At 66.9% G+C, this 114640-nt stretch carries 100 protein-coding genes, 1 tRNA gene and 1 riboswitch (2 of these 102 only partly in view); of the genes, 57 read left to right on the forward strand and 44 right to left on the reverse strand.

The features are described 5' to 3' along the window. The 12 genes from B5F70_RS02430 to B5F70_RS02480 all read left to right on the forward strand — a co-directional run. Positions 1-119 carry the end of a glycosyltransferase gene (locus B5F70_RS02430; protein ID WP_087203973.1) on the forward strand. 1018 nt of this gene lie to the left of the window's left edge, so the window shows 119 of its 1137 coding nt (coding positions 1019-1137); its start codon lies off the left edge, out of view; the stop codon is at positions 117-119. Between the two features lie 24 nt (positions 120-143). After that, the gene (locus B5F70_RS02435) at positions 144-1397 is read left to right on the forward strand and encodes an O-antigen ligase family protein (protein WP_087203974.1); all 1254 of its coding nucleotides are present in this window, start codon (positions 144-146) and stop codon (positions 1395-1397) included. Continuing rightward, complete coding sequence (locus tag B5F70_RS02440; protein ID WP_087203975.1) at positions 1394-2653, forward strand: glycosyltransferase family 4 protein; 1260 nt, start codon at positions 1394-1396, stop codon at positions 2651-2653. Before B5F70_RS02435 ends, B5F70_RS02440 begins: the two co-directional genes overlap by 4 nt. Before the next feature lie 32 nt (positions 2654-2685). After that, positions 2686-4170: an oligosaccharide flippase family protein gene (locus B5F70_RS02445; RefSeq protein WP_158094908.1), complete on the forward strand. Its 1485-nt coding sequence runs from the start codon at positions 2686-2688 to the stop codon at positions 4168-4170. A gap of 308 nt (positions 4171-4478) precedes the next feature. Then, positions 4479-4970 (forward strand): SGNH/GDSL hydrolase family protein, encoded by a 492-nt coding sequence (locus B5F70_RS10465; protein WP_143753906.1) that lies wholly within the window; start codon positions 4479-4481, stop codon positions 4968-4970. 458 nt (positions 4971-5428) lie between these two features. Further along, positions 5429-6598, forward strand: a complete 1170-nt coding sequence (locus B5F70_RS02450; protein WP_087203977.1) for a UDP-N-acetyl glucosamine 2-epimerase — start codon at positions 5429-5431, stop codon at positions 6596-6598. A gap of 255 nt (positions 6599-6853) precedes the next feature. Then, complete coding sequence (locus B5F70_RS02455; protein ID WP_087203978.1) at positions 6854-7153, forward strand: type II toxin-antitoxin system RelB/DinJ family antitoxin; 300 nt, start codon at positions 6854-6856, stop codon at positions 7151-7153. Between the two features lie 8 nt (positions 7154-7161). After that, entirely contained in the window at positions 7162-7533 is a 372-nt protein-coding gene (locus tag B5F70_RS02460; protein WP_087203979.1) for a type II toxin-antitoxin system YafQ family toxin, read from the forward strand. Between the two features lie 8 nt (positions 7534-7541). Beyond that, positions 7542-7934, forward strand: coding sequence for an RloB domain-containing protein (locus tag B5F70_RS02465; RefSeq protein ID WP_158094909.1), 393 nt, complete (start codon positions 7542-7544; stop codon positions 7932-7934). A 113-nt stretch (positions 7935-8047) separates the two neighbouring features. Then, positions 8048-9595 carry a C69 family dipeptidase gene (locus tag B5F70_RS02470; RefSeq protein WP_087203981.1) on the forward strand — a complete coding sequence of 516 codons (1548 nt, stop codon included), beginning with the start codon at positions 8048-8050 and terminating at the stop codon, positions 9593-9595. Between the two features lie 141 nt (positions 9596-9736). After that, positions 9737-10204: a hypothetical protein gene (locus B5F70_RS02475; RefSeq protein WP_087203982.1), complete on the forward strand. Its 468-nt coding sequence runs from the start codon at positions 9737-9739 to the stop codon at positions 10202-10204. A 7-nt stretch (positions 10205-10211) separates the two neighbouring features. Continuing rightward, positions 10212-12002 (forward strand): AarF/UbiB family protein, encoded by a 1791-nt coding sequence (locus tag B5F70_RS02480; protein ID WP_087203983.1) that lies wholly within the window; start codon positions 10212-10214, stop codon positions 12000-12002. A 9-nt stretch (positions 12003-12011) separates the two neighbouring features. Here B5F70_RS02480 and B5F70_RS02485 read toward each other — a convergent pair whose 3' ends face one another. From B5F70_RS02485 to B5F70_RS02495, 3 genes are all read right to left on the reverse strand, one after another. Continuing rightward, positions 12012-12647 (reverse strand): histidine phosphatase family protein, encoded by a 636-nt coding sequence (locus B5F70_RS02485; RefSeq protein ID WP_087203984.1) that lies wholly within the window; start codon positions 12645-12647, stop codon positions 12012-12014. Between the two features lie 2 nt (positions 12648-12649). Then, complete coding sequence (locus B5F70_RS02490) at positions 12650-13189, reverse strand: GNAT family N-acetyltransferase (RefSeq protein ID WP_087203985.1); 540 nt, start codon at positions 13187-13189, stop codon at positions 12650-12652. A 497-nt stretch (positions 13190-13686) separates the two neighbouring features. Continuing rightward, positions 13687-15750, reverse strand: a complete 2064-nt coding sequence (locus B5F70_RS02495; RefSeq protein WP_087203986.1) for a class I tRNA ligase family protein — start codon at positions 15748-15750, stop codon at positions 13687-13689. A gap of 145 nt (positions 15751-15895) precedes the next feature. On the opposite strand from B5F70_RS02495, the gene B5F70_RS02500 reads away from it, so the two are divergent. The 3 genes from B5F70_RS02500 (at position 15896) to queA (ending at position 18500) form a co-directional block, all read left to right on the forward strand. After that, the gene (locus B5F70_RS02500) at positions 15896-16540 is read left to right on the forward strand and encodes a DUF3267 domain-containing protein (RefSeq protein WP_143753907.1); all 645 of its coding nucleotides are present in this window, start codon (positions 15896-15898) and stop codon (positions 16538-16540) included. After that, positions 16537-17127, forward strand: coding sequence for an epoxyqueuosine reductase QueH (locus tag B5F70_RS02505; protein WP_087203988.1), 591 nt, complete (start codon positions 16537-16539; stop codon positions 17125-17127). The genes B5F70_RS02500 and B5F70_RS02505 overlap by 4 nt, the downstream gene beginning before the upstream one ends. A gap of 152 nt (positions 17128-17279) precedes the next feature. Beyond that, positions 17280-18500 (forward strand): tRNA preQ1(34) S-adenosylmethionine ribosyltransferase-isomerase QueA, encoded by a 1221-nt coding sequence (gene queA, locus B5F70_RS02510; protein ID WP_087203989.1) that lies wholly within the window; start codon positions 17280-17282, stop codon positions 18498-18500. Positions 18501-19022: 522 nt separating this feature from the next. Here the strand turns inward: queA and B5F70_RS02515 are convergent. Further along, positions 19023-20510, reverse strand: coding sequence for a hypothetical protein (locus B5F70_RS02515; protein ID WP_087203990.1), 1488 nt, complete (start codon positions 20508-20510; stop codon positions 19023-19025). Between the two features lie 232 nt (positions 20511-20742). Between B5F70_RS02515 and B5F70_RS02520 the strand changes: the two genes are divergently transcribed. Beyond that, entirely contained in the window at positions 20743-21879 is a 1137-nt protein-coding gene (locus tag B5F70_RS02520; RefSeq protein WP_087203991.1) for an aldo/keto reductase, read from the forward strand. Between the two features lie 141 nt (positions 21880-22020). Here the strand turns inward: B5F70_RS02520 and B5F70_RS02525 are convergent, their stop codons facing one another. Continuing rightward, the gene (locus tag B5F70_RS02525) at positions 22021-22698 is read right to left on the reverse strand and encodes a helix-turn-helix transcriptional regulator (protein ID WP_158094911.1); all 678 of its coding nucleotides are present in this window, start codon (positions 22696-22698) and stop codon (positions 22021-22023) included. A 168-nt stretch (positions 22699-22866) separates the two neighbouring features. On the opposite strand from B5F70_RS02525, the gene B5F70_RS02530 reads away from it, so the two are divergent. Further along, the gene (locus tag B5F70_RS02530) at positions 22867-23154 is read left to right on the forward strand and encodes a type II toxin-antitoxin system RelB/DinJ family antitoxin (RefSeq protein WP_087203993.1); all 288 of its coding nucleotides are present in this window, start codon (positions 22867-22869) and stop codon (positions 23152-23154) included. Continuing rightward, the gene (locus B5F70_RS02535; RefSeq protein WP_087203994.1) at positions 23147-23644 is read left to right on the forward strand and encodes a PIN domain-containing protein; all 498 of its coding nucleotides are present in this window, start codon (positions 23147-23149) and stop codon (positions 23642-23644) included. Before B5F70_RS02530 ends, B5F70_RS02535 begins: the two co-directional genes overlap by 8 nt. Here B5F70_RS02535 and B5F70_RS02540 read toward each other — a convergent pair. After that, entirely contained in the window at positions 23638-24288 is a 651-nt protein-coding gene (locus B5F70_RS02540) for a lactate utilization protein (RefSeq protein WP_087203995.1), read from the reverse strand. The two genes, B5F70_RS02535 and B5F70_RS02540, sit on opposite strands and share 7 nt — an antisense overlap. Positions 24289-24465: 177 nt before the next feature. Here B5F70_RS02540 and tgt point away from each other — a divergent pair, with 177 nt between their 5' ends. Both tgt and B5F70_RS02550 read left to right on the forward strand, forming a co-directional pair. Further along, the gene (tgt, locus tag B5F70_RS02545) at positions 24466-25605 is read left to right on the forward strand and encodes a tRNA guanosine(34) transglycosylase Tgt (protein WP_087203996.1); all 1140 of its coding nucleotides are present in this window, start codon (positions 24466-24468) and stop codon (positions 25603-25605) included. 52 nt (positions 25606-25657) lie between these two features. Further along, positions 25658-27133 carry a DUF2252 domain-containing protein gene (locus tag B5F70_RS02550; protein ID WP_087203997.1) on the forward strand — a complete coding sequence of 492 codons (1476 nt, stop codon included), beginning with the start codon at positions 25658-25660 and terminating at the stop codon, positions 27131-27133. A gap of 127 nt (positions 27134-27260) precedes the next feature. On the opposite strand, the gene B5F70_RS02555 is transcribed toward B5F70_RS02550, so the two are convergent. The 5 genes from B5F70_RS02555 to B5F70_RS02575 all read right to left on the reverse strand — a co-directional run bounded on the left by B5F70_RS02555 (position 27261) and on the right by B5F70_RS02575 (position 31908). Beyond that, positions 27261-28028, reverse strand: a complete 768-nt coding sequence (locus tag B5F70_RS02555; protein WP_087203998.1) for a helix-turn-helix transcriptional regulator — start codon at positions 28026-28028, stop codon at positions 27261-27263. 133 nt (positions 28029-28161) lie between these two features. After that, positions 28162-29613 carry a CotH kinase family protein gene (locus tag B5F70_RS02560; protein ID WP_158094912.1) on the reverse strand — a complete coding sequence of 484 codons (1452 nt, stop codon included), beginning with the start codon at positions 29611-29613 and terminating at the stop codon, positions 28162-28164. 2 nt (positions 29614-29615) lie between these two features. After that, positions 29616-30290 carry a DUF4956 domain-containing protein gene (locus B5F70_RS02565; RefSeq protein ID WP_087204000.1) on the reverse strand — a complete coding sequence of 225 codons (675 nt, stop codon included), beginning with the start codon at positions 30288-30290 and terminating at the stop codon, positions 29616-29618. 40 nt (positions 30291-30330) lie between these two features. After that, entirely contained in the window at positions 30331-31041 is a 711-nt protein-coding gene (locus B5F70_RS02570; protein WP_087204001.1) for a polyphosphate polymerase domain-containing protein, read from the reverse strand. A gap of 18 nt (positions 31042-31059) precedes the next feature. Next, a complete protein-coding gene (locus B5F70_RS02575) occupies positions 31060-31908 on the reverse strand; it encodes a hypothetical protein (protein ID WP_087204002.1) in 849 nt (282 codons plus the stop codon). Between the two features lie 379 nt (positions 31909-32287). On the opposite strand from B5F70_RS02575, the gene B5F70_RS02580 reads away from it, so the two are divergent. Together B5F70_RS02580 and B5F70_RS02585 are read left to right on the forward strand one after the other, a co-directional pair. Beyond that, the gene (locus B5F70_RS02580) at positions 32288-33040 is read left to right on the forward strand and encodes a TIGR00730 family Rossman fold protein (protein WP_143753908.1); all 753 of its coding nucleotides are present in this window, start codon (positions 32288-32290) and stop codon (positions 33038-33040) included. 186 nt (positions 33041-33226) lie between these two features. Continuing rightward, the gene (locus B5F70_RS02585; RefSeq protein ID WP_087204004.1) at positions 33227-34216 is read left to right on the forward strand and encodes a TIGR02452 family protein; all 990 of its coding nucleotides are present in this window, start codon (positions 33227-33229) and stop codon (positions 34214-34216) included. Positions 34217-34348: 132 nt separating this feature from the next. Here the strand turns inward: B5F70_RS02585 and B5F70_RS02590 are convergent, their stop codons facing one another. From B5F70_RS02590 to B5F70_RS02605, 4 genes are all read right to left on the reverse strand, one after another. Then, positions 34349-34939 (reverse strand): DUF308 domain-containing protein, encoded by a 591-nt coding sequence (locus B5F70_RS02590; protein WP_087204005.1) that lies wholly within the window; start codon positions 34937-34939, stop codon positions 34349-34351. A 230-nt stretch (positions 34940-35169) separates the two neighbouring features. Next, positions 35170-35991, reverse strand: coding sequence for a bifunctional hydroxymethylpyrimidine kinase/phosphomethylpyrimidine kinase (gene thiD / locus B5F70_RS02595; protein WP_087204006.1), 822 nt, complete (start codon positions 35989-35991; stop codon positions 35170-35172). Positions 35992-36129: 138 nt separating this feature from the next. Continuing rightward, positions 36130-37485, reverse strand: coding sequence for a phosphomethylpyrimidine synthase ThiC (gene thiC, locus B5F70_RS02600; RefSeq protein WP_087204007.1), 1356 nt, complete (start codon positions 37483-37485; stop codon positions 36130-36132). Next, a riboswitch (TPP riboswitch) is annotated at positions 37475-37591 on the reverse strand. Its footprint overlaps the gene before it by 11 nt. Before the next feature lie 205 nt (positions 37592-37796). Next, positions 37797-38585 carry an HAD family hydrolase gene (locus B5F70_RS02605; RefSeq protein ID WP_087204008.1) on the reverse strand — a complete coding sequence of 263 codons (789 nt, stop codon included), beginning with the start codon at positions 38583-38585 and terminating at the stop codon, positions 37797-37799. A 466-nt stretch (positions 38586-39051) separates the two neighbouring features. Here B5F70_RS02605 and rpsA point away from each other — a divergent pair, with 466 nt between their 5' ends. The 7 genes from rpsA to pstB all read left to right on the forward strand — a co-directional run bounded on the left by rpsA (position 39052) and on the right by pstB (position 46459). Next, entirely contained in the window at positions 39052-40215 is a 1164-nt protein-coding gene (rpsA, locus tag B5F70_RS02610; protein WP_087204009.1) for a 30S ribosomal protein S1, read from the forward strand. 80 nt (positions 40216-40295) lie between these two features. After that, positions 40296-40979, forward strand: coding sequence for an HAD hydrolase-like protein (locus tag B5F70_RS02615; RefSeq protein WP_087204010.1), 684 nt, complete (start codon positions 40296-40298; stop codon positions 40977-40979). 46 nt (positions 40980-41025) lie between these two features. Further along, positions 41026-42444, forward strand: a complete 1419-nt coding sequence (locus tag B5F70_RS02620; RefSeq protein ID WP_087204011.1) for a Sapep family Mn(2+)-dependent dipeptidase — start codon at positions 41026-41028, stop codon at positions 42442-42444. Positions 42445-42779: 335 nt separating this feature from the next. Next, positions 42780-43712: a phosphate ABC transporter substrate-binding protein gene (locus B5F70_RS02625; RefSeq protein ID WP_087204012.1), complete on the forward strand. Its 933-nt coding sequence runs from the start codon at positions 42780-42782 to the stop codon at positions 43710-43712. 53 nt (positions 43713-43765) lie between these two features. Then, positions 43766-44677 (forward strand): phosphate ABC transporter permease subunit PstC, encoded by a 912-nt coding sequence (gene pstC / locus B5F70_RS02630; protein ID WP_087204013.1) that lies wholly within the window; start codon positions 43766-43768, stop codon positions 44675-44677. Then, positions 44670-45626: a phosphate ABC transporter permease PstA gene (gene pstA, locus B5F70_RS02635; protein WP_241145879.1), complete on the forward strand. Its 957-nt coding sequence runs from the start codon at positions 44670-44672 to the stop codon at positions 45624-45626. The genes pstC and pstA overlap by 8 nt, the downstream gene beginning before the upstream one ends. Continuing rightward, a complete protein-coding gene (pstB, locus tag B5F70_RS02640) occupies positions 45623-46459 on the forward strand; it encodes a phosphate ABC transporter ATP-binding protein PstB (RefSeq protein WP_087204014.1) in 837 nt (278 codons plus the stop codon). The genes pstA and pstB overlap by 4 nt, the downstream gene beginning before the upstream one ends. 161 nt (positions 46460-46620) lie before the next feature. Here pstB and B5F70_RS02645 read toward each other — a convergent pair whose 3' ends face one another. Then, entirely contained in the window at positions 46621-48444 is a 1824-nt protein-coding gene (locus B5F70_RS02645) for an ABC-F family ATP-binding cassette domain-containing protein (RefSeq protein ID WP_087204015.1), read from the reverse strand. A gap of 173 nt (positions 48445-48617) precedes the next feature. Between B5F70_RS02645 and B5F70_RS02650 the strand changes: the two genes are divergently transcribed. Together B5F70_RS02650 and B5F70_RS02655 are read left to right on the forward strand one after the other, a co-directional pair. After that, positions 48618-49385: a Cof-type HAD-IIB family hydrolase gene (locus B5F70_RS02650; protein ID WP_087204016.1), complete on the forward strand. Its 768-nt coding sequence runs from the start codon at positions 48618-48620 to the stop codon at positions 49383-49385. Between the two features lie 577 nt (positions 49386-49962). Further along, positions 49963-50358, forward strand: coding sequence for a metal-dependent transcriptional regulator (locus B5F70_RS02655; RefSeq protein ID WP_087204017.1), 396 nt, complete (start codon positions 49963-49965; stop codon positions 50356-50358). Here the strand turns inward: B5F70_RS02655 and B5F70_RS02660 are convergent. Beyond that, positions 50342-50971 (reverse strand): DedA family protein, encoded by a 630-nt coding sequence (locus B5F70_RS02660; protein ID WP_087204018.1) that lies wholly within the window; start codon positions 50969-50971, stop codon positions 50342-50344. The two genes, B5F70_RS02655 and B5F70_RS02660, sit on opposite strands and share 17 nt — an antisense overlap. Positions 50972-51134: 163 nt before the next feature. Next, positions 51135-52193 carry an acyltransferase family protein gene (locus B5F70_RS02665; RefSeq protein WP_087204019.1) on the reverse strand — a complete coding sequence of 353 codons (1059 nt, stop codon included), beginning with the start codon at positions 52191-52193 and terminating at the stop codon, positions 51135-51137. A gap of 139 nt (positions 52194-52332) precedes the next feature. On the opposite strand from B5F70_RS02665, the gene B5F70_RS02670 reads away from it, so the two are divergent. Beyond that, positions 52333-52815: an S-ribosylhomocysteine lyase gene (locus tag B5F70_RS02670; protein ID WP_087204020.1), complete on the forward strand. Its 483-nt coding sequence runs from the start codon at positions 52333-52335 to the stop codon at positions 52813-52815. Between the two features lie 260 nt (positions 52816-53075). Here the strand turns inward: B5F70_RS02670 and B5F70_RS02675 are convergent, their stop codons facing one another. Both B5F70_RS02675 and upp read right to left on the reverse strand, forming a co-directional pair. Further along, positions 53076-53603 (reverse strand): hypothetical protein, encoded by a 528-nt coding sequence (locus B5F70_RS02675; RefSeq protein ID WP_087204021.1) that lies wholly within the window; start codon positions 53601-53603, stop codon positions 53076-53078. A 22-nt stretch (positions 53604-53625) separates the two neighbouring features. Next, positions 53626-54273 carry a uracil phosphoribosyltransferase gene (gene upp / locus B5F70_RS02680; RefSeq protein WP_087204022.1) on the reverse strand — a complete coding sequence of 216 codons (648 nt, stop codon included), beginning with the start codon at positions 54271-54273 and terminating at the stop codon, positions 53626-53628. Positions 54274-54432: 159 nt separating this feature from the next. On the opposite strand from upp, the gene B5F70_RS02685 reads away from it, so the two are divergent. After that, positions 54433-54903 carry a YbaK/EbsC family protein gene (locus B5F70_RS02685; RefSeq protein WP_087204023.1) on the forward strand — a complete coding sequence of 157 codons (471 nt, stop codon included), beginning with the start codon at positions 54433-54435 and terminating at the stop codon, positions 54901-54903. A gap of 5 nt (positions 54904-54908) precedes the next feature. Here B5F70_RS02685 and B5F70_RS02690 read toward each other — a convergent pair whose 3' ends face one another. From B5F70_RS02690 to B5F70_RS02700, 3 genes are all read right to left on the reverse strand, one after another. Further along, a complete protein-coding gene (locus B5F70_RS02690; RefSeq protein WP_087204024.1) occupies positions 54909-56816 on the reverse strand; it encodes a heavy metal translocating P-type ATPase in 1908 nt (635 codons plus the stop codon). A gap of 143 nt (positions 56817-56959) precedes the next feature. Beyond that, complete coding sequence (locus tag B5F70_RS02695; protein ID WP_087204025.1) at positions 56960-57178, reverse strand: cation transporter; 219 nt, start codon at positions 57176-57178, stop codon at positions 56960-56962. A gap of 101 nt (positions 57179-57279) precedes the next feature. After that, on the reverse strand, positions 57280-57609 hold the full coding sequence (locus B5F70_RS02700; RefSeq protein WP_087204026.1) for a metalloregulator ArsR/SmtB family transcription factor: 330 nt from the start codon (positions 57607-57609) through the stop codon (positions 57280-57282). A 277-nt stretch (positions 57610-57886) separates the two neighbouring features. Here B5F70_RS02700 and B5F70_RS02705 point away from each other — a divergent pair, with 277 nt between their 5' ends. The 3 genes from B5F70_RS02705 to B5F70_RS02720 all read left to right on the forward strand — a co-directional run bounded on the left by B5F70_RS02705 (position 57887) and on the right by B5F70_RS02720 (position 61738). Next, the gene (locus B5F70_RS02705; protein WP_087204027.1) at positions 57887-58789 is read left to right on the forward strand and encodes an alpha/beta hydrolase; all 903 of its coding nucleotides are present in this window, start codon (positions 57887-57889) and stop codon (positions 58787-58789) included. 422 nt (positions 58790-59211) lie between these two features. After that, the gene (locus B5F70_RS02715; RefSeq protein WP_087204029.1) at positions 59212-60267 is read left to right on the forward strand and encodes a CorA family divalent cation transporter; all 1056 of its coding nucleotides are present in this window, start codon (positions 59212-59214) and stop codon (positions 60265-60267) included. A gap of 79 nt (positions 60268-60346) precedes the next feature. After that, the gene (locus tag B5F70_RS02720; protein WP_087204030.1) at positions 60347-61738 is read left to right on the forward strand and encodes an alpha-amylase family glycosyl hydrolase; all 1392 of its coding nucleotides are present in this window, start codon (positions 60347-60349) and stop codon (positions 61736-61738) included. Between the two features lie 41 nt (positions 61739-61779). On the opposite strand, the gene B5F70_RS02725 is transcribed toward B5F70_RS02720, so the two are convergent. Continuing rightward, on the reverse strand, positions 61780-64014 hold the full coding sequence (locus tag B5F70_RS02725) for a YhgE/Pip domain-containing protein (RefSeq protein WP_241145880.1): 2235 nt from the start codon (positions 64012-64014) through the stop codon (positions 61780-61782). Then, on the reverse strand, positions 64011-66584 hold the full coding sequence (locus B5F70_RS02730; protein WP_158094914.1) for a YhgE/Pip domain-containing protein: 2574 nt from the start codon (positions 66582-66584) through the stop codon (positions 64011-64013). Before B5F70_RS02730 ends, B5F70_RS02725 begins: the two co-directional genes overlap by 4 nt. Before the next feature lie 145 nt (positions 66585-66729). Between B5F70_RS02730 and B5F70_RS02735 the strand changes: the two genes are divergently transcribed. Both B5F70_RS02735 and B5F70_RS02740 read left to right on the forward strand, forming a co-directional pair. Then, positions 66730-67563 (forward strand): TetR/AcrR family transcriptional regulator, encoded by an 834-nt coding sequence (locus B5F70_RS02735; protein WP_087204032.1) that lies wholly within the window; start codon positions 66730-66732, stop codon positions 67561-67563. A 243-nt stretch (positions 67564-67806) separates the two neighbouring features. Next, complete coding sequence (locus B5F70_RS02740) at positions 67807-68277, forward strand: class I SAM-dependent methyltransferase (RefSeq protein WP_087204033.1); 471 nt, start codon at positions 67807-67809, stop codon at positions 68275-68277. A gap of 187 nt (positions 68278-68464) precedes the next feature. Here the strand turns inward: B5F70_RS02740 and B5F70_RS02745 are convergent, their stop codons facing one another. The 5 genes from B5F70_RS02745 to B5F70_RS02765 all read right to left on the reverse strand — a co-directional run bounded on the left by B5F70_RS02745 (position 68465) and on the right by B5F70_RS02765 (position 73786). Beyond that, complete coding sequence (locus B5F70_RS02745) at positions 68465-69793, reverse strand: glycoside hydrolase family 32 protein (protein WP_206383479.1); 1329 nt, start codon at positions 69791-69793, stop codon at positions 68465-68467. Between the two features lie 144 nt (positions 69794-69937). Then, complete coding sequence (locus tag B5F70_RS02750; protein ID WP_087204034.1) at positions 69938-70255, reverse strand: hypothetical protein; 318 nt, start codon at positions 70253-70255, stop codon at positions 69938-69940. A gap of 78 nt (positions 70256-70333) precedes the next feature. Next, positions 70334-71362: a 3-deoxy-7-phosphoheptulonate synthase gene (locus B5F70_RS02755; RefSeq protein ID WP_087204035.1), complete on the reverse strand. Its 1029-nt coding sequence runs from the start codon at positions 71360-71362 to the stop codon at positions 70334-70336. Positions 71363-71494: 132 nt separating this feature from the next. Next, the gene (locus B5F70_RS02760) at positions 71495-72580 is read right to left on the reverse strand and encodes an immunoglobulin-like domain-containing protein (RefSeq protein WP_241145881.1); all 1086 of its coding nucleotides are present in this window, start codon (positions 72578-72580) and stop codon (positions 71495-71497) included. Between the two features lie 234 nt (positions 72581-72814). Next, positions 72815-73786 carry a DNA polymerase III subunit epsilon gene (locus tag B5F70_RS02765; RefSeq protein WP_087204037.1) on the reverse strand — a complete coding sequence of 324 codons (972 nt, stop codon included), beginning with the start codon at positions 73784-73786 and terminating at the stop codon, positions 72815-72817. Between the two features lie 173 nt (positions 73787-73959). Here B5F70_RS02765 and B5F70_RS02770 point away from each other — a divergent pair, with 173 nt between their 5' ends. The 6 genes from B5F70_RS02770 to B5F70_RS02795 all read left to right on the forward strand — a co-directional run bounded on the left by B5F70_RS02770 (position 73960) and on the right by B5F70_RS02795 (position 80654). Beyond that, positions 73960-75045 (forward strand): putative manganese transporter, encoded by a 1086-nt coding sequence (locus B5F70_RS02770; RefSeq protein ID WP_087204038.1) that lies wholly within the window; start codon positions 73960-73962, stop codon positions 75043-75045. Positions 75046-75283: 238 nt separating this feature from the next. Next, positions 75284-76087, forward strand: coding sequence for a hypothetical protein (locus B5F70_RS02775; RefSeq protein ID WP_087204039.1), 804 nt, complete (start codon positions 75284-75286; stop codon positions 76085-76087). A 28-nt stretch (positions 76088-76115) separates the two neighbouring features. Then, the gene (gene ugpC / locus B5F70_RS02780) at positions 76116-77291 is read left to right on the forward strand and encodes a sn-glycerol-3-phosphate ABC transporter ATP-binding protein UgpC (RefSeq protein WP_087204040.1); all 1176 of its coding nucleotides are present in this window, start codon (positions 76116-76118) and stop codon (positions 77289-77291) included. A 13-nt stretch (positions 77292-77304) separates the two neighbouring features. Next, entirely contained in the window at positions 77305-78258 is a 954-nt protein-coding gene (locus tag B5F70_RS02785; RefSeq protein WP_087204041.1) for a sugar ABC transporter permease, read from the forward strand. Next, on the forward strand, positions 78255-79121 hold the full coding sequence (locus tag B5F70_RS02790) for a carbohydrate ABC transporter permease (protein ID WP_204573902.1): 867 nt from the start codon (positions 78255-78257) through the stop codon (positions 79119-79121). The genes B5F70_RS02785 and B5F70_RS02790 overlap by 4 nt, the downstream gene beginning before the upstream one ends. 198 nt (positions 79122-79319) lie before the next feature. Continuing rightward, complete coding sequence (locus tag B5F70_RS02795) at positions 79320-80654, forward strand: ABC transporter substrate-binding protein (RefSeq protein WP_087204042.1); 1335 nt, start codon at positions 79320-79322, stop codon at positions 80652-80654. Between the two features lie 630 nt (positions 80655-81284). On the opposite strand, the gene B5F70_RS02800 is transcribed toward B5F70_RS02795, so the two are convergent. From B5F70_RS02800 to serC, 3 genes are all read right to left on the reverse strand, one after another. Continuing rightward, a complete protein-coding gene (locus tag B5F70_RS02800) occupies positions 81285-82541 on the reverse strand; it encodes a DUF1015 domain-containing protein (protein WP_087204043.1) in 1257 nt (418 codons plus the stop codon). A gap of 189 nt (positions 82542-82730) precedes the next feature. Beyond that, positions 82731-83894 carry a phosphoglycerate dehydrogenase gene (locus tag B5F70_RS02805; protein ID WP_087204044.1) on the reverse strand — a complete coding sequence of 388 codons (1164 nt, stop codon included), beginning with the start codon at positions 83892-83894 and terminating at the stop codon, positions 82731-82733. 9 nt (positions 83895-83903) lie between these two features. Further along, entirely contained in the window at positions 83904-84998 is a 1095-nt protein-coding gene (gene serC / locus B5F70_RS02810; protein WP_087204045.1) for a 3-phosphoserine/phosphohydroxythreonine transaminase, read from the reverse strand. A 230-nt stretch (positions 84999-85228) separates the two neighbouring features. On the opposite strand from serC, the gene B5F70_RS02815 reads away from it, so the two are divergent. After that, complete coding sequence (locus B5F70_RS02815) at positions 85229-86068, forward strand: metallophosphoesterase family protein (RefSeq protein ID WP_087204046.1); 840 nt, start codon at positions 85229-85231, stop codon at positions 86066-86068. 71 nt (positions 86069-86139) lie between these two features. Here the strand turns inward: B5F70_RS02815 and B5F70_RS02820 are convergent, their stop codons facing one another. Beyond that, a complete protein-coding gene (locus B5F70_RS02820) occupies positions 86140-87612 on the reverse strand; it encodes a lipopolysaccharide biosynthesis protein (RefSeq protein WP_241145882.1) in 1473 nt (490 codons plus the stop codon). A gap of 349 nt (positions 87613-87961) precedes the next feature. Next, positions 87962-88282: an MGMT family protein gene (locus tag B5F70_RS02825; protein ID WP_087204047.1), complete on the reverse strand. Its 321-nt coding sequence runs from the start codon at positions 88280-88282 to the stop codon at positions 87962-87964. A gap of 196 nt (positions 88283-88478) precedes the next feature. On the opposite strand from B5F70_RS02825, the gene B5F70_RS02830 reads away from it, so the two are divergent. After that, positions 88479-90122: an L-lactate permease gene (locus tag B5F70_RS02830; RefSeq protein ID WP_087204048.1), complete on the forward strand. Its 1644-nt coding sequence runs from the start codon at positions 88479-88481 to the stop codon at positions 90120-90122. 305 nt (positions 90123-90427) lie between these two features. On the opposite strand, the gene B5F70_RS02835 is transcribed toward B5F70_RS02830, so the two are convergent. The 4 genes from B5F70_RS02835 to treR form a co-directional block, all read right to left on the reverse strand. Then, positions 90428-91270, reverse strand: a complete 843-nt coding sequence (locus B5F70_RS02835) for an HAD-IIB family hydrolase (protein ID WP_087204049.1) — start codon at positions 91268-91270, stop codon at positions 90428-90430. A 33-nt stretch (positions 91271-91303) separates the two neighbouring features. Then, a complete protein-coding gene (trpS, locus tag B5F70_RS02840; protein WP_087204050.1) occupies positions 91304-92353 on the reverse strand; it encodes a tryptophan--tRNA ligase in 1050 nt (349 codons plus the stop codon). A gap of 97 nt (positions 92354-92450) precedes the next feature. Beyond that, the gene (locus B5F70_RS02845) at positions 92451-93695 is read right to left on the reverse strand and encodes an MraY family glycosyltransferase (protein ID WP_087204051.1); all 1245 of its coding nucleotides are present in this window, start codon (positions 93693-93695) and stop codon (positions 92451-92453) included. 499 nt (positions 93696-94194) lie between these two features. Continuing rightward, positions 94195-94917, reverse strand: a complete 723-nt coding sequence (gene treR, locus B5F70_RS02850) for a trehalose operon repressor (RefSeq protein ID WP_087204052.1) — start codon at positions 94915-94917, stop codon at positions 94195-94197. 228 nt (positions 94918-95145) lie between these two features. Between treR and treP the strand changes: the two genes are divergently transcribed. The 8 genes from treP (at position 95146) to proB (ending at position 103674) form a co-directional block, all read left to right on the forward strand. After that, on the forward strand, positions 95146-96609 hold the full coding sequence (gene treP / locus B5F70_RS02855; protein WP_087204053.1) for a PTS system trehalose-specific EIIBC component: 1464 nt from the start codon (positions 95146-95148) through the stop codon (positions 96607-96609). Between the two features lie 152 nt (positions 96610-96761). Further along, on the forward strand, positions 96762-98498 hold the full coding sequence (locus B5F70_RS02860) for an alpha,alpha-phosphotrehalase (RefSeq protein WP_087204054.1): 1737 nt from the start codon (positions 96762-96764) through the stop codon (positions 98496-98498). Between the two features lie 49 nt (positions 98499-98547). Beyond that, positions 98548-98623, forward strand: a tRNA-Ala gene (locus B5F70_RS02865). A gap of 125 nt (positions 98624-98748) precedes the next feature. Further along, entirely contained in the window at positions 98749-99351 is a 603-nt protein-coding gene (locus tag B5F70_RS02870) for a GNAT family N-acetyltransferase (RefSeq protein ID WP_158094915.1), read from the forward strand. Continuing rightward, positions 99348-100289: a radical SAM protein gene (locus B5F70_RS02875; RefSeq protein ID WP_087204056.1), complete on the forward strand. Its 942-nt coding sequence runs from the start codon at positions 99348-99350 to the stop codon at positions 100287-100289. Before B5F70_RS02870 ends, B5F70_RS02875 begins: the two co-directional genes overlap by 4 nt. A 225-nt stretch (positions 100290-100514) precedes the next feature. Continuing rightward, complete coding sequence (locus tag B5F70_RS02880; protein ID WP_087204057.1) at positions 100515-100925, forward strand: hypothetical protein; 411 nt, start codon at positions 100515-100517, stop codon at positions 100923-100925. A gap of 36 nt (positions 100926-100961) precedes the next feature. Beyond that, positions 100962-102476 (forward strand): nicotinate phosphoribosyltransferase, encoded by a 1515-nt coding sequence (locus B5F70_RS02885; protein ID WP_087204058.1) that lies wholly within the window; start codon positions 100962-100964, stop codon positions 102474-102476. Between the two features lie 52 nt (positions 102477-102528). Then, positions 102529-103674, forward strand: a complete 1146-nt coding sequence (gene proB / locus B5F70_RS02890; RefSeq protein ID WP_087204059.1) for a glutamate 5-kinase — start codon at positions 102529-102531, stop codon at positions 103672-103674. A gap of 42 nt (positions 103675-103716) precedes the next feature. Here the strand turns inward: proB and B5F70_RS02895 are convergent, their stop codons facing one another. Then, the gene (locus B5F70_RS02895; protein ID WP_087204060.1) at positions 103717-105150 is read right to left on the reverse strand and encodes an alpha/beta fold hydrolase; all 1434 of its coding nucleotides are present in this window, start codon (positions 105148-105150) and stop codon (positions 103717-103719) included. Positions 105151-105278: 128 nt separating this feature from the next. Between B5F70_RS02895 and B5F70_RS02900 the strand changes: the two genes are divergently transcribed. Further along, on the forward strand, positions 105279-106568 hold the full coding sequence (locus B5F70_RS02900) for a glutamate-5-semialdehyde dehydrogenase (RefSeq protein ID WP_206383481.1): 1290 nt from the start codon (positions 105279-105281) through the stop codon (positions 106566-106568). A gap of 206 nt (positions 106569-106774) precedes the next feature. Here B5F70_RS02900 and B5F70_RS02905 read toward each other — a convergent pair whose 3' ends face one another. The 3 genes from B5F70_RS02905 to B5F70_RS02915 all read right to left on the reverse strand — a co-directional run bounded on the left by B5F70_RS02905 (position 106775) and on the right by B5F70_RS02915 (position 110806). Further along, positions 106775-107959 carry a hypothetical protein gene (locus B5F70_RS02905; protein ID WP_087204061.1) on the reverse strand — a complete coding sequence of 395 codons (1185 nt, stop codon included), beginning with the start codon at positions 107957-107959 and terminating at the stop codon, positions 106775-106777. Between the two features lie 272 nt (positions 107960-108231). Then, positions 108232-108837: an HD family phosphohydrolase gene (locus tag B5F70_RS02910; RefSeq protein ID WP_087204062.1), complete on the reverse strand. Its 606-nt coding sequence runs from the start codon at positions 108835-108837 to the stop codon at positions 108232-108234. Between the two features lie 127 nt (positions 108838-108964). Further along, positions 108965-110806, reverse strand: coding sequence for an arginine--tRNA ligase (locus tag B5F70_RS02915; RefSeq protein ID WP_087204063.1), 1842 nt, complete (start codon positions 110804-110806; stop codon positions 108965-108967). A 255-nt stretch (positions 110807-111061) separates the two neighbouring features. Here B5F70_RS02915 and B5F70_RS02920 point away from each other — a divergent pair, with 255 nt between their 5' ends. Further along, positions 111062-111562: a CarD family transcriptional regulator gene (locus tag B5F70_RS02920; protein WP_087204064.1), complete on the forward strand. Its 501-nt coding sequence runs from the start codon at positions 111062-111064 to the stop codon at positions 111560-111562. Positions 111563-111831: 269 nt separating this feature from the next. Then, positions 111832-114192: a transcription termination factor Rho gene (rho, locus tag B5F70_RS02925; protein ID WP_087204065.1), complete on the forward strand. Its 2361-nt coding sequence runs from the start codon at positions 111832-111834 to the stop codon at positions 114190-114192. Positions 114193-114267: 75 nt separating this feature from the next. Here the strand turns inward: rho and B5F70_RS02930 are convergent, their stop codons facing one another. Further along, positions 114268-114640, reverse strand: partial view of an SDR family NAD(P)-dependent oxidoreductase gene (locus tag B5F70_RS02930; RefSeq protein WP_087204066.1) — the 3' portion only. It continues 410 nt past the right edge of the window; the window shows 373 of its 783 coding nt (coding positions 411-783); the start codon falls outside the window, past its right edge — the gene reads right to left on this strand; the stop codon is at positions 114268-114270.

Raw genomic sequence — 114640 nt, forward strand, 5'->3', positions numbered from 1 at the left:
AAACAGTTAGCACGGATTGGAGTGCGGCATCTGCGGCGGTAAATCTTGTGCGCGTAGCCAAGGCGCAGATGGATCGCAGGAGTTTCTTGCCGGAAAAAGGCCCATTGAGCCGGGCCTAAAGTTGTCCGTGGAAAGATGCGAATATGAATAGTGAGCATTCGAATCGTGATGGGCAAGCAGCAAGTTTTTACTCGCGCATTGGTGGTCTTCTGGCTGCTGCTGCAATTGTGGTTACGGTAGCGTCACAGTTTGCTGGTCGAGATTTACTCGTGATTTATGGCCCGCTTTGGATTTCTATTGCCGCGTTAAACTTCCACAGTCGAGGCTCGTGTACCGTTTTGAGCCCTTTTTCTTTGTTTTTTCTTCTGTCTTATGCCTCATTAGCTTCTGTTTGCTCTGTCATGTTTTTCGTGACAGGAGAAGCTGGCTACATCACTAATCTCTTTATATGTATTACTAAAGTCTTTCTGATGTATCTTGTTGGCATGGCGCTCTCGTCATCTATGGTGAACGAAAAGCATCTTTGTCACCTTGCGTATATTTACATAGCTGCTAGTGTTGCGTATGCACTTTGGGTTCATTTGAACTATATACCGGGCTTGAGCTCTTGGTTATCTAATGAGGTTTATCTATTTGGACAGAAGAACAGCTTTGGTCAAATAATATCTGTTGCGATAATCTTGTGCGCTGTAATTCCGAAGGCGACGGCTAAAGGACGTTTTCTGGCAGCTTCATCAGCTATCTACATGTTTGCTATACTTGTCGCCGCTCAGTGCAGAAGCTCAATGATTGCTTGTGCTATTGCACTTATTGCTTGGCTCCTAATTGATAGGAAATACAAGCTGCTTTTCGCAGCGTTATCTCTTTGCGTTGCTGGATTAGTTTTTAGCCCGCGAATCCAGTCGGTTGTGGCTCATGCATTTCTTTTGGATAAATATGCTGGCGCGGGATTGAGCGCTATTTCCAGCGGAAGAACAGGTTACTGGGCTGACGCTTTGAAATCTATTTCCATGCATCCTTTTTTTGGGGTGGGGGACTACTATGTCGATAACTTTTATTTAAATACCTTCGCGAATCTTGGCGTAATGGTGGGCGGTCTCGTCGTCATGCTGATATTAGTCCGATTTCTAATCAACTTCTCATCTTTGGTAAAAAAACGACATGGCCAACGTGGCGCTACGACCCATGCGGCGAACGCAGAATATATTGAATGCATTTTAGGATGTGTGCTTTCAGTATTCTATCTTGTTGTGTCCTTGTTTGAGGCGCTTCCTCCCATTGGTCCAGGTGTTTGTAGCTTTGTGTTCTGGATTGCATGTGGCTATTTAGATGAAAAAACCGCCGCGCCTCTTGGTTCAACTCATCATTCTAAAACGGGGGAGATCTTCAGTCGATGAAAGTCTTGGTCGCTCATTCGGGATGGCAGCATTCTGCCCATCTTGCTAGTGCCTTAGAAAAGGCTGGGATGCTGGACTCATACATCACGACAGTGTACGATACTCCCAAGTCTGCCTTAGTGAATTATCTTAAAAAGGTGCCATCCTCTTCATTTAGGCAAGGCATAGCAACAAGACACTTAGATGATCTTGATCAGAATAAGATTACCTGTTTATGCACATTGTCTGGTCTTCTTAGCATCGTGTTGAGTAGACTGGGCTGGCGCCGCCTTTACGAACTTAACGAATTGCAACTAAATTACCGCTTTGGGAAAAAGGTCGCGAAGCTTGCTGCTCGAAAGCATGCCGATGCCATAATAATGTATGAAGGCAAGGCAGCGGGAGCTTTCAAATGGCTGAAAGGCCATGTCCCCGGCACATTACGTATCATTGATTCTGCTTCCGCTTGCTCTATCTTTGTTGGAAGGAAAATGGCGGACGAGTATAAGTCCGTTAATTCTGAAGAGCCGTTTTTTGCCCCATTACTTCTTGAGGGCAGGGATGCAGATTATGTAACCAAAGAAATTGATCTTGCCGATAGATATCTGGTGGCGTCTAGCTATGTCAAGCGTAGCTTCGTGGAAAGCGGTCTTGCTCCGGAAAAGGTGATGGTTTGCGCTAATGGTGGCAATTTCCCCATTAAAGGCGAACCAAAATCTAAGCCAGAGGCTAGACCTCTTCGTTTTGTCTACTGTGGCAGGTGTACACCACAAAAAGGCGTGCACCATCTTCTGGAAGCGTTCAAAGGGCGCCAAGAATCTCTGAGACTTGTTGGAGTTTACGACCGTTGCGATTCATACTTAGAGCGCTGGGCTAAGGAGCCCAACATCGAGTTTACGGGCAAGATTACCCATCATCAGGTGATCAATCAGCTTGACTGGGCTGATGTGTTTATTTTCCCCTCATTATCCGATGGCTTTTCGTTTGCCTGTGCGGAAGCCCTTTGCAGAGGGCTTCCTCTTGTTTGCACGGATTGCACGGGGATCAGTGATTTCATCAGCGAGGGGGTCAACGGTTTCGTTATTCCGGCAGGCAGATCTTCTGCGCTGGCAGATGCTGTCAATTGGTTTTCCGAAAATCCTGAGCGTATTCCAGTCATGAGCGCCGCTGCGCTCGAAACAGCCGGGAAGCTTACGTGGGAGCGCTATGACAAAGAAATTAGCGATTTATTCTACGGCATTCTTGTCACAAAAGAGAAGGGGGGTGCGTTGACATAGACGCATCTAGCCAGCGTAAGCTGGGAGTGGTTTTGGGGTATGTTAACACAGTCGTGCAAACGCTTGTGTCATTCATATACACCCCGTTGTTATTGTCTGGAATCGGGCAGTCTCAATATGGTCTTTATCAAATAATCGGCTCGCTTACCGCCTACATCAATATCCTTGAGTCGATGCTTACAACATCAGTTTTGCGGTTTTACTGTCAAGCCAAGGCTGATCATAACGAAGAGAAAATGGAGAATGTTCTGGCGATAGCGCGATTCGTATACCGCGTCGCCTCTGGCTTAGTCGCCGTTCTTTCCGTTGTGTTTGCCTTCTTTTTCACGGGCGCTTACTCTAAGAGCATGTCCACGGATGAACTTCGTGAGGGCATTGTGATGCTTTTTGTGGTCTGTACGAACATAGTCCTGAACATGTCTTTCTTTACGTACTCTACCGTAGTCCTTGCACATGAGAGATTTGTATTCATCAAGGTGCTTGAGTTAGTTGGCCTTGTGCTGCAGCCGCTTGTCGTCCTTGCTCTCATTCGAGTCTTTCCGCAAGCGCTGGTCATAAGCCTTGTGCAGCTTGCTGTGTCTTTTATTAGCTGTGTTCTTAAGCGTTTTTATGCGGTTCGTGAGCTTGGCTGCAAAATTGTTGCTCACGATATCAGCTTGAAGACGGTTATGCCAATCGTTGGTTTTTCTGGCATCATGCTCGTCTCAATGGTGGCAGACATTGTTTTTGCGAAAACGGGTCAGATGATTGTCGGCTACGTTATTGGCACTGCTGCTGTTGCCGTTTACTCTGTTGGATATCAAGTTTACCAGGCTTATGGCGTTCTTGGCAGGATGGTCTCAAGCGTTTTCGTTCCGCGTGTGACGGAGATTACTAAAAACCCCAATTCTTCGAGAGAGTTGTCGATTCTCTGGAACAAAACTGGCAGGCTATCAATGTTAATCATTGCCGGGATACTTGCGGGTTTTGCTCTATACGGTCAAGAATTTATCAGTATATGGGTGGGGGATGGCTACGACCAGGCCTTTATAGTGGCTCTACTGATGATGATTGCGTTTGTTCCCGATATCGTTCAGGCTCTTGGGCTTACTATTCTTCAGGTCATCAATCGCTATAACTTCCGCGCCTCAGTTTATGTGGTATGCGCCTTAGCGAATGTTACACTCTCCTTCCCACTTGTTTCTAAACTTGGCGTGCCGGGTGGTGCGCTCGCCGGCCTTATTGTTTTGCTTGCCGGGAGCGGTCTCGTGATGAACGTGTATTACGGTCGCGTAATTGGTCTTGATGTATTCGGATTTTGGCGCGCTGTTCTTGGCTCGCTAAGGGGGGTGCCCATAGCAGTGTTGGTTGGCATGGCGATCGCTCGCGTACAGCTACCGTCTGCTGCGTTGTCGCTTGTGATTCATTGTTTTGTTTTTGCGGTCGCATACGTATTGGTAACCTACTTCGTCTCAATGAACTCATACGAAAAAGAGCTTGTCGGAGGGCTGCTCTCGAGGCATGGGAGGATGCGTTAATTGGCAGCGGACTCGATAGGTGTATTTGCTTGGCGACTCTATCACCCAAGGACTGGGGAGCAAGAAAGTTAGCTTTGTTGATGAGCTTGCTCGCTTATTGGGGGATGGCTTTGAAGTAATTAATCTTGCATACACCGGTACGACAATAGCTTATGGCATGAAGCTGCTAAATGAAGGGAAAATAGCTGCGGAGGATGGGCGGTCGGTGTGCGTTATCCTTTACGGAAACGTTGACGCGCAGATACGGCCAAGCCGTTCTGGAATGGTGTTTCCGCGCATTCCGAAGCATTATCAGGGGGGGTATGTTGATGCCGAGACCTTTCTACTCCCTCTCTTTGGGTAGGCACATAATCCAGCTTGTCGACAATGCGGCAAGGCATTTCTTTTCTTCATTGATTCGAGCAATAGATGGTACTGAACAGTGGGTTTCTCCCGAGGCTTTCGACAGATGCTACGCAGATCTTTTGGATAAACTGGTCATGCAGGATATGGCAATCGTTTGTTGCTCATGCGTTTATATTGACGAACGGCTGTTTCCTGGAACGCCCGAACAGTACAAATTATTTAGCAGGCTTATTCGAACGAATACGCAGCGTCGCAACGTCTGCTATCTAGATTTGTATGCGCTTCTAAAGAGATCGGTAAGCCAAGAAGGTTGGGACAAGGTCTACAACAAGGATCATTTCCATCCGAATGGTGGAGGCTACAAATTAATTGCCAAGGAAATAGCAAATGCAATAATGAATGAATCGCCGAAAAGCTGCATGCCGACCAAGAAGTTGCATCAATCTAGGGGATAAACGATTTGATCTGAATGCATAATTGCGCTTTGATGATTGCATGGCTTTGATTATTTGTCTTTAACGGAAGGAATACACCTTGAGAAGCGCCTCCACCATATTCGTTATCGCAATAGAACGGCGAGGTGATTCTGTTCTCATTCGTTGTCGCAAGCCGGTCGGAGGCTTCGTTTTACTTCGGCGCTTAGGGATGAAGAGGGTACGGTCTTTAACAGGTGCATTGCGTTTGGACCCACTATCGCACGATGATGTGTACGTGCGTCACTTCCTGCGGATCGCGGCATCATCTTAAATTGATGGGGCGATTTAAATAACGGATTACCTCATCATCATATTCGAAGAAAAGGCATGACACGGAGACCCCTTCTCGCTGGAGCTGTGCTTGCGCAGAACTGTGCTAATGACGTGCCGTGTCGTTCTGGCCTGCGAACCTGATACGAGAAAGGCTGGTTAAATAAATGAAGGAAATCGAATTCAAGAACGACGGGCGCCTGAAGCTCCTGATAATCGTGGGCACGCGCCCCGAGGTCATCCGCCTGTCCGAGGTCATCAAGAAGTGCCGCCGGCACTTCGACTGCCTGCTCGCGCACACGGGGCAGAACTACGACTACACCCTGAACGGCATCTTCTTCCGGGACCTCGAGCTCGACGACCCGGACGTCTACCTCGACTGCGCCGGCGCCGACCTCGGCGAGAGCGTCGGCAACATCATCGACCGCAGCTACAAGCTGATGGTCGCGACGAGGCCCGACGCCCTGCTCGTCCTCGGCGACACCAACTCCTGCCTCTCGGCAATCCCCGCCAAGAGGCTCCACATCCCGATCTTCCACATGGAGGCGGGCAACCGCTGCAGGGACGAGCGCCTGCCCGAGGAGACCAACCGCCGCATCGTCGACGTGATCTCCGACGTGAACCTCGCCTACTCCGAGCACGCGCGCCGCTGGCTCAAGGACACCGGCTGCGCGCCCGAACGCACCTTCGTCACGGGCAGCCCCATGGCCGAGGTCCTCTCCGCGAACCTCGCCGCCATCGACGCCTCGGACGTGCTGGAGAGGGAGGGCCTTGGGGAGCGCGGCTACTTCCTGCTCTCCGCCCACCGCGAGGAGAACATCGACGACGAGGCGAGCTTCCGGAGCCTGTTCTCCGCGGTGAACGCGCTCGCGGAGGAGTACGGGAAGCCGGTCCTCTACAGCTGCCACCCCCGCTCCCGCAAGCGCCTGGAGGAGACCGGCTTCGCGCTGCACCCCTTGGTGCGCACCCACGAGCCCATGGGCTTCCACGACTACAACAGGCTCCAGTCCGGCGCCTACTGCGTGGTCTCGGACTCCGGCACCCTCCCCGAGGAGAGCTCCTACTTCGCCTCGATCGGCCGCCCGTTCCCGGCGGTGTGCATCCGCACCTCGACCGAGCGCCCCGAGGCGATGGAGCGCGGCTGCTTCGTGCTCGCCGGCATCGACGGGAGGGGGCTCCTCAACGCGGTGCGCACCGCGGTCGCCCTCGACGCGGAGGGCAGCCTCCCCGAGGCCCCGGTGCCCGACTACGCCACGGAGTCCGTGTCCACCAAGGTCGTGAAGATCGTCCAGTCCTACACGGGCATCGTCGACCGCATGGTATGGAGGAAGTACTAGCGTCGCTCCTGCGAACATGTTAATCGGTCTTGCGAGCCGCCTCTTGGGGCGGCTCGTTTGGTATAACCACGCCGTAATCTGGCGAGCAAATACAGATAATCACGGGTGCCTGAGACGGTCAAGGACCCCTCTATGAGCCGCTCCAATCATGAATTATGATGCTGGATGCAGTTGGATAACACCAGTTAGATGTTATATGACGTCTAACTGGTGTTATAGGGTGGGATATCCCTGTAGTCGGACAAAGGAGGAACCATGGCAACCGCAACGATGAAACCGGCGACCGTTCGCTTCGACGAAGGGCTCAAGTCCCAAGCGGTCGCCATCCTCGACTCGATCGGACTCAACCTCAACACGTATCTAACCCTCTCGCTGCGTCAACTCGTCAACCAGCGCAGGGTTCCCTTCGAGCTCGCTCCCGCGCCCGAGGTGCCGAATGAGGAGACGCGCCGGGCGATGCTGCTCGCGGAGGCGAAGGAGATGGGCCTCGTCGAGGATGACGCGATCAGGTTCGATAACGCGGACGACGCAATCGCGTATCTCGAGGCGCTGTAAGGTATGCCATCAAATATGACGCGTCGTTCACGGCGGATTATCGCCGCGTTACGCGTCGGTATCCTTGTATCAAACGTGAACTCGGTGACGCGATCCGCGAGTTGTCTGAACATGGCGAGTTGCCCGATTCGTATGGGGCGCACCTGCTCGGCAATCCCGGTGGCAACTACAACGGCCATATAGATTTCCATCTCTCGGACGGCAAGGTGGACGTGGTGGTGCTCTATCTGCCACATAAGACGAATCCGGAGATTCGGTTCGTCCGGATGGGAACGCATGAGGAGCTGTTTCAGGGGAACGTACGGCAGCCTCGTTCGGGCGCCTGTTTGCTTGCAGCCTTTGGAAAGGGCTGTGCCATTGTTTTGCCGTGGTCGCCGTAAGACACGTGGTGTTTGACGCGGAGCCCCGCGAGGACGAGGGCCCTCGCGGATATTCAGAGGCGATTGCCTTGGCCGAGAAGGCGGGGATTGCCGTCGCCAACTCAAGTCCCTCATTTGAGTACTGGATTCTGCTGCACTACGCCACCGGGGTTCTGGTTGATAGTCCGAGTGACGCCGAGCGCGAGCTGGGCAGGGACGGCAGGATTCTCGGATACGAGAAGCCCTGCTTACCTTATGAGGATCTCTGGACAAGGTACCTGAAGGGGACCCCATCGGATGCGGCGAGAGCCCGGAGGGCGTCGCTCGCCGACGATGGCCTCAATGAGAGGTTGGGTAGGCCGGTGACGTATGTGGACGGGCTGGTCGATCGGTTGGCCGAGATTGCCGGCAAGATACGGTAGGGAGTCGCTCCGGACGGGCGCTTGCAGGTATCGAGGCGCTGCGGGCCACATCTACCTATGCACTGCGCTACCATAGCCGTGGCAGAAAACGACCTACAGCGGAAGGACGGCCCATGGCCTGCACCACCATTTTGATCGGCAAGGCGGCGAGCTTTGACGGCTCGACCATCATCGCGCGCAACGAGGATTCGCCCGGCGGGCAGTTCGAGCCCAAGAAGATGCACGTCGTCATGCCCGACGAGCAGCCGCGCACCTACACCGCCACGGCGTCGCACGTGGTGATCGAGCTCCCCGAGGAGCCGATGCGCTACATGTCCGTGCCCGATGCCCTGTCCGGCCACGGCATCTGGGCCGCCGCCGGCATCAATGCCGCCAACGTCGCCATGACCGCGACCGAGACCATCACCTCAAACGAGCGCGTGCTCGGCGCCGACCCGCTCGTCGAGTACCGCCCCGCCCGCGGCATCGAGGGCGAGGAGGGCTACGAGCCCGAGCAGGTGGGCGGCATCGGCGAGGAGGATATGGTCACCCTCGTTTTGCCCTATATCAGAAGTGCTCGCGAGGGCGTCGAGCGCCTGGGCGCGCTCCTCGAGCGCTTTGGCACCTACGAGATGAACGGCATCGCCTTCTCGGACGCAGACGAGATCTGGTGGCTCGAGACCGTGGGCGGCCACCATTGGATCGCCAAGCGCGTGCCGGACGACGCCTACGTGACCATGCCCAACCAGCTGGGCATCGATTCTTTTGACTTGGCGGATGCCGAGGGCCCGCGCCGCGAGCACATGGCGAGCGCCGATTTGCGCGCGTGGATGGCCACGCACCACCTCGACCTCACGCTCCGCCCCGGCAACGTGGGCTTTGCCGCCGGCGCCGAGGCGCCCTTCGGCGTGGCGGACACCTTCAACCCGCGCGACGCCTTTGGCTCGCACTCCGACAGCGACCACGTCTACAACACCCCGCGGGCCTGGTACATGCAGCGCTGCCTGAACCCGCACGACCGTTGGGACGGCCCGGGCGCCGCGCACACGCCGGAGTCCGACACCATCCCCTGGTGCCGCGTGCCGGAGCGCAAGCTCACCATCGAGGACGTCAAGTACGTGCTCTCGGCCCACTACCAGGGCACCCCGTACGACCCGTACGGCAAGCTCGGCACCGAGGCCACGCGCGGTCTCTACCGGCCCATCGGCATCAACCGCAACGGCCAGCTCGCCGTGCTGCAGATCAGGCCGGACCGCCCCGAGAGCTGCCGCGGCGTGCAGTGGATGGCCTTCGGCTCCAACGTCTTCAACGCGCTCGTGCCCTTCTACACCAACGTGGACGAGGCGCCGGCGTATCTGGAGAACACCACCGAGCGCGTGACGAGCGAGAGCTTCTACTGGGCGAACCGCCTGATCGCCGCGCTTGCCGACGCGCGCTTCCGCGAGAACTCCGCGCACATCGAGCGGTATCAGGAGAAGGTGGGCGCCCTCGGGCACCGCATGCTCAACGAGACGGACGCGGCGGTGGCCGAGCTCGAGGCCGAGGCGGCGCCCTACCTGCTGAAGGATGCCAACGAGCGCATGGCGGCCACGCTCAAGACCGAGACGGAGAAGCTCCTCGGCAGCGTGCTCTACACCACGAGTCTCGCTATGAAGAACGCCTTCGCCATGTCCGACAACTAGCGCGCCAAGGCGGTGTCCCGGGTGCGGGGCGCCGCCTTGGGGCATCTGTGGCCGCCCGGTACCAAAGACGCACCGGGTAACTAAGATGCGCCCGAGCGGGTAGAAGAGGGGCAACGATTCGTCAGCGGGAAAGGTGGACCCATGGCCCAGTCATTTGAGGATATCGTCAACAACATGGTGAACATCGGCCTCGGCGTGGCCGCCACGGCGGCCGAGAAGGGCAAGGAAGTCCTGGACGACTTTGCCGCCAAGGGCTCCGAGGTGCGCGGCGAGGCCCGGCAGAGCGACTTCGCCCGCTCGATGGCCGACGTCTTTGAACAGGCGGGCGGCGCCTTTACCGACGCGACCGCGCGCTTCAGCTCCACGGGCGCCAGCGTGGCCGAGCGCATCCTGGACGAGCTCATCCTCGCCCGCGTGCGCCCCATGACCAAGACCGAGCGCATCGACTACCTCGCCCACGTGCGCGACCTCGTCGACTCCGTGGACGAGCGCACCGTGACCGTCGAGGTTGAGGTGGACGAGCCCGCCGGCGCGGACGCCCCGGCAGACGAGGTCGCCGCCGAGCCCGCGGACGCCCCCGCCGCCGACGCGTCGGATGCGAAGGCATAGCGCCCCCATGCCGAAGGACAGCGCAGGGCAGGACCACGCAGCGGCCTTTGAGCCGCTCGTGCCCGAGGATACGGTGTATACCGAGGGTGCGCCCGCGGAGGAGGACCCGGTGCCGAGCCGCACCGCCCGCCGCCGCGAGCGCGCCGTCGACACGGTGCCCGCCGAGCCGGAGGTCATGGCCGATACGGAGAAGTACCAGCTGACCCCCATTGGCCGCCGCCGGCGCATCGCGACCATCTTCCACATCGCGCGCAAGTACGAGGTGTGGAACAACATCACGCCTGTGCGCCTGCGCTGCATGCTGGAGGAGCTCGGCCCCATGTTCGTCAAGATGGGGCAGATCCTCGCCAACCGCTCCGAGATCCTCCCGCAGCGCTTCTGCGACGAGCTCCGGCGTCTCCGCACCGAGGTCGACCCCGTGCCCTACCGCGTGGTGCTCGAGTGCCTCGAGGCGGAGTACGGCCACAAGCTCGGCGAGATCTTTGACGCCGTCGACCCCAACCCGCTCGGCAGCGCCTCGCTCGCCCAGGTGCACCGCGCCCGCCTCGTGACGGGGGAGGACGTCGCCATCAAGGTGCAGCGCCCCGGTGCCCAGCAGGTCATGGCGCAGGACATCGACATCATGCGGTCGCTGGTGCGCCACATCTCGCGCTTTGTGAAGACCGACCAGTTCATCGATCTGCACGACGTGGTGGAGGAGCTCTGGCAGTCTTTCCGCGAGGAGACGAACTTCCTTATGGAGGCGCGGAACCTCGACGAGTTCTACGCCTACCACGCGAGCACGCCCGGCGTGTCGTGTCCGCGCTCCTACCTCGCCCTCTGCACCGAGCACGTCGTGGTGATGGACTATATCGAGGGCATCTCCATCGCCGAGCCCGACGAGCTCGTGGCGGCGGGCTACGAGCTTCGCGACGTGGGCGAGCGCATCGTCGACGACTATGCGACGCAGGTGCTCGACCATGGCTTCTTCCATGCGGACCCGCATGCGGGCAACATCATCCTGCGCGACGGCGTCATCTACTTCATCGACCTCGGCATGGTGGGACGCATGTCCAGCCACGACCGGCGTCTCGTGAAGGACATCGTCTTCGCCGTGGCGGAAAACGACGTGCCCAAGCTCAAGGACTCGCTCATGCGGTTCGCCGTGACGCGCGGCAACAACTCCGAGATCGACCACACGTCGTTTCTCTCGGACCTCGACTTCATCGTGGAGGACTTCGGCAGCCTCGACCTGCGCGACCTCGATATCGGTAAGTTTCTCACGGCGCTCATCAACCTGGCGCGCAAAAACGACGTCGAGCTGCCGAGCGTGGTCACGATGTTCGCACGCGGCATGGTGACGCTCGAGGGCCTGCTCACCGAGTATCTGCCCGACGTCAACATGATCGAGATCATCACCGCACATATCAAGCGCGAGAAGAGCAGCTACGCCCGCGCCCGCGAGCTGGCGGGCGATCTGGCGCGCAGCTCCGTGCGGGCGACCAAGGGCACGCTGGAGGCCGCCGAGCACCTCGGGCTCGCGTCGCGCATGCTCACGCGCGGTCAGCTCAAGCTCAACACCGAGGTCATCGGCTCGGAGGAGGTTCTGCGGCGCGTGGGCGCCATCGTGGACCGCCTGTCGATGTCGATGGTCATCGCCGGCCTCTTCATCGGGTCGTCCGTGGTGTACTACGCGCGCATCGAACCGGTCATCTTCGGTATCCCCGTCATCGGCTTTCTAGGCTACCTTGCGGCGCTGGTGCTCGCGCTCATGCTCGGGCGCGAGATCTGGCGGAACAGCCACGGCAAGCACCGGTAGACGCGGGAACTACGCCCGGGGTTGCGCCGCGCCCTCGAGCGCGCCCGGCTCCGCCACGTTGACGATCTGGGTGTTGGCGAAGGTCCCGGTCGCCGGGTCGTAGGCAAACGTGAGGATGCAGCAGTTGGCGAGCTTCACGTCCTGCTCGCAGCGGGCGTACGCGGCCATCGTCGTCTTGAACAGCGTGATGATAGAACCGTGCGCCACCGCGAGCACGTCGCCGCCGTCGGCCTCCGCCATGAGGCGGCGCAGCGCTCCCACCATGCGGGCGCGGGCGCTCTCCTCCGAGTCGCCGCCCTCCGCCACGAGCGCGTCGCCCGGCTCCCACGGGTTCACGGGGAACTCGCTCATGGGACGCCCCTCGTAGATTCCGTAGCAGCGCTCCATGAGGCCGTCCTCGTCGGTGCGGGGGAGCGCGGCGAAGCCCGGGTTCTCCTCGATGACGATATCGAGCGTGCGGTGCGCGCGGCCGAGGGGCGACGAGGCCAGGCGCGCGGGCCGTACATCGTGCTCGCGGTACCAGGCGGCCGCCCGGCGCGCCTGCTCGACGCCGAGCTCCGTGAGCGGGGCGTCGCAGCGGCCCTGTACGAGCTTGCGCACGTTGAACTCCGTCTGTCCGTGGCGCATCAGGTAGAGCATTGCCATAGCTAGAGCACCTTCTCGTAAGCGACGCGGATGGGGTCGGGGTCATCGCGGGTGAGCAGGATGGTGCCGCACGCCGTGAAGCCCTTGCGCTCGAGCAGCCCGCGCATGGGGGTGTTGCCGGGATGGGTGTCCGCGCGCATGCTCTCGCAGCCCGCAGCGCGCGAGAGGCGCTCCGCCTCGGCAAAGAGGGCGCTCATAACGCCGCGGCGTGCGGCGGCACGGTTGACTGCCGTGCGGTGGATGGTGGCATAGCGGGCGTTAGCGCTCGTCGTCTGCGTGAACCAGGCGCCGTCGATGGCGTCGTATGTGGGGTCGCCGTCAAACGAGAGGGCGATGGTGCCGAGCGCGGCGCCGGTCTCGTCCTCCGCAAGGTAGCAGTGCCCCTGCGCGACGTCGCGCGCCACATCCTCATGGTTGGGGTAGGTGCCGTGCTGCCACTGCGAGATGCCCAGCTCGGCGATAGCGGCCTTGCCCTCGCGGAGCACGTGCTCGACGGACGGGATGTCCCCCTCGTGCGCCCGGCGGATAGCGATATCTGCCATAAAACCCCCTCATGGTTGCCTATCAACAGAAACGCCCCCGTAACGCGATGTCCACCGCGCGTCAGGGGCGAGCTGAAACACTATACCCCAAGTGGGGCCCCGCTCATTCAGCGTATCGTAAGGGTTTTATGGGCCTTCGGTGGGGGTTTCGGCGGGCCGCGCGGCAAAACCCCGGGCGATAGTAGGGCATGGCGCCCGTCGGGGGCGATTCACGCGCCCGAAATCAGGGGGTTATTAATTCTAGTGCCTGGTTTAAGGTGTATCTTGAATGTAGCCGCAAAACCGGCCGGCGCTCTGACCTGCCCTTTTGCAAACAGGAAGCGCCCCCTCTACTTCAGAAGAGGGGGCGCAACTAGGCACTAGAATGAATAACCCCCTGGCATGCCCATGGGCTGGGGGAGGAGCCTGGCACCGCGAAAGAAGGAGCCGGGCTCCCAAGCGGCAGACAATCAGCAGGTCAAGGCCCCGCAGGGCCGCTGCGGCGCCCACTCGGTCCGTTAGAACGCAAAGAAGTCGAAGCGCGGCGGAAGCTCCTTCACGCCATGGGTGCCCGGCTCCTCGCCGAGCGCGCGCACCAGCTCGTCGGTCGTATCGAAGATGTGCTCCCAGCTGAAGAACACGTCCGGATCCATGGCGAAGTGCTCGCAGATGAGCTCGCAGCCGCGCGGCACCACGGGGTGCATGAGCACGGTTGCGACGCGGAGCTCGGCGAACGCGTCCACGAGCGCCTGGTGCATGAGGGCGTCTCCGCCGGCCTGGTCCTCTTTCTGCGCCGCCTTGGCGGCCTTGCTCGCATCGCTCCAGCGCTTGTTGGCGGCGCGCAGGTACGCGTCGCACACGCCGAGGGCATGGTGAAACGCGAAGCGGTGGACGTCCTCCTCAAAGGAGCGGATGGCCTCCTCGGCGGCTGCGCGCACCTCGGGCGTCGCCTCGCCGGCGGGGATGCAGCCCGTGCGCACGCTGCTGGGGTCGCCCTCTTTGATCGCCACGCCGTAGAAGCAGGAGCGCGCGAGGCGGTTGAACACGCCCGTGAGCAGGGCGCCCTCTTTGAGGACGGGGTCGATGACGCGCTTGTCGTCGCGCGCGAGGAGCGGCGTGCCGTCCGGGTTCTTGCCGGTCTCGCGCAGGTCGTAGGCCTTCGGCGAGAAACTCACCGGCTTCTCGCCCAGGCCGAGCGAGAGGAAGTGCGCGCGCAGCTGCTCGGCATCGTAGTGCTCGAGCAGCTCAGAAGCGGGCGGCGGCGGCGTCTTGGAGCTCGAGCTCGCCTTCTTGCCCATGTAGAGCACGTGATAGTTGGCCACGAGCGTCGATTGCTGCATGTTGCAGCCGAGCGCCTCCCAGAGCGCCGTCTGCGCGATGCCGTAGAAGTAGATGTTGTCCTGCCCGATGAACTGGTAGGCGTGCGCGTCCGGCGTGCACCACCAGTCGTGCCAGTCGAGGGACGAGTAGCGCGCGTCGTCGCCGGCGCGCTCGGCCTCTGCGAGCGCGGTGCGGGTGAAGCTGATGGGCGCCCAGAGGCTCTCCGGCCACACCCAGCAGGTGAGCCCGCTGCAGCCGCAGGAATCGTCCACCGGCACGCCCCAGCTGATGTTGCCCGTGATGCGGAAGGGCACGAGCGCCTTGCCCGAGCGGAAGCGCACCCCGCCGCGCGCGAGCACGGCATGGGCCTCGTCGCGCTCGCGCCACGAGGGGAATACCACGGTAAACGAGCTCTTGTTGCCCTCGGGCTCCACCACGGTGTGGGCGGGGAGCTCGCCCTCGACGGCGTCGAACGCCTCGCGGAACTTGTTCTGGATGTAGAGGACGGGGTCGCCCAGCCACTCCTCCATCGTCTTCACCACCACGGGGCGGACGGTGTCGTCGTCCTCGAGCCCGTCGGTGTAGCGCGTGAGGTAGTCGCGGTAGGCGGGAAGGTCGAAGTAGAGGTTCTCGACGGGGCGGAGCTCGGGGGTCTCGCCCGTGAGCGCCGAGACGGGGGCGATGAGCTCCTCGGGCTCGAACTGGTGCCCGAGGTCGCACTCGTCGGCATAGGCCTTCTCGGACTTGCAACCCTGGATGGGGCAGCGGCCGACCACCTGGCGGCCGTTCAGGAACTGGCCGGCGCGCGGGTCGTAGAACTGCAGCGTCGAGCGGCGGGTGAGCACGCCCGCGTCCTTCAGGCGGTGGAGGATCTCGTCGGTCACCTGCTCGTGGACCTTGGCGGCGGGGGCGAGGGCGCTGCCGCCAAAGAAGTCGCATGCCACGTCGTAGCCGGCAAGGGTCGCCGCCTGACGGTCGTGGTTCTCCTCCACGTACTCCTCGATGGACTTGGCGTACCCCTCGTCGCAGAGCTTGCGGTAGCTCTCCATGATGGGCGAGCCGTAGCAATCCGTGCCGGAGACGAAGAGGACGTTCTTGGCGCCGATGCGGTCGCGCAGGAAGCGCGCGAAGAAATCGGCGGGAACAAAGACGCCGCCGACGTGCCCGAAGTGCAGGTTCTTGTTGCCGTAGGGCATGCCCGCCGTTACGATGGCGCGGCGTGGCCACGTGGGGCGCGTTTGAGGGGTGGAGGTCTTGGCCATGTGCGAGAAGCTCCTTGGATGCGGAGGGTGGTGATTGCCGAGGGCGGTGCGCGCGTGCGCGCCGTGCGCGACGCTTACGGACGCGGAGGTACCGCCGCCCCACATTATCGCACAGGTGCCCGTGCGTGCGGGTACACTGGTCGACATGAGAAGAATCGGTGACATACACACGTTTGAGGACCGCGCCCTGCAGCGGTGGATGACGCGCGCGTCGTTTGCGGTGCTCGGCGCGACTGCGGCTCTTTCGGTCGGCCTCATGGTCGCCCTCGGCGCCTGCGCGCCCGAGGCGCTCGACCGGCCGCTCGCCGGCGTGCTCGGCATCCGCCCTATGGACTGGTTTGGCATGTGCGGTTGGTTCGCGGCGTTTGCCGCGGTCACGTTTGCGCTGCTTGCGGTGCACGAGCTCGTGCACGCCGCGCTCTTTAAACTCTTCGCGCCGCGCGGGGTGCACATCACGTTTGGCGCCAACTGGAAGGCGGGCATGCTCTACGCGTGCGCCGAGGGCGTCGTCTACACCCGCCGCCAGTACCTCGTGATCGCGCTCGGACCGAGCGTGGCGGTGACGGCTGCGGTGCTTATCGGCGCGATTGCGGCGGGCTGTCCTGTGCTTGCGGTCGGGCTCGCCGGCGTGCACCTGTGCGGGTGTACGGGCGACTGGTATTATGTGCGGACCATCCTCAGCGACCCGGCCATCACGCACTGCGAGGACACCACGTGGGGCATGCGTCTCTTTGGGGCGGGGGAGGATCCGGGCGCCGACGACGTTGACGATAGGGAGGCCGCTGCGTGACGCGTCTTCTGCTGCATGCCTGCTGCGCGCCGTGCTCGCTCGAGCCGGTGCGCCTGCTTACCGATGAGGGCTTCGAGCCCACCATCTGCTGGACCAATCCCAACATCCAGCCCGCAGACGAGCACGACCGGCGCCTCGCCGAGCTCAGGCGCTGGTGCGCGGCTGAGGGCATCCCGCTCATCGAGGCCGCCGAGGACACCGCCCGCTGGGAGGCGACCGTGGCGCCCATCGGGGCGCTCCGGCGCGAGATGCGCTGCAGGGCCTGCTACGCGCTGCGCCTTGCCGAGGCGTGCCGGGTGGCCGTGGACGAGGGCTTCACCCATATCGCCACCACGCTCGCCGTATCGCCCTACCAGCTCTTCGATACCTGTAACGATGTGCTCGAGCGCCTGGCGCGCGCCCACGGGCTCATCCCCGTCGTCCGCGATTTTCGCCCGTGGTACCCCGAGGCCACACGCCGCTCGCGCGAGCTCGGCATGTACCGTCAGAACTACTGCGGATGCCGCTTCTCGGCAGCCGAGGCCGCGCTCGACCGCGCCCGCCTGCGCGACGAGCGCCGCGCCCAGCATCAGCGCGGCGACACCTAGGCCGGCTCCCCGCTCCCGGCTCTCGGCTCGCGCCGCTCGCCCTGCGCGGCGGGGCCGCCACCTTGCGCGACGGGGCCGCCGGGCGCGCGCTGCGGCGGCTGGCGGGGCGTGGTAAGCTGTCATGCGGAAAAACCGCGAGAAAGGCCCCATCCATGCGCACCGATGATTTTGATTACGAGCTTCCCGACGAGCTCATCGCCCAGGCTCCGGCCGAGCCGCGCGATTCGTGCCGGCTGCTGGTCCTCCACCGCGGCGAGCCCGTCCAGACGACGGGAGAGACCGTGCCGCTCGCACACGGCGGCAGCGTCGAGCACCGGCACTTCTACGACGTGATCGACTACATCGAGCCGGGCGACCTGCTCGTCATCAACCAGACGCGCGTCATGCCGGCGCGCCTCATCGGGCGCAAGCCCACGGGCGGCATGGCCGAGACGCTGCTGCTCCGTCGCCGCGAGGACGTCGATCCTTTGGGCCACGTGTGGGAGTGCCTCGTCAATCCCGGCAAGCGCCTGAAGCCGGGCGCCGTCATCGAGTACCGCGCGGGCGGGCCGCATGCGCCCGCGGACGCGCCCGTCGTGCTGACGGGCGAGGTGCTCGACTTCGTGCCCGAGAGCCGCGGCGGCCGTCTCGTGCGCTTTGCGCCGGAGGGCGCCGACGCGTCGGGCGAGCCGCGCACGCTCGACGCCGCCATCCACGCCGCGGGGCATGTGCCGCTGCCGCCCTACATCACCCAGTACGAGGGCGACCCCGAGAAGTACCAGACCGTGTACGCCATGAAGGAGGAGCACTCCGCGGCGGCGCCGACGGCAGGCCTGCACTTCACCCCCGAGCTCATGCGCCGCATCGAGGAGAAGGGCGCGCGCTTTGCCGCGGTCGAGCTCGAGGTGGGCATCGATACGTTTCGCCTGGTGGAGGAGGACGACCCCACGCAGCACGTCATGCACACCGAGCGCTACCACGTGCCGGCCGAGGTGATCGACGCCGTGCATGAGACGAAGCGCGCGGGCAAGCGCGTCATCGCGGTGGGTACGACGGCGGTGCGCTCGCTCGAGAGCGCCTTCGACCCCGAGGCGCCCGCGGCCGACCCCGCCTTGGTGGCACGCCGCTTTGAGGGGCGCGCGGACGGCGCCGACACGCGCGGGCGCGGCGACGTGGTGGTGCGCGCCGACGCCACGACGAACCTCTACCTCATGCCTGGGTCGACGTATCACGTGGTCGACGCGCTCATCACCAACTTCCATGTGCCGCGCTCCACGCTCATGATGCTCGTCTCCGCCTTCGCCACACGCGACCAGATCATGGATGCCTACGCCGAGGCCGTGCGCGAGCGCTACCGCTTCTTCTCGTTTGGCGACGCGATGCTGATCGAGTAGGCTGCCTGCGGGCTGTATGCGCGCGTCCCGCGGCATCCGTTCGACGGGGTGCGCGCCGTAACCGTTCGCGGGCCGGTATCGACCGTTCGCGGACCGGCGGCATTTGTCGGTCCGTTGTGGTATAGGACGTGTGAGCTGCGGGAACAACAGCAGTGAAAAGAAAGTTCGTCGCTTCGAGTACAAGCGGCCGACCGAGGAGGTGGTTCCGATGGGCACAGAAGAGATAGCGAAGGCCGGCGGGACCAGCGCCTGCGAGACCGAGGTCGCGTAGTTTCGAGGGTTTCCTGGTTGGTGGTCCGACGTTCGCCCCGCGTGAGATTGGGTTTCGACCGTTGACGTGGTCGCAGGGGTCACCCGCCGGTATGCATACGGTTCCGTTCCTTCGGGAGTGGTTTGGAGGAGAGTCCACCGTAATAGATAGTTGCCGGGGAGGCACCGCAAACGAGGCGGTGCCTCCCTTGGGTTGTATGCGACCCGCTGCCCCGGGCGAAAGGGCGGCGGGTCGCATGCTCGTGTGAGGCGCTACAGGGCGAAGATGAGCACGAGGGCCACGATCACCACGACGATGATGCCGGCGACCGCGGCGCCAAAGCGCAGGCGCGAGGCGCGGGTGCGCTCGCGCACGTCGCTCTCCGCTGCGGCGAGGGCGTCCACCTCCTGCTGCTGCTCGGCACGCTCGGCGCGGTCCGCCTCGAGCCGGGCGGCGATGGTCTCGGTAACCTCGGGGTGCGCGTGGATGTCCTCCGCCTCGTCGATAGTCTGCTGCGCGGCGGTAATTTCGTCGCCCGCATCCTGCTCGGCCTGCTCTTGGGCGCGCTTGGCGTTTTCCTCGGCGGAAATCTTCGCCTTGAGGTCGCGCTGGCGCCCCTGGGCCTCGTCGCGCGCGGTCTGATAGGCCTCGCGCGCCGCATCCGCCGCCTGCGAAATCTCGGCAAACGATGCCTTCGCCGTCTCGATGGGCTTCTCGTTCTCGGTCACGGCGCGCTCGGCGCGCTCCAGGGCGTCGGCGAGCTCGGCTGTCACGCGGGGCAGGTCCTCTTGGGCTCGGCGCAGGGCGTCGGCGGCGTCGGCGATGTCGAGCTCGAGCTCTTGGGCGCGCACGCTGTAGTTGGCGGAGTTAGCGGAGGGGTTGCGCTGGACCTCGGCGAATTCCGCCTTGAGGGTGTCGAGCCGCTCCTGGGCGCTCTTGACGGCCTCCTTGGCTGCGGCGGCTCCGGTCTCGTGCTCCGCCTTGGTGCGCTCGAGGTTGCGCTTGGCGTCATCGAGGCGGCGCTGCAGGCGCTGACCCTGCTCGCGGGCGCTCGTCTCGGATGCCTCCGCCGCGTCGACGGCGGCCTTCAGGCGCTTCTCGGTCTGCGCGTCGGCATCCTTCATGCGCTGCAGCTCTTCTTTGAGCGAGTCGATGGTGCGCTGGATCTCCTGCTGCTTGGCCTGGGCGGCGGTGCGGGCCTCCTCTGCGGCGGCGATGCGGTCGCGTCCCTCGGCGAGGATGTCCTCGTAGCGAGCGGCGATGTCGCGACGGTGGGCGAGCTCGGCCTCTGCGCCGGCGATGGTGCGCTCGAGGCCCTCCAGGTGCTCGCGCGCCTCGGCATGGGCGCGACGGGCGGCGCTCATCTCGCGTACGGCGCCGACGCCCTCGGAGAAGAAGGCGCCCACGGCGCTCGCGGCTCCGGCCGCCGCCTCGGCGACGCTGTGCTCCGGGTCGTGCGAAGCCTCCTGCCCGCTCGGGGCAGGCTCGGCCTGCCCGCCTGAGGTGGGCGCGGACTCCTCGGCGCGCGCCTGCGCCGCGACGAGAAACGATGGGATGGTGCCCGTATCGGTCGCGGGGGCGCCTTCGGCACCCGTCGCTTCCGCTGCGGCGGCCGCCTCGGGCGCGTCTCCCTCATCGGGTGCGCCGGCGGTTGCGCTATCCGGCACGTCGGCGTGGGGACGGTCTGCCTCGGCAGGGGCGGGGGCTGCGGCCTCGTTCTGATCTGTTTCTCTATCGAGCATGCTCTCGTTCTCGTCCATCGTATCCTCCCAAAGCGCCGATGCAGCGCCTCCTGCGATTTCGTATGTCCCCATGATACTTGCTCGCGCGGACAAAGGTTAGGTGGAATTGTGTTCCGCCCCGCCATGTCCGCGGCCCGCCCTTGCCTTGGAGCGCGCTCAAACTATTACACTCGTGCGCACGTTACGATCTTGTATGGCACTGCGTTCGGTTTCGCCGCCGAGCGGGTGCCCGACAGCAGGGGAGGCACCTTTGATCTACCGCGACTTTCAGGATCTCAAGCTCTCGGCCCTCGGCTTTGGTGCCATGCGCCTGCCCGTGGTCGACGGCGACGACAGCGCCATCGACGAGCCCCGGGCGCTCGCGATGGTCGATTACGCCATGGAGCATGGCATCAATTACTACGACACCGCGTGGGGCTACCACAACGGCAACTCCGAGCTCGTGATGGGCCGCGCGCTTGCCCGTCACCCGCGCGAGAGCTTCTACGTGGCAACCAAGTTCCCGGGCTACGACCTTGCCAACATGGACAAGGTGGCCGGGATCTTCGAGCGCCAGCTCGAGAAGACGGGGCTGGACTACTTCGATTTCTATCTGTTCCACAACGTGTGCGAGATGAACATCGACGCCTACCTCGATCCCAAGTTTGGCATCCACGACTACCTCATGAAGCAGAAGGAGGCAGGGCGCATCCGGCATCTGGGCTTCTCTGCCCACGGCTCGATCCCGGTGATGGAGCGCTTCCTCGAGGCGTATGGCAAGGACATGGAGTTCTGCCAGATCCAGCTGAACTACCTCGATTGGGAGTTCCAGGACGCGCGCGGCAAGGTGGAGCTTCTGAAGAAGTGGAACATCCCCGTGTGGGTCATGGAGCCCGTGCGCGGAGGCAAGCTTGCCAACCTCTCTGAGGCAAACGCGGCAAAGCTTACCGCGGCGCGTCCGGACGAGGAGCCGGTGGCTTGGGCGTTCCGTTTCCTGCAGGGCATCCCCGAGGTTGTGGTGACGCTTTCCGGTATGTCCAATATGGAGCAGCTGAAGGCAAACATCGCCACCTTTGAGGAGGAGCGTCCGCTGAGCGATGCCGACCGTGCGGTGCTCGCCGAGGTGGTTACCGATATGCTCGGGCAGGGGACGGTACCGTGCACGGCGTGCCACTATTGCACAAGCCATTGTCCTCAGGGTCTCGACATCCCCACGCTACTGTCCATGTACAACCAGATGAAGCTCACGGGCAAGGGCGACTTTATCTCGAGCATGCTTGTGGGGGCGCTCCCGGACGACAAGAAGCCGAGCGCCTGCATCGGTTGCGGTGCGTGCGCCGCGGTCTGCCCACAGCAGATCGACATCCCCGGCACGCTTGCCGAGTTTGCCGAGGCACTCGGGCTTTAGGTGCTAGCGGCGTTCATATTCTGGAGTCGATTAGCGTGCGGCCTTTTCGGCAGATAGCGTGTTTAGGTGCCCGTACCGCCTCTTCTTAAGCGGTGCGGGCACCGTTGCTATGAACGCATGATTGCTTTTATAACCGTGCGATTATGGCTGCTGCTTCTTTTTTTGCCGCTTTCTCAGGAACCAACCTCCGACCATGAAAACGATGGCAAAGGCCGTCAGCACCATAATCTCGTTTCGGTATGCTTCATTCAACGCGATGCCCAAAGAGCATACGAGCAAAACTCCCGCAGTGTAAGAGATGTAATCATGCTCAATAAGGAAGCGCATGGCGCGCGTGCGCCACGTATCCTCCGACAACGCGTGATCGATAAGATAGCGGTTGATCTCGGCTGTGGTTTGGAGATTATGGCGCCGTCTTATGCGCGTGTCGAGTGCTGACGCAAGCACCGTAACACCGCAGATAAACCAATAGAGCCACCAAAGGAGGTCGGATGCAAGCGGGCCAAGTTCATCGCTCCTGATGAGTATTATGCCTGCCTCGATGAAGCTGCCGCACGTATACAAGCTGTTCACAAGCAGAAAGTCACGCGCCTCATCGTCCACGCGCTGAGCGATTTCGGGGGCATCGTCGCCTATGAGGGCATCTACCGTGGTGCCAAAGGTGCCCGCGATGCGTTTTAGGCTCTCGATATCGGGAAGCGTGCGGTTGCGCTCCCAGTTCGAGATGGTTTGCCGGCTGACGTAGCAGGATTTTGCCAGGTCGTCCTGTAGAAGTCCTGCCGCTTCGCGGTGCTCGCGTATGCGTTGTCCAACGTTCATGCGCGCCTCCTCGCAATTGAGGTTCCGCATTGCCTGACCTCAGCATACCCCCCCCAGGCCGCACGGCAGCTTGCGGCGTCGCGTCAAAAGGCTTTGACATTGTCAAAATGGGGGACATAGCTCCCATTCACCTTCTGTATACTTGTATACAGAAGGGAAGTGGTCGGTATGGCGACATCGGTTGTGTCCGGAAGGGTGGACGATACGGTGCGGGCGCGGGCGGACGCGGTTATTCGCGCGGCGGGTTTTTCTGTGGCGGATGTAATCCGAGTCGTATGGGAGAACATTGCGCGCACGGGCGTTGTTCCCGCCGCGGAAGATGTCGCGCAAGATTCTCCGGCCACTGATCCATGGGACGCGTTCATGGCGTTCCGCTCGGCGCTTCCCGAGTCCCCGTGGCTAGTGACGCTCTCTGACCAAGAGATGAAAGACGTGATTGCGAGCAGGTATGAGTAGGCGGGATGGGTTTCGCATCCTGCTTGATACGAACATCATTTTGGATGCGGTGTGTCCCGCCCGCCCTCAGTCAAAGGAGGCTTGCCTCGTTCTCAGACGATGCAGTAGCGAGGGTGACATGGGGTTTGTGACCTCGGGCTCGCTCAAAGATGCCTACTATGTCCTGTCCAAGCAATATGGGGAGCCTGCTGCGCGTGCAGCGGTGCACCACCTAATGGGCCTTCTGATAGTTGCTCCCACGAGTACAGAAGACTGCCTCATGTCGCTTGAGTCCAATGAACCGGACTTTGAGGACGGGCTCATTCGTGCTTGTGCGGAACTGAACGACATGGATTTCATCATCACGCGGGATGAAGCGGCCTTTCGCAAGTCAAAGGTCCGCGCCGTAGACTGCGCGGAGTTCCTTTCTATCTGCGACGAGGCTGATGCCGATTTGCTCGCGAGGCTTGGATTCAGCCCTAACGCCCTTGTGCAGAACGACGCTCAGTAGCCGAGTTCCTCGCCAATAAGGACGACCTTGATACGGCCGGGGTGGCGCGAATGGCGCGTGACCACGACGTTGCAGCACATGCACTTGCGTGCGTGGCAGTCGATGCAGGCGCCCGTGAGCTCACAGGGCGTGCTCGTGTGAAGCCGCTCGGCGTTGAGCGGGCAGACGGTGGTGTGGATGCGTTTGATGCCGGCGTCCACGTCTGCCACGATCTTGTTCATTCCTACCAGCACCACCACGTGCTCGGGCCCGTGCAGAAGAAGCGAGCAGCGGTCGGAGTTGCCGTCGATATTCACGAGCTCGCCGTTTAAGGTGAGGGCGTTGGCGCTCATGAAGAACCAGTCCGCCGTGGTGCGCGCCTGCCACATGGCGCGCTTCTCGTCAGCGGTGGTCGCGCGCGTGCGGTCGAGCATGCGGTAGGTGCTCGCACGGACAAGTGCGGCCTTCATGCCCGATTCGGTAAAGGTCTCGCTGCCACCCCAGGTGATCGAATCGCCATCGTGCAGCCACGGGCGGACGATGTCGATGGCGTCTGCGCGCGATGCGGCCCAATAGCCCTCCATGTTGTTGCGCTCAAGTTTCTTAATGACGACCTTCGCCGTCTTTTTCCACGATGCAAGGGTCGTGCTGGTGCGCTCTGCCATACCTGCTCCCTCCGGGGTCGCGCAACGCCCGGAGGGTGGGCGGCCCGTAGTTGCGATAGGTGCATATAGGCATATCCTACCCAGCTCGCTATACTGGAATGCCAATCAAACCGGTAAACGGGCCAGCGGCAGGATGCAAGCCGGCACGCGGCAACCCTGCCATCTTGAGAGGAACCCATGGACCAGTTGCTTTTCCGCTACGACGTTATCGCCGAGGACCCCGAGACCCACGCGCGCGCGGGTGTGCTTCACACGCCGCACGGCGATATCGAGACCCCCATCTTCATGCCTGTGGGAACCAAGGCCACGGTCAAGGGCATCCCGTGGGAGACGGTGCACGACCTCGGTGCGCAGATCGTGCTCTCCAACACCTACCATCTCGCCATGCGCCCTGGGGCTGACCTCATCGCCGAGATGGGCGGCCTGCACGCGTTCATGAACTGGCACCACCCGATCCTCACCGATTCGGGCGGGTTCCAGGTATTCAGCCACGGAGACGCGGTCAAGCTTTCCAACGAGGGCGTACGCTTCATTGCTACCGACTACGACGGCAGCCATGTCTTCTGGACGCCTGAGGACAACATGGCCATCGCCCAGAAGCTGGGAAGCGACATCTGCATGCAGCTCGACCAGTGCATCGGCTATCCTGCCGAGCGCCGCGACGTGGAGCGCGCCATGGATTTGTCGAGCCGCTGGGCGGAGCGCTGCTATAAGGCGCATACCCGCCCCGACCAGGCGCTCTTTGGCATCGTGCAGGGCGGCATGCATCTTGATTTGCGCGTACGCTCGCTCGAGCGTCTGGAGGAGATGGGCGACTTCCCGGGCTACGGCATCGGCGGCTATTCGGTGGGCGAGGACCACGAGACCATGTTCGAGTCGCTCGAGCCGCTCGCTGCCGAGTACATGCCGCGCACCAAGCCGCGCTACCTCATGGGGGTGGGCAACCCCACCACGCTCGTGCGCGGCGTGGCCTGCGGCATCGACATGTTCGACTGCGTGCTGCCCACGCGCACGGGCCGCATGGGGTCGGCCTTCAGCCACGAGGGGCGCCTGAACTTCCGCAACGCGCGCTTCGCCAAGGATCCGGGCCCCATCGATCCTGCGTGCACCTGCCCCGTCTGCACGGGCGGTTACAGTCGGGCGCATATCCGCCACATGGTGACGCAGCACGAGATGCTCGGCGGCATCTTGCTTTCGATGCACAACATCTACTTCCTGCTGAACCTTATGCGCGAGGCGCGTGCCGCCATCATCGAGGGCCGCTACGGCGCCTTTGTGCGCGCGTGGATGGATTCTCCCGCGGCCAACGACTACTGATCGACGCGGCGGGAGCCGGCGGCTCCCGCCGCCCCGAGCGGGGAGGAACACGATGGAGCTTACGGGCGCGCAGCAAAAACCTCGGGTCTCGCCGGACCGGCGCGAGCGCGGGACGCGCGAGGAGCGCATGGCGCGCGGTCGGGAGGCTGCCGGCGCGTGCCCGGTCGCGGGGCTTGCGGCCTGGAGGCCCGAGGCGGCCCGCGCGGGCGCCGTGGCGCTTCTCGAGGAGCAGTCGGCGACGCGGGTGGCCGAGCTCATCCCCATCCGGTACGCGCGCATGAGTGCCTCTGCCTTCGCCTTCTTTCGCGGGTCTGCCATCATACAGGCGGCGGACCTCGCCTGCCGTCCGGTGTCGGGCATCGAGGTGCAGGCGGTGGGCGACGCGCACATCGCCAACTTCGGCATGTTTTTGAGCCCCACCCGGCACCTCGTCTTCGATATCAACGATTTTGACGAGACGGCCCCCGGACCCTGGGAATGGGATATCTGCCGGCTCGTCTCCAGCGTGGAGATCTGCGGGCGCGAGCGCGGCTTCTCGCGGCACGACCGGCGCGCCGCGGTGCGCGCGTGCGCGAAGGCCTACGCGCGTGCGATGATGGAGTTTGCCGAGATGGGCGAGCTCGACGTGTGGTATGCGCACCTCGATCTCGATCAGGTGGTCGCGCGCTTTGAGGACGAGATGAGCGGCAGGCAGAGCCGCACGCTCCGCCGCGCCATGAGCAAGGCGCGCGCCAAGACGAGCGCCCGCGCCGTCGAGAAGCTCGCGCGCCTCGAGGGCGGGCGCCTGCGCTTCGAGATGCGCCCGCCCGAGCTCGTGCCGCTCTCGGAGCACCACGGCTACCGCGACACGGTGGAGCTCTCCCGCGCGCTCGTGGAGCTCATGGGCCGGTACTTCGACAGCCTCCCGTACGATCGGCGCTTCCTTTTGAACCGCTACCGCTATCAGGACGCCGCGCAGAAGGTGGTGGGCGTGGGGAGCGTCGGCACGCGCGCGTGGGCGGTGCTGCTTGCGGGCAAGGATGCCGACGACCCGCTGGTCATGCAGGTAAAAGAGGCCCAGCAATCCGTGGTCGAGCGCTTCTGGCGGCCCAGCGGCTTCGCGCACGCGGGGGAGCGCGTGGTGCAGGGGCAGCGGCTCATCCAATCGACGAGCGATATCCTGCTGGGCTGGACGAGCGTCGAGAACCCCCTCGGCGAGCGGCGCGACTACTACGTGCGGCAGCTGTGGAACGGCAAGGGCTCGATCGACCTCGAGGACATTGGCGAGGAGGGGCTGCGCTCGACGGCGCGCCTTTGCGCTTGGGCGCTCGCGCACGCGCATGCGCGCACGGGCGACAGCGTGGCCATCGCGGCGTATCTGGGGCTCGGTCTTCCCAAGAAGGACGCGCACGAAGCCGAGGGCGCCTTTGCCGACGCGCTCGCGGACTTTGCGGACGCCTACGCCGATCAGAACGAGGAGGATTACCGCCTCTTCTGCGAGAAGATAGCCGCCGGCGAGCTCCCGTGCGCCGCCGTGCCGGGCGCGTAGGCCGGGTTTGGAAATCTAGTGCCTAGTTGCGGCGGCATCTCGCAGGTAGGCGTCTTTTGTGGCAAGCGCCCTACCTGCATGTTTGATGGGACGACGCCATCGGTCTACTCGCCGGGGGCGCTCTCAACTATTCCCTAGATTGTCCCGTCCGCGCATTTCGCGCGTTTGAGCGCTCCCATGTGTAGGGAATCGTCCCGATGAGGAGCATGAACGCGGGCGCGATGAGGCTCGACGCGTCCGTCTGGCCGCGTGCGATGCCGATGCCGCTGCCGAGGGCGTACATGAGCGCGGAGAGCGCGAACCAGAGCGTCCAGAACCAGCGTGACGTGAAGCGCAGGGCCCGATCCCCCCAGCTGCCGGGGTGCGTCGAGGCGAGGCTCGCGAAGTCGATCATCTGCCGCACGGTCGCGAGTCCCTCGCGGCGGGCGATGCACCAGAGCCAGATCCCGCCGACGACGCATATCCCGAGACGGAAGGCGGCGAAGCCCGTGCTCGAGGCGGGCGCGGGGCCACCGATGGCGGCGCCGTCGATCGCCATGGCGATGAACTGCAGGGCGAGCACGATGCCGGCGACCGTGCAGAGCTCGCGCCGCGCGGCGAGGGCGCGGTCGCGCGCGGCGGGGCCCGGGGAGGTCAGGAGCGCGTCGGCGGTGGTGTTGAGCGCCCGTGCGATGTCGCGCAGGGAGAGCGCATCGGGGATGGTGCGCGCGCACTCCCAGTTGGATACGGTCTGACGCGTCACGCCGAGCGCGCGGGCGAGGGCGTCCTGGCTGAGTCCGCACGTCTGGCGCCGCGCCTTGATGCGCGCGGCGATGTCTTGGGACAGGGGCGCGATGCGCGGCGCCGTGCGCCGGGCATCGCCGGGGACGGGGCTGGTGCGGTGCGGTGCGTCCATGGTTCGCTCGCAATCGTCGGGTGCGTTTCCCCCATCGTACCCGTTTGTTTGGCCCCGACCGTGCAAAACATGTTTGACACGGTCGCTACGCAGGGGAAACGATGGTTGCCGGAGGAGCGCCGGGCGCGAGCGGCTAGCGGTCGAGGTCGGCGAGCTCGCCCAAGTCGGCGAGGTCGAGGCCGCCCGCGTCTACGAGCGTGCCCGGCGCGGCGGCCTGACCCGCCTGCGTGGTGGGGATCGCCCCCGAGAGCTGTCCCGCGATGCTCTCGGCCCTGAGGGAGCAAAACGTCTCGAGCGCGTCGACGCCTGCAAGCCATTCGTCATAGGTCACATAGGCGGTCGGGTCGGGCGCCACGTAGGGCGCGATGAGCTCGCGGGCGCGCCCGACGGTCCTCGCGAGCCTGCCCGCCCCCACAAAGCCATCGACGAGTTCCTGCAGGTAGGCATGGTACCGGGCACGGTAGCCGTCACGCTCCATGAGGCGGCTGAAGAGCGGGCGCCTGGCAAGGATGTCTGCCGCCGCCGGTTCGTCGATGGGGAGGTTGACGTAGGTGCCCGCGTCGTCCGCGAGCTCCGGGCGGCCGAGGGCATAGGTTCCAAAGGCGAGGTTGTAATCCCAAGGGAGCATCTGGATGCGCCCCTCGTCCTCATACAGTAGGTAATTGTGACCCGTGTGGCCGAGGTAGCTGTCGAGGTTCGCCACGAATACCTGCGCTGCGAAGTAGCGAAGCGTAGCGTCCACATCGACGGCGGCCTCGACCTCGCCCGCGTCGAGCAGCCTGAGCGCGCGGATGAGCCGCGCCTCGGCCCCGGCGTCGACGGGGGTGAGGGCCTCGTCGAAGATGCCAGGGTAGCGCGCAGGGTCATCACCCAGGTAGCAGAGCGCGACGTCGGCGTTCTCAGCTTCAAGCGAGCGGTAGTCCGGCTTGTAGAGCACGCCGTGGGACGGTCCCCATATGCGCCGCGCAAAGGCGTCCTCGGGTTCCTCAATGGCGAGGTAGAGGCCGATGCGCGTGCCGTTTGCGCGCACCTCGGTAAAGCTCGTCGCCGGTGCGGGCACGCCGAGGTGGCGCATGAGGGCGAACGCGAGAGGGGTCTTGAGGTAGCTGTTGTCCTGAAACGAGGCGTCGAGCGAGAGCTTGTCGAGCCCGTGGTACGTGAGGCCTGCGCGGTAGTGGTCGAATTCGATCTTCATGCTGAAACGCGTGAGACCCCGGCGGGTCACGTGGGAAAGGGAGTTGTTGCCCTTGGCGCGCAGCCCCACGCCCTCGAGGCGCTCGCCGTCGATGACCGCATCGACCTCGACGTATTCCTCCGCGCTGGCGTTTGCCAGAAAGGCGTCCCAGTCGGCGACGGCAAGGTCGATGGTGTGGACGCGCTCGGCGGTAAAGAGCCGCTCGAGATAGCCCGTGTTGCGCGCGGGTCGGACGATGCCGGCTGCCCCGGCGGCGGCGAGCGCCGCGGTGAGGCCGAGGCCCGCGGCGAGGGCGAGAAACGCCGCGCGATCGAGCGCGCGCTCGCGGGGCCGGGCGGCGCCTCCCGGGCGGGGGCGGGCGCTTTGGGCGCCGGGGCTGTCGCGGTCCACCGTCAACCCTGGTAGTCGCCGTTGTAGGACACAAGCAGCGCCTCGGTCACCGCGGGCAGCGCGTCGAGCGCGGCCACGATGTCGGTCTTGCCGTCTGCGAGGCGCACCTCGTACGTGAGGTCGAGCGCGCCCGCTGCGACCTGCTTAGCCTTGAGGCTCTGGGCGCGCGTGCCCGCCTGGATGAGCGCGGTTACCTCCGCCTCGTCCGCATCGGCACCGCAGCGCACGACGAGAAGGTAGGGTCGGTCGTTGGCGGCGCGCCCCGTGAGCAGGAGCAGCGCGAGTCCGATGAAGATGCAGCCAAAGATCGCGAGGAACAGAAGCCCTGCGGCGAGCACGATGCCCGTGGCGATGCACCAGAACAGAAAGACGATGTCGAGCGGCTCTTTGACCGGCGTGCGGAAGCGCACGATGGAGAGCGCACCCACCATGCCGAGCGAGAGCAGCACGTTGCTCGAGACCGCGAGGATGACGAGCGTCGTCACGAGCGTGATCACCACGAGGCAGACCCCAAAGGTCGAGGAGTAGAGGATGCCGGTGGTGGTCCTGCGGTAGATGAGGAAGATGAAGAGGCCGAGCGCGCCGGCGAGCACCATCGCCACGATCATGTCGATGAGGGGGACGGCGGTCATGCGGTCGAGAAAGGCGGAGGTGAAGATGTCGTTGAAGGTGGTCATGGATAATCCTCAGGGTCGGGGGCGCTGGCAGGGCGGGCGTCTACTCGAGGCGGCGGGCGAGGGCGTACTTGGACCATGCCGTGCGGGCTGTGCCCGGCCGGACGGCGTCGGCGACCCACGCGGGCAGGAAGGCGTCGTACTTCACCTCGACGACGGCCTCGCCGGGTGCGACGGGTACGAGTAGGTGCGCCGGGTCGAACAGGGCATCCGGGTGCGGGTGGGCGCGCACGTCTGTGTCGAGCGTGATGCGGGCGTTGCCCGCGCGGTGGAGATAGGCCTCACGCTCGTAGACGACGACGGTGCGCGCGACGAGGGGCTCGGCTGCCGTGAGGGCGCAGAACTCGGCGAGCACGGGGTCGAGCGGGCTGTCGGGAGGGTTGAGCGCCGCCATGAGGGAGGCCTCGGTGGGGCCCGGTGCGGCGAGCACGTAGGCCTGCTCGGGCGTGAGCGCCGCCTTCGCCTTGGTTCCCAGGCCCGCGCGCTTCATCTTCTTCTCGAGCACGAAGGCGCGGGGTGCGTCGTCGGCGCCATCCGTGTACGTTCGCAGCCGCCATTTGGCGCGCCGGGAATAGCCCTCGTGGCCGGCGCGGAGCGCGCCGTCTGCCGGCGTGTCGAAATAGAGGCTCCTCACGGTGTAGCGGCCGTCCGCTCCGGCGTGCGGGTCGCGGGGGAGCAGCGCGCCGAGGCGCCGTGAGAGCACGAGCGCCTCGGTGGCGGGAACCGCGAACTTGAGCTCATGGCGCGGGGTCATCGGCGTGCGGGTTCCGCGCTAGTCATCGTAGCCGGAGTAGCCCGAGGCGCTGTCGTATCCGGAGTTGCTGTCGTAGCCGGAGTAGCCCGAGTTGCCGCCGGATGGGGCAGGGGCAGGCGTGGGCGCCGGGGTGTGCGTGGCGCCGCCGGACGTGGTGCCCGTCGTCGCGGGTGCCGAGCTCGCGGGCGCCGATGCGGCGGGCGCCGAGGTAGCAGGTGCGCTCGCGGCGGGCTCGACGTAGTCGGTCACGCCGTCGTTCAGCGCGCCGTAGTCGGAGTCGTAGTAGTCGGTCACGCCGTCGTTGTCGGGGCCGTAGTCGGTGTCACCGTAATCGGTCCAGCCGTAGTTGCTCGCCCCGGTGACCGTCATGGGCGCCGTGAGGTTCTGGCTCACCACGTAGGACTGCGAATCATGCACGATGTTGCGCAAGAAGTCGCTTGAGGGCAGGCTCGAGCCCTGCTCGACCTCGAGGCCGATGGCGTTTGTGCCCGCACCCTCGATCTCCTCCACAAAGTAGCCGGCCTCGCGGATCTTGGTGACGAGCGCCTGCACGGCGGCGCGGCACTCCTGCCCCTCATAGGAGGCGAGGTCGAGCGCCATTGCGCGGGCGTCGTCGTTGAGCTCCTCGACGCCCACGACCTTGCCCTGGGCATCGTAGTGAATGGCGAACTCGGGGTTCACGCGCAGGATGAGGGTGCCGCCGCCCTCGGGATAGGGCAGCTGCTCCTCGGTGACGGCCGTGGCGTCCGCGGAGGCGGCCGGTGCGGCGATGAGGCCCGTGCCCTGCGCGAGGGCGAAGCCGGCGCCGCCTCCCACAATCAAAGCGAGCAGCGTGGCGAGCAGGACGGTTAAGTTCTTGTTCGTCATGGTGGTCCCCTAGGTCCGGATAAAGCGTCGAGGCGGAGTGCCTCCTTGTCGATCGGCTCCCCGCGTGCGGGAGTCGGTCGCCCGGAAGGGGAGCCTGACACTCTTGTACCATGCCGCCGCCGGCATATTGACGAAAACGCCGTAAGTGTTATGTAAGGTGCGGCGCTCATTCTGTAAGGTTCGCGTAAGGTGTGCGTTCGCCGGGCGAAAGCGACCGTTTGCCGATTTGGCAAGCGGGCACGAGCGCGCGGCTGCGGGCATCCGGCGCGGTCGCTGAGGGTGCGGAGGGCGGCGCCCGTGGGTACCATGAGGGCAACGCATGCGCCGCGCGCGGACGCAAGGTCCTCGGCGCGGCAGGTTTCGACAGGAGGGCTCGCCCATGGCAGACAACGACACCCACGAGGCGGGGGAGCGCACCTACTACCGCGGTCCCGTGATGATGCGCGGCCGCATGATCCCCACCGACAACACCTACGCCAACCTGCTCGCCCCGGAGAAATCGACCGACTGGCTGCACATGGACCCCTGGCGGGTGCTGCGGATCCAGGCGGAGTTCGTGGACGGCTTCGGCGCGCTCGCCGAGGTGGGCCCCGCGGTCGTCATCTTCGGCTCGGCGCGCACGCAGCCGGACGACCCCATGTACGCGGCCGCGCGCGAGACGGGGCGGCTTCTTGCCGAGCGGGGAGTTGCCACCATGACGGGCGGCGGCCCCGGCATCATGGAGGCGGCCAACCGCGGCGCGGCGGAGGCGGACGGCACCTCCATCGGTCTGGGGATCGAGCTCCCGCACGAGCAGGAGCTCAACCGCTGGGTCAACCTCGGCATGACCTTCCGCTACTTCTTCGTCCGCAAGACCATGTTCGTCAAGTACTCGGACGGCGCCATCGTCTTCCCGGGCGGCTTCGGCACGCTCGACGAGCTCTTCGAGCTCCTCACCCTCGTTCAGACGCACAAGGTCGCCCGCACGCCGGTGGTGCTTATGGGGTCCGACTACTGGCGGGGGCTCTTCGATTGGATCGACGGGGTGCTCCGCGGCGAGGGTATGATCTCTGAGCTCGACCCCAAGCTCGTGCATATTACCGATGAGGTCGCCGAGGCCGTCGCGCTCGCCACGAGCGGCATCGGGCGGTAGGCGCGCGGCCGGGCGCTCGCGCGGCAGGCCGCCATGGCGCCGGCGCTCACGCCGCCGCGGCCGTTGCGGAGGGCGGCGCGCCGCGGGCGACGGTGCCTTGGCCAAAGGCCGATTTCTCGGTCGGATGCCGGGCGGTTTGGCCTACGATGGATGCCGAACGCGATACCGACGGCGAAAGGTGAGGCTATGGCTGACGAAAGAAGCGGACGGCGACAGGGCGGCAGGCAGAACCCGCGGCGCGAGGGGCGCGCCCGCGCGGCTGAGCGGCATACGGCCGAGGTCGCCGAGCGTCTGGCGAAAGACATCGAGCGCTCGCTCGGCGGGGTCAAGCACTATGACGGCGCGCCCAAGGTGAAGGCGCCGGCCGCGCCCGTCACCGAGGAGCCGGCTGAGGAAGCGGCGCCCGAGACGGCCGCGCCCGCGTTGCCCCAGGTGAGCGTCGTCGACGCCGATTCCGTGGCGGCCGTGCTCGAGAACGGTCGCGGGTACGCGCAGTTCTGCGACCTCGCGCTCCTCGACTTCGCGAGCTTCGTCAACCCGGGCGGCGGCTATATCCGCGGCGCCTGGGCGCAGGAGGAGGCGCTCTGCGCGGAGTCGTACCTCTACAACGTGCTCGATGAGCAGCGCGCGTGGTACCAGGAGAACCGCCGCCGCAACATCAACTGCGAGCTCTACCGCGACCGCGCGCTCGTCGTGCCGGCCGTGCGCTTCGAGCGGAGCAAGATGCACGCCTACGCCGACGTCATCGTCGCCGCGGCGCCCAACGCCCGGCGCGCCCGCGAGGAGTACCACGTGACCGACGAGCAGCTCGAGCGCGCTCTGCGCGACCGGATCCGCCTCGTGCTCGCCATCGTCGACGACTTGGGGCGCGAGAAGGTCGTGCTCGGCGCATGGGGCTGCGGCGTCTTTGGATGGGATGCCGAGCAGGTGGCCGAGGCCTTCCGCCAAGAGCTCGCCTCTGGCCGGTGGGGCGTCAAGCAGGTGATCTTCGCCGTGCCGCAGACGCGCTACGACGACAACCTCGCCCAGTTCCGCCATGTTCTCGGCGCCTTCCCCGCTGCGCCGGCGCAAAGCTATGCCGAGGCCTCTGCCAAGGCCGCCCAGGCGCGCGCCGCCGAGGAGGCCGCCCGCGCGGACGACGAGGATGAAGACGACGATTGGCGCAAGTATCTCTAACCTGTCTGCCGCCTAACGGAGAATCGGCGCATCCCCCGTGGTGGAGATGCGCCGATAACAGGGCTTCCATATGCCGATGCCCCCGCGGAGCGGCCGCAACGGTAGGTGGCCGCCCCCGTGCTTGTCCCGCGTTTAGCGGTCGATGCGCTTGATGGCGATGCCCTCGACCGTAAGGGTGATTCCCGCCACGATGAGATAGGCGGCGATGAGGTAGCTCAAGACCACGCTCGAGATGAGCGGCATGAAGATGAACGCGATGCCCAGGATGATGTTGAGTACGCCCGTCGCCGTCCCCATGGACGAGGTGGGGATCTGGTAGTAGCGCATCTGCCGTGCGAACGAGATGCGCTCGACGCCCGTCATGATGAGCATGAACGCCAGCAGGTAGATGATGGACCCGGCGAGCACGCTCGTGGGGAGCATGAAGAGCAGCAGCGCCAGGATGGCGTTGAGGATGCCCGCGGCGAGCTGCGCGCCGTTGCGGAAGAACTCGGGCGTCTGCGCGTAGGTCGCGATCTGCCCGATGCCGTGGACGAGAAGGACCGTCACGATGACGCCCTGCACGAAGGAGTACGTGCTGAGCGGTGCCACCATCGCCGCCACGCCGGCGAGCGCGAGCACGATGCCGAAGACGATCATGCCGGCCTTGGCGCGCCCGGTCATGCGGTTCCACTGTTCGATATAGTCGCTGATGTAATCGTGATCTGCGTCGTACCACTTCATGGTGCAACCTCCATCTGAAAAGCCCCCAGCCGATTGTCCGGTAGGGGCATGGTGTTACTCCATATCTACCCGCGGCAGCGTGGATTAAGCTCCGCGTATGCAAGGGGACCAAAGCTTAAGTCGGCCCTAAGGAAGCGCCGGGCGGTCCCGGGGGAGCGCCGGGTCCGCGTGCCAGCGCCCGTCGCTCCTTTTGGGTATACACAGCTTTCTGATTTGCGTATACAGCGACCCTAATACTGCCACATGTGGTCGAGGGGGCCGGAGCCCTGGCCGAGGTCGAGGCCGGCGGCGAGTGCGCCCGTCAGGTACGTCTTTGCCTGGTTGATGGCGTCCGTGAGGGGCATGCCCTGGGCAAGACCGCAGGCGATGGCGCTCGAGAGGGTGCAGCCGGTGCCATGGGTGTTCGCCGTCTCGATGCGCGTGTGGCGAAACCACGTGGTGTTTGGCCGGGCGGCGGGGTCGGCTGCGGGCTCGGCGAGCACGTCGTTGGCGTCGTTAACGTTGTGGCCGCCTTTGAGGAGAACGGCGCAGCCAAAGCGCCGCACGAGTGCGCAGGCGAGCTCCTCTTGGTCGTGCGCGGTGGATACGGGGTCGTCGACCTCGGCAAGCGCCTGGGCCTCGAGGATGTTGGGTGTGATGACGGTGGCGAGGCCAAAGAGCCTTCCGGTCAGGGCGGCGACGGCGTCCTCGCTGATGAGCCTGGCGCCCGACGTGGCGACCATCACGGGGTCGACGACGACGTTTTTCGCCTGCCAATGGCAGAGCCTGTCGGCGATGGCCTCGATGATGCCCGCCTGCGACACCATGCCAATTTTGACGGCCGCGGGCGGGATGTCCTCGAAGACGGCGTCGATCTGGGCGGCGACGAACTCCGGCGTGGCGTCGAGCACGGAGCGCACGCCCGTGGTGTTCTGCGCGGTGAGCGCGGTGATGGCCGTCTCGGCAAACAGGTGGTGCGCGGCGATGGTTTTGATGTCCGCCTGGATGCCCGCCCCTCCGCTCGAATCGGAGCCGGCGATGGAAAGGACGGCGGGTAGGGTCTTGGTCTGCATGGCTGCCTCGGCAATCTGGCGCTATGCGCCCGAGAGTGGAAACGGGACCGGCCGGCGTGGCCGGTCCCGTTTGTCGTACCCAGCCGAGGCGATGGGCATACATCCGTCGACGGGACGGTGGTGCCGGCCGCGTGCGGCCTACTCGGCGTCGAGGTCGATGGTCGTCCCCTCAAAGATCTTGTTGACGGTGCGGACGGCGCACATCTTGCCGCACATGGTGCAGGTGCCCTCGGTGGACGCGGGGGACGCCTCGTAGCGCGCCTTGGACGTCACGGGGTCGAGCGCGTACCGCCACATCTCGTCCCAGGCGAGGCGGCGCCGCGCGTCGCCCATGCGGTCGTCGGCCTCGCGCGCACCGGGCACGCCCTTGGCGATGTCGGCGGCGTGGGCGGCGATGCGCGTGGCGATAAGGCCGTCGAGCACGTCTTTGGCGTCGGGCAGGCACAGGTGCTCGGCAGGCGTCACGTAGCAGAGGAAGTCCGCGCCCGCGCTCGCCGAGATGGCGCCGCCGATAGCTGCGGTGATGTGGTCGTAGCCCACGCCGAGGTCCGTCACGAGCGGGCCCAGTACGTAGTAGGGGGCGCCATGGCAGAGGCTCTTCTCAAGACGGACGTTCGCCTCGATCTCGTTGATGGGCATGTGGCCCGGCCCCTCAATCATCACCTGCACGCCGGCGTCCCAGGCACGGCGGGTGAGCTTGCCGAGCTCGATCATCTCGGCCGTCTCGGCGGCGTCGTTGGCGTCGAAGAGGCAGCCCGGCCGGCAGGAGTCGCCGAGCGAGATCGTGACGTCGAACTCGTGGCAGATCTTGAGGACCTCGTCGTAGAACTCGAAGAACGGGTTCTCGTTGCCCGTGACCTCCATCCAGCCGAAGAGGAGCGACCCGCCGCGACTGACGATGTTCATGAGGCGGCCGGTCTCCTTGAACGTCTTGATGACGGAGCGGTTGATGCCGCAGTGGATGGTGAGGAAGTCGACGCCGTCCTCGGCGTGCGCGCGCACGGTGGCGAGCAGGTCCTCGGCCGTGAGCTTGACGAGCGGCTTTTCCATATAGCCGATGGCGTCGTACATGGGGACGGTTCCCACCATGAGCGGGGTCTTCTGGACGAGCTCCTGGCGGAAGAACCTGGTCTTGCCGGAGTTGGAGAGGTCCATGATGGCGTCTGCCCCAAACTTCTCCGCGGTGGCGACCTTCTCCCACTCCACGTCGGCGTTTGCCACGTCGCCGGAGATGCCGAGGTTCACGTTCACCTTGGTGGAGAGCCCCGCACCCACGCCGCGAGGCTCGAGGCCCTGGGCGAGATGGCGGATGTTCGCCGGGATGGCGATGCGTCCGGCGGCGACGCCCTCGCGGATGAACTCGGGGTCGCGATGCTCGCGGGCGGCCACGGCGCGCATGGCGTCGGTTATGATGCCCGCGCGCGCGAAATCAAGCTGGGTCACCGGCGCGCCGGCGGTGGTGGGGGTCGAGTCGGTATGCGATGATGCGGTCATGTTAACTCCCTCCGTTGGCATTACCCACATCAGGTTCCTCGGGTCGGGGCGGGCGCGCCCCCTCTCAGCCTGCCGTCCTGCCCTGCAAGCTCCCCGTATGTCGGCGCGGATGTCCGCGCTGCTTAGATTATAGCCTCTGGCACCGGTAGGCTATAGCCCCGTGGTCCCGCGGAGATGACGGCGGTCCTGCCGCGTGCCGCCCGGCCATATACAGCGGCGTCTCACGGAGCCATTCGCTTGCGCGATGCTGCCGCGCCGCCTATTACTAACCCCCTATGGACAAAAACCTCCGCGATTTTTGTCCAAGGGGCTCAGTGCCCGACGGACGTGTCCTGCACGATGTCGAGGAGGCGTCGCTCGGCGTATGCGGCAAAGCGCTCCTCCACCTCGTCAAATGACCGTGCGAACTCCTCCATGGAGCCCGCCCAAGTCGCGCGCACGGGGCGGCGGCCGTGGCCCACGTAGGCGGTTTGGATGCCGCAGTCCGGGGTGGGGAAGTCGCGCTTGGGGTCGTTGCCCACCATGAGGATCTCCTCGGGGGCGAAGCCCAGGGTCTCGGCGCAAGCGAGGTAATAGGTGGGACTCGGCTTCACGCGGGTGGTGTTCTCCATATAGGTGACGAGCTTGAACGGGATGTCGGTCAGGCTGCCCCATCCCATGCGGGTGCGGATGCAAGCCTCGCTGAAGCTCGGGTTGGTGAGGAGCGCCACGGTATAGCCGCGGTCGAGCGCCCGATCGACGGCCTCGAGCGCGCCGGGGCGCGGGCGCGCCGCGATGATCGCGTCGTTTCTGCCGGGGAGGACCTCGCGCTCGTAATAGGTGAAGGCGTCCGCCACCACGGGGTCGGCGAGGGCGACGCCGCAGCGCCGCTCGATCTCCGCGTCGAAGAAGGCGCGGTTGGTGCGCGTGTCGTCGTCGGACCGGGAGTTGTTGTTGAGGTCGAGCATGACGCCCGTGAGCGAGGCGAACGTCGCGAGCGGGTTCTTGCGTCCCACGTCGGCCAAAAGCGTCGCCTCGTCTTTGGCGAACACGGCGATAAACGCGCTCAGGTTGATGCTGAGCAGCGTGTCGTCCATATCGAATGCGATGCACTTGAGCACGGGGGCACCTCCTCGCTGGTAGAACCGGGTTTTGGGGCGACGCGGACGGGTCGGCCGCCGGGTCGCGTATGGGTGGGTGTACCCAGAGGCGGCGGATAATGCGCCGGGGCGCGCGCATCGACACGCCAAGCACATGACCGCCGAGAGAAACGGGCGGGGAGCGGGCTTGCCGACGATGCCGCCTGCGGCGCCGGGCGTCCCGTGGACGCGCGACCGTCCGCCGTCTGAGGGGGACCGTCTACCGCGCGGATGCGCGAATTTTCGCACCGAAGGTAAATTTGCGCAAGTCATTCTTGAAAAACCGGCGGCAACAACGTATTCTTTACTTCCGTGAGTTTCTATCGAAGCTCACGTCCGTATCTGTCGGCCCCCGAGTGTTCCCAACCGGTGGGTGACGGCCCCGAGCGGGTCGGCTCCTGTCGTAGGTCTAGCGGTCGGGGCCCCGTACATCGAAAGGGGTCCACCTTTGAGTGAGATTCAGAACGCGTCCATCTTCTCTCTTGACGATGTGAATGAAGAGGAGATGAACAGCCTTATCGACGGTACCATCACCGACTTCGATGAGGGTGATCTTGTCAGCGGCACCGTTGTCAAGATCGAGAAGGACGAGGTCCTCGTTGACATCGGATTCAAGTCCGAGGGCGTCATCCCGGTCCGCGAGCTCTCCATCCGCAAGGACGCTAACCCGGCCGACATCGTCAACCTCGGCGACTCCATCGAGGCCCTCGTCCTTCAGAAGGAGGACAAGGACGGTCGTCTCGTGCTCTCCAAGAAGCGTGCCGAGTACGAGCGCGCCTGGAACCGCATCGAGGAGAAGTTCAACTCCGGCGAGAACGTCGAGGGCGAGGTCATCGAGGTCGTCAAGGGCGGTCTCATCCTCGACATCGGCCTGCGCGGCTTCTTGCCCGCCTCCCTCGTTGACCTGCGCCGCGTGAAGGACCTCAGCTCCTACCTCGGCACCCGCATCGAGGCCCGCGTCATCGAGATGGACCGCAACCGCAACAACGTCGTGCTCTCCCGCCGCGTGGTGCTCGAGGAGTCCCGCAAGGCCGAGCGCACCGAGATCCTCTCCAAGCTCAAGGCCGGCATGCGCCTCAAGGGCACGGTCTCCTCGATCGTGGACTTCGGCGCCTTCGTGGATCTGGGCGGCATCGACGGCCTCATCCACATTTCCGAGCTCTCCTGGAACCACGTCAACCATCCCTCCGAGGTCGTCAAGGTCGGCCAGGAGGTCGAGGTCGAGGTGCTCGACGTCGATCTCAACCGCGAGCGCATCTCGCTCGGCCTCAAGCAGACCACCGAGGATCCGTGGCGTTCGCTCGTCAAGAAGTACCCCGTGGGCGCTATCGTCGAGGGTACCGTCACCAAGCTCGTGCCGTTCGGCGCGTTCGTCGACCTCGGCGAGGGTATCGAGGGCCTCGTGCACATCTCCGAGATGGCCAACAAGCACGTGGACCAGCCCGCTCAGGTCACGCATGTGGGCGCTAAGGTGCAGGTCAAGGTCATGGAGATTGACCTCGACCGTCGTCGCATCTCGCTCTCGATGAAGTCCGCCGCCGAGACCCTCGGCGTGGAGATTGAGGTCGCCCCGCTCGACAAGCCGGAGGAGAAGGCCGAGGACGCCGAGTAAGCGTTCCCGTCATCTCGAGTTTGCCAGGCCCGTCGCTTCTGCGGCGGGCCTTTTGCGTCATGGCAGAAGGAGGAACTGGTATGGTCATCGATACGGTGAGCGCATCTGTTGCGGACCGCCCCGCCGTGCTCTTCGATTTCGATGGGACGCTCGCCAACACCGGCAACGCGGTCGTGACGACGGTGCGCCGCGTGCTGGGCGCGCATGGGTTCACGCCCGAGGAGATGGGCGACCTGCGCCGCTTCATCGGGCCGCCGCTCGTTGACTGCTTTCGCGACACCTGTGGGTTTGCCCAGGCGGAGGCAGAACGCGTCACCGAGGAATACCGTGCGGTCTTCGCCGAGCTCGGTCCCGCCGATTGGCCGCTCATGCCCGGAATGGCCGAGCTCGTGGCGGACCTCGCATCGGCCGGCAAGCGTCTCGCGGTCGCGACGTCGCGCAAGGAGTCGAGCGCGCGGTCCATGGTCGCCGCTCTCGGCCTCACCGAGTTCGAGGCCGTCATCGGCATGAACGAGGCCGCGGGTCGCCACACGAAGGCGGACTCGGTGCGTGACGCCCTAGCTGCCCTCGGCCTCGGGGCGGATGACGCCGTTCTCGTGGGCGATACGGCGCACGATATCCGCGGCGCCCACGCCGAGGGGGTGCCCTGCATCTGCGTCACGTTTGGCGCCGGTGCGACGGCGGATCTCCGTGCGGCGGGGGCCGACGGCATTTGCACGGACGCGCCTGCCCTTCGGGCCGCCCTGCTGGGATATGATGGATAAACATGCGGATGGCGGTGTCCTGCCGCCGACAAGAGATGGGAGATCCATGGACAAGATGCTCGAATCCAAGATCGATGCCTACATCGACGAGGTATGGGACGATGTCATCCGCGACATCGAGGCGCTCGTCGCCCACCCCTCGGTGTCCGATGCGTCGAAGGCGCAGCCCGGCGCTCCCTTTGGCCCCGAGGTTCGTGCCGCGCTCGACGAGGCCCTCGGTATCGCCCGCAGGCTCGGATACGAGACGGGCGAGGACGAGGGCTACATCGGTTGGGGAGACCTTGCCGGTGAGGAGTCGGCGCAGGTCGCGACGATCGCCCACATCGATGTGGTCCCGGCGGGCCCCGGCTGGACGGGCGATCCCTTTACCGTGCGCCATCGCGAGGGCTGGCTCATCGGCCGCGGCGTCTCCGACGACAAGGGGCCTGCCGTGCTCTCGCTCTATGCGGGCGCGTTCTTCAAGCACGAGGGCATCACCCCGCGGTACGCGTTCCGCGCGCTTCTGGGCTGCGACGAGGAAGTCGGCATGACCGACGTCCATCATTATCTCGAGACGCATGAGAACCCGGCCTTCCTTTTTACGCCGGACGCCGAGTTCCCGCTCTGCAACGCCGAGAAGGGCCTCTTTGGCTGCACGTTTGCGAGCGCGCCCATCGAGGGCGGCCTCATTCTCTCTTGGTCGGGCGCCGAGGCGACGAACGCCATCCCGAGCGAGTCCGTCGTGGAGCTCGCCATCGACGCCGCCGAGCTGCCCCAGCCCCGGGCGCACGCCGACCGCCTCACCATCGAGGCCGTGCGGCCCGGCGTGGCGCGCGTGACGGCGCACGGCATCGGCGGGCACGCCGCCATGCCCGAGGGCACGCTTAACGCGGTCGGCCTCATCGTCGGCTACCTGCGCGAGCTCACGGGCGTGCTTGCGGCGGGGGAGGAGCGCTTCCTCGAGCTTCTCGCGCTCGTGCACGACGGTACGGACGGCGCCGCCATGGGCATCGCGAGCGCGGACGAGGCCTTCGGCCCCCTCACCTCCAATGCCGGCGTCATCGCCGTCGTAGACGGGCGCATCACCCAGTCGCTCGACTGCCGCTGCCCGGCGAGCATCACCGCCGATGAGATCGAGGCGACGCTCTGCGAGCTCGCCTCCCGCTATGGCGCCACGGTCGAGGACGTCTCAACCAAGGTGCCGTTCTCGGTCGACGCCGCGCACCCCGCCGTCCAGACGCTCATCGACGTCTACCGCGAGGTGACGGGCGATACCGAGGCGAAGCCCTTCTCCATGGGGGGAGGAACGTACGCGCGCAACTTCGCCTGCGCGGTCTCCTTCGGTCCCGAGGAGCCCATGGCGAACGCCCCGGCATGGGTCGGCCCCATGCACGGGCCCGACGAGGGTGCGAGCGAGGCGGCGCTGCGCCGTGCGCTCAAGATCTACATTCTGGCGCTCGTGCGCTTGCAGGAGATCGACCTGTAGACGGGCGGCGAGCCGGCGCGCGGGCGCCGCACCCGTCTCGCGGACGGTGCGCGACGCTCCGCGCGGTGCCTTGCCGGTGTGTTTCAAGCGCGCGTCATGAGGGAGGGGTCATTTGTAAACCCTCCGTAAACCTGACGTAGCGAAGCAGTAACGTTTGATAAGAGGTGCGTAATGGCTCGCCTGCGAGCCGTGGCGCACCTCTTTTGTGGGCGTAACCTTCCTAATCGAAGTTCGAGCGGGCCGTATGTGACCAAAGGTCGGGTGCGGCAGCATGCGCATGCGAAAGCCTCTCATGCGCTCCGCCGAAAGCCATCGTGTTCTTTGGAAGGAGAACCATGCTCGCATTTGATTGCTCTCGTCGTCAGTTCCTCGGCCTCGCCGGTGGCGTGGCCGCCTTCGCCGGCCTCGGCCTCGCCGGCTGCGGTTCTGAGCCCGCTGCCACGGGTTCCGCCGCGGGCGATGCCGCCGCCAGCCTCTCCGGCTCCGTGACCTACGACGGCGCCTCCTCGTTCCAGGCCCTCGTCGAGGCTGCCGCCGAGCAGTTCATGACCGAGAACCCCGATGTCTCCATCACCGGTTCCGGCAACGGTTCGGGCACCGGCCTTACCGCTGTCGCCGACGGCACCGTGAACATCGGCAACTCCGACGTCTTCGCCGAGACCAAGCTCGAGGCCGACCAGTGCGAGACCCTCGTCGACCATGAGGTCGCCGTCGTGGGCATGGGCCCCGTGGTCTCCATGAACGTCACCGTCGACGACCTCACCCTGGAGCAGCTCGCCGGCATCTTCTCCGGCGAGATCACCAACTGGTCCGAGGTCGGCGGCGAGGACGCCGAGATCCATGTCCTCAACCGCAAGGCCGGCTCCGGCACCCGCGCCACCTTCGAGGCCGCCGTCTTCGGCGCCGATGTGCCCGACTTCGCCGGCGAGGCCGAGCTCGATAAGTCCGGCGACGTTCAGACCCAGATGGGCTCCACCGACAACGCCATCTCCTATCTCGACTTCTCGCACTTCGACGAGGAGAGCTTCAAGGCCATCAAGGTCAACGGCGTCGAGCCGACGTCCGAGAACGTCGCGGACAACTCCTTCCCCATCTGGGCCACCGAGCACATGTACTGCCAGGAGGACGCCGACGAGGTCACCAAGGCGTTCCTCGAGTACATGCTTTCCGATGCCGTCCAGGGCTCGCTCGTTGAGGAGCAGGGCTTCATCCCCGTGTCCTCGATGACCGTCGTGAAGGACGCCGAGGGTAACGTCACCGAGAAGTAATCTCGCTTCGAAGCGACTGTACGCCTGTACTAAAACTGTTCGAAAGGTGCGCCATGGCAAAGCAAATGCCAAAACGCAACCTTGAGAAGGTCGGCTTGAGTGTCACGGGCGCCTGCGTAGCGCTCGTGACACTTGTCGTAGTGGCGCTTATCTTCATGGTTGCGCAGCGCGGTCTCTCCACCTTCTTCAAGGATGGCGTTAGTGTCCTAGAGTTCTTCACCGGTACCAAGTGGAACCTCGCCCAGACCAACGAGGCGACCGGCCTTCCCTTTACCGGCGCCCTGCCGCTCATCATCACGTCGTTTGCGGTAACGATCTTCTCCACCGTCATCGCCGTGCCGATCGCCATCGGCGCCGCCATCTACGTGGTCGAGATCTCGCCCAAGTTCGGCCAGAAGTACTTCCAGCCGCTCATCGAGCTGCTCGTGGGCATCCCCTCGGTCGTCTTCGGCCTCATCGGCTTCCACGTGATCGTGCGCGCGGTGCGCGTGATCTTTAACGTCGAGCTCGGACTCGGTATCCTGCCGGGCTCCATCGTGCTCGCCCTCATGATCTTGCCGACCATCACCACGCTCGCCATCGACGCCCTGCGCGCCGTGCCGCAGAGCTACCGCGAGGGCTCGCTCGCGCTCGGCTACACCCGCTGGCAGACCATCTGGCACGTGGTGCTCAAGTCCGCCACCCCCTCGCTCATGACCGCGGTCATCCTCGGCATGACGCGCGCCTTCGGCGAGACGCTCGCCGTCCGCATGGTCATCGGCGGCGTCGAGAACATGCCTGCCGGCCTCATCGACTCTGCGTCCACCATCACCACCACGCTCACGACCTCTATGGCCGTGTACGCGACGGGTTCGGTCCAAAACGACGCCCTGTGGACGCTCGGCCTGCTCCTCATGGGCATGTCGCTCATCTTCATCCTGATCATCCACCTCATCGGCGCAAAGGGGGCGAAGGCTCGTGGCTAACACAACGGTCGCTCAGGCGACGTCCGGCGGCGCGCACGCGCCGGCGCAGGACGCGCGCATCCGCCGCGCCATGCGCAACGACAAGATCGCGACGGGCGTGCTCGGTGCCATCGTCGCCATCGTGATGGCTATCGTCGTGGCGATGGTCGTCTACATCCTCTTCCAGGGTGTGGGGCAGCTGTTCCAGCCCGGCTTCCTCACCGAGGCCAGCCGTTCCAACGGTACCGAGGGCGGTATCGCCTATCAGCTGTTCGATTCGTTCTACCTGCTGATCCTCACGCTCATCATCTCGCTGCCGATCTCGCTGTTCGGCGCGGTCTTTCTGGTGGAGTACGCACCCGAGGGCCCGGTGACCAAGATCGCATCGACCGCTATCGAGACGCTGTCCTCGCTGCCGTCGATCGTCGTAGGCATGTTCGGCTTCCTCATGTTCTCCGTCAACTTCGGGTGGGGCTACTCGCTCATCTCGGGCGCCATCGCGCTCACCATGTTCAACATCCCCATCTTGACGCGCGTCATCACCCAGGCGCTTGAGGACGTGCCGGCGAGCCAGCGCGATGCCTGCCTCGCCATGGGCCTCACCCGGTGGGAGACGACGCTCCACGTCCTCATCCCCGCGGCCATGCCCGCCATCGTGACGGGCGTCGTGCTCTCGGCCGGCCGCGTGTTTGGTGAGGCGGCGGCGCTGCTCTTCACCTCCGGCATGTCGAGCCCGGCGCGCCTGAACTTCCTGTCGCTCAACTTCTCGAGCCCCACGTGCGCCTGGAACATCTTCCGTCCCGGCGAATCGCTCGCCGTGCACATCTACAAGATCTACGGCGAGGGCAGCCCCGAGGCGCAGCACATCGTCTGGGGCACCGCCGCAGTGCTGATGATTTGCGTGCTTCTGTTCAACGTGCTTTCCCGTATCGCCGGTAAGGCCCTCGCGAGGAGGATGACGGCCGAATGAGTAACACCACCGATGCGTTTCTCGCGAGTGTTGACTCGAGCGAGCGCGCGCCCCGCGTGACGGGCCGGGCGATCTCTGACGAGGTCATGCTCGAGACGCACGACGTCAACGTCTACTACGGCGACAACCATGCCCTGCACGACACGTCGCTTAAGTTCCACACGGGCGAGATCACGGCCCTCATCGGCCCGTCCGGCTGCGGCAAGTCCACGTTTCTGCGCTCGCTGAACCTCATGAACCGCGAGATTAAGGGCTGCCGCGTCACGGGCGAGATCGTCTACGAGGGCCGCAACATCAACACCAAGACCGAGAACCTCTACGAGCTGCGCCGCTCCATCGGCATGGTGTTCCAGCAGCCGAACCCGTTCCACAAGTCCATCCGCGAGAACATCACGTTCGCGCCCAAGCGCCACGGCCTCAAGGACAAGGACGCCCTCGACCAGCTCGTGGAGGAGAGCCTCCGCGGCGCGGCGCTGTGGGACGAGGTCAAGGACAAGCTGGATGAGAGCGCCTTCGCCCTCTCCGGCGGCCAGCAGCAGCGCCTCTGCATCGCGCGCACGCTCGCCATGCATCCGGACGTCATCCTGTTTGACGAGCCCTGCTCGGCGCTCGACCCCATCTCGACCCTCGCCATCGAGGACCTCATGCTCTCCATCGTGGAGAACCGCGCGATCGTGATCGTGACGCACAACATGGAGCAGGCGTCGCGCGTGTCGAACCGCACCGCCTTCTTCTACATGGGCGACATGGTCGAGTACGGCGAGACGGAGCAGATCTTCCAGCGCCCGAACGACAAGCGCCTGAACGACTATCTGACGGGCATGTTCTCGTAGCTGCCGCCGGTATCGGCTACGGCGCCCCTCTGCCGGGGCGCATCAACGCGGTATCGCCGCTCGTGCGCGAGCGTGCATTCCTTCCAGAAAAAGGGCGACCCTTGCGAGCGGGTCGCCCTTTTGCGTTGTCCGGGTGCACGGCTCGCCTTTGGCTCGGTGCGCTAGCCCTCGAGCTGTTCGGATACCTCGAGCCACTGCGTCTCGAGCTCGTCCACGGCCTCACGCGCCGCGGCGATTTTTACCTGCTGATCCTGCAGGGCCTGATAATCGGTGGGGTCTACCTCGTCCATCGCTGCCTCGAGCTCCTCGGCGCGCGTGCGCGCGGTGGCGATGCGCCTCTCGAGCGAGGCCACCTCGCGACGGAGGCGCTGGCGTTCGGCGTTGCTGAGGCCGGAGGAGGGTCCGGCGGGCGCGGCGTCTGCGGAAGGCTCGCTTGCGGGCGCGACGCCGCCCGTCGTGCCGCCCTGGGCGCCCTTGGCGCGGGCTGCCTCAACCAGGCGCAGGTACTCGTCCACCCCGCCCGGCACGTGGCGGAGGTGCCCGTCGATTAGGGCGTACTGCGAATCGGTCACGCGCTCCATCAGGTAGCGGTCGTGGGTGACGAGGATGAGCGTGCCCGGCCACCCGTCGAGCAGGTCCTCGACGATCGCGAGCATATCCGTGTCGAGGTCGTTGCCCGGCTCGTCCAAGATGAGGACGTTGGGCTCGTCGAGAATGGTGAGCAGCAGCATGAGGCGGCGGCGCTGACCGCCGGAGAGGTCGGCGATGCGGCTCCAGAGCTGCTGGGTCGTGAAGCCGAGCCGCTCGAGGAGCTTCTCGGGGCTCGTCTCCTTGCCGTCGATCAGGTAGGAGCGCTTGTAGTGCGACAGCACCTCGCGGATGGTGCTGTCGAGATACGGCGTGAGCTCGTCGAGCTGCTGCGAGAGCACGCCGAAGCGCACCGTCTGGCCGATTTTGACGCGGCCGGCGGTGGGGGCGAGCTTGCCCTGGATGACGTCGATCATGGTCGATTTGCCCGCGCCGTTCTCGCCGAGCAGGCCGAAGCGGTCGCCCGCGCCGATGAGCCAGGTGACGTCCTCGAGGACCGGATGGTCGGGGTAGCCGGCGTCCACGTCGATCACGTCGATCACCTGCTTGCCGAGGCGCGCGACGGCGAGGCGCTTGAGCTCGAGGTCGTTGCGCAGCGGCGGCACGTCGGCGATGAGCGCGCGGGCCGCCTCGACCCTGAACTTCGGCTTGGTGCTGCGCGCCTGGGCGCCGCGGGAGAGCCAGGCGAGCTCCTTGCGCGCCATGTTGCGCCGGCGCTCCTCGGCCACCTGGGCGAGACGGTCGCGCTCGACGCGCTGCAGGATGTAGGCTGAGTAGCCGCCCTCGAAGGGCTCGACGGCGCGGTCGTGCACCTCCCACATGGACAGGCAGACCTCGTCCAAGAACCAGCGGTCGTGGGTGACGACGAGAAGCGCGCCCGCACCGGCCTGCCAGCGGGTCTTCAGGTGGTGCGCGAGCCAGTTGATGGAGCGCATATCCAGGTGGTTGGTGGGCTCGTCGAGCATGAGGACGTCCCAGTCGCCGATGAGCAGGCGGGCGAGGTCGACGCGGCGGCGCTGACCGCCGGATAGCGACCCGACCGTCGCCTCCCACGGCACGTCGGAGATCAGCCCGTCGAGGATGCTGCGGATGCGCGGCGAGGCCGCCCATTCGTAAGCGGGCATGTCGCCCACGACGGCCGTGTGGACCGTCTGCGCGTCGTCGAGGGCATCGCGCTGGCCGAGGAGGCCCACGGCGAGGTCGCGGCGGTGCGTGACGCGCCCCTCGTCGGGCTCGAGGGCTCCGGCGAGAAGCGCCAGCAGGGTGGACTTGCCGTCGCCGTTCTTGCCGACGATGCCGATGCGGTCGCCCTCGTCCACGCCGAGGGTGACGTCATGAAAGACCTGTTTGGTGGGAAAATCGAGCGTGAGCGCGTCGCAGCCGAGCAAGATCGCCATGGGTGTCCCTTCCGTTTGTGTCTGAGATATCCTAGCACGTGCGGGCGGCGGTGCCGGGCGGCGCGGCGGGCGGGGCCCATGCTACACTGTCGGGGGATTTCTGCCGCCACGCGGCGCGATGGCGCGCGCCGGGTGGCCGAGGGGCGGCGCGTGCGCGCCGAGGGAGGATGACTATGATCAAAGCGGCGTTTTTCGATATCGACGGTACGCTCCTGAGTTTTGAGACGCACGCCATGCCGCCCTCGACCGTGCGCGCCCTCGCGGCGCTGCGCGCCCAGGGGATCCGCTGCGTCATCTCGTCGGGGCGCCCCACCTATCAGCTGCCGCCGGAGCTCCGCGAGGGCTTTGACGCGTACGTCACCCTAAACGGCCAGCTCTGCTATGACGCGGAGGGCACCTATCGCAGCTGCCCCATCGCCGAGGCCGATGTGCGCGCCATCGTCGGCCAGGTGGAGGAGGGTGTCTTTGACGCCCTCGTCCTCCAGCGCGAGCGCTCGTTTGTCAACGCGCTCACCCCGCGGGTGCAGGCGGTGGCGCGCCAGGCGAACCTCGTGTACGAGCCCGATGACATCGCGCGCGCCTTCGACGCGCCCGTCTACCAGTTCTGCGTCTTCGTCGAGCCGGGGGAGGAGGGCGTCTTTCTCGACAAGACGACCTCCGTCGCGGCGACGCGCTGGACCAACCTCTTCTGCGACGTGGTCCCGCGCGAGGGCGGCAAGGCCTTCGGTGTGGAGGCGACGCTCGCGCGCTTTGGGCTGGGGCCCGAGGAGGCGGTGGCCTTTGGCGACGGCGAGAACGACCTCAGCATGTTTGGCGCCGTGGGGACGAGCGTGGCGATGGGGAACGCGTGGGACAGCGTGAAGGAGCGCGCGACGCACGTGACGACCGGCGTTGACGACGACGGCATCTGGAACGCCTGCCGCGCACTCGGTCTGATCTAGGGGCAGGGGCGCCGGCGTCCCGCGCGTTCGCGCATCGCCTGCCCGCGAGGGGACGGCGTCCGCCCGCGAGGGGAGAGAAGCACCAGATTGGATGCCTGGGCCCTGAGGGGACAAAAGCGGCCGATGGGCGTCCGGGTCGCTGCGGGGACAACGTGGGCGGATTGCATGTCGGCTCTCCTGCGGGGAGAAAGCCAGCAGATTGTATAGGCAGATTGTATATTCTGACCTCATAGCGGCGAAAGCCCAGCTCAGCGAGGTGCAAAGAACGGGCGGAATGTATAGAAAGATACAATCCGCCCCATCTTTACCCTGGTGTTCATACAATCTGCCGCATCTCTCCCATTCTGCGCGAACATACAATCTGCCACGTTTCCCCCACCATCTTCGGGGCATGCCATCCGCTGCTTTCGGCCCTTCGCTTCGGTGTGTTCAGTCTGGGACGCTGCGCGGCACTTTGAATAGGCGCCGATTTTGGGCAGCCTCGTGGCGCAATGCGCCGCAATGGGGTAAAGTAAGCGCAAGCTAACTCATATCGTCGCCCCAAGCGGTGCGACGTGCCCGTCAAGAAAGGCATCCCATGGCTCATGAGCTGCACGAATCCGGCGAAGACTACCTCGAGGCCATCCTCATGATTGAGAACGAGCGCGGGCTCGCCCGCTCCGTCGACGTGGCGGAGCGGCTCGGGGTAACCAAGGCGAGCGTGTCCAAGGCGATGGGAATCCTGGAAGGGCGCGGTTACATCGAGATGGCGCGCCGGCAGGTCAGGCTCACCGAGGCGGGGCGCGCCGTGGCAGAGCGCATGCTGGAGCGGCACGAGTACTTTCGCGGGTTGCTCGTGCGCGCCGGGGTGACACCGGAGGTCGCGGCGGCGGAGGCCTGTCACATGGAGCACTGCCTCTCGAGCGATTCCTTCGCCAAGCTGCGCGCCCACTTGGAGGGCATCGATGCGCGTTGCGCTATGCGCCCTTCTTGAGGTTGGGGATGATGCGCTTCACGATCCAGAAGATCGCGACCACGACGACGAGCGCGATGATGACGTACTTCACGATGTCGGAGACCCACTCCGCCTGTTCGGAGACCTGCATCCACGCGCTGCCGGCCGCGGCGCCGAGCGAGCAGAGCACCGTGTTCCAGACGGCGGAGCCGACGAGCGTGAAGAGCGTGAACTTTGCCGGGTTCATGCGCGCGGTGCCGGCGGGGATGGATATGAGGCTGCGCACGACGGGGATGCAGCGGCAGATGAGGACCGTCGCCTGCCCCTTGCGGTCGAACCAGTCGATGGCGCTGGCAATGTCGGATCCCTTGAAGCCGAGCAGGCGCATGGGGCGCGTCTCGAAGAAGCGCATGAGGCGTTCGCGCGAGAGCACCCAGCCGATGCCGTACAGGATGTAGGCGCCGAGGACCGAGCCCGCCGTCGCCGAGATGATGACGAGGGGCAGCACCATGTCGGTCGTGGTGGTGAAAAATCCCGAGAGCGGCAGGATGACCTCGCTGGGGATGGGCGGGAAGACGTTCTCGATGAAGATGAGGGCGCCCACGGCGAAGTAGCCGAACTGGTTGATGAAATCGAAGAAGAGGGTGTCCATGGGGGACCTTTCTGCGGCCGGCGCGCGGGCCTGACCGTTTGGGGACGTTGCGAATCCGTGAGCCAGTGTAGCCGATGGGCGCACCGGTGCGGAGGGCCCGCCCCGCTTTCCATGGAGAATCGAGAAGTGGACGGGTCGCCCGCGACCGCGGCGGAAGGGGCGGTTAGGAGCGCTTGGGGGATGCGGGCAGCCACGTGACCTTGAGCACGCCCGAGAGCGGCCGCGCGATGGCGGGGAGCGCGCCAAGCGCCGTTGCGCCGGCGGTGACGAGGGCGACGGCGAGCGTGCCGAAGACGGGGTCGAGCATGAAGGCGGGGTCGTAGAAGGGCGTGTGGAACGTGAGCCAGGCACGGACGAGCCGGTGGACCACGTAGACGGGAAGCGTGCGGCGGCCCAGTGTGGTGAGCCATGAGTCGCCTGCCGGGGCGATCTTGAGCAGGGCGAGCGAGAAGATGCCCGCGATAGCCCACGTGATGAGGCGCGCGGCGATGCCGTCGGCGACGACGGTGCCGATGGGGCCTCTCCCGAGCCCGGGATAGGGGTTGTCGCCGTATACGAGGGTGAAGAAGCCATCGAAGGCATGGGCGTCCATGAGGCGCAGCGCACCGATCGCTGCCGCCGCCCCGACGCACAGCCAGAGGATGCGCCTTGCGCGCAGGCGCTCGAGTGCGGTGGGCGTGAGGTAGTAGCCCAGGGCGAACCAGGGGAGAAACGCGAGCGCGCGCCCCAGGGCGAGGATGCCGCTCGAGAGGTCGATGCAGCCGCTTGCGAGAGCGATGAGCGCCGTGAGGGCGATCCCGCGCGCCGGTTTCATGTGCGCGAGGACGGGTGTGGCGAGGTACCACCAGGCCATGGCGATGAGGTACCACGGCGCCGAGGTGAAGCGCAGCAGGCGCTCCGGATGGGCGAGAAGCACGCCGTTTACGGCGAGCAGCGCCGCCTGAAAGGCGAGCCCGAGTACGGCAAACGAGATGATGCGGTTGACGTTCAGCCGTCCCGCCCGATACGCGCCCTTGGCGAAGAGGCCGGACGTGAGCACGAAGAGCGGCATGTGGAAGAGGTAGATGATGTCGAAGGCGGCCGAGAGCGCGGCGTTGTCGTTGTGGATGGGATGCGCGATGTGGCCGAAGACGACCAAGATGATGAGCATCCCCTTGAGATTGTCGAACAGCGCGATGCGCGCCCGTCGCGGCGATGCCGCGGCCGTGGCTTCAGCTCCCATAGAACCCCTCGGTTGTACCTTCCCCAGCCGGTGCGCGCGGGGTTGCAGCGTGCCCGCGCCCATCCGGGCAAACCGGTATGATAGCAGGGTTGGAACCGTAATAGCAGGGTTGGAACCGTATGAGAGGATGAGGAGCACCATGGACAAGATCGCGAGCTTCACCGTCGACCATCTGACGCTCGAGCCGGGGCTCTACGTGTCGCGCGTCGACCGCGACCCGGCGACCGGCGCCGCGGTGACGACGTTCGATATCCGCGTCACCGCCCCAAACCGCGAGCCGGTCATGAATACGGCCGAGGTGCACACCATCGAGCACCTGGGGGCGACGTACGTGCGCAACGACGCCGCGTGGGCATCCCGCGTGGTCTACTTTGGCCCCATGGGATGCCGCACGGGGTTCTACCTCGTGGTGTTTGGCGAGGTGGGGTCGCGGGAGGTGCTGCCACTCGTTCAGGGGCTCTTCCGGTTCGTGACGGGTTTTGAGGGAGAGATCCCCGGCGCGCGCCCGGAGGAGTGCGGCAACTACCTCGACCAGAATCTTGCCGCGGCTCAGTGGTGGGCGCGCCGGTACCTCGGCGTGCTCGACGGCATCGACGAGGCGCATCTCGCATACGGTGTTTGATTGCGCACGAGGGATCCCCGCGTTTTCAGGGGGTTATTAATTCTAGTGCCTAGTTGGCGGCGGGTCTTGTGAGTAGCGGCGAACGTGCGCGGTCTTCTGACCTGCGGGATCTTTAGCGAGGCGCCCTCTCTCTACTTCGACTTGGGGCGCGCAACTAGGCACTAGATTGAATGACCCCCCCAATCTGCCCGTTGAGATCGGGGGAGAGCGGTCGGGGCCGGCTGAGCGGGCCGGGTCGGGGCTGTCGGCCGCCCGCGGCGCTATGCCGCGGGGCCCGGGACGAACGAGATGAGCGCGCAGGCGCCCGGCATGACGACGTCGGGCACCAGCACGAGCGCTGCGGCGCCCGGGTTGAACGATACGTCCTCGCCCGTGAGCCAGGCGGTCAGCCGGTTCATGAACGGGATGTGCCCGCAGGCGACGACCGTCTGCGCGCCCGCGGCGGCGACCCCGTCGAGAAACGCCACGTCGTCCTGCTCCCAGAGAGCCTCGCAGTCTTGGGGTGCGCCGGCGGCCACCCCGAGGCCCTCGAGTGCGCGGTGCGCCTCCTCGGCCGTCGCGCGCGCACGGTCGGCGGGGCTGGTCCAGAGCGCGATGGGGCCCGCCGCGTCGAGCGCGCCGAGTCCGCAGGCGTCCGCCGCCGCGGCGAGCTGGGCAAAGGTGGCGGGGAAGCCCGTCGGCGCCGCGAGGGCGGCGCGCCCCTCCGGCGTGAGCGCGCGCAGGGCGTCCGTAGCGGCCGCCTCGGGAGGCTCGGGCTTGCCGTGGCGGATGAGGATGAGCTGCTTCACGGTGACTCCTTTGCCGTGGGGGCTAAAGCGTGCCGAAGATGCGGTCGCCCGCGTCGCCCAGGCCGGGCACGATGTAGGCGTTCTCGTTCAGGCACTCGTCGATGGCGCACGTGTAGATGTGCACGTCGGGGTCGGCCGCCTCGACCGCGGCGATGCCCTCGGGCGCGGCGATGAGGACCATGAGCTTGAGGTCGCGCACGCCGCGGGCGCGCAGCGCGCGGATGGCGTCGATGGAGGAGCCGCCCGTGGCGAGCATGGGGTCGACGATGAGGCAGGTGCGCTCGGCGATGTCACGCGGCATCTTGCAGTAGTACTCGTGCGGCTCGTGGGTGACCTCGTCGCGCTCCATGCCGATGTGGCCTACGCGGGCGGACGGGATGAGGTCGAGCATGCCCTCGACCATGCCGAGGCCGGCGCGGAGGATGGGGATGATGGCGACCTTGCGCCCGGCGATCTGCTTGCCCGTCGTGGCGCAGATGGGAGTCTCCACAGAAACGTCCTCGAGTGCGAAGTCGCGCGTCGCCTCGTAACCCTCGAAGATGGCGAGCTCGCGTACCAGTTCGCGGAACTGCTTGGTGCCCGTGCGCTTGTCGCGCATGATGGTGAGCTTGTGCTGCACGAGCGGGTGGTCGATAACGGTCACGCGCGATGCGTCGAACGACTGTGCCATGGGGTCTCCTAGCGTCGGTGGTGTGCGGTGCCGGTGGTGGGGCCGGTTACCGTTTGCGTCCGCTGTCGATTATCGCACGCGCGGCGGACCCTGTTCTGCTATATCTGCTAAGTGGTGTTTTTTGCGCGCCTGGGCGCGCGGGCGGAGGGAGTGGCTGCGATGGCTATCGAGCGGGTGCGGGCGTATTTTGAGGCCGAGGGGATCGCCGAGCGGATCCTCGAGTTTCCCACATCGAGCGCGACGGTGGAGCTCGCGGCGGCCGCGGTGGGCTGCGAGCCCGCGCGCATCGCCAAGACGCTCTCGTTTGCGGTGGGCGAGCGCGTGGCGCTCATCGTCGCCGCCGGCGACGCGCGCATCGACAACCCCAAGTTCAAGGCGCAGTTCCACACCAAGGCGAAGATGCTCGCCGCCGCGGACGCCGAGCGGCGCATCGGGCACGCGGTGGGCGGCGTCTGCCCCTTTGCCGTGAACGACGGGTGCGACGTCTACCTCGACGCGAGCCTGCGCCGGTTCGATACGGTCTATCCGGCGTGCGGGAGCGCCAACAGCGCCATCGGCCTCACCCTGGCGGAGCTCGAGCGCTACGCCCGACCCGTCGCCTGGATCGACGTCTGCAAGCTCCCCGCCTAAAGGCGCTACCGCTCGACCCTCATCGCGCGCATGGCGTTCAGGATGGCGATGATAGCCACGCCCACGTCGCCGAAGACGGCGAGCCACATGTTGGCGACGCCCATCGCCGCGAGGGCGAGGATCAAGATCTTCACACCCAGGGCGAACACGATGTTCTGCCAGACGATGCGCATGGTCTTGCGGGCGACGCGCATGGCGCGCGCGATGTTGGAGGGTCGGTCGTCCATCAGCACGATGTCGGCGGCCTCGATGGCGGCGTCGGAACCCATCGCGCCCATGGCTATCCCTACGTCGGCGCGCATGAGCACCGGGGCGTCGTTGATGCCGTCGCCCACGAAGGCGAGCTTGCCGTCGCCCTGCTCGAGGTCGAGCAGCCGCTCCACGGCGCTCACCTTGTCTGCGGGCAGCAGCTGCGCGTGCACCTCGTCGAGGCCGAGCTTCGCGGCCACGGCTTCGGCCACGTCCCGCCGGTCGCCCGTGAGCATGACGCATTTCTGCACGCCTTCGGCATGCAGGTCGGCGATGGTTTGGGCGGCGTCGTCTTTCACCACGTCGGCGATGACGATGTGGCCCGCGTACCGCCCGTCGACCGCCACGTGCAAGATGGTGCCCGTGAGCTCGCACTCGTGCCAGGGGCTGCCGTGCTCGGCCATGAGCTTGTCGTTGCCCACCATGACCACGCGCTCGTCCACCGTGGCGGTGACGCCGTGGCCGGACTCCTCGCACACGTCTTTTATGCGCGTCCGGTCGATCTCGCCGGCATAGGCCTGCTTGATGGAGACGGCGATGGGGTGGTCGCTGAACGCCTCGGCGTATGCGGCGCACGAGAGCACGTAGTCCGCATCGACGCCCTCCTCGGGGTGGACCGCGACGACGCTGAACGTGCCGGAGGTGAGGGTGCCCGTTTTGTCGAACACGACGGTGTCCACGTGGGCGAGCTGCTCGAGGTAGTTGGAGCCCTTGACGAGAATGCCGAGCCGGGAGGCGCCGCCGATGCCGCCGAAGAAGCTCAGGGGCACCGAGATGACGAGCGCGCACGGGCAGCTCACCACGAGGAACGTGAGGCCGCGCAAGATCCAGTCGGGCCAGGCCCCCATGCCGAGCGCGGGCGGGACGATGGCGATGAGCACCGCCGAGACGGTGACGGCGGGCGTGTACCAGCGGGCGAAGCGCGTGATGAAGTTCTCGGTCCTGGCCTTCTTCTCGCTCGCGTTCTCGACGAGCTCCAGGATGCGCGAGACCGTCGACTCGCCGAAGGGCTTCGTGGTCTTGACGCGCAGGATGCCCGTCATGTTGATGCAGCCGGAGATGACGTCGGCGCCCGCCTCGACATGGCGCGGGACGCTCTCGCCCGTAAGCGCCGCCGTATCGAGCTGCGAGGAGCCCTCGACCACCTTGCCGTCGATGGGCACGCGCTCGCCCGGTTTGACCACGATCACATCGCCGACCGCCACCTCCTCCGGGTCGACCTCGACAAGCGCGCCGTCGCGCTCGATGTTGGCGTAATCGGGGGCGATATCCATCATGTCCGCGATGGACTTGCGGCTCTTGCCCACGGCGTAGCTCTGGAAGAGCTCTCCCACCTGGTAGAACAGCATGACGGCCGCGCCCTCGGCCATATGCGGGTCGGTGTCGGGGAAGGCGACCATGGCGAAGGCGCCCACGGTGGCGACAGCCATGAGGAAGCTCTCGTCAAAGGCCTGGCCGTGGCGGATGTTGCGCCACGCCTTCTGGAGGACGTCGTGGCCGGCGATGAGGTAGGGGATGAGGTAGAGGGCGAAGGAGGCGAAGACCGATCCGGTGTCGCCGAACGCGGCGGCGAGCAGCCCCGTCTCGTCGACGAGCATGATGACGGCGAAGATGCCGAGCGCGATGAGGATGCGGTTGCGCCATTTCCGCTGCTTCTTGTTCATGGGGACTCCAATTGCACTTATGAACACACGCTCATATATAAGCGGGGAAAAAGGCCGCGCGGGCGGCCGGGGAGAGCCGGCGGGCGGTGTGCGCGGGGCCGTTAGGGGTGGTGCGCGCACCGCCGTCCGCCGGCGGTGGGGGGCTACCGGAGGATCTCGCAGTCGGGCTCGATGTCTGCGGTGAGCCTGACCACGCGCTCGAGCACGTCGTCGAAGACGTCGTCGGCGGCGGTGAGCGTGAGCTTCTGCGTCATGAAGTTGACGCGTGCGCTCTCGACGCCCTCGATCTTCATGATGGCGTCCTCGAGCTTCTGGGCGCAGTTGGCGCAATCGATTTCATCGAGCTTAAAAGACTTGCGCATGGGGGTTCCTTTCCTTCTTGCGGGCGCCCGCGGGGGGCGGTGATTGCCGATGGGGTGCGCGGCTGCGCGCATGGGCGCGCCGCGCGACTGCCCGGTCTCGCTTACTCGCAGATATGCGTCATGCCCTGGGCGAGCATGGTGTGCACGTGGTCGTCGGCGAGCGAATAGATGAGGCTTCTGCCGTCGCGATCGAACCGTACGAGGCGGGCTTGCTTCAAGATGCGCAGCTGGTGGCTGACGGCGCTCTGCGTGGCGCCGATGGTGTCGGCGATGTCGCCCACGGAGCGGGGGGTGTCGAAGAGCGCGTAGAGGATCTTGATGCGGGTCGTGTCGGAGAAGACCTTGAAGAGGTCGGCGAGGTCGTAGAGGAGCTCCTCGTCGGGCATGCAGAGATCGTTGGCGGCGGGAGCCGCGGCGGTGGGTTCTTCCATGGCCCTCCTTTCAAATCTCAAACGTATGAACAATCGTTCATATAACTGAGTCTGATTATATGAACGCATGCGCATACGTCAAGAGGAATCTGTGAGTTTTCGGTAAGAGGTCGGATGGGTTGGGGGAGGGGTGCCGTGCGGGATGCCGTTGCCCGCGAGATCGCTCGATGCGCGCGATGTGCCACGGGTCCATAAGAGGGATGCGCCGCCGCCGCGCGTTGCGGTAGGATACCTAACGGACGTCGACGCGCGGCCGTGGCCGCAGGAAGGGGAGCACATGATCATCGAGGAGCACGCCCTGTGGGGCGAGGAGCCCACTGAGGAGCATCCGGCGACTTACACGGCGTATCTCGCCGATCCGCTCACCGCCGCGCCCGACGCACGGCGTCCCGCGATGGTCGTGTGCGGGGGCGGCGGCTTCGATCATGTGGTCTCCCACGAGAAGGAGCCGGTGGCCCTCGCGTACCTCAACAGCGGCTACCAGGTGTTTGTGCTCGAGTACGTGACGATGTCCACCGGAGACGTCGCCTACCCCGCGCCCGAGGCCGACCTCGCCCGCATGGTCGCCACGGTTCGCGCCAACGCCGACGCGTGGCGCGTCGATCCCGGGCGCGTGGCGGTCGTCGGGTTCTCGGCGGGCGGCTTCGTATGCGCGGCGCTCGCCGCCGGCTGGAAGACCGGTCCGTTTGCCGCCCTCGCCGGCGCCCGCCCCGAGCAGGTGCGCCCCGACGCGGCCGTGCTCTGCTACCCGCTTCTCGACCTGCGCGTGGTGCGCGACGAGCAGCTGCGCGACCCGCGCATCGACCTGCGCGTGCCCAAGACGGGCGGCAAGACGGGGCGCGACCTCGTGATGGATTACCTGGCGCGCGTCGCCGGGGAGGCGACCGAGGAACGCCTGGCGGAGATCGCTCCGGTCAACCATGTCGACCGGTACATGGCGCCGACGTTTGTCTGGGGCGTCGCCGATGATAAGACGTGCCCGATCGTGCAGGTGCACGAGTTCGCCTGCGCCATGGCGCGCACCGGCGTTACGCATGAGGTGCACGTGTTCGACCGGGGCGGCCACGGGCTTTCGATGGCGAACGTCAACACGCGGGTGGATAACGCGGCGGAGCAGGCGATCGTGCGCCCCTGGTTCGACCTCGCCGCGGCCTTCCTCGAGCGGTGCGGGGTCGCATAGTCGAGATTCGCTCGCACGAAATACAAAACAACGTATATATTAGTGAATATATACGCAAATATGAAATGCGATGATTCGCGTGCATTTGCGCGTGGCCAAAAACCGCAGCGAAATAATGAAAGACCCCCCTCTAGGAGGGCTGATGAAGAGCGCCGTCCGGATGTCGAGGGGCTGCTCGACGCGATATCCGCCCAAAACGGAGTCTTTTTGGGCGGGCCTGCGCGGCTTGAGCGCGCGGCGATGGCGCATTGGCACGGCCGGGGCGCGCGTCGACGCGCCTCGCTCGCGATGCATAATTATTTCGGTGAGGATTTTGTCCACCGCGGTGCGCCGCGAGGTGCGCGGGCATCGTTTCTGCGGCACGGCGTCCCCGCGCGCGGCGGGGATGGGTGCTATGGTAGCTATCAAGAGGTGATGCATCCATGCATACGTGGACATGGGCAGAGGGCGCGTTTGTGGGCGCGCATGCCCGGGAGGCGAGCGGCGACGCGGCGTCGGCGGGCGAGGGTGCGGCTCCCTTCCCCGGCACACGGGAGCCTGATGGGGTGCGGGGAGCTGACGGTGCGTGGGTGCGGGTCAGCGTCGGCGCCACGGCAGAGGTCGATCTAGACGAGGGCTCCCCGCTGGTGCGCGAGGTGCTGCGCGACATGCCCCATGCGGCCGTTTCGTATGGGGAGCGCGATGCGTCCAGCGCCTGCGGCATCGTGGTGGTGCCCGCCGGGATGGGCCGGCGGCGCGAGGCGGCGCGTTTCGCGTTCGTCCTGCGTCCTCACTGCCTGGCGCTGGTCGAAGACGGACCACTCGCCCGGCCTCTTATCGAGCGCCTGGCCGCCGAGGGGGCGCCCGTCGAGGGTCCCGCCGACGCGCTCATGGGACTCATCCGGCTTCTGCTCCGCGACCAGCCGGCGCTGCTCTCGGAGGTGCGCGAGGACCTCGAGCTCATCGAGGAGGCCGTGCTCGAGGGGCGCGAGCGCCCGAACCGTGCCCTCATGATGGAGGACGCGCGTCGCATGCTCGGGCTCGATACGTTCTACCAGGGCCTTTCGGATATCGTCGACAACCTCGCCGAGGAGGGGGAGGGCCTCGCGAGCCCGGCGGAACGGCTGCGGGCAAAGGCGCTCGCCCGTCAGCTCGACCGGCTCGCGACCCGGCTCGAGGCGCTGCAGCAGTACGGCCTCGAGGTGCACAGCCTCTACCAGGAGAGCATCGACGTGCACCAGAACCATGTGATGCAGTGGCTGACCGTCGTGACGACGATCGCGATGCCGCTCACGTTCATCACAGGCTGGTACGGGATGAACTTCCCGCATATGGCGCTCTTCGACGCGGCGTGGGGGTACCCGGCGGTCATCGTGGTCTGTCTTGCCATCGTTGCGGCCGAGGTGCGCTTCTTTCATCGACGCGGGTGGCTGCGCTTCGGCGGCGGGCGCCCGCGGCGCGGGCGCCGGGATCGGCGGCGCGGCGGGGATGCGGCCTGACGGCGGGCTCGCGTACCCGCACCGGCGCGCCACGCTATACTGTTGCCGATGACAGATCGTCAACAGGAAGGATGGCACCATGTGGTCCTTTGAGAGCGTGTTCTATCAGATCTACCCCCTGGGCTTCTGCGGGGCGCCCCGTGCAAACGACGGCGTTTGCGCCCACCGCATCACCAAGGTGGCGGCATGGGCGGATTACCTGGCGGAGCTCGGGGTCGGCGCCGTGCTCCTCAACCCGGTGTTCGATTCGTCGACGCACGGGTACGACACGCGCGACCTCACCCGCGTCGACTGTCGTCTAGGCACCAACGAGGATCTTGCGGACGTGGTGCGCGCCCTGCACGCGCGCGGCATCCGCGTGGTGCTCGATGCGGTGTTCAACCATGTCGGCCGCGAGTTCTGGGCGTTTCGCGACGTGCGCGAGCACCGGTGGGACTCGGCGTACCGCGACTGGTTCTGCCTCAACTTCGACGGGGACTCCGCCTTTGGCGACGGGTTCTGGTACGAGGGTTGGGAGGGCTGCTACGATCTCGTCAAGCTGAATCTCCGCAATCCCGCCGTCGTGGCGTACCTGCTCGACACGGTGCGCGGGTGGCGGCGGGAGTTTGGCATCGACGGGCTGCGCCTCGATGTCGCCTACTCCCTCGACCGTGACTTCCTGCGGAGCCTGCACGGCGTGGCGCGCGAGCTCTCGGCCACGGCGCCGGCGGCGGCGCCGCTTGGGGGCCCGCGCGCCGAGGACACGGCGTTCGTCCTCATCGGCGAGACGCTCCACGGCGACTACAGCCAGCTCGTCAACCCCGAGATGCTCGACTCGTGCACCAACTACGAGTGCTACAAGGGGCTGTACTCAAGCTTCAACAGTCAGAACATGTTCGAGATCGCCCACTCACTCCATCGGCAGTTCGGCGGGGACCCCTGGTGCATCTACCGCGGGCTCCATCTGCTCTCGTTTGCCGACAACCACGATGTGACCCGTTTGGCGAGCATCCTCACCGACCCTGCCTGCGTGCGCCCCGCCTACGGGGTGCTCTTCGGCATGCCGGGGATACCCTGCCTCTACTACGGAAGCGAGTGGGGTGCGACGGGCGTCAAGGGCGCGCATGACGACTGGGACCTGCGCCCGGCGTTCGAGGCGCCCGTCCAAAACGAGCTCGCGGTCCATGTCGCGCGCCTCATCGCAGCGCGCACCGCGGGACCCGGTGCACGGGCGCTCAGCTACGGCGCGTACCGCAACGTGCAGATCCAGAACAAGCAGCTCCTGTTCGAGCGGACGGTGGAGGCCGAGGGTGCGGAGCCGGCGGCGCGCGTGCTGGTGGCGGTCAACGCTGTGGCGGAGCCCTTCACGTTCTCGGCAGGCGAGCTCACAGGGACCTTCGCCGACCTTCTGGACGGGGACGGCGGGTCGGTCGAGCTCGCGGGGGCCCTTGAGCTCGCGCCGTACGAGGTGCGCTACCTGCTCGCCCGGTAAGGGTGCGCGCCGCCCCCACGCAGGGTGGCGGCGCGCCGGGGCTACATCACATGCGTCTCGGCGAGGCGCTCCTCGATGCACTCGTTTGCGCGCGCGAGGCGCCGGCGCAGCGCGAGGCCCAGTATGAGGGCGGGCACGAGGTAGGCGGCGAGGCGGCCGAGGGCCCACCAGAAGTCTCCCTGCCAGAGGCCGAACTGCGCCGCGCGGAACGCGTTCTCGGCGTGCACGAAGGGAAGCCACCGGTAGAGCGTCTGGAAGACGGGCGGCAGCATCTGCGACGGAAACGTGCCGCCCGAGCCCGCGACCTGCACGACCATCAGCACCACGGCGATGGCCTTGCCCACATCGCCGAAGGCGGCGGTGAGCGCGTAGATGATATTCACGAACACAAACGAGGCGACCCATCCGGTGAGGAAGAACAGTACCGGGTGGGCGCACTGCACGCCCAGGTAGAAGAGGTCGCCGGCGCAGATGAGCGTCGCCTGCGCGAGGCCCACGGCCCCGAAGAACGCGAGGCGCCCCAGGTAGGCGCCGCCGACGCCGCAGCCGGTCTCGGCGAGGGCCCGCGCGCTCGGCGCGACTTTGACGAGGGCGGCGAGCACGACGCCGCCGATCCAGATCGCGAGGGTGGTGTAGAACGGCGCCATGGCCGACCCGTTGTTCTCGACGGGGAAGACGGGCGTGCGGTCGAGCGTCACCGGTGCGGCCATGAAGGCGGCGAGCTCGGCCGGCTCCGCACCGAGAATCTGGCGTATCTGCGCAAGATCGCCTGCGGCGACGGCGCCCGCAAGCGTCTCGTGAAGCGCATCGAGGCGCGCGGCGGCCCCCTCGAGCGCGTCGGCAGATTCGGTGAGCGAGACGGCGGTTCCGGTGAGGCCGGTCTCGGCGGAGCCGGCGGCGGCGTCGACGGCGGCGAGCGTGTCGTCGAGCCGCGCGGCGAGGGAGCGGGCGTCCTCGGCGGCGGCGGAGACGGTCCGGGCGAGCTCGTCGAGCGAGGCGCGCACATCGCCCGTCGCGGCGCCCTTGAGCGAGGCGAGGTCACGGGCGGCGTCGTCGACGAGCCCTTCGAGCTCCTGCTTTGCCGCGGCGGCATCTTGGGCGCCCTGAGAGAGGTCGCCGGCGGCGGTGCCGAGGCCGGCGGACAGGTCGTCGAGCTCGGCTATGAGCGCGCCGAGGCGCTGGGAGAGGCCCTCGAGATCGCGCGCCACGGCGCCGGCGGCGCTGCCCGCGGACGTGCCCGCTGCGGCCTCCTCGAGACGGTGCGCGAGCTCGATCTGGCCTGCGAGGGAGTCGGCGAGCTGCTGCAGGCGCCCGCGATGCCCCTCGACCGTCTCCTTTGCCCGGGTAAGGCCGGCCGTGAGGTCGCCCACCTGCGCATCGGCCGCATCGAAGGCGCCGTCGATGGCGTCCTGCACATCGCCCATGCCCGCGGAGGCGCCCGCGATGGCGGTGTCCCACGCGGTGCCGGCGCCGGCAAGCGCGTCGGAAACGTCACCCACGCCCGCCGCGGCGGAACCGAGGGCACCTGCCGCCTCATCGGCGGGCGCGCCGGCGGCGCCGAGCGCGTCGCCGCCGCCTGCGACGAGCGCACCGGTGGAGGAGAGAAGCTCGGCGTAGGCGCGCGCGTCGCCCGCTGCACCCCTGAGACGGGCCGCGGCACCGGTGACGGCATCGTCGAGGCGGCCGGCGAGGCTCGCGAGCCCCTCGTCATCGAGCAGGCTCGATAGCTCGTCGAGGACGCCGGCGCCCACGTCCGTCACGGCGGCGGCGAAGCTCTTATCGATGTCGGCGCGCACGGCGGTGGCGGCTTTGTCGGTCACGATCTGGGCGATGGCGTTGGCCTTCTGGTTCTGCAGGAACGTGACCTCGGCGGCGCCCGCGCCCGCGTCGTAGCCGCCGAGGATCCGCTCGGAGAAATCCTCGGGGATGATCAGCGCGGCGTAGTAGGCGCCGGAGCGCACGCCCTCGCGCGCGTCGTCTGCCGAGGTGGGCACGTAGCCGATGGCGGTCGACGTACGGAGCTCGTCGACGACGCGCTCGCCCACGTTGAGGGTCACGGGGACGAGCCCGCTCTCGTAACCAGCGTCCTCGCAGGCGACGGCGACCTTGAGGTTCGCGGTGTTGCCGTAGGGGTCCCAGCTGCCGGCGATGTTGAACCACGCGTAGAACGAGGGCACGACGATCATGCCCGCGACCACCACGAGGGTGACGGCGTTGCCGGTGGCGTGGCGGAAGTCGCGGCGGATGAGGGACCAGATGCGGGTGAGGGTGCTCACGAGAGACCGCCTCCTTGTGCGGTGGGGTTGGGGGCAGGGTCGGTGGCGCTCTCCGGCACGGCGAGCGCCTCGCGCGCGCGGTCGTGGAGGTACGCCACCACGAGGAGATAGGCCGTTGTGGCCACGAGCGACACGATCCAGCAGACGAGGAGCGCGAACTTCGCCGGGAGCACAAAGAGCAGGAGCGTGCACGCGAGAGGGGCGGCGACGAGCGCCCCGATGCCCCGTCGCACGAGCGCGGGGTAGGCCCGCTCGAACCGGGCGGCGCGATCACGGGCGGCGGCGCGCTGCGCGGGCGTGGCGATGAGCGCCCGGAGGCGCCGCTCGAGGGCGCCGGCGGTATCGGCGGGGATGGTGTGCTCGGCCACCATGAGGTCCGTCGCGGCGAGGCTGCGGTCGAAAAGGGCGTTTATGGGCACGAGCCGGCGACGCATGCCGAGCCCGATTACGGCCGCCGGCAGCAGGAAGACGGCGAGCATGAGGAGGTTTTTGGCGTAGAAGTCGCCGTAGAAGCCCGCCACCGCCTCGCGCATGGCGTCGATGCCGTAGGTGAAGGGGAGCCACGGCTCGAGCGCGCGGAAAAACGGCGGCTGCATCTGGATGGGGTAGAGGCCCGACGCGCCGGGGATCTGCAGCACGACGAGGAGCACGCCGAGCGCCTTGCCGACGTGTTTGAAGGCGACGGCGAGGGCGTAGACGATCGACACGTAGACAAACGAGGCGACAAGGCCGGCTCCGATGAACGCGGCGGGCGAGACGCACTGCATGCCGAGGGCGATGTCGCCCGTGCAGCAGATGAGCGCCTGCACCTGCCCGAGCGCGGCGATGAGCGCCCCGCGGCCGAGGGTTGCCTGCCAGGGGGAGACGGCGCCGATGCCCTCCTCGTCCACCTCGAGCTTGTAGATGGCAACGAGCACGAAGCCGCCGACCCAGAGCGCGAGGTTGGTGTAGAAGGGGGCGACGCCCGAGCCGTAGTTGCGCACGGGGAAGACGGCCTCGTCGACCAGTGAGACGGGCGAGCCCATGAAGGCGCCCACCGTGGCGGGGTCCAGCGCGATGAGGTCCCGCACGACGGGCGTCTCGCGCGCGCTCTCTATAAGGGAGAGGTCGCGGGCAAGCGCGTCGACGTCGTCAGCCGCCGTCGTGACCGCGCCGGCGGTGCGGCCCACGGCGTCTGCCCCCTGGGCGAGAAGCCCGTCGAGCGTGGCGAGCGTGCCGTCCGCCTGGGCGATGAGCGCGCCCACCGATCCGGCGGCGCCCGTGAGAGCGCCTCCGGCGTCCGCGAAGGCGTCGAGGCCGCTCGAGAGCGCGGGGAGCGTGGTGGTGAGAAGGTCCGCCTGCAGTCCGGCGAGCGACGCGGTTGCCTGCTGGATGGCGCCGTTGACGGTGGCTGACAGGCCGCGCATGCTCTCGGCGCCCGCCTTGATGTGGTCGGAGACCTGTTGGAGTGCGGCGATGTTGGCCGTGAGGTCGCCGATGGCGCCGTCGAGGGCGGCGACGGTGTCGTCCATGCGGTCGAGCAGGTCTTGGCGCACCGCGGCTGCCGCGCCTTCGACGCTTGCCGCCGCGATCTCGTCGCGCGCGCGGGCGAGGCTGTCGCGCATGCCCTGGAGGTCGCCTGCAACGCCGGTGAGCGCGGCGAGGGCGGCGTCGATCTTGCCCTGCGCCCAGCCCACGTCGCCGGCGAGGGCGCCGATATCGTAGGCGGCGGTGGATGAGATGCCGGCGACCGTACCCGAGGCGGCACCGACGGCGCCGGCAATATCAGCGGTGAGCTGCTGCGCGCCCGTGCGCGTCTGGGCGAGGTGCTGCCGGGCGCCGGCAAGCGCGTCGGCAAGGGATGTCGCCGTGCCGGAGAGCTCGGCCATGGTCGCGCGCGTGGCGCCGACGGCCGTGCGCGCGCCGCCCACGCTCTCGCCCGCCCGGGCGAGGCCGTCGCCGAGGTCGCGCAGGAGCCGGGCGCTCTCGGAGAGCTCGGACGCGGCGCCGGCGCGGGCGTCGTCGAGGGCCGTGGCGCCCGTATCCGCCGCCCCGCTGAGCCGCTCGGTCACGGTCTCGCCCACGAGCGCCGTGAAGCGTCCGGCGATCTCCTCCTCGAGCGTGCTCGCCCCCGTGTCGGTCACCTTGGGCGCCACGGCGTTCGCCTTCTCGTTCACCAGATAGGTGATGTGCGCCGGCTCGGTATCGCCGGTGAGAACGTCGGCGATCCCGGCGGTGAAGTCCGTGGGGATGATGAAGGCGGCGAAGTAGGTGCCGGCGCTCACGCCGTCTCGCGCCTCCTCGTCGCTGTCGACGAAAGTCCAGCCGAGCTGGTCGTTGTGCGCGAGCTCGTCGCGCAGCATCGAGCCGGCGTTGACGGTGCCCATACCGGGGATATCGGCGCCCTCGTCCGCGATGACGACGGCGATGGGTATGGTCGAGGTGTTCCGGTAGGGGTCGTCGTTGGCGATGATGTTCGTCCACGCGTAGAGCGAGGGGATGATGCACACGCCGATGGTGATGACGATGGCGACGGGATTTCTTGCGATGCGCTTGAGGTCGCGCACGAAGATGCGCGCAATGGTTCGCACGATGCTGCCTTTCTCTCGCGGTGGCTCCTGAGAGTCAGACAGCGATAATACCCAATTAGTGATTAACACACGCTTGTGGAATAATTAACGGTGGCTAAGCCATGGAGACGGCCCTTGTGGGGAGTAACGGACAAAGGTGGGCGCAATGGGGAGAAACGAGGGGCAGGCGCGTGCGATGCGGCGGGAAGCGACGGAGGCGGTCTCGCCGCACGGGGCTGCGTCCGGCGCGGACGCGCGTACGGCGCGACCGGCGGGCGTCGATCGGCGCGTCGTGCGGAGCCGCCGCGCCATCATACAGGCGTTTGAGGAGTTGCTTGCCGAGCGTCCGCTCGACAAGATCACGGTGAGCGCGATAGCCCAGCGCGCGGACGTGGACCGCAAGACGTTCTACCAGCACTTCGGGAGCATCTCGGGCCTCATCGACGCGCTTGCCGACGACTTCGCCGCCCGCGTGCTCGACGGTACGGCGGCACCCGACGCGACGGGCATGCCGGGCAAGGCGTCCGGAGGCATGGAGGGCGGTCCCGAAGCCGCGGCTCTTGACACGGCGCCCGGCGCGCCCGCCCTGCACATGTTCTTCACCGCCCTCGCGCGCAACCTGAGCGCGGGCCTTGTGCGGGAGCGCGGCTTTTTCGAGCACATGCCGGCAGATGTCCTCTACGACCGGCTCTACGCCCCCTTTGAGCGGCAGATTCTCGCGCGCGGCCTCGTCGACGGACTCATCGCGCCCGATGCCGCCCGGCCCGCGCTCTCGTTCGTGCTCGGCGGCATGCTCTCGCTCATGCGCTGGTGGCTCGGGCACGGCGAGGCGCTCGAGCTCGACGAGGTGGTGGCGCTCGCCTCGGTGCTCACCGAACACGGGTTCGCGGGCGCGGCCGGCGGGCGAGGCGCCCCGTCGCCTGCCGCGCGGCAGGCGACGGGGCCGACCGGGCGGGAGGCGTGCCCGCGCACTCGATGCGCTCATCGATGCGACGCTTGACGCCCTGTACGGGCGCTCACAGGACGGGAAGACCCAGGAGCGGGGGGATGCAGGTGAATTAGGCGGGGGAGAGAGCGTCGCACCGCGGGTAGGCGCTGTTCGCCATCCTGTGCATGACGTTCATGGAGGTGCTTGACGGCACGATTGTGAACGTGGCACTGCCCACCATGCAGGTAGAGCTCGACGTCGAGGGGGTCTTCGCCCAGGTACGCGCGCTGGCGCAGGAGACCGCCGCCAGCGCCCATGCGCGCCGTGCCGCGCGACTGGTTTCTGCCCGACATGCGCGGGGCGCGCGTGCTCGGCCCCTCCTCGGGCGGCGGCCAGCAGATGCCGCTGTTCGCCGCGATGGGCGCCGTGTGCACCGTGCTCGACTACTCGGAGAGGCAGATCGCGTCCGAGCGCATGGTGGCGGAGCGCGAGGGCTACGAGATCAGGTGCGTGCGCGCGGACATGACGCGCCCGCTGCTGTTCGAGGACGGGGAGTTCGACCTCATCTTCCATCTCGTCTCCAACTGCTACGCGGAGGATGTCCTGCCGATCTGGCGCGAGTGCTTCTGCGTGCTGGCGCCGGGCGGCAGGCTGCTTGTCGGCCTCGACAACGGCTTCAACTACGTGGTCGACGACGAGGAGCGCGTCGTCCGCGGCCTTCCCTTCAACCCGCTGCGCGACCCGTCCCTCATCCCCGAAGACGAGCTCGGCATACCGACGTTTTGAGCCACCTGCGCGCAGAAGCCCGTCTCCTGATGGGCCGGAAGGGCCCGGACGCCGGCCGGCCGGGTTCCCGCGTGCGGGGCGAGGGGTCGCCGTGACGCCGGCGATGCGTCCCGGCGGGTTCGTGCGGCATCCGGGCGGCGCACGGCCAATCCGGACAGGGCGTCTCTCGCACAACAGGTCGGAGCAACTAGCCGAGGGCGTGGAGCTCCGGCGTCGCGGCGGCATGCACGTCGATGCGGTCCTCGAGCCCAAAGACCGCGTGGCTCAGCACATACTCGCCGTCGTTCACGTAGGTCTCGACCATGTTTGCGTCGACGAAGATGTCGAGACGATCGCCCTCGCGGACCTCGGGCGTCTCGGAGGTGAGGCGGCACTTGCCGTTGTGCGGGCACACAGCGCTGCGGTCGGCGACGATGCGACCGCCCGTGCGCGCGATGCGGTATCCGCCGAGGTCGAGCGACTCGCCCTCGTGCAGCTCGATGGCTAGGTGGTAGCCGGTGCGCGCCGAGGCTTGCTCGGGGGACACCGGCAGGCGGTAGGCAGCGCGCACGTTGGGGTGGATGCGGAAGTAGATGTGGCCGCCTGCCACCTCAACCACGCGCGGCAGGCTCATCATCCCGCGCCAGGTGCCCTCGGCAGCCTCCACCGCGGCGGGCATGCGCAGCCAGGCGATGACGGTGCGGCGCCCCTCGGCGTCGAGTGCACTCTGCGGCGCGTAGAGATCGAGGCCGTAGTCGAAGAACTGGTAGCTGTCGGCAAGCGCCATGCGGCAGGTGTCCTCGTCGAAGTCCGCGAGCATGCAGATGGCCATGTCGGTGGGCGCCGCGCCGTCGTCGAGCAGGCCCATGGGGGAGACCATGAGGACGCCGGTACCGCCGACCTCGAACCAGTCGGGGCACTCCCACATCCAGCCGAGACCGTCGCGCTCGACCGTGCCAGCGAGCTCCCAGGTAACAAGGTCGTCGCTGCGGTAGATGAGAAGGCGCCCCTCGCGGTGGACCGTCGTGCCGAGCACGAGGTGGTAGCCGTCGCGCCCGCGCCAGACCTTCGGGTCGCGCGTATGGGTGGCGTCGCCCAGCTCCGGATCGGTGATCGCCGGGATGATGACGCGCTTGGCGTCCAGGTTGTCGAAGTGCCGCCCGTCGGCGGAGACGAGCTCCATCTGGCAGGATTCGAACCGGTTGTTCAGGTGTTTGTGGATGTTCTCCGGGTCGGTCTCGAGGTAGCGGACGCCGGTGTAGAAGAGGTGCAGGCGCCCCGCGCGCTCTATGGCGCTGCCGGAGAAGCAGCCGTTTCGGTCGGCGAGCTTCGTGGGGAAGAGGGCGATTCCCTCGTGCTCCCAGTGGATGAGGTCGGGCGACACCGCGTGCCCCCAGTGCATGGTTCCCCAGCTCGGGGCATAGGGGAAGTACTGATAGAACAGGTGGTACTGCCCGCGGTAGTAGATGAACCCATTGGGGTCGTTGATCCAGTTGAGCGGCGCCTTGAGGTGGCCCGTCTGCTCGATGCCGCGCACGTCGTGCTCCTTTACTCCGATGGTTGGCGGGGTCAGTCCGATATGGAGGTCGCTCCGTATCGCTGATGTGCCGAAAGGCGACGGCACATCGGTCGTTGCCTTTCGGCTGCAGGGGTGCAACCTGCCAGGCGGCAGGGTTGCAGGCTACAGGGTTGCCAGCTGCTTGCGCCCGATGGTCTTGGCGAACACGAGGGTGATGACGAACGTGCACACGATCGCGATGACCGCCGAGACGAGGAACTGCAGCATGCAGTCGGGCCTGATGCAGATGACGCCGATGATACCGCACGGGCCCTGCGAGACGGAGAGCACCTGCACCATGGTAGCGTAGGCCGCGCCGATGCCGCCACCGATGAGGGCCGCGTAGAACGGGAAGCGTAGCTTGAGGTTCACGCCGAAGATAGCGGGCTCGGTGATGCCCAGCCACGTGGAGACGCCCGATGCCGAGATGGAGGAGCGCAAGAAGCGCCGGCCCCTGCCGCTCGGCGAGCCGGTCCATAAGACCGTGGAGCCGGTGCTGGTCCGCCGCGAGACGGCTCGCTAGGCGCGCTCTGCCAGGTCGAGGATGAGCTGGGCGGTCTTTGCCCAACCGAGGCAGGGGTCGGTGATGGACTTGCCCCACACGCCGCCGTCGACAGGCTGGTTGCCGTCCTCGAGGTAGCTCTCGACCATGAAGCCGCGCACGATGCCGCGGATCTGGTCGTTGCGCCGGCAGGAGTCGAGCACCTCCTTGCAGATGCGCAGCTGCTCGAGCGGGCGCTTGCCGGAGTTGTCGTGGTTGCAGTCCACGATGACGGCGGGGTTGGCGTACTTGTCGGCCGTGTAGTTCTGGGCGAGGCGCTCGAGGTGCTCGTAGTGGTAGTTGGGGTACGTGCGCCCGTCGAGACCGATGTAGCCGCGCAGCACGGCGTGCGCGAGCGGGTTGCCGGGCGTCTCGACCTCCCAGTTGCGGTAGATGAAGGACTGCTCCGCCTGGGCGGCGTAGATGGAGTTCAGCATGACGCTCGTCGAGCCGGCCGTCGGGTTCTTCATGCCCACGGGCACGGTCACGCCCGAGGCGACGAGGCGGTGCTCCTGGTTCTCGACGGAGCGCGCGCCCACCGCGACGTAGGACAGCAGGTCGATCAGGTACTGGAAGTTGGTGGGGTAGAGCATCTCGTCGGCGGTGAACATGCCCGTCTCCTCGATGACGCGCAGGTGCATCCGACGGATGGCCTTCACGCCCTCGAGCAGGTCGTCAGGCGCCTCGGGGTCGGGGTTGTGGAGGAGCCCCTTGTAGCCCGTGCCCTTGGTGCGGGGCTTGTTGGTGTAGACGCGCGGGATGATGACGATCTTCTCGCTGACCTCTTGGGCGATGGCGGCGAGGCGCTCCATGTAGGCGAGGACCGAGTCCTCGCGGTCCGCCGAGCAGGGGCCGATGATGAGGAGCTTGCGCGGGTCCTCGCCCGTAAAGATGCGGGCGACCTCCGCGTCGAAGGCGGCCTTCTTCTCGACCAGGTCGGGGGAAAGCGGCATCTCCTCGCGGATGTCCTTGGGGATGGGCAGCAGGCGCTTGAACTTCATCGGCATGACGGGTCCTTCGGTCGGGATTCTCATGTTGGGGAGATGCTACCAAAAGGCGCCCGCGGCCCGCGGGCGGGCGCGGGCGCGTAACCGATTTGTGACAGAGGGGCGGACCCGCGCCCGCCCCGGCTGCGGCGGCTACTCGCTCACGAGGCTCACAAAGCCGTCGAGGGTGTACTCGCCCGAGATGCGCACGCGGGGGAGCGACCGCAGGTCGTCGCCCGGCGTGGCCCAGCGGTTCTCCGTGGTGAAGGCACAGAGGATCCCGGCGTCGTCCACCGCGGCGCGCGCGTCGTCGGTCACGTCGCCATACGGGTAGGCGAGGGCCTCGTGCGTGCCGAGGACGGCCTGCGCCTGCTTGAGGTCGTCGACGATCTCGGCGCGGCTGAGGGCGCTCACGATGCCGCCGTGGCCGATGGTGCCGCCGGCGCGGTGCATGTTGTAGCTGTGCGACTGGAACGTCACGTACGGGCTCGCGTGCGCGACGACGCGCTCGCCGGCATCGGGCTCGCTCGCGATGATGAACGACGTCGCGGGGACCTGGTACTCCTCCAGAAGCTCGATGCCGCGGGAGAGGAAGCCCGCCTCGCCGTCGTCGAACGTGAGCACGATGCTCTTGGCCGGGAGGCTGTGCGTGCCCGCGAGGTAGGCGCGGACTTCCTCGTAGGAGGGGAAGTAGAACTCGTTCTCGGTGAGGTAGGCGAGCTGCTCGGCGAGCTTGGTGTCGAGCAGGTAGTTGCCGTTGAGGTTCTCGGGAGGGGCGTCCGCCGTGTAGACGTAGTGGTACATGAGCACGGGGACGCCCGTCTGCATGGTCTCCATGGTGTCGACCACGTGCACGCAGCGCTCGGCGGTGGCCGTGCCGCCGTCAGGGTCCGCCACGGTGTAGGTGACGGTGTAGTCGCCCGCCTTGGTTGTGTCCACCTCGCCCGCGGCGGTCACCTCGCTGTTCAGGATGCCGTGGACGGGGTCGGTCGCGTGCGCGCCGGCCTCGAGGTACTCCTCGCCGGTGAGCACGTAGGTGTCCGCATCGCCGTTCAGGCCGATGACGATATCGCTCTTCGCCGCGGCGGCGGAATCCGCTATCACCGCGGGGTCCGTCGGGGCGGGCGCGTCATGTCCGGCGCCCGTCACCGCGCCGATGAGGGCTCCCGCCAAGGTGACGACGCCCCAGAGCGCGATGCCGATGACGGCGAGGGCGGCGAGCCCCCACAGCCAGGGCACCTGGCGTCGCCGGAGCGCTGCCGGGTGCCGGGGCGGGCGCGCGGTGCGCGTGCGCGGTGTGCGTGCCGGCTGCCGCACGGCCCGGCCGCGCGGCTCGACGCGCCGCGGATGGGGGCGCTGCCCCGCCCCCGCGTATCGATTCGATCCCGTCCTCGGCCGTCGCTCTTGATGCATGACGCTTCCCCTCGTCTCGCTTCCGTGCCCGCCGCGTCTTCGCGGAGGTGTCCATGCTGCCTATTTGGCAAACATGTTCTTAAGATTGAATTCGGCCTGCACGGTCCGGAGCATCAGGTCCGTGTCGTCGAGGCCGAGGTGGCGCTCCGCCTCGCCGGCGTCGAGCGTGCCGCGGCGGCGCGCCCAGTTCTCTAGGCTCGCGGGTGCGGACTCGCGCGGCAGCGATTGGACCTCGTTATCGAGTTTGCGGCAGATGTCGCGCGAGTCGACGACCACGATCTTGCCCGCGCGCCTGGCCTCGGCGTACCCATCGAGGTGCAGCTTGAACCACGAGTCCTCGAACGCGGCGTTGTGCGCCATGATGGGGTAGCGCTTCATGAGCTTCAGGAGCTTGGCCTGCAGCTTCTTGTCCTCGCGGAAGGGCGTCCTGCCCTCGATGTCCGCCCACTGGATGTGGTGGATGTGCTCGAGCGGCACGCCGGTCTCCTTGTACGGGTCCTCGGGGATGCCGAAGTACGCGGCCTCGCCGTCGCGCGGGACCGCGTCGCTGGTGAGGTCCATGAGCTCCCAGCCGGCGTTTAAGATGTAGCCGCGCTCGGGGGCGGTGCCGGTCGTCTCGATGTCGATGCCGAGGACGGTGCCCTTGATGGGCTTGCGCACGTAGGCGACGGCGTAGGCGTTGCGGTCGCCGCGCACCTCGCGCGCCACGGCCGATGCGGCGCGCTTCTGCAGGGCGCCGATGCCCGCGCACAGGTCCTCGTCGGTGAGGCCGCGGGCAAGGAAGCTGCTCGAGAGGTTGCGCAGGCGCGTCTCGCCGATGGCGTCGCAGACGGCGCGGTTGCGGTCCCCGAGCTCGCGCACGAGGTCGTAGGAGAACGGCTCCTCGGCAGCGCCGCGCCATTCGGTGTCGAGCGTCTTCATGGCGTCCTCGCCCTTCAGGCGCTCCGCCTCCATCACCTCGTAGCCGCTGCCAAAGATGAGTTCGGGAAAGTAATACGAGTTGGCGTAATCGAGTGCTTCCTGGACCTTCACGGGGTCTCCTCTCGGTTCTGCGCCTGTGTGCGGCGCGTGCGTATGTTTGCTATATGAAACTCCTGTAGTACCATACCGTGACCGGCCCCTGTTCGCACCCGCCGGGGTAGGAAGGGTATGAACCTTTCACAACGCACCATGATAGAAGATTGCGCGCGAGGAGAATGAGCGTAATGGATTTGTTCTGGCATGTCATCGAGCACAGCGTGGAGGACACGCTGCCGCTCGTCCCGTTTCTGTTCCTGACCTATCTGGCCCTCGAGCTGCTCGAGCACGCCGCCGGCACGCGCGCCGGGGCGCTCGTCCGCAGCGCCGGCGCCGCCGGTCCCGTGGTGGGCGCCCTGTTGGGCATCGTGCCCCAGTGCGGCTTCTCGGCCATGGGCGCGACGCTCTACGCTGGGCGCGTCATCACGCTCGGCACGCTCATCGCGGTCTTTCTCTCCACATCGGACGAGATGCTGCCGCTGCTCGTCGCCGAGCAGGTGGACGCGGGCCTTGTCGCCACGGTCCTTCTGACCAAGGCGGCCGTCGCGGCCGTGGTGGGCCTTGCGGCCGACGCCTGCGTGCGGGCGCTGCGCAACAACCCGCGGGCGCATGCCCTCGTGCGCCGCGGCGTGCACGGTGCGGCCGTGTCCGCCGCCCCCGACCTTATCGACGAGCTCGCCGAGGCGGGCGAGGGCACGGCGCACATCCATCGTCTCTGCGAGCGCGACCATTGCGGCTGCGACGATGACGGGGAGCCGGACGTCGGGCGCGCCGCGGTGGAGGGCCCGGCCCATCCCGAGGCCGACGGGCGCGCCGCCGCGCCGGGCGGGCAGGCTGCAGGCGGGCACGCGCACCGCAATCGTCATCACCATCATGCAGGGCCCCTCGCCATCGTTCGGAGCGCGCTCTCGCACACGGTGCAGGTGACGCTCTTCATCTTTCTCGTCACGCTCGCCTTGGTCGCGGTGCTCGAGGGTGCGGGCGAGGAGGCGCTCGCGGGCTTCCTCGCGGGCAACGAGACGCTCGCCGTCTTCGCCTCGGCCCTCGTCGGCCTCATTCCCAACTGCGCGGCGAGCGTGGTCGTGACGCAGCTCTATCTCGAGGGCGTCCTCTCGTTCAGCGCGATGATCGCCGGGACGCTCGTGGGCGCGGGCACGGGTTTTCTCGTGCTCTTCCGCACCAACCGGAGCCTGCGCGAGAACCTCGTCATCCTCGCGCTCCTCTACCTCGTCGGCGCCGTCGCGGGGCTTGCCCTCATGGCGCTGGGCCTGTAGGGCGTCTGCGCGCAATGCGTCCGCACGCGTTGGATCCGGTCCAGCTTACCGTTTGCGACATGCGCGTTTGCGCACGTCGTCGCCTAAAACCTCATATCTGTCGCCCTGAATGACCCACGGCTCGTCCCGCGCAACCTTTACGCAAGCGGTGCGAGCCGTGACGCTCCTTTTACGCAGTCGTGACATGCGAGCCTCACCATGGCGAGTGTTTGAACGTGTGAAAGGAGATTCGAGACCCATGCTGAACGACTGCTCCATGACGCAGGTTGCGGCTGGCATCGCAGGCTGCCTTGGAATCGAGCCGCCTGTCGACGCCGAGCGCGCCTATCCGCTTGTGGGCGATCTCATGCGCGCTCGCGGCGTCGAGCGCGTCGAGCGCGCGCTGCTCTTCTGCCCCGACGCGGTGGCACTGTGGCTCTACCAGCGCTACACCTCCTGGTACGCGCCCGTGCTCGCCGAGGCGCCCGTGGCGCTGCCCGTGCGCACCATGCTTCCCTCCGTCACCCCGGTCTGCTTCGGCACCATGTTCACGGGCGTGACCCCGTACGTGCACGGTATCGAGTGCTACGACAAGCACATTCTCGCCCAGGACTCGCTCTTCGACGCGCTTGTGCGCGCCGGTAAGCGCGTGGCCCTCGTGGCGGTCGCCGACTCGAGCTTCGACATCCTCTTCTCCGACCGTGCGATCGACCGGTTCATCCTGCCCTACGACGGAGATGTCAACGCAAAGGCGCGCGAGCTCATCGAGGCCGACGAGCACGATGTCGTCGTGGTCTACAACCAGGAGTTCGACGATGTGATGCACGCCACCTACCCCGAGTCCAAGCGCGCCCTCGAGGCGCTCGAGCACCACATCACCGCTTTCGGCGAGCTCGCCGGACTCGCCCGCACTGCGTGGGCCCATCACGACCGCATGGTGGCGTGGCTGCCCGACCACGGTGTCCACATCGCCGACAACGGCCACGGCCAGCACGGCTCTGACCGTGAGGATGATCTCAACACCCTGCACTTCTACGGGTTTGCCCCGGCGGCCCGGGCCTAGACGCCAAGCACGCACAGAGGAGATGGTTATGGCAAAGATCGTATGCAAGGACCTCAAGAAGAGCTATGACGGCAAGACCGAGGTGCTTGCCGGCATCAATCTCGAGATTCAGGAAGGCGAGTTCTTCATCCTCGTCGGCCCCTCGGGTTGCGGCAAGTCGACGCTTCTGCGCATCATCGCCGGCCTCGAGGGCGTGAGCGCCGGCGAGCTCATCATGGACGGTCAGCTCGCCAACGAGATGCTCCCCAAGGACCGCAACCTCACCATGGTGTTCCAGAGCTACGCGCTCTATCCGCACCTGTCGGTCCGCGACAACATCCTCTTCGGCCTCGACGTCAAGAAGGTCGCCAAGGACGAGCAGGAGCGCCGTCTCGCCGAGGCCGCTGAGCTCCTGGGCCTCACCGACTACCTCGACCGCAAGCCGCGCGCTCTCTCCGGCGGCCAGCGCCAGCGCGTCGCGCTCGCCCGCAGCGTCTGCAGCCAGGCGCCGCTGTGCCTCATGGACGAGCCGCTTTCCAACCTCGACGCCAAGCTCCGCGCCTCCATGCGCGTCGAGATTCGCCGTCTGCAGCAGCGCCTCGGGCTCACCGTGGTCTACGTCACGCACGACCAGGTCGAGGCCATGACCATGGGCGACCGCATCGCGGTGCTCTCCAACGGGCGCATTCAGCAGCTCGGTACCCCGCTCGAGCTCTACAATCACCCCGCCAACGAGTTTGTGGCGACCTTCATCGGCACGCCGCAGATGAACATGGCTATCGCCGAGGTCCAGCCCGAGGGGCTCGTCCTCAACGACGACGTGGTGGTGCCGCTTTCCGCCGAGGACCGCGCCAAGCACCCCGCCGGTACTCGCTGGAAGGTGGGCTTCCGTCCCGAGCAGGTCTACCCGGCCACGGCCACGAGCGTGCACCAGGTCGACGTTTCCGTGGTGAGCTCCGAGATGATGGGCAACGAGACCCTCATCTTCTTCAACGTGGGCACGAAGCTCTTCACCGCGCGCTGGCAGGGCCAGCACCGCGTGGAGATAGGCGCTACGCTCCGCGTGAGCCTCGACCCGCGGTACGCACACTTCTTTGACGTCAACACCGGGGCGCTCGTGCATGCGGCCGAGGATCTCGACGAGCAGGGTGCGCGCAGCACCTCCGTGGTGGATGAGTCGCTCGCCGCCCGTATGGAGGCGGCGCCGGCCGCCCCGATGGCGTAAGGGGGTGGCGCACATGGCTTTGCGTTCCAAGCGCTCCCTGGCGGGCGCGGAGGCTGCCGGCGCCGCTGCGGTTGCGGTGCCCCCCAAGGAGGCGCCCGGCGGCAAGCGCTCGCTCGCCGGTTGGGTCTACCTGCTGCCGTCGATCGCCATCTTCGCGATCTTTGTCATCTACCCGTTCGCCCGCACGATCATCACGAGCTTCTTCGCCACCACTCCGGCGGGCGGGCTGACCCAGTTCATCGGGTTGTCGAACTTCATCACGCTCTTCACCGACCCGCTCTACACCCAGGCGATCGCCAACACACTCATCTACGTGGTGCTCACGGTGCCCCTGACCATTGTGATCGCCCTGCTCCTCGCGGTTCTCACCGCGCAGGACCTGCCGGGCATGGGCATCTTCCGCACGATCTTCTCGGCCACCATGGGTATCTCCGTCGCCGCGGCCGCGGTTTTCTGGAACCTTCTGTTCAACGCCAACTCCGGCGTGCTCAACCGCATCATCGAGTTCTTTGGCGGTGAGGGCGTGGGCTGGCTCATCGACCAGAACTTCGCGCTCGTGTCGGTCTCGATCATCTCGATCTGGATGAACCTCGGCATGGCCTACCTGATCCTGCTCGGGGCGATCAAGAGCATCGACGGTTCGTATTACGAGAGCGTCGAGATCGTGGGCGGCGGGTTCTGGTATCGCCTCCGCCGGGTCACGGTGCCGCTTATCTCGCCGTCGCTGTTCTTCGTGCTGACCATCACCGTCATCGGGGCGTTCCAGTCCTTCGGCCTTATCGACATGCTCACGCAAGGCGGACCCAACAACGCCACGGTGCTGCTCATCTACCGTCTCTACCGCGATGCGTTCGTGAACTTCCGCATCGGGTCGGCGTCCGCCCAGGGCGTGATCCTCTTTGTGGTGATCTTTGTTATCTCCTACATCCAGACCAAGCTTACCGAGGACAAGGTGACCTACCAATGATGCCCTTCTCCAAGAAATCGTCCGGTCGTGTGGCGGGCTCCGGTCTGCGCACGAGTAAGTCCGGGCTCGTTGCGACCTACGCGGTCTTGACCATCGCTGCCGTGGCGATTGGCTTTCCCATCCTGTTTTCCATCTCGCTGTCGTTCACCCCGCTCGAGGACATCATCAACGGCGTTTTTATCCCCACGTCGCTGTTTCTCGACAACTACGTGAACGCCTTCGAGGCGCAGCCCTTCGCGCAGTTCATCGTCAACTCCGTGGTCGTGGGCGTGGCCGGCACGGCGCTGCAGATCCTCTTCTCCATGCTCGCTGCCTATGCGCTCGTGTTCATCCCCTTTGGCGGTAAGCGCATCATCTTCCTTATCATCATGGCGACGATGATGATTCCCGCCGAGGTCCTCGTGGTCACGAACTTCCAGACCATCCGCGCCATGGGCCTCATCGACACCTACGCCGGCCTCATCCTGCCCGGCGTGGCCACCACGTTTGGCATCTTCCTCTACCGGCAGAACATGATGCAGATTCCCTCCGAGCTCAAGGAGGCAGCGGACGTGGCGGGGCTTTCCCGCTTCCAGTTCTTCGTCCGCGTGGTGGTGCCCATGGTCATGAACACCACGGTGACGCTTGCAATCTACTTCTTCCTGGTGACGTGGAACGCCTACCTGTGGCCGCTCGTCTCCACCACCAACAACACGGCGCGTACGGTGCAGATTGGCCTGCGTACCTTAAACAGCTCCGAGGGTCTCTCCGACTTTGGCATGATGGCTGCCGGCGCCGTGATCACGTCCATCCCCACGCTCCTGCTCATCTTCTTTGGCCAGAAGCGCCTGCAGGAGGGCATGACCAAGGGCGCGCTCAAGTAGCGCCTGTCCGCTCCGCTCCGCGCAGCTCGTTACCACGCGTCGCGCGGCTCGTTGCCCCGTGCCTTGCGGCTCTTCGTTGGCTGCGCGCGGTACCCGCTATCGGGTGTGCGCAGCGCCCCGTTTTGCTACCCGGTGCGTATACGCACGGTAGATAGTCCGGTTTAGACCCCAATTGTTGGTAACACGAAAGGAAACCCCATGATTCAGCAGAACCTTACCCGCCGCTCGTTTCTGACCCTCGCCGGCCTCGGCATTGCCGGCACCGCCCTTGCCGGTTGCTCCGGTGGCGGTGGCGCCGCCGCCGAGACCACCGAGGACGGCAAGACCGTAATCCTCTTCTGGAACTCCATGGACGGTAGCCGCGGCGACGCCCTTCAGAAGGTCGTCGACGGCTTCAACGCGCAGTCTGACGAGTTCGAGGTGCGCTCCGAGTACCAGGGCAGCTACGACGAGTCCACCGGTAGCTTCTTCAACATGGCAAACGGCGCGGGCGCACCGGCGATTGTGCAGATCGGCGAGCAGAATCTCCAGGCCATGATCGACTCCGGGCTCGTTGCCAATGTCTCCGAGCTCATTTCCGCCCAGAGCTTTGACGATTCCGACCTCCTCGAGCAGGCCGTGAACTTCTACACCTACGACGGTGCGATGTACGCCATGCCGTTCAACTGCTCCTGCCCGGTCGTCTACTACAACCAGGACGTTCTCGACGCTGCCGGCGTGACCGAGCTGCCGACCACGTTCGAGGGTCTCACCGCTGCGGCCGAGGCCATTGCCGCATCGAGTGACGTCACGCCCGTCGGCCTCTACGCGTACGGCTATGCCCTCGACCAGATGGTCACCAACATGGGCGGCTACGTGGTCAACAACGAGAACGGTCGCAAGGAGCGCTGCACCGAGGTCGCCTACCGCGATCAGATGGCGGTGATCTTCAACTGGGTCAAGTCCCTGAACGACGCCGGGCAGTTCAGCCCGTTTAGCTCGGGCGACGACGCCATCAGCGGCTTCTCGCAGCAGCAGTGCGCCATCTACATCGACACCTCTGCCTCCGCGCGCCAGATCATCGACGCTTGCTCGTTCAACGTGAGCATCGGCTTTCTGCCGGTCGAGGAGGGGGCTGAGGCCATGGGCATCTACGCGGGTGGCGGCGCCCTCTGCATCGCCGACGGCCTTTCCGAGGACGTTGCACGCGGCGTGATGGAGTTCTGCGCCTACGCGACCTCACCGGACGTCCAGGCAACCTGGGCGGGCGACACCGGCTACTTCCCGATTTCCAACGGTGCCTACGAGACCGAGACCCTCTCGGCGGTGTATGGCGAGTACCCGCAGCTTCAGGTTTCCGCCGAGCAGCTGCGTAGCTCTAAGGTGAACAACATCACCGCGGGTCCGCTTTGCTCGCAGCTTCCGCAGCTGCGTACCGACCTTCAGACGGCGCTGCAGTCCGTCTTCAACGGCGGCGATGTGGACGAGGCGCTCGATACCGCGGTGCAGTCCACCAACACCGCCATCGAGAGCGCCAACCAGGGCGTGGCGTAAGCTCGGTGGCGCCTGTGCGCAGGTTAGCTTACCGCGCAGCATGGCTTGTGGGCGCATGGCACGCGTGATCTTCTAGCTCGCATACGGGTGTGAGCCTAGTGGCGTTCGGGTGCTCGAATACCTTTTGCGGGGCCGGTCCTAGGACCGGCCCTATTTTGCTTGAGACGCCAAGCGAAGCGTTGCGCTCGCCTGCGTTCGAACGCGCCACGCGCTTTGTGACGCCGGCGCCGCGCGTCTTGCAAGAATTGAGGTAGTGAACCCTTGCCGCGGTTTTTGCAAGAATTGAGGTAGTGAACCCGGGTGGTGAACCCGAGAAAAAGCCGGGTAAGGAACCGCTGGTAGAGGTCCTGCAGAAATCGAGGTAGTGAACCCGGTGCTGGGAAGGGCACCGAATCGCGTCTTTTCGGGTTCACTACCTCAATTCTTGCAGGAAACAACGGCGGGGATGCGGTCGGGTTCATTACCGCACGTTTTGCATGAAACCCAGGGGCGGGTTCACTACCGCGTTTTTTGCCTGGGATACAACAAGTGGGCCCGAGATCGCATCTCGGGCCCACTGCTTCGCCTCTAGCTTGATGTGGTTTGTCGTGCAACCGCGCAGCTCAGCGCGCAATCGTACAGCCTGGTGGCTCAGCGCGCGATGCGGTGGATGAAGAGGCCGCTACGTAGCTTAGGCTCAAACCAGGTCGATTTGGGCGGCATCAAAAGGTCGGCGTCCGCTACGGCGAGGAGCTGGTCGATCGTCGTGGCACACAGGGAGAACGCGACGCCGTCTGCGCCTGCGCGGCGCTCAAGCTCGGCGGTGCCGCGGATGCCGCCGACAAAGGAGATGCGGGCGTCCTCGCGCGGGTCGCCGATGCCGAGGATGGGGCCGAGCACGCGGTCCTGCAGAACCGACACGTCCAGAGACTCGACCGGTCCCGCCTGCGCAACGGCAGAGGCGAGTTCGGGCGTGAACGAGAGACGGTACCAAGATCCTGCCGTGAAGAGGCCCATCACGCCAACCTCGGTGGATTCGACCGGCTCGGACGATGGCTCAACGGTAAAACCAGCCTCGTGGATGCGGGCGATGAGCTCGTCTACGCTCAGGCCGGCGCGGTCGGACACAACACGGTTGTAGGGGAGGATCGTGAGCTCGCTTGCCGGGAAGAGGACGGACAGGAAGTAGTTGAAGGGCTCCTTGCCGGTGTAGGTGTCCGCCTCCTGCGCAGCGGCGCGCATCTCGTGCGCCACGCGCATGGCGGAGGCGGTGCGGTGGTGCCCGTCGGCGATATACGCGCAGGGTACGCGGGCGAACATCTCGCGTATGGCCTCAACGCTCTCGGGGCGGCGCACCTCCCAGACGCGTTGGCGCACGCCCTCCTCATCGGTGAAGTCGTACAGTGCTTGACCGGTCTTCACCTGCGCGAGGATAAACGAGAGCACCGGTTCGTCGCGGTAGGTGAGAAAAATGGGGCCGGTCTGGCAACCAAGCGCGCGGATATGCTCGATACGGTCGCGCTCCTTCTCGGCGCGCGTGTTCTCGTGCTTCTTGATGATGCCCCGGTCGTATTCGTCGACCGAGCAGATGGCGACGACGCCCGTCTGTGTGCGGCCGTTTTGCGTGAGCTCGTAGAGGTAGTAGCTCATCGACGGGTCCGCCTGGTAGATGCCCTCATCGATGCGCTCGTGCAAAAGCTCGGCGCCGCGGGCGTAGACCTCGGGTGCGTACATATCCGCGTCGGGGGCGAACTGTGTCTCGGGACGGTCGATGGCAAGAAACGACAACGGGTGGTCCGCCACGTAGGCGGCAGCCTCGGCGCGGTCGAAGACGTCGTAGGGGAGCGCGGCCACCTCGGCTGCCCGCTCGGGTACCGGGCGGATGCAGGGGAACGGCAAAACCTTCATGGTGATCCTTTCAGCATTGTGGAGCCGGTGCAGGGTGCACCCGGACCATGTATGCCCTATTGTACCGTCCGCACAGGTGGTGCCGGCGGTCTTGTGTCCCTTGCCGCAATCCCTTACGCGGCGATGACCCACCCCTGCCCGTCGCTTTGCGCGCGGAGCAGCTACTTGCGCGGCGCCTTACGCGTTGCCTTACTTGATTACGCGCACGCGGTAGATGGCAGGAATCTGTTTCAGGGCCTCGATGGTGGAGGAATCGAGGTGCTCGTCGGTATCGAACATGGTGTAGGCGTTCTCGCCGGCGCTCTCGTTCACCATACGCTGCACGTTGGCGTTGTCCTTCGCGAGGATGGCCGTGATCTGGCCGATCATGTTGGGGACGTTGGCGTGCAGGCACGCGATGCGGCTCGCGGCGCGCGCCTTGCCCATGGAGCAGGCGGGGTAGTTGACCGAGTGGGCGATGTTGCCGTTCTCGAGGTAGTCCTTGAGCTCCGAGATCGCCATGTCGGCGCAGAGCGCCTCGGCCTCGCCCGTGCCGGCGCCCGAGTGCGTGGTGATGAACGTGTTGGGCATGAGCACGGTCTTGGGAGTGGCGAAGTCGGTGGCGAACCAGGAGAGCGTGCCCTCGTGGAGGGCGGTGTCGACGGCGTCCTCGTCTACGATGGTCTCGCGCGCGAAGTTGATGAGGATGGCGCCGGGGGCGAGGAGCGCGAGCTGCTCGGGCCCGATCATCCCTATGGTGTCGGCCTTGCTCGGCACGTGGAGGGTGAGGTAGTCGCACCCGCGGCACAGATCCTCGAGCGTGCCGACGCGCTGCACGTCGCGCGAGAGCTCCCAAGCGTGCTCGACGGAGATGAAGGGGTCGTAGCCGTACACCTCCATGCCGAGCGTGACGCAGGCGTTGGCCACCTTGGAGCCCACGTTACCGAGGCCGATGACGCCCACGCGCTTGCCGGCGAGCTCGCGGCCGACGAACGCCTTCTTGGCGCGCTCGGCCTCGACCATGATGTCGGGGTCGGCCTCGTGCGTGCGCACCCACTGCATGGACTGCACGATGCCGCGGCTCGAGAGGATCATCATGCAGATGACCATCTCCTTGACGGCGTTGGCGTTGGCGCCCGGCGAGTTGAACACCACGACGCCCTGGCGCGCGTATTCCTCCACGGGGATGTTGTTGACGCCCGCGCCGCAGCGCGCGATGGCGCGGATGCCCGCGGGGAGGGTGACGCCGTGCAGGTCGGTCGAGCGCATGAGGATGGCGTCGGCCTCGTCGATGTCGTCGACGAAGTCATAGCCGTCGCCAAAGGTGACGTCCCCGTCCTTGGTGATGTCGTCGATGGTCTTGATATGGCGCATGGGTTGCTCCTAACGGTGGGCGTCTTCGAATTCGCGCATGTAGGCGGCGAGGGCCTGGACGGCCTCGAGCGTGACGGCGTTGTAGATGCTCGCCCGCATGCCGCCCGTCGAGCGATGGGCGCGCACGCCCTCGATGCCGCGCGCGCGGGCGCCGGCGATGAACTCCTCGTCGAGCTCCTTTGTCGCGCAGCGGAACGTGACGTTGGCGATCGAGCGCGAGGCGGGCTCGGCATGGGGGATGAAGACGCGGCTGCTGTCGAGGAGGCCGTAGAGGACGGCCGCCTTCTTGCGGTTTTGCGCCGCGAGCGCCGCGAGACCGCCCTCGTCCTCGGCCCAGCGCAAGATCTTGCCGGTGAGGTAGATGCCGAAGGTGTTGGGCGTGTTCATCATCGAGCGCGCGTCCGCCTGGCGCCGGTAGCTCATATATGAGGGGCAGGCGGCGAGGGCGGGGCCGTCGCCGATGAGGTCCTCGCGCACGATGACGACGGTGGTGCCGGCCGCGCCGGCGTTCTTCTGCGCGCCCGCGTAGATGAGCCCGTAGCGCGCGACGTCGATCGGCTCCATGAGAAAGCAGCTCGACACGTCGGCCACGAGCGGCACGTCGCCCACCTCGGGCAGCTCGTGGAACTGCGTGCCGTAGATGGTGTTGTTCTGGCAGAGGTAGACGTAGTCGAGGTCGCCCTCGGCGGCGCGCGCGGCGACAGGCGCGAGGTCGGGGATGCGGTCGTGGCCGGTCTTCTCGCTCGAGGCGAGGACCTCGACCTCGCCGTACTTCGCGGCCTCCTCGGCGGCGAGGCACGAGAACAGGCCCGTCACGAGGTAGCCGGCGCGGCCCCGGCGCATGAGGTTCAGGGGGATGCCGGCGAACTGGAGCGTCGCGCCGCCCTGCAAGAAGAGCACGCGGTAGGTGTCGGGGATGGCCATGATGCGCCGGAGCGTCGCCTCGGCGTCCTCGATGACCTGCGAGAACGCGGGCGTGCGATGGCTCATCTCCAAGATGGACATACCGGTGCCGCCATATTCCAGAAGCTCGCTCTGGACCTCGGACAAGACGCGCTCGGGCAGGGCCGAGGGACCGGCGGAGAAGTTGTAGACGCGGGACATGTATCGTGCTCCTTTGCGGTTGAGCGCTGCTGCGGGCAGCCGTGCGCGGCGTGGCGACGGGCCCGTGCGGACAGATGACCGTAGCCTAGCATAGTACGGCAGGCGGCCGCGCGCGGGCGCGAGGCGGCCTTCGGCGGCGGGCGGGTTAACGTGCAGGAAACGTTTTGCCCACCGGACGCGCCCGGGCGCCCGGCGCCCCGCCTATAATGGGGGAGACGTGAGGAGGACCTATGGCGACCTACGTTACCTCAGATGCGCACGGCCACGTGCGCGCCCTCGACCGCGCCCTCGAGCTCGCCGCGCCCGGGTCGGAGGACACCGTCTTCGTGCTGGGCGACATGGTGGACCGCGGACCTGACCCGGTGGGGGTCATCCGCCTGGTGCGGAGCCTGCCGGGCGCACAGGTCCTGATGGGCAACCACGAGCGCATGATGCTCGACGTGCTGGCCGAGACGGGTGGGTTCGACGACTTCATCTGGGGGCTCAACGGCGGCGCCACCACGGCGCGGGGGTTCGACCGCCTGCCGCCGGAGGAGCTCGGCGAGCTGATCGACTGGATCGCCCATCTGCCGCTCTTTGCCGTCGTCGAGACCGACGAGCGGCCCTGGATCCTCGTGCACGCCGGCATCGACGCGCTCGAGGCCCGCGGGTACCTCGCCACGGCGGGCGTCGCCGTGAGCGATGAGGAGGGCGCCGCCGCGGCGACGGCCGACGACCTGCGCGCCATGATGGCGAGCCAGGACCCGGAGACGCTCCTGTGGACGCGCGCGGAGTTCTGGAGCGTTCCGACGGGTCTTGTGGGGGCGGACGGCCGGGGCCCTGTGGTGGTTGCCGGGCACACGCCCTCGATCTACCTCGAGCACTTCGCCGATGCGCCGGCATGCCCGGGTGTCAACGAGGACGGTCTGGGCCAGATGGTGCCCGTGGGCGCGTGCACGGCGACGGGCGGCGTGGCAGACCGCATCGACATCGACTGCTCGGCTGCGGCGGGTGCGGGCCAGGGGCGCGTGGGCGTGCGCCGGCTCGAGGACGGGGCCGTGTTCTACGCGGCGATCGAGCCGGGCGAGTAGCCAGGACCTGCTGCGCGCCCCGCGGCGGCACCGCCCGCCCGACCGGCGCCCGACCCTCTCCGGCCGGGCGCCTACCGGTCCCTAAACGGGTTGCGCTCTCGGGCGATCGTCCGCTGGATGCGCCCGTACTCGAGGGCGATGAGGACAAAGAGCACCGCCATGGTCGCGAGATAGCTCCAGACCGCCCCGGCGAGTCCTAGGAGGTTCACGAGGACGAGCGAGAGGACGAGCGCCGCGGCGGTCGCGATCAGGTAGAGGCGGATGACGCCGTCCTGCCGGCGCAGGATCGCGATGACGGCGTAGAGGAAGTCGATGCCCGCCGTGATGCCCCCGGCGACGATCATGAGGAACGAGAGCAGGGCGAAGCGGCCGAAGTCGACGCCGTAGAGGATGCTCATGAGGGGCAGGCCGACGGCGTGCATGACGAGCGCCATGACGGCCGTGATCGCGGCGATGACCGCCATGACGGCGACAATGATGAGGTTGAAGCGGCGCCGCTTGCGCGGATTCGCCCAGATGCTCGCGAGCCGGAGCAGCTGCGGCTTGTAGAGCGCGCCCACGGTGAGCAGGATGCCCTGCGCCGGGAAGTAGAGCGCGTTGAAGTAGAGCTGGTTCTCGTAGGCGAGGGCGCCCTCCATCACGAACTTTGGGACGCTCTCGATGAGGTTGAAGAGGAAGAGCGCGCAGAACAGCGGGAAGCACTGGCGGAAGATGAGGCCGACCTCCGAAGCCGCGACCGGGCGCGACTTATCGGTCTCGAGCAGGGCGAGCGGCGCGGTGAGCAGCCCCAGGCTCGCGACGGCGGCGACGGCCATCACGACCGAGGCGACCGCGAGGCTGCGCGTGACGAGAAGCGCGAGGGCGAAGGCGGCGACGGCGCCCACCGAGCGGACCGTCTGCGAGATGCCGGCGAGGTAGAGCTTGTCGGCCTGCTGGAGGCGGCCCTCGTAGACGTCGGCGATGCCGTCGACGATCTTGTAGATGAAGACGCCCGCGCAGATGATCGCCATCTGGGCGTCGTAGCCGCGCACGGCGACGTAGAGCACGCCCGCGACGGCGGCGATGAGCGCGATGGCGGCGCGGTGCGCCTGGTAGGAGGCGAACGAGCAGGCCTCGTCGAGGTCGGAGACCTGGAAGGTGCGGACGCCGTAGTACACGGCGATCATGAGGAGCGTGCCCACGATGAACGCCATGGAGAACATGCCCGCCTCCTCGACGCCGGCGAGCTGCGTGGCGACGACGGTGAGGGCGGGAAACGTGAGGCCCCAGCTGGAGGTGCCGAGCGTGTTCCACATGTAGTCGCGGCGCCCGAGGTGCGAGGCGTAGCGCTCCTCCTGCTCGCTGAGTGACCCTTCGAAGACGGCCTCGAGAAGGCGCGTCCACCAATCGTTGACGACGCGGGCGATAAACGGCTCGTCGCCGGTGCGGCTGCGCCGCCGGCGCGTGCGCGCGGGTTCATCGGTTGGGTGCGCGTCGGCCTGCACCCGCGGTGCAGGTCTCGGCGTGGGCTTGCGGTTCTCGCCTAGTCGGGGCAGGATGGGCACGGCGCTCCCTCTCATCGTCAGCGGTCAATCGTCGAATTATACCGTGCGCGCCCCGCAGGAGGGCTGAAGCGCGGGGCCGCGCCCCGCATCTCGACGGGTCCCGTGCCCGGGCCCGGCGCGCTCGCTGCAGACTGAAATCTTTTGAACCTGTTTGTCACAATCGGGCGCGGCCAAGCGTCTTCATGATGAGGGCCCAAAGAGAAAGCCGACAGGTCGGATGGGAGTGGGAGAGAGCCAAGCGTACGTCCTCACGGTACAGCCCTAAGCGGATTCGGACGTAGCCGCGCTGGCGGCGCGGAAGATTCAGGCGAGCGTTCCTGTCGGTGGGCACCGCGGGGGCGCAACTCGCCTAGAGCCCGGCCGGCCAGCGACAGCACGTGAGGTCGACTTTGCCGTTGGCGCGGAAGCGCACGCCCTCCGCCTCGAGCAGCGCGCGCTGCGCACCCTCGCCGCCAAAGGCGAAACCGGCGCAGAGGCTCCCGTCGGCAAAGACGACGCGATGGCACGGGACGACGCCCGGGCGCGGGTTGGCGTGCAGGGCAAAGCCCACGTACCGTGCGCGCCGCGGAGCGCCCACGAGCCGTGCGATCTGACCGTAGGTGGCGACCATCCCCGGGGGAATTTGCTCCACCGCCCCGTAGACGCTCTCAAAGAATGCACCGCGCTCCATCGTTCCTCCCGTCCTCAACCGTCGCAGTTCCCGCCAGGATGCGGCCGCAGGCTCCTTCTGGCGACCGCACTCGGCGGCGCCTTTTGCCCGCACCCGACGGCGCGGCTGCCGATTAGGCGCCATGGTAGCAGACGGCGCGCGCCCTTGCGGTATCCTTCTAAGGCGTGTTGATCGCTGTTCTGGTTGGGAGAACCTGATGGATGTTCTGTCCTTCGTGCTGGCCCTCGTGCCGATCCTCTGGCTTGTGGTGGTGCTGCTCGTGTTCCGCTGGCCCGCGTGGCGCGCCGCCGCGGGCTCGCTTGTTTTGAGCTGCGTGCTTGCGGCGCTGTGGTGGCATCTCGGCGCCCTCGAGGTGGCGACGGCCGTGGCCGAGGGCTTCCTCATGGCGCTCTGGCCCATCGTCATCGTCATCATCGCCGCCGTCTTCACCTACAACCTCTGCGTGCGGACGGGTGCGATGGACGTCATCGGTCGCATGATCACCTCGGTCTCGGCCGACCGGCGCATCCTGGCGCTGCTCATCGCTTGGTGTTTCGGCGGCTTTATGGAGGGGATGGCCGGTTTCGGCACCGCCGTCGCCATCCCGGCGGGCATGCTCGCCGCCCTCGGCTATCCGCCGCTCTCCGCGGTGCTCATGTGCCTTCTCGCCAACGGCGTGCCGACACCGTACGGGTCGATCGGCATCCCCACGGTCTCTCTGGCCGACCTGGTGGGGCTCGATGCCGCCGACCTCGCTTTCACGCAGATGGTGCAGCTGGCGCCCTTCTTCATCGTGGCGCCCGTCCTCATCGTGCTCGTCGCCGGGAAGGACGTGCCGGGCTCCGGCGTCGCCCAGCGCCTGCGCGGCGTGATCGGCGTGGCGCTCGCCGCCGGGGTATCGTTCACCGTGCCGGCGCTCGCCGTCGCCGCGCTGGTGGGCCCCGAGCTCACCGTGGTGGTGGGGAGCATTTGCTCCCTCGGCGTCACGGCGGCGCTCGGGCGCGCTGTCGAGCGGCGCGGCGCGCTCGACGAGGCGTACCGACTGGGAACGGGTGAGAGCGCTCAGGCGGGCCCCTCGGCCGGCGCCCCGGAGAGCGCCCCGACGGGCTCTCAGACCTCGTCTCCCGTCGACGCCCCCGCCGCGCCCCTCACCCTCGGCGCCGCCCTGCGCGCCTGGTCGTGTTTCATCCTCATCTTCTTGTTGCTGCTGGGCACCTCGAAGCTCGTCGCGCCCGTCAACGCCGCCCTCGCGCCGCTCTCGACAACGCTCACGGTCTACAGCGGCCCTAATCCCGGATCGCTGAGCTTCAGCTGGGTCAACACCCCGGGCGTCCTCATCATGGTGGCCGCCCTCGTGGGCGGCGCCATCCAGGGGGCGACGCCGCGCGTGATGGGGGAGGTCCTCGTCGCCACCGTCAAGCAGATGCTGCCCACGGTTGCCACGATGCTCGCCGTGCTCGGTTGCGCCAAGGTCATGGGATACGCCGGCATGATCTCGTCTATATCCGCCTTCTGCATCGCGGTGGCGGGCGGGCTCTACCCGCTTCTCGCCCCGTGGATCGGGGCGGTGGGGACGTTCGTCACCGGCTCCGGCACGAGCTCGGGGATGCTCTTCGGTCAGGTGCAGGCGCAGGCGGCCGAGGCGCTCGGTGCCGACCCCGTGTGGACGGTGGGCCTCAATTCGCTCGGCGTCGCGGCGGGCAAGATGCTCTCGCCCCAAACGCTTGCCATCGGGCTCGCCGCCGTGCGCGTGCGCGGCAAGGACGCCGAGCTCCTGCGCGCGGTGGCCCCCTACGCGCTCGGCTTCCTCGTCGTGATGTCTATCATCGGCATGGCGGGAAGCGCCCTGCCCCTCTGGTAGGCGACGCTGTATAACAGTAAGCCGTGGGTAACTTATGGAGGACCCGTGGAGGGTTCGGGCGGGGAACGGCGATGTCACATAGTTTGCTATAGTTAACTCAACGACGGAGCAGGTACCAGGCGATGAAATAACCTCTTCGTCGAAGCGGATCGCATCCCTCCCCTCTGTGCGATCAACGGTGTTTGCGGCAGGGCCCGCCATCTGAATGAGATGGCGGGCCCTGCGCAGTTCTGGCAGTTGTGGGACGGGGCGGCTTCAGGCAGCATGCGCGCGGGCGCGGGGGAGCGCAAGCAGAGGCGCGCAAGCTATGCCGCTCGATGCTCCGGCTCGATAAAGCGCGCGACAACCTCGGCGAGCGCGCCCGCCTCGCAATCGGTGTCGAGGATGACGTCGCAGGCGGATCGGATGTCGTCGGTGGCGTTGGCGACGCCCACACCGAGCCCCGCCGTGCGGATGAGGGCGAGGTCGTTGGCCGAGTCCCCCATGCCGATGGTGTCTGCCACATCGATTCTGAGGTGCGCCGCGAGGTGCGCGAGGCCCGTGCCCTTGTCGATGCCCGCCGGCATGCACTCGGCATAGCGGTTGGACGAGAACGTGATGTCGATGGGGAGGTCGGGCATCGCCGCGGCGGCCTCGGAGGCAAGGCGCTTCACCTGGGCGAAGTCGGGATCCATGTAGAGGATCTTGACGATGGGCTCGCCGTCCGCAAAGCCGAGGTCCCGCCAGCCGTCGTCGACAAACTCCACGCCGGCGACGCCCTCGATCGCCCGGCGCTCCGCCTCGGGGGCGAACTGGATGAGGATGCGGCCGCTCGGCGTATAGGCGTGCACGCACTGGCGGCGCTCGAGCGCGAAGCCGTAGAGGGCGTCGGCGGTGGGCTGGTCGAGCGTGGTGGAGATGAGCGGGCGGGCGTCGCCCCAGCGGTTGATGAAGGCGCCGTTGTACGAGATCACGTAGCCGCCCTCAAAGAGCGCAGGGTCCACGTCCGCAAAGCTCGCTACGATGGAGGGGTAGGGGCGCCCCGAGCACGGGACGAAGGGGACGCCGAGCTCCTTCAGACGCTCGAGCGCGGCGACGTTCTCTGCCGGCAGGCGATGGCCGGCGCCGAGCATGGTCTCGTCCATATCGCTGGCGATCAGGCGGTACATGGCCACTCCTTTCCAAAGCGCCCGGCGGCGCCGCTAGTAGACCATCCCCATGGCCTCGCGCACCTCGTCGAGCGTGCGCTCCGCAATCTCGTTGGCGCGGCGGTTGCCTTCGGCGAGGACGTCCCTCACATAGGAGAGGTCGCCCTCAAACTGGTGGCGGCGCTCGCGGATGGGGGCGAAGTAGCTGTTGACGGCTTCGGTCACGTACGCCTTGAGGGCGCCGGAGCCGCCCATGCCGATCTCGGCGGCGATGTCCTCGGGCGCGCGGCCGGTGCAGATGGCGGCGGTCGAGAGCAGGCCGGAGACGCCGGGGCGCTTCTCGGGGTCGAAGGTGATCATGCGCTCGGAGTCGGTCTGGCTCTTCTTGATGCGCTTCGCCGTCTCCTCGGCGGTCATCGAGATCGAGATGGCGTTGCCGTAGGACTTGCTCATCTTGCGTCCGTCGAGGCCGGGCAGAAGCGGGGTCTCGGAGAGCAGGGCGTCCACCTCGGGGAAGACCTTGCCGTAGCGGTTGTTGAAGCGCCGCGCGATGAGGCGCGTGAGCTCGATGTGCGGCAGCTGGTCGCGACCTACGGGCACGATGTTGCCCTTGCAGAACAGGATGTCGCACGCCTGGTGCACCGGATAGGTGAGCAGAAGGCCGGTGAGCTCGTGGCCCGAGGCCTCCATCTCCGCCTTGACGGTGGGGTTGCGGGCGAGCTCCGCCTCGGAGACGAGCGAGAGGAACGGCAGCATGAGCTGGTTGCACGCAGGGACCGCGGAGTGCGCGTAGATCATGGTCTTGTCCGGGTCGATGCCGCAGGCCAGGTAGTCCATGATCATGTTGTAGACGTTGTCCTGGATGTGCTCGGTGGTGTCGCGGTCGGTGATGACCTGGTAGTCGGCGATGAGGACGGCCGTGTTGACGCCCTTGTTCTGCAGCTCCACGCGACGCTTGAGTGTGCCGAAGTAGTGGCCGAGGTGAAGCCTGCCGGTGGGGCGGTCGCCCGTGAGCATGCGATAGGCGCCGGGGTTCTTCTCGAGGTCGGCCGCGATCTGCTCGCTGCGCTTCTGCGCGGTCTCGTAGCTGCGTTCGTTGGGCATGGGTCTCTCCTAACTCGGGTGCTGATGGGGGTAGCGCGGGAAGGACCCGCAAGGCGGCGCGGGGAGCGGGGCTCCCCCGGTCCGCGGGCGCGGAGTCTTAAGGCCGATCGTGGTCGTGCAGATGGTCCTGAAGCCGTTGGAGCTCCTCGCGGACCTCCTCGTGGCGCTCGGTGCGGGCGCGCTCGGCCGCCGCGGCTTCCTCCACAAACGCGGGGTCGTCCGGCGTGACGAGCTCGTCTTTGTGCGTCTTGGGATTGTAATGGTGGCGGAGCACCGGTTCAAACAGGTGCAGGCGCATGGCAAAGAAGGCTGAGCATACGAGGAGCACGATGAAGATGACGATGCGCGCCTCGATGGGCACCTGGTTGATGAGGGTGGCGCCGAGGGCGAGCAGGATGCACCACGCGTAGATGAGAAGCACCGCCTGGCGCTGGTCGTATCCCTCTTGGATGAGGCGGTGGTGGATGTGGCCCTTATCGGCCTGGCCGATGCTCACGTGCGCGCGCTTGCGGCGGACGATGGCGGAGAGCGTGTCCAAGATGGGCACGCCGGCGACGATGAGCGGGATGAGGAGCGACGTGAGCGCCGCGGTGCGGCTGACCGAGAGGAGCGAGATCATGCCGAGGGCGAAACCCAGAAGGAGCGAGCCGGCGTCGCCCAGAAAAATGCTCGCCGGATGGAAGTTGTAGCGCAAGAAGGCGACGCACGAGCCGAAGAGCGCGATGGAGAGCGCCGCCGCGTCGCCGCGGCCGGAGAGCACGGCGAAGCCGAACATCGCGAGGGCGGCGATAGCGGAGATGCCCGTCGCCAGGCCGTCGAGCCCGTCGATTAGGTTGATGATGTTAGCGAAGGCGACGAGGTAGACGACCGTGATGGGGTAGGCGAGCCAGCCGAGGTCGATGTAGTCCCCGGGAACGAACGGGTTGACGATGCTGCCGATGGTGAGGCCGCCGGCGGCCGCGACGATGGCGGCGACGACCTGCCCGGCGAGCTTGGCGCGCGGTCTGAGCGATACGACGTCGTCGATGGCGCCCGTCGCGGTGATGATGCAGACCGAGAGCGCGAGGACCGGGTAGTTGACGGTGAGGCTCGGGTGCGGGACGAGGGCGGACGGCCAGCCCCAGTACCAGGTGCCGAATACCTGCAGCGCGCAGGCGACGACGAGCCCCGCGAACACCGCAAGGCCCCCCATGCGCGGCACGGGCTCGGTGTTGATGCGCCGCTTGGAGGGGTAGTCGACCGCGTCGAGGCGGATGGCGAGGCCCTTGACAGCGGGTACGAGCAGAAGCGTCGTCAATGCCGCCGCGGCCGCGAGGCATATGTAGGGAACGAGCGAATCCATAGGGGCAAAACCGCCGGGAGTCGGGGACGAATATGCTGCGACGGCGCCCCTCCGGCGGGGGAGCGGTGCCGAATCACACTCCATGATACTCGAAGCGGGCGTGCGGGTGAGGTGCGGCGCCGATCGACCACGCAGCTATCAGAATTGCGCGGCCAAATGTGCCCCAAAAGCAACAATATAGGCTTTTACGTGGAGAAATGTGTTGTTCAGACGAACACTCCCATCATCTGACACAGGTTTTGATAAGTCAAGACTGGTATTACAAATTGCGTCGCGTATGATGAAGATGTTCCGCTCCCCGCGGAGCAACTGGGTGAACCGTCGCGTTTTACTAGGGAGCCCACACAGTCGCGTTAGTACAGGTATCCTTCGTTGTTAAGGACGCTGGAAGAGGCGATGAGGGCGCCCACCTTGCAGAGGTGGGTTCATTATGGCAAAGCGGGGAGCGGTCATCTTGTGCGTATGGCGGCTCCCGCGTTGCGGGGCCGCTTTTTTGTCGCTACACGGCGCTGCGCACGGCGGTGTCGTGGAAGCAGAACATCTCGGGATGATGGCGCGACTCGGTGTACTCGAACATGATGCCCTGGCCGTCGAAGGTCTGGCTCGTCATCACCGCCACGTAGTCGGCGCCGCCCAGATCGAGCATGTCCCGGTCGTGGTCGGTCGCACGCTCCACGGTGATGGTGCGCTTGCTGGTGGCGACGGTGAGCCCGCGCTCGTCTTCGAGGAAGGCGTAGATGGAGTCCTCGGCGATCTTGGGCGTGAGGCCCTCGACGCTTGAGGCGAGAAAATAGCTGCGGTCGAGAATGAGGGGGCGGCCGTCGAGGATGCGCTTGCGCTCGACGGTCACGAGCTCGGCGCCCTCGGGGTGCCCGGTGCGGTGCGCGAGCGCCCCGTCGGCGACGAGGGTGGAGAAATCGGTCACCTCGGTTCGGGCGTGCAGGCGGTTGTGCGCTGACGTCTCCCTAAATGACTGGATGCCGCCGACCTCGAAGGTCGCCCGCTCGCGCGCCTGCCAGATGACGCGCACGCCCTTGCCGTGGACGGGCTGGACGTAGCCCTTCTCCTTCAACAGGGCGAGGGCGCGCCGCAGCGTGTTGTGCGAGCAGGAGAACGCCTGGGTGAGCGCGCTCTCGGAGGGGAGCAGGCTCTGGTACGGATAGGTGCCGTCCTCGATGTGCTCGCGGAGGGTGCGGTAGATGGTGTCGTAGCGCGCTTTCATGGCGGTTCTCTCCTTTGGGTGCATGGCCGCACCAACTATAGCTCAGATACGCGAGTGGAGGACAACTCATCTGAATAAGTATGCCGTTTGCCGGCGCGCGGGGACCGTTCGCCGGAATGCGAAGGTTCTCGCAACTCATTCAAATGAGTTGCGGCATACTGTAGTCAACTTATTCAGATAAGTTGCATCCCACGGGATGCGGGGTACGGCTACAAAGGAGGTAGCTCGATGGCGAAGTACACGGAGGACGCGGCGCGTCTGCTCGACCTCGTCGGCGGGAAGGAGAACATCTCAGCGGTGACGCACTGCATGACGCGCATGCGGTTCGTGCTGGTGGACGAGGGCAAGGCCGACGTCTCGGCAATCGAGGCGCTGCCCGCGGCGAAGGGCACGTTCACCCAGGCGGGGCAGTTCCAGGTCATCATCGGCAACGACGTCGCCGACTTCTACCAGGAGTTCAGCAAGGTATCGGGTATCGAGGGCGTTTCCAAGGAGGCGGCCAAGGCGGCGGCCGGCGCCAACCAGAACCCGCTGCAGCGCGCCATGGGCGTGCTCGGCGAGATCTTCGCCCCGCTCATCCCCGCGCTCATCTGCGGCGGTCTGATCCTCGGCTTCCGCAACATCATCGGCGAGGTCAACTTCTTCAACGATGCGGGCGCCTTCGACCTCGAGCACGGCACGCTCTCGATCGCGGACATCTCCACGTTCTGGATGGGCATGTACAACTTCCTGTGGGTCATCGGCGAGGCCGTCTTCCACATGCTGCCCGTGGGGATCTGCTGGTCGGTAACCCGCAAGATGGGGACCACGCCCATCTTGGGCATCATCCTCGGCTTGACGCTCGTGTCGCCGCAGCTGCTCAACGGCTTCTCGGTGGCGGGCGCCGATGCCGAGACCATCGCCGCGCACACCTACGACTTCGGGTTCTTCTCCTTTGTGGGGACCGGCTACCAGGGGCAGGTCATCGCCGCGCTCATGGCCGCCTTCGTCCTGGTGGCGCTCGAGAAGTTCTTCACCAAGGTCACGCCTGAGGTCGTGCGCATGATCGTCGTGCCGTTCATGTCGCTCGTGCCCGCCGTGTTCATCGCGCACCTCGTGGTGGGCCCCATCGGCTGGGCCATCGGCAACGGCATCGCCGACGTCGTCAACTGGGGCCTCTCGTCCAACGTGCGCGTCCTCTTCGCGGCCGTGTTCGGTGCGCTCTACGCCCCGCTCGTCATGACCGGCCTGCACCATATGACCAACGCCATCGACACTCAGCTCGTCAACAGCCTCGGCTACACCACGCTCTGGCCCATGATCGCGCTCTCCAACATCGCGCAGGGCTCCGCCGTGCTCGCCATGATCGTGCTCCAGAAGAACAACGAGCGCGCCCAGCAGGTCAACATCCCCGCTTGCGTGTCGTGCTACCTCGGCGTGACCGAGCCGGCGCTCTTCGGCGTCAACCTCAAGTACAAATTCCCGCTCCTCTGCGGTATGGCGGGATCGGCGCTCGCGGCCATGGTGTGCACGGGCTTCTCGGTCAAGGCGCTCTCCATCGGCGTCGGCGGCGTGCCCGGCATCCTCTCCATCATGTTCGAGTACTGGGGCCTCTTCGCGCTCTGCATGGCCATCGCCATCGTGGTGCCGTTTGCCCTCACGCTCGTGGTGGGCGGCCGCCGGCTTGCGGCTGAGGAGCGCGGGCTCGCCTAGCGGCGGCGCCCCGGCGCGGACCCGGCGCCCATCGAAGCGCGCGGCGGGTGCCGGGCCCGGCCTCGAAGGGCGCGCCGCCCCGATCATAGATTCTTGGCGGGGCGGCGCGCGACACAGGATGCTGAAACGACCGACACGAGAGGAGGGCGACCATGGGCGCCCATGAGAGGGACCTCGGCAAGACCGTGGTCTACCAGATCTACATCAAGAGCTTCTGCGATAGCGACGGCGACGGCACAGGCGATCTGCGCGGCATCACCTCCAAGCTCGATTACCTCGCCTACCTGGGGGTCGATTACGTGTGGATCACCCCGTTCTTCCCGTCGCCGCAGCGCGACAACGGCTACGACATCTCCGATTACTGCGCGGTCGACCCGGTCTTCGGCACGATGGACGATTTTGACGAGCTGGTGGCCGAGGCCCGCCGTCGCGGGATCGGCATCATGCTCGACATGGTGCTCTGCCATACCTCGAGCGAGCATGTCTGGTTCCAGCGCGCCCTCGCGGGCGACGAGCGGTACCGGAGCTACTATATCCTGCGCGACGGCAGGGGCTCGACCGGCCCCGGCGACCCCGGCGAGCCGCCGACCAACTGGCAGAGCGCCTTTGGCGGCAGCATGTGGGAGTGGGAGCCGCGCCTTGGCAAGTGGTACCTCCACATGCACGACGTGACCCAGCCGGACCTCAACTGGGACAACCCCGAGGTCCGCGCCGAGCTCGCGCAGGTGGTGCGCTTCTGGCGCGACCGCGGGGTGGCGGGCTTCCGCTTCGACGTGGTGAGCCTCATCTCCAAGCCGGAGGTGTTCGAGGACGCCGGTCCCGAAGGCGGGCGCTCGCTCATCGCGGACGGCCCGCATGTGCACGAGTACCTGCAGGAGCTGGTGCGCGAGGCGGGTATCGACGGGATGCTCACGGTGGGCGAGATGGCGGCGACCACGCTCGAGAACTGCGTGCGCTACACCAACCCCGCAAGCCATGAGCTCGGCATGGTCTTCAGCTTCCATCACCTGAAGGTCGATTACCTGAACGGCAAGAAGTGGGCGCTCCAGGACCCCGACATCGCCCGTCTACGCGAGCTCTTCGCCACCTGGCAGGAGCGCATGCAGGAGGGGCACGGCTGGAGCGCGCTCTTCTGGAACAACCACGATCAGCCGCGCGCCGTCACGCGCTTCGGCGGGCGTGAGGGCGTGGGCGAGGCCGGCGGCAGCTGGGAGCTCGCGGCCAAGATGCTCGGCGTCTGCGCGCATCTCATGCAGGGCACGCCCTATATCTTCCAGGGCGAGGAGATCGGCATGGTAAACGCCGGGTACGCCTCGATCGACGACTATCGCGACGTCGAGAGCCATAACGCGTATCGCGCGCTGGTGGAGGCGGGGTCGACGCCCGCCGAGGCGCTGCACGTGGTGGGCGAGCGCTCGCGCGACAACGGGCGGACGCCCATGCAGTGGACGGATGCGCCGGGGGCCGGCTTTACGGCGGGCGAGCCCTGGCTCGCGATTCCGGCCTCGTCGGTGCTGGTGAACGTGGCCGCCGAGAAGGGCCGCCCGGGCTCGATCCTCGAGTTCTATCGCGAGCTCGTGCGCCTGCGCCATGAGCTCGGGGTGATCGCCGATGGCCGCGTCCGCTTTATCGACCCCGGTGTGGGGGCGCCCCGCGCGATCATGTTCGAGCGCTGGCTCGAGAGTGAGGCGGCGCGCGAGGCCGCCGAGGCGGGCGCCCCGGTGCGCCTCCTTACGGTGTGTTCGTTTGATGAGGGGGCATCTTCGGTGGACCTGCCGGACGCCTGGTGCTCGGCCGAGCAGCTCATCGGCAACTACGGCGACGTGCGGCAATGTGGAGGGACGCTTGCGCTCAGGCCCTTCGAGGCGCAGGTTCTCTGGACGCGCTGATTTTTGTTGTTGACAGCCGCGTGGGACTTGCTAGAATTAATCCTCGCTTGGGGACGTAGCTCAGCTGGGAGAGCGCTGCCGTCGCATGGCAGAGGCCGAGGGTTCGATTCCCTTCGTCTCCACCACAAGCCTGTATTCGAGCCCCTGCGCAAGCGGGGGCTCGTTTTGTATGTCGCGCGATCGGTTTGGCCGCGTACGGGTGGGCTCCTTTCCGTCCACCGCGCGTCCGGTGCGAAAAGGGGAGTGCCACATGGTTGTGACCGTCGCCGCTGAGCGGGACCTGCCCGCCGTAGAGCGTCTGTACCGAGCGGTGATCGAGGAGATGCACGGCGCGCCGCATGATGTGTGGTGGGAGTTTGGCGTGCATCCTACCCGCGAGGGGCTGCGCGCCTCCGCCTCGCGCGGCGAGCTCATCGTTGCGCGCGATGGCGCGTCCGCCACCGTAGGCGACGGGGAGGTGCCCCCGCAGGAGGCGTCGCTTCTCGGCGCCTGCGTGGTGGACGGCGCGCAGGACGCGGGTTATCGCACGGCCGCATGGCCCCTATCTGTTCCAGACCACGAGGTCGCCGTGCTGCACCTGCTCGCGGTCGCGCCCGAGGGGCGCGGGCGGGGCGTCGCGCGCCGCTTGGTCGCCGCGGCGGCGCGGGCGGCGCGCGCCCGGGGCGCCCGGGTGCTGAGGCTCGATGTGTTCGACAACAACGCGCCTGCGATCGCGCTCTACCGGTCCTGCGGCTTTACCGATCTGGGCGCGCGGGCGTTTGCCTACGACGAGGGCTTCACGCACGGGGCGCACCTCATGGAGCTCGACCTGGGGCTGCCGGGCGCCCTCGACCGGATGGAGACGACACGATGAGCGCCCTGCTCGGCGGGTGCGCGCCCGCCGCCTGCGAGCTCTGCCCGCGCCGTTGCCGGGCCGACCGCGCCCAGGGGGCGCGCGGCATCTGCGGCGCGGACGGCACGCTCAAGATCGCCCGCGCGGCGCTCCATTTTTGGGAGGAGCCGCCCATCTCGGGCGAGGCGGGGTCCGGCACCGTCTTCTTCAGCGGCTGCCCGCTCAAATGCGTCTACTGCCAGAACCACGAGATCTCGACCGGCAATTTCGGCCTCGAGGTCGCACCCGAGCGCCTCGTCGAGATCATGCTCGAGCTCGAGGACCAGGGTGCGCTCAACATCAACCTCGTCACGGCGACGCATTACGCGCACCTGCTGCCCGCTGCCCTCGCCGCGGCGCGGGAGCGCGGCCTTACGGTCCCCATCGTCTACAACACGAGCGGCTACGAGCTGGTCGAGGCGGTGCGCGAGCTCGGCGATTTGGTTGACATCTGGCTGACCGACTTCAAGTACGCCGATCCCGCGCTGGGCAGGGCGCTCAGCCATGTGGACGATTACCCCGCCGTCGCCGCCCGGGCGCTCGCGCAGATGACAGCCGAGCTCGCGCGCCGGGGAGGAGCTGCGGAGCGGCGGGACGGCACGTGGACGCGCGGCATCATCGTGCGCCACCTGGTGCTGCCGGGGCACGCGGACGACTCGTGCCGCGTGCTCGACCTCATCTGGCAGACGGTGGGAGATGTGCCCATCTCGGTCATGAACCAGTACACGCCCAACGCCGCCATGCGCGCCGCCGGCGGAGACCTCGCCCGCGCCGTGACGGACGACGAGTACGAGCTCGTGCTCGACCATGCCGACGACCTCGGCTTCACGCAGCTCTTCTGGCAGGAGGGCGGCGCGGTGGACGAGAGCTTTACCCCGGCGTTCGATACGACGGGCGTGCTCGAGCGCGCCGACCGGTAGCGGCGTCCCGCGGCGCGCAGCCCTGCGCGGGGCTGTCGCCGTAGGCATCCTCGGGGCTGCTGCCGAGGCGCCGGGGCGCCGGGGCGCCCGGGTGCGCCCGGTTGCGCCCGCGCCTGCACCCGCGCGCGTTACGAATCTGTGTGCGCAACCTAACCTCGGGGTATACTGGGGGGCGTAAATTTCGCGCCGCCCGCGCTGCGGCGCCACGTGAGGGAAGGGGTCTCCATGGCCGAACAGGATGCGCGCCCGCTGACCGACGAGGAGCGCGCCGAACTCGAGGCGCTGCGCGCCGAGAAGGCCCGTCGCGAGCGCGCCGAGCTTGAGGCGCTGCGCGCGGAGGAGGCTGCCGCGGTGCCGCCGGCGCCCGCACCTGCCCCGCAGCCCGCGTCGGCTGCCCGCCAGGCCCCGGCGGCGCCCGCTCCGGCGCCCCGCGCCGCCGCCCCGGATAAACCCGTCGTTGCCGAGGACCCCGCCGAGCGGACGTTCGGCCAGCGCATGGTGCTCTCGGACACCGAGGACGAGGACGGCCTCCCGTCGATGCCGCCCGCCCAGAAGATCGTCATCGGCGTCTGCCTCGTCCTCGCCGTCGTGGTCATCATCTACGTGACCATGACCAACAACGGCATGATCGGATAGCGCCCCGCGCGCCGTCCGAGGAAAGGAAGCGTTCCCATGGCACTCACCGATACCGCCCGCCCCACCGACGTGGCGCTTCTGACCGACCTCTACGAGCTCACCATGGCCCAGGGACTGTGGGAGAACGGCAAGCTCGACGAGGAGGACTGCTTCACCGCGTTCTACCGCGACAACCCCTTTGGCGGCGTCTTCGCGGTGATGTGCGGGACCTCGGACTTGGCGGACCTGGTGGAGAACCTGCGCTTCACCGACGAGGACATCGCCTACCTCGGCTCGCTCGACGCCCCCGCGGGCGGCGCCCTCTTCAAGCCGGGTTTTCTGGAGTACCTGCGCGGATTTCGCGCGCACCTCGACATCGACGCGGTGCCCGAGGGCGAGATCGTTTTCCCCCGCGAGCCCATGGTGCGCGTCATGGGGCCGGCGCTCGAGTGCCAGCTCCTGGAGACGGCGCTGCTCAACACCATCAACTTCCAGACGCTCGTGGCCACCAAGACCGCGCGCGTGGTGCAGGCGGCCCAGGGGCGCCCCGTGGCGGAGTTCGGCCTGCGCCGCGCCCAGGGGCCTGACGGCGGCATGGCCGTCGCCCGCGCGAGCTACGTGGCGGGCTGCGCCTCGACGTCCAACGTCCTCGCCGGGCGCCGCTACGGCATCCCCGTCTTCGGCACGCACGCGCACAGTTGGGTCATGAGCTTTGATTCCGAGCTCGAGGCGTTCCGCGCCTTCGCGCGTACGGCGCCCAACAACTGCACGCTGCTCATCGACACGTACGACGTGCGCGAGGGCGTGGAGAACGCCATCACCGTCGCGCACGAGATGGAGGAGCGCGGCGAGCGGCTCGCGGCCATCCGCATCGACTCGGGCGACCTCGCCAAGCTCTCCGCCTACGTGCGCGGGCGCTTCGACGAGGAGGGGCTCGACTACGTCAAGATCTCGGTCTCCAACGACCTCGACGAGTACACCATCCAGTCGCTCATCAACCAGGGCGCGCCCATCGACTCGTTTGGCGTGGGCACCAAGCTCGCCACCTGCTACGACCAGCCGGCGCTCGGCGGCGTCTACAAGCTCGCCGCGCGCCGCCCTACGGGCGCGCACGCGTGGACGCCCGTCGTGAAGCTCTCCGAGCAGCCCTACAAGCGCACCATCCCCGGTATCCAGCAGGTGCGCCGCTATGTGGACGACGCCGGCAGCCCCGTGTGCGACATGATCGTCGACGAGGCGTATCTGGAGGGTGAGGGCGCCGACCGCGGCTCCACGCTGGTGGCGGTGAACGACGCCGCGCTCGTGACGAGCGTCGCCGGTATGGATTACCGCGAGATCCTCGTGACCGTGGTGCGCGACGGCCGTGCCGTGGCGCCGCGCGAGCCGCTCGAGGTCGCGCGCGCCCGCTGTCAGGCGGCGCTCGAAGCGCTCGACCCTGTGTACAAGCGCTTCCTCTACCCGCAGTCCTACGTGGTGGGTATGGAGTCCGGCCTCGCCCGCGTGCGCGACGAGCTCGTGCGCACCCGCATGGCCGAGACCAAGACGGCGCTGCCCTGGAAGGCGCGCCGCTAAGCTGCTTGAGCGAGGGGCGTCCGGCGAGCCCGGCGCCCTGCAAGGAGGATTCATGTCCCGAGACCGCACGACCCCATCGGGCCGCCCGCGCATCATGGTGGTGAAAATCGGCTCGTCGACGCTCGTGCGCGGGACGGACGGGCCCGACCGCGCCTTTATCGACGCCCTCGCCACACAGGCGCGCGACCTCGCCCGGCGCGGCTGGGCGCTCGTGGTCGTGAGCTCCGGCGCCATCGCCTGCGGCGCGCCCATCTTGGGGTTTGACCGGCGGCCCGCCGACATGCCGAGCCTGCAGGCCTGCGCCTCGGTGGGGCAGTGCGCGCTCTCGGCCGTGTACGACGAGGCGTTTCGCGCGCACGGCCTGCTCACCTCGCTCGTGCTCCTCACGCGGTCCGACACGGCGAGCCGCACCTCCTACCTGCACGCGCGCGATACGCTCACGCGCTTGGTGGAGCTCGGCGTGGTGCCCGTCGTCAACGAGAACGACACCGTGGTGGTGGACGAGATCCGCTTCGGCGACAACGATACGCTCGCGGCGCTCGTCTCATGCCTCGTCTCCGCCGACCTCTGCGTCACCCTTTCCGATATCGACGGCCTGTACACGGCGAACCCCGCGCTCGACCCCACGGCGCACCTCATTCCCGAGGTCACGCGCATCGACGCGTCCATTGTGGGCGCGGCGGGCGACTCGGCCACGGCCGTGGGCACGGGCGGCATGATCACCAAGGTGCGCGCGAGCCGCATCCTTATGACCGCGGGCATCACCAGCGTGATCGCGAGCGGGGCTGAGGAGCGCCCCTTGGTGCGCCTGGCGGACGGCGAGTCCGTGGGCACGCGCTTCGTGCCGCCGGCGAGCCGGCTCGACATCGCGCCCCGCAAGCTCTGGATCGCCCTCGGCGATGCGGCGCACGGCCGCCTGACCATAGACGCCGGAGCCGTGCGCGCGCTCGTGCAGCATGGGTCGTCGCTGCTGCCGGTGGGCATCATCGCGGTGGCGGGCGATTTCGAGGCGGGGGCGGTGCTCGATATCGCAGATCCCACGGGGTTCGTCGTCGCGCGCGGCCTTGCCGGCGCGTCGTCGGACGAGCTCGCGCTCGCCTGCGGCCGGCGTCAAGAGGAGCTCGCGCAGAACCGCCTGCTCAGCACGCTTGCCGACCATCCGGCGGTCCATCGCGACAATATGATCGTGTTCGCGTAGCGCGCGAGCAGAGCGCTGCCTCGCGTGCCGGGCGCCCCCCGGCTATGCGCCGAGCGCCCGCGCGAGCGCGCCGCGCCCCAGGGCCTCCTCGAACAGATGGCGGAACACGGTGTCACCATGGAGCCCGTCGTGCTCGAACTCGTTGGTGACCCAGGCGTGGCTCGCGCCCACGCGGCTGAGCGTATCGAGCTGGAGCCCGGCGTCCACGTACATGTCGTCGAAGTACACGGCGGCCTCGAGGGGCACCTCGTTGGCGGCGAGGCGCACGGGGTCGTAGACGCGGTCGAACTCCGTGTCGGCCATCAGGAGCTCCATGGCGCGGGCGAAGGGCTTGAGCTCGGGCATCTCGGCAAACATCCAGGGGAAGCACGCCTCGCCGGTAAAGGTGAGCGGACGCGCGTCGACATCGAACTCGGGGCGGCCCGCGCGCTCGCGCTCGGCCGCCCAGCCGATGGGCGGCGTCGTGCCGTCGGCGTAGATGAATTCCTGCAGGGTCCAGTAGAGCGGGTTCGCGCGCGTGGTGGTGCGGTCGAGGACCCCCATGAGGAAGCCGTCGGAAAGCGCGGCCCCAAGGTGGTCTGCCGGCACGTCGCCGCAGCCGTCCTCAAACGCGTGGTCGAAGAGCCAATGCATGCGCTCGAAGCTCGGCTTCATGCCAAAGTCGCTCCCCAGAAGCTGCAGGCGCGCCACAGTGAGCGGGCTGCCGTCCGGGAGCGCGACGTCGCCCGCCGCGACGCGGTCCGCCACGGCGGCGACGCGCGCCGCGTCCTCGGGATAGCGCGCATAGTACTGCCGGGTCTTCTCCGCCATCCGCGGGAACGTGCGCGCGTACACCTCCGCCGCGCTCGCGGGGACGTGCGGGATGCCGCCGGCGGTAAACGAGGCGCTGATGCCGGTGGGGTAGCTCGAGAGGTAGGCGAGCGTGAGGAACCCGCCGTAGCTCTGCCCGAGCGTCACCCACGGGCGCCCCTCAAAGGCGGTGAGGCGCAGGTACTCGAAGTCGCGCACGATCGAGGGGGCGAGAAAGCGCTTGAGGAAGTCGGCCTGCGCCCGGGCCGGGTCGGCGCCCGCCGCCTGCGCCCTCATGCCGAGCTCGGCGATGGTGCGGCCCGAGACGCGGCTCGAGCGCCCGGTGCCGCGCTGATCGGGGAGCACGACGCGGAAGTGCTTGATGGCCTCGGCGATCCAGCCGTCCGCGGCGGGCGACGTCGGGCGCGGCCCCTCGCCGCCGGGGCCGCCCTGCAAGAAGACGAGGAGCGGCAGGTCGTCGTGCGCGTGCTCGGGCGCGGCGAGCACGCGGTAGAAGAGCCTGAGCGATTCCGGCGCGCCCGGGATGGGATCGGGAAAGGCGCCGGCGCGCATGGTGAGGCCCATCGCGAGGAGCGCCGGCTCGAGGCCGCGCCAATCGAGCGGCACGTCGATGGCGTGGTCCTCCACATACAGGCCGGGTACGTAATAGCTTGCGAGCTGTGCCATGGTGCTCCTTATCGCCGCGCGGCGCGGACGGGTCGCGCCGCCATCGTTTCCATCTAGCTCATGATACCCGCCGCGTCGGGAATCGGGTACCATGCCCTCATACCCAACCCGATGACTGCGAGGTACCGATGGATGGCATGACCGTGGAGACCTATGTGGCCGATCTCGCCCGCGCGGCGAAGGAGGCGTCGCGCCCCTTGGGGTTTGCGAGCGACGAGACCCGTACGGCGGCGGTGCGCGCCATGGCGGACGCGCTGCGCGAGCGCGCCCGTGAGATTCTCGCGGCGAACGATGCCGATATGGCCGCCGCGCGCGAGGCGGGCACGAGCGAAGGGCTGCTCGACCGCCTGCTGCTCACCCCGGAGCGCATCGAGGGGATGGCGGCGGGCCTCGAGGCGCTCGCCGCCCTGCCCGACCCGGTCGGCCGCGTGCTCGAGCACCGCACGATCGACTGCGGCCTCGACCTCACCCGCGTGAGCGTGCCCTTGGGGCTCGTCGCCATGGTCTACGAGGCGCGCCCCAACGTAACGGCCGACGCCGCCGGCATCTGCATCCGCACGGGCAACGCCTGCATCCTGCGCGGCGGCTCGCTCGCCCAGCGCTCGTGCGTGGCCATCGCCCACGTGCTCGCCGACGCCGTCGCGTCCTGCGGCCTGCCGCGCGCCGCCGTCTCCATCATCGAGACGACCGACCGTGCCGCGACAGGTGCGCTCATGGGCCTTCGCGGGGTCGTGGATGTGCTCATCCCGCGTGGCGGCGCCGGCCTCATCGAGCGCTGCGTGCGCGAGGCGGCCGTTCCCGTCATCGAGACCGGAACCGGCAACTGCCACATCTACGTGCATGAGAGCGCCGACTTCGCCAAGGCGCGCGCCATCGTGGTGAACGCCAAGACCCAGCGCGTGGGCGTGTGCAACGCCTGCGAGTCCCTGCTGGTGGACGAGGCGGTGGCGGAGCGCTTCCTGGCCGAGATGCTGCCCGTTCTGAAAGACCGCGGCGTCCTCGTGCACGGAGATGGGGTGACGTGCGCCGCATCTCGGGCGGCGGGCCTCGCGGAGGGCGTCGATTTCGTGCCCGCCACCGAGGAGGACTGGGGCCGCGAGTACCTTGCGCTCGAGATCTCGGTCAAGGTCGTTACGGGAATCGACGAGGCGATTGCCCACATCAACCGTTTCGGGACGCATCATTCCGAGGCCATCGTCGCTGAGGACACTGCTGCCTGCGAGCGTTTCCTTGCCGCCGTGGATGCGAGCTCGGTGTACGCGAACGCGAGCACGCGGTTCACGGACGGCGGCGAGTTCGGCCTCGGGGCGGAGATAGGCATCTCCACGCAGAAGCTGCATGCCCGCGGCCCCTTCGCCGCGGAGGCGCTCACCACCTACAAATACGAGATTCGCGGCACGGGGCAGGTGCGGCCGTAGGCGCGGGCGCGCCCGTGCGCCCGATTTTGCCCCGCTGGAAGGGTTCGTACAGGGGGTTATTCATTCTAGTGTCTACTTTACGGAGGGTCTGGAAAGTAGACGTGAAAGCGCGCAACGCTGTGACCTGTGCTTTCTCCGATGTCCTTCCTCGTCTCTACTTCGCAGCGCCCCTCTAAACCGTGCACTAGAATGAATAACCCCCCTTCCTACCATCCCGAGCGCCGGATCGCGGGATTTCCGTGAATTCCGGGGATGGAGAAGAGGGCGGCGTGCAACTGCGCGCGCCGCTGCACAAAGGCGCGGGCTCGCGGCTGGTGCCTGAGGGAGAGCGCCTCCGCCCAGCTGGTGAGGATCGTATCGAGTTTGTCGAGGTCGGCAGCCTGGTCGTAATTTATTTCACGGACAATGTAGCCCATTGCCTCGAGTGCGGCCCTGCGCGCCGATGTTCTCGCAAAAGCCTCCCTGCCCTCATGGTATTCCTGCCCGTTTATCTCCAGCAGGCAATTGCGATCCGCCCAAAGCTGGTCTGCGACAAGGTGGTCGCCCTCCAAAACGGTGCGGCCCCGCTCCGTAAGGGGAACCACCCTGTTGAGGTCGGGGATCTCCCATCCTTCGCCCCCCAGCTCCGCCGGGAGAAACTCCAGCAGGCACATGGTCGTCTCCAGGGGCGAGCCGGACCCGTCGAGGACAAACGGTGCAAGCGCGCGGGCTTTGGTGATGCCGCGCACGGCAGGGATCTGCATGAGCTCCGCGGCAAGCGCCTCGGAGGAGATGAGCGGGGGACGTTTCCAGAGGGAGTTCTCCGCTTTGCGGCGGTCCGTGCAGGGACCCCACAGGGAATCGCGCGCATCCTCCTCATAGGGGATGCGGGCCCCCGTTGCGTCGCAATAGGCCGCGGGCGTCATCGGCGTCCCCGTGGCAACGAGGCGCTCCGCACAGCGGGCCCGTTCCGTAGGGCAAAAGAGGGTGTAGAGGCCGCACATCTCATACATGAGGTGCATGGTGTGGGCCGCTGAGACGCGTTGCGCCAGGTGCGCCAGCGCGAGCGCGGGCGAGGAGACGAAAAGACCGTTTCCCAAGTCGACGGCGAACGGCCCGATGCTGTCCGGGCAGCTCTTCGTGATGGTGACGATAGGGTCGGTGCCCCTGCGCTGAGTCTCGTCGGTGACGACCGTGATGGGAAGCGGTATGCCCTTGAGGTCGGTGAGGATGCGTTCGCGGAGCGCTCGGATGACGGCGCCGTCGTTGCGCCGTGCGCAGCGCAGCCGCCGCTGGATGTCGCGCGGCGGCATCATCTCTGGGCCGAGCATCTCCGGTGCGAGCTCGAGGTCGCGGATAGCGGGCGGCGTCCGCCAGTAGGCGAGGGCCGATTCGGCGATGATGATGACCATGGCAGCTCCTCTCATCAGCTGGTGCTGATTCAGGCATACCATGGCCGTCTAACCGACCGCGCACCTGGTTCCACGCGCGTCTGAGCGCGCGGGTACGTCGATGTGGCGAATCGCTGACCGAGACGCCGCAGTAGGCTATATCCCTTGGTACTTGCCGGCATGAGCGCTGGGCAGCAGGGCACCTCCGCGCCGATCGGCGTCCGTTCGGATGCGCCGCATAAAAAATGCCGTCGCAATGCGACGGCATTTCGGTTCCCTCATGACGCTTGCCCCTAGGCCTCCTGCCCAAACGTGTCGCGGTCGGGCGCGAAGGACTGCATCGCCTCGATCGTGCGCCCGAAGAGCGTGTCGAGCTCCCAGCCGAGCATCTCGGCGCCGTGGCGGATCGTGTCGCGGTTGACGCCGGCGGCGAAGCGCTTGTCCTTGAACTTCTTCTTGAGCGACTTCACGTTGAAATCCATGACGCTCTTGGAGGGGCGCATCACCACGGCGGCGCCGATGAGCCCGGTGAGCTCCTCGCAGGCAAAGAGGATCTTCTCCATCTCGAGCTCGGGGCGGGGAAGCTCCGGGTTGAAGTCCGAGCAATGGCTCTGGACCGCGCGGATGAGCTCGGGCGAGCCGCCCGCGGCCTCGATCAGGGGCGCCGCGTCGACGCAGTGGCGCTCGGGGGTTTCTGCGCACTCCTCCCAATCGAGGTCGTGCAGCAGGCCGACGATGCCCCAGAACTCGGCGTTCTCGGGATCGAGCTCGCGCGCGAAGTAGCGCATGACGCCCTCGACGGTCTCGGCGTGCTCGATATGGAACGGCTCGTGGTTGTGAGCGAGAAGGAGCGCATAGGCCTCGTCGCGCGTCATGCCCGCTGAAAGTATCTCTGCCATGGGTCCTCCCGGTGATGGGGCGGGTGCGGTGCCCGCATCGATGCGTTTTCTGCCCGATTATAGAACCGCCCGGTTTCGAACGCGTTGCGCGAAACCGGGCGGGTCGGAGTCGGGGCGGAAGCGCGGCCTACATGACCTCGGGCGCGGAGACGCCCACGAGGTCGAGCACGAGCGCGAGCACGATGCGCACGGCGTCGCACGCCGCCAGGCGCGCCCGGGAGAGCGCGGCGTCTACAGGACGGCCCTCGCTCGGCAGCACCTGGCAGTCGTGGTAGAACGCATGGTAGGCGCCGGCGAGCTCCTCGGCGTAATGCGTGAGGCGGAAGGGGGCGCGGTCGCGCGCGCAGCTCGCGATGAGCTCCTCGAGCTCGGAGAGCTTGCGGGCGAGCGCGAGCTCGGTGGGGTCGGTGAGCAGCGCGAAGTCGACCTCGTCGCCGATGGCCCTCCGCGCGACCTCGTCCATGCCGAGCGCGTCGGCCTCCTCGGCGCTGAGCCCGGCGGCGCGGCGCAGGATCGAGCAGATGCGCGCATGGGCGTACTGCACGTAGTAGACGGGGTTAGCGTTGCTCTTCTCCTTCACGGCATCGATGTCGAAATCGATCATCTGGTTGCTCGAGCGGGAGATGAGCGTGTAGCGTGCGGCGTCTGCCCCCACCTCGTCCAGCAGCTCGCGGAACGTGACCATGGTGCCGCGGCGCTTGGACATGCGCACGGGCTTGCCCGAGCGCAGCAGGTTGACGAGCTGGCCGAGCAGCACCTCGAAGCGGCCGGGGTAGCCGAGGGCGTCGCAGACGCAGCGCACGCGGTTGATGTAGCCGTGGTGGTCGGCGCCCCAGATGTCGATGACGTGGTCGACGCGCTGGAACTTGTTCCAGTGGTAGGCGACGTCGGACGCGAAGTAGGTGTACTCGCCGTTGGCCTTCACGAGTACGCGGTCCTTGTCGTCGCCGAGGTCGGTCGAGCGGAACCATAGGGCGTCGTCCTTACGGTAGAGGTAGCCCATCTCGTCCAGCTTCTTGAAGGCGCGGTCGACGGCGGTGTCGCCGTGATCGTCCGGCACGTAGAGCTCGCGCTCGGAGAACCACACGTCGAAGGTGCAGTGGGCGTCCTCGCAGGTGGTGCGGATGTCATCGAGCATGCGCCGGTAGCCGTTCTCGCGGAAGGCGGCGATGCGCTCGCCGTCGGCGACGTCGACCCAGCGCTCGCCGTCGACCTCGACGATGTGCGCGGCCTCGTCGATGATGTAGCCGCCGCCGTAGGCGTTGCCGCCGAGCGCCTCCATAAAGGCGTTCTGGAACGGATGCTCCTCGGGGCGCGCGCCCTCCTCGTCGTCCACAAAGGCGACGCGGTCCGCCTCGAGCGCGGCGTGCGCCTCGGCAAGGCTCATGCCGCGCTCGCGCATGAGCGAGACGAGCTGCAGGTAGCGGACGGAGAGCGAGCCGCCGAAGACGTCCATCTGGCTGCCGTGGTCGTTGATGTAGTACTCGCGCTCCACGTCGTAGCCGGCGTGCTCCATCACGCGGCAGAGCGAGTCGCCGATCGCCACCCAGCGCCCATGGCCCACGTGCATGGGGCCGACGGGGTTGGCGGATACGAACTCGACCTGCACCTTCTGGCCGCCGCCCACGTTGGAGCGGGCGAAGTCGGCGCCCTCGGCGCGCACCGTGCCAAAGACGGCGTTCTTGGCGGCGGGGGAGAGGTAGAAGTTGATGAAGCCGGGGCCGGCGACCTCGACCTTCTCGACGGCGCCGCCGAGCTCGAGGTGGCGGCAGATGGCCTCGGCGATGGCGCGCGGCGCCTGATGGGCGAGCTTGGCGGAGCGCAGCGCCACCGTGGACGTCCATTCGCCGTGGCTCGTGTCCGCCGGGCGCTCGATGCCGCAGTCGGCGACGTCGAAGGCGGGCAGCTCGCCCGCCTCCTGGGCATGGGCGAGCGCGCTTTGCACGAGCTCCTCGATATTCTCGGGCATGGATTCTCCTCCTATACCGAACCGCAGGTGTATCCGCAGCTTACGGCCTATAACCATACATGGCAAAACACTCTAGCACATAACGGTCGGGCTCACGCATGTTCCACGCGCCCCCGGCTCGCCAGACACGCCCCCGGCGCGCCAGCGAACGGGCGCCCGACATCTTAAAAATGTGTTCATAATATGTAGCAATTCAGAAAAAGAGCACGTAAACGTGATATTCTATAACAAATGAGCTTATGAGACGGAGGAAGCATGTTTGAAATCGGAGAGCACGTTATTCATCCCGGGCAGGGCGTCTGCACCGTCATGGGTATCGACGAGGACGGCGCCGCGCCCATGATCGTTCTGGAGTGCCGGCAGGGTCACGCCAAGACCCGGATGCTCTATCCGGTCGCGCAATCCGACCGTCTGCACGCAACCGTCTCGCGCGAGGAGGCGGAGCGCTTCATCGAGGGGTACTCGGACATGGAGTGCGACCCGTTCACCGAGCGCAACAGCTCTCTCGAGGAGACGCACTTCAAGCAGCTCATCAAGCACGGCATGCCGGACACCATGCGCGTCGCCAAGACCATGCGCCATCGCATCCGCGACGCCGAGCGCCGCTCCAAGAAGCCGAGTAGCTACTATGCGCGCGTCCTCAAGGAGGCCCACCGCCGCTCCGTGGAGGAGCTCGCCGTCGCCCTCGATTGCACCGAGGACGACATCGAGGCCCGCTTTGCGCAGATGATGCAGGTGGAGCCGAGCGAGAACTAGCAGCTCGGCCGCGTCGAACTTGTGCTACAATCACGCCAGTGCTCGGGGCATCCCCGTTTTGGGGGAGCAATAGTGCGCCGCCCGTATCTCTCATTTCTCATGCATATCAGATGTTGGCGGTGTAAGGGCCAGCTGCCGTATTGAGGCGGCGCGCGGCCGCGGTCCCCGAGAAGCGCTATAGCTGGGAATTCCGACGCCCGCACGCGGTGCGAAGAGGCGTCGTTGGCGTGTGTCGGCCGGGCCGACCGAGAGAAAGTTGAGCTGAAATCGTGGCAGAAGAGAACGCATCCCCTCAGGCTGCAGTTGAGAGCGCCTCTCCGTCGGGGGAGGTGACGCCCGTCGCCCCCGCGGCCCCTGCGCCCGAGGCGGCGTCCGGCGGCGCCGCCGGCGCGGAGACGCCGGCGGAGGAGAAGCCCCGCACCCGTCGCCGCGCGCGCAAGACGGCTGAGGGCGCTGCGACCGCCGAAGGTGCCGAGCCCCCGGCCTCCGAGGCGCCCAAGCCCAAGCGGGGCCGCCGCCGCGCCGCCGCGGCCGAGGATGCGCCTGCCGCCCCAGAGGCCGCCGCGCCCGCCGCGGCGCCCGTGAGCGACGAGGTGGCGCAGGCCCGTGCCTTGGCCCAGGTGTCGCAGGCGCAGGTCGCGCGCAGGCAGCGCCGGGCGCAGGCGAAGGCGGCGGACGTGATCGCCGCCCCGGAGGGTGGGGCCCCCGCGCCCGCCGAGGACGCGTCGCCCGCAGCCGCTGCGGGCGCGGTCCCGCTCGTGGACCCGGCGCTCCGCCCGCACCGTCGCGGCCGCAAGCCCAAGGCCTATGTCGAGGCCGAGCGGGCCGCAGCCGCCGCACTCGCCGCCGCCGAGGCGGCAGCGGCCGCGCCGCAGGGCACCGACGCCGCACCGGCCGCGTCCGCGCCCGCGTCCGAGGACGCGCCCGCCGGCGAGGCGGCAGCGGCGGATGTGAAGCCCGGGCGCGCCCGCCGCGCCAAGGCCGCCAAGGCGACCACGGCGTCGCGCGGCGCCAAGGGGGCGCGCGGCTCCCATGAGGGCGAGGCGGCTCCGACCCCGGAGGACGCCGCGGCTCCGGCCGCCGCTGAGGGCGGGCAGGCCGCTTCCGCTCCCGAGGCGTCTTCCCACGACGCGGGGACGGGCGCCGGCACCGACAAGCCGGCCAAGCGCGAGCGCGCCGCCGAGGGCGTCGAGGGCACCGGCCGCACGCGCGGCGCCCGCCGCACGCACGCCGCCGAGGACCGCGCCCACGCCGCGGGCGCGGGCGACCGCCGCGACAACGCAGGCGACCGCCGCGACAAGCGCCAGCGCGACCGCAAGCAGCGCAACAACCGCTACAACGTGCCCACCGAGCCCACGCTCTCGCGCGAGGACCTCGCGGCCATGAAGGTCGCCGAGCTCCGCGAGAAGGCCCGCGAGCTCGAGCTCGACCCCACGGGCAAGAAGAAGCCCGAGCTCGTGGAGGAGGTCTACCTCGCCGCCGCCCGCGCCGAGGGCTTCCGCGACGTCGAGGGCATCCTGGAGATCGCCAACGAGGGCTTCGGGCACCTGCGCGTGCACGGCTACATGCAGAGCCGCGACGACGCCTTCGTCCCCGCTAACCTCATCCGCGCCGCGCGCCTGCGCCCCGGCGACCACATCGTCGGCTCCGTGCGCCCGTCCCGCGCGAACGACAAGTACCCCGCGCTCGCCAAGATCCAGACCGTCAACGGGCGCGACCCCGAGGAGCTGCGCGTGCGGCCCAAGTTCAGCGACCTCACGCCCATCTACCCCAACGAGCCCCTCAAGATGGAGCACGGCAAGGACTCCATCACCGGCCGCGCCATCGATATCGTGGCGCCCGTCGGCAAGGGCCAGCGCGGCCTCATCGTCTCGCCGCCCAAGGCCGGCAAGACCACCATACTCAAGAAGATCTGCCAGGCCATCACCATCAACAACCCCGAGGTGCACGTCATCTGCCTTTTGGTGGACGAGCGCCCCGAGGAGGTCACCGACATGCAGCGCTCCATCAAGGGCGAGGTCGTGGCGTCGACCTTCGACATGCCGGCCGACAACCACACCCGTGTGGCCGAGCTCGTGATCGAGCGTGCCAAGCGCATCGTCGAGATGGGCGGCGACGTGGTCGTGGTGCTCGACTCCATCACCCGCCTCGCGCGAGCCTACAACCTCGCGGCGCCGGCGTCGGGCCGCATCCTCTCCGGTGGAGTGGACTCGGCGGCGCTTTATCCGCCCAAGCGCTTCCTGGGCGCCGCGCGCAACATCGAGAACGGCGGCTCGCTCACCATCCTCGCCTCGGCGCTCGTCGACACCGGCTCCAAGATGGACGAGGTCATCTTCGAGGAGTTCAAGGGCACGGGCAACATGGAGCTCAAGCTCGACCGCGACCTCGCCGACCGCCGCATCTTCCCGGCGATCGACCCGGTCGCCTCGGGCACGCGCAACGAGGACCTGCTGATTGACGAGCAGATGCGCCCCTTCGTGTGGGGCATTCGCCGCGTGCTCGCGAGCATGAACAACACCGAGCGCGCCGCCTCGGCCTTCATCAAGGGCCTGCGCGGCACCAGCTCCAACAGCGAGTTCCTCATCCGCTCGGCAAAGCGCGCACAGGAGCACGGCGACCTCATGCCCTAGGGCACGGTTCCCGGCGATACGCACAGAGCGTCTGCCATCGCGGCGACGGGCCCGGCGGGGTCCGTCGCCGTTTTGCTAGGCGAGGATGCCGAGGGCGCGCTCGAGCGCGATGAGCGAGCGGTAGGGGATAAGGCGGCTCGCGGCGTAGTAGAGCCGCATCTCGGGTGCGGATATGGCGAGGTCGCGCCCTTGGGCGGCCGCCTTGAGCGCATGGCGCGCGACGCGCTCGACCTTCTCGAAGCCGAGGGCGCGCGTGATCCGCGACGCCGCCTCGACATCGCCCGGGGCGTCGAAAAAGCCCGTGCGCATGGGTTTGGGGCAGACGGCCGTGACCGTGATGCCCGTCCCCTCGAGCTCCACTGCCAGCGCGCGCGAGAAATCGAGCACGAAGCGCTTGGCCGCCGCGTAGACCGCGAGCTCGGGCTGCGGGGCGAAGGCGGCCACGCTC

Origin of the sequence: Collinsella sp. An268 (genome assembly GCF_002159765.1) — a bacterium.
Lineage (GTDB): Bacteria > Actinomycetota > Coriobacteriia > Coriobacteriales > Coriobacteriaceae > Coprousia.

What these genes read in the sequence shown, in the direction of transcription:
- B5F70_RS02435 (WP_087203974.1), top strand. Translation starts at nt 144, where the DNA reads ATGAATAGTGAGCATTCGAATCGTGATGGGCAAGCAGCAAGTTTTTAC.
- B5F70_RS02440 (WP_087203975.1), top strand. Translation starts at nt 1,394, where the DNA reads ATGAAAGTCTTGGTCGCTCATTCGGGATGGCAGCATTCTGCCCATCTT.
- B5F70_RS10465 (WP_143753906.1), top strand. Translation starts at nt 4,479, where the DNA reads ATGCCGAGACCTTTCTACTCCCTCTCTTTGGGTAGGCACATAATCCAG.
- B5F70_RS02450 (WP_087203977.1), top strand. Translation starts at nt 5,429, where the DNA reads ATGAAGGAAATCGAATTCAAGAACGACGGGCGCCTGAAGCTCCTGATA.
- B5F70_RS02455 (WP_087203978.1), top strand. Translation starts at nt 6,854, where the DNA reads ATGGCAACCGCAACGATGAAACCGGCGACCGTTCGCTTCGACGAAGGG.
- B5F70_RS02470 (WP_087203981.1), top strand. Translation starts at nt 8,048, where the DNA reads ATGGCCTGCACCACCATTTTGATCGGCAAGGCGGCGAGCTTTGACGGC.
- B5F70_RS02475 (WP_087203982.1), top strand. Translation starts at nt 9,737, where the DNA reads ATGGCCCAGTCATTTGAGGATATCGTCAACAACATGGTGAACATCGGC.
- B5F70_RS02480 (WP_087203983.1), top strand. Translation starts at nt 10,212, where the DNA reads ATGCCGAAGGACAGCGCAGGGCAGGACCACGCAGCGGCCTTTGAGCCG.
- B5F70_RS02485 (WP_087203984.1), bottom strand. Translation starts at nt 12,647, where the DNA reads ATGGCAATGCTCTACCTGATGCGCCACGGACAGACGGAGTTCAACGTG.
- B5F70_RS02490 (WP_087203985.1), bottom strand. Translation starts at nt 13,189, where the DNA reads ATGGCAGATATCGCTATCCGCCGGGCGCACGAGGGGGACATCCCGTCC.
- B5F70_RS02495 (WP_087203986.1), bottom strand. Translation starts at nt 15,750, where the DNA reads ATGGCCAAGACCTCCACCCCTCAAACGCGCCCCACGTGGCCACGCCGC.
- B5F70_RS02500 (WP_143753907.1), top strand. Translation starts at nt 15,896, where the DNA reads ATGAGAAGAATCGGTGACATACACACGTTTGAGGACCGCGCCCTGCAG.
- queA (WP_087203989.1), top strand. Translation starts at nt 17,280, where the DNA reads ATGCGCACCGATGATTTTGATTACGAGCTTCCCGACGAGCTCATCGCC.
- B5F70_RS02515 (WP_087203990.1), bottom strand. Translation starts at nt 20,510, where the DNA reads ATGGACGAGAACGAGAGCATGCTCGATAGAGAAACAGATCAGAACGAG.
- B5F70_RS02525 (WP_158094911.1), bottom strand. Translation starts at nt 22,698, where the DNA reads ATGAACGTTGGACAACGCATACGCGAGCACCGCGAAGCGGCAGGACTT.
- B5F70_RS02530 (WP_087203993.1), top strand. Translation starts at nt 22,867, where the DNA reads ATGGCGACATCGGTTGTGTCCGGAAGGGTGGACGATACGGTGCGGGCG.
- B5F70_RS02535 (WP_087203994.1), top strand. Translation starts at nt 23,147, where the DNA reads ATGAGTAGGCGGGATGGGTTTCGCATCCTGCTTGATACGAACATCATT.
- B5F70_RS02540 (WP_087203995.1), bottom strand. Translation starts at nt 24,288, where the DNA reads ATGGCAGAGCGCACCAGCACGACCCTTGCATCGTGGAAAAAGACGGCG.
- tgt (WP_087203996.1), top strand. Translation starts at nt 24,466, where the DNA reads ATGGACCAGTTGCTTTTCCGCTACGACGTTATCGCCGAGGACCCCGAG.
- B5F70_RS02550 (WP_087203997.1), top strand. Translation starts at nt 25,658, where the DNA reads ATGGAGCTTACGGGCGCGCAGCAAAAACCTCGGGTCTCGCCGGACCGG.
- B5F70_RS02555 (WP_087203998.1), bottom strand. Translation starts at nt 28,028, where the DNA reads ATGGACGCACCGCACCGCACCAGCCCCGTCCCCGGCGATGCCCGGCGC.
- B5F70_RS02565 (WP_087204000.1), bottom strand. Translation starts at nt 30,290, where the DNA reads ATGACCACCTTCAACGACATCTTCACCTCCGCCTTTCTCGACCGCATG.
- B5F70_RS02570 (WP_087204001.1), bottom strand. Translation starts at nt 31,041, where the DNA reads ATGACCCCGCGCCATGAGCTCAAGTTCGCGGTTCCCGCCACCGAGGCG.
- B5F70_RS02575 (WP_087204002.1), bottom strand. Translation starts at nt 31,908, where the DNA reads ATGACGAACAAGAACTTAACCGTCCTGCTCGCCACGCTGCTCGCTTTG.
- B5F70_RS02580 (WP_143753908.1), top strand. Translation starts at nt 32,288, where the DNA reads ATGGCAGACAACGACACCCACGAGGCGGGGGAGCGCACCTACTACCGC.
- B5F70_RS02585 (WP_087204004.1), top strand. Translation starts at nt 33,227, where the DNA reads ATGGCTGACGAAAGAAGCGGACGGCGACAGGGCGGCAGGCAGAACCCG.
- B5F70_RS02590 (WP_087204005.1), bottom strand. Translation starts at nt 34,939, where the DNA reads ATGAAGTGGTACGACGCAGATCACGATTACATCAGCGACTATATCGAA.
- thiD (WP_087204006.1), bottom strand. Translation starts at nt 35,991, where the DNA reads ATGCAGACCAAGACCCTACCCGCCGTCCTTTCCATCGCCGGCTCCGAT.
- thiC (WP_087204007.1), bottom strand. Translation starts at nt 37,485, where the DNA reads ATGACCGCATCATCGCATACCGACTCGACCCCCACCACCGCCGGCGCG.
- B5F70_RS02615 (WP_087204010.1), top strand. Translation starts at nt 40,296, where the DNA reads ATGGTCATCGATACGGTGAGCGCATCTGTTGCGGACCGCCCCGCCGTG.
- B5F70_RS02620 (WP_087204011.1), top strand. Translation starts at nt 41,026, where the DNA reads ATGGACAAGATGCTCGAATCCAAGATCGATGCCTACATCGACGAGGTA.
- B5F70_RS02625 (WP_087204012.1), top strand. Translation starts at nt 42,780, where the DNA reads ATGCTCGCATTTGATTGCTCTCGTCGTCAGTTCCTCGGCCTCGCCGGT.
- pstC (WP_087204013.1), top strand. Translation starts at nt 43,766, where the DNA reads ATGGCAAAGCAAATGCCAAAACGCAACCTTGAGAAGGTCGGCTTGAGT.
- pstB (WP_087204014.1), top strand. Translation starts at nt 45,623, where the DNA reads ATGAGTAACACCACCGATGCGTTTCTCGCGAGTGTTGACTCGAGCGAG.
- B5F70_RS02645 (WP_087204015.1), bottom strand. Translation starts at nt 48,444, where the DNA reads ATGGCGATCTTGCTCGGCTGCGACGCGCTCACGCTCGATTTTCCCACC.
- B5F70_RS02650 (WP_087204016.1), top strand. Translation starts at nt 48,618, where the DNA reads ATGATCAAAGCGGCGTTTTTCGATATCGACGGTACGCTCCTGAGTTTT.
- B5F70_RS02655 (WP_087204017.1), top strand. Translation starts at nt 49,963, where the DNA reads ATGGCTCATGAGCTGCACGAATCCGGCGAAGACTACCTCGAGGCCATC.
- B5F70_RS02660 (WP_087204018.1), bottom strand. Translation starts at nt 50,971, where the DNA reads ATGGACACCCTCTTCTTCGATTTCATCAACCAGTTCGGCTACTTCGCC.
- B5F70_RS02665 (WP_087204019.1), bottom strand. Translation starts at nt 52,193, where the DNA reads ATGGGAGCTGAAGCCACGGCCGCGGCATCGCCGCGACGGGCGCGCATC.
- B5F70_RS02670 (WP_087204020.1), top strand. Translation starts at nt 52,333, where the DNA reads ATGGACAAGATCGCGAGCTTCACCGTCGACCATCTGACGCTCGAGCCG.
- upp (WP_087204022.1), bottom strand. Translation starts at nt 54,273, where the DNA reads ATGGCACAGTCGTTCGACGCATCGCGCGTGACCGTTATCGACCACCCG.
- B5F70_RS02685 (WP_087204023.1), top strand. Translation starts at nt 54,433, where the DNA reads ATGGCTATCGAGCGGGTGCGGGCGTATTTTGAGGCCGAGGGGATCGCC.
- B5F70_RS02690 (WP_087204024.1), bottom strand. Translation starts at nt 56,816, where the DNA reads ATGAACAAGAAGCAGCGGAAATGGCGCAACCGCATCCTCATCGCGCTC.
- B5F70_RS02695 (WP_087204025.1), bottom strand. Translation starts at nt 57,178, where the DNA reads ATGCGCAAGTCTTTTAAGCTCGATGAAATCGATTGCGCCAACTGCGCC.
- B5F70_RS02700 (WP_087204026.1), bottom strand. Translation starts at nt 57,609, where the DNA reads ATGGAAGAACCCACCGCCGCGGCTCCCGCCGCCAACGATCTCTGCATG.
- B5F70_RS02705 (WP_087204027.1), top strand. Translation starts at nt 57,887, where the DNA reads ATGATCATCGAGGAGCACGCCCTGTGGGGCGAGGAGCCCACTGAGGAG.
- B5F70_RS02715 (WP_087204029.1), top strand. Translation starts at nt 59,212, where the DNA reads ATGCATACGTGGACATGGGCAGAGGGCGCGTTTGTGGGCGCGCATGCC.
- B5F70_RS02720 (WP_087204030.1), top strand. Translation starts at nt 60,347, where the DNA reads ATGTGGTCCTTTGAGAGCGTGTTCTATCAGATCTACCCCCTGGGCTTC.
- B5F70_RS02735 (WP_087204032.1), top strand. Translation starts at nt 66,730, where the DNA reads ATGGGGAGAAACGAGGGGCAGGCGCGTGCGATGCGGCGGGAAGCGACG.
- B5F70_RS02740 (WP_087204033.1), top strand. Translation starts at nt 67,807, where the DNA reads ATGCGCGCCGTGCCGCGCGACTGGTTTCTGCCCGACATGCGCGGGGCG.
- B5F70_RS02755 (WP_087204035.1), bottom strand. Translation starts at nt 71,362, where the DNA reads ATGCCGATGAAGTTCAAGCGCCTGCTGCCCATCCCCAAGGACATCCGC.
- B5F70_RS02770 (WP_087204038.1), top strand. Translation starts at nt 73,960, where the DNA reads ATGGATTTGTTCTGGCATGTCATCGAGCACAGCGTGGAGGACACGCTG.
- B5F70_RS02775 (WP_087204039.1), top strand. Translation starts at nt 75,284, where the DNA reads ATGCTGAACGACTGCTCCATGACGCAGGTTGCGGCTGGCATCGCAGGC.
- ugpC (WP_087204040.1), top strand. Translation starts at nt 76,116, where the DNA reads ATGGCAAAGATCGTATGCAAGGACCTCAAGAAGAGCTATGACGGCAAG.
- B5F70_RS02785 (WP_087204041.1), top strand. Translation starts at nt 77,305, where the DNA reads ATGGCTTTGCGTTCCAAGCGCTCCCTGGCGGGCGCGGAGGCTGCCGGC.
- B5F70_RS02790 (WP_204573902.1), top strand. Translation starts at nt 78,255, where the DNA reads ATGATGCCCTTCTCCAAGAAATCGTCCGGTCGTGTGGCGGGCTCCGGT.
- B5F70_RS02795 (WP_087204042.1), top strand. Translation starts at nt 79,320, where the DNA reads ATGATTCAGCAGAACCTTACCCGCCGCTCGTTTCTGACCCTCGCCGGC.
- B5F70_RS02800 (WP_087204043.1), bottom strand. Translation starts at nt 82,541, where the DNA reads ATGAAGGTTTTGCCGTTCCCCTGCATCCGCCCGGTACCCGAGCGGGCA.
- B5F70_RS02805 (WP_087204044.1), bottom strand. Translation starts at nt 83,894, where the DNA reads ATGCGCCATATCAAGACCATCGACGACATCACCAAGGACGGGGACGTC.
- serC (WP_087204045.1), bottom strand. Translation starts at nt 84,998, where the DNA reads ATGTCCCGCGTCTACAACTTCTCCGCCGGTCCCTCGGCCCTGCCCGAG.
- B5F70_RS02815 (WP_087204046.1), top strand. Translation starts at nt 85,229, where the DNA reads ATGGCGACCTACGTTACCTCAGATGCGCACGGCCACGTGCGCGCCCTC.
- B5F70_RS02825 (WP_087204047.1), bottom strand. Translation starts at nt 88,282, where the DNA reads ATGGAGCGCGGTGCATTCTTTGAGAGCGTCTACGGGGCGGTGGAGCAA.
- B5F70_RS02830 (WP_087204048.1), top strand. Translation starts at nt 88,479, where the DNA reads ATGGATGTTCTGTCCTTCGTGCTGGCCCTCGTGCCGATCCTCTGGCTT.
- B5F70_RS02835 (WP_087204049.1), bottom strand. Translation starts at nt 91,270, where the DNA reads ATGTACCGCCTGATCGCCAGCGATATGGACGAGACCATGCTCGGCGCC.
- trpS (WP_087204050.1), bottom strand. Translation starts at nt 92,353, where the DNA reads ATGCCCAACGAACGCAGCTACGAGACCGCGCAGAAGCGCAGCGAGCAG.
- B5F70_RS02845 (WP_087204051.1), bottom strand. Translation starts at nt 93,695, where the DNA reads ATGGATTCGCTCGTTCCCTACATATGCCTCGCGGCCGCGGCGGCATTG.
- treR (WP_087204052.1), bottom strand. Translation starts at nt 94,917, where the DNA reads ATGAAAGCGCGCTACGACACCATCTACCGCACCCTCCGCGAGCACATC.
- treP (WP_087204053.1), top strand. Translation starts at nt 95,146, where the DNA reads ATGGCGAAGTACACGGAGGACGCGGCGCGTCTGCTCGACCTCGTCGGC.
- B5F70_RS02860 (WP_087204054.1), top strand. Translation starts at nt 96,762, where the DNA reads ATGGGCGCCCATGAGAGGGACCTCGGCAAGACCGTGGTCTACCAGATC.
- B5F70_RS02870 (WP_158094915.1), top strand. Translation starts at nt 98,749, where the DNA reads ATGGTTGTGACCGTCGCCGCTGAGCGGGACCTGCCCGCCGTAGAGCGT.
- B5F70_RS02875 (WP_087204056.1), top strand. Translation starts at nt 99,348, where the DNA reads ATGAGCGCCCTGCTCGGCGGGTGCGCGCCCGCCGCCTGCGAGCTCTGC.
- B5F70_RS02880 (WP_087204057.1), top strand. Translation starts at nt 100,515, where the DNA reads ATGGCCGAACAGGATGCGCGCCCGCTGACCGACGAGGAGCGCGCCGAA.
- B5F70_RS02885 (WP_087204058.1), top strand. Translation starts at nt 100,962, where the DNA reads ATGGCACTCACCGATACCGCCCGCCCCACCGACGTGGCGCTTCTGACC.
- proB (WP_087204059.1), top strand. Translation starts at nt 102,529, where the DNA reads ATGTCCCGAGACCGCACGACCCCATCGGGCCGCCCGCGCATCATGGTG.
- B5F70_RS02895 (WP_087204060.1), bottom strand. Translation starts at nt 105,150, where the DNA reads ATGGCACAGCTCGCAAGCTATTACGTACCCGGCCTGTATGTGGAGGAC.
- B5F70_RS02900 (WP_206383481.1), top strand. Translation starts at nt 105,279, where the DNA reads ATGGATGGCATGACCGTGGAGACCTATGTGGCCGATCTCGCCCGCGCG.
- B5F70_RS02905 (WP_087204061.1), bottom strand. Translation starts at nt 107,959, where the DNA reads ATGGTCATCATCATCGCCGAATCGGCCCTCGCCTACTGGCGGACGCCG.
- B5F70_RS02910 (WP_087204062.1), bottom strand. Translation starts at nt 108,837, where the DNA reads ATGGCAGAGATACTTTCAGCGGGCATGACGCGCGACGAGGCCTATGCG.
- B5F70_RS02915 (WP_087204063.1), bottom strand. Translation starts at nt 110,806, where the DNA reads ATGCCCGAGAATATCGAGGAGCTCGTGCAAAGCGCGCTCGCCCATGCC.
- B5F70_RS02920 (WP_087204064.1), top strand. Translation starts at nt 111,062, where the DNA reads ATGTTTGAAATCGGAGAGCACGTTATTCATCCCGGGCAGGGCGTCTGC.